Source organism: Cupriavidus sp. GW821-FHT07C08 (genome assembly GCF_059419025.1).
Map to the genome: position 1 here is coordinate 167,871 of NZ_JBWKQZ010000009.1, position 96,574 is coordinate 264,444.

A 96,574-nucleotide genomic window follows, 5' to 3' on the forward strand; every position below is an offset into this window, starting at 1 on the left:
GTCATCGTGGCGCACGGACGGCTGATGTCGGTGATCGGGCAGCTGCGCCAGTTGCCATAGCACGGCGGATTGCGCGGGCGCGTTGCGCGCCCTACGGTATAGCCTGCCCGCCTACTTCGCCGGTTTCGGTTCCGGCCCGGGTTTGCGCGGCGCATGGGTATCGACAGCCACGGGGTCGCTCGCCGGGAACGTCTCTTTCAGCGCCTCGTCCAGTTCGCGCTCGATCAGTTCATCCTTCCGCTGTTGTTCACTGGAGGACGGCGTCTGGTGCTTCTGCGTTGCGGGCTTGGTCATGGCGATGGGGCTCCGTTGGCGTCCATGAGCGGATGGTAATCCCATGCGGGCCGCCTTGCCATCACGGCGACGCATGGTCATCGGCCCCTGCCACCGTGGCCGCCACCGCGTCCGCCCCCATGCCAGCCGCCATGCCCGTGGCCACCACCGCCATGCCAGTGATGCCCGCCGTAACCGCCGCCATGGATATAGGTAAAGCTGCCGTAGAAGCCACCGTAGCCGGGCCAGGCCCCGTAGTACGGGTAGTACGGCGCAACCGGGTAGCCATCGTAGTAGGCAGACGACACCGGATAGGCCGGATAAGCGGGGTAGTAAGGGTCGCCTGCATAGGGATAGGCGACGCAGCCAGCCAGCACTGCCACGCAGAGCGCCACCCCCAATCCATATCGCATGATCTGCTCCTCGCAGTGGCGCCGGTGTTCGGCTGTCTGACAGCAAGTTAGACCGCGCCGCAAGCCTCACAATTCCTCGAAATGCAGCCGCGTCTTGATGACGCGCCGCATCGACGTGCGCATATCGGGACAATTCAACGCCATATTTAAGAAATGTCCGATATTCAGATGAGAAACAACAGAATACAGTCCTCTTGCACCCGGCCCGCGGGTGCCCCGACTGAGCCAGGTTGACCCCCTTCCTGGTTCCTTACACTGCCACGATGGTCCCCGCCATCGTGGCATTTTTTTCGCCGCGATCCTGCTGCAGGCGCTACAGGCCCTTCTCGACCATGTCGAGCAAGCGCTGCCCGAGGATCTCTGCCTGCTCCCTGGCGCGGCTGCGCAGCGGGCCGTCGATCAGCAGGATGGCGAGGCCATGCACGGCCGACCACGCCAGGTACTCCGCGCCCGGCCGGCGCTCGGGCGGCAGCACGCCGGCTTCCACCAGCTTGTCGAGCGCCGCGCCCAGCAGCTGGAACGGATTGAGGCCGCTGTTGCCCGCCTTGGCCGGGTCCGCATCGTCTTCCACTTCATCCGGCACCGAAAACGCGGTGCGGAACAGTCCGGTCTCGGCCAGCGCAAAGCGCAGGTAGCCGGTGCCGACCGCACGAAGGCAGGCACGCGCATGCGCGGCGGCCCCGCGGCCCGGCCGCAGCCCGCCGATTTCACCCTCCATGGCAATGGCAAGCGACGACAAGGCCGAGGCCCGCACCGCCTGCAGCAGGTCCTGCCGGCTGGCAAAGTGCCGATACGCGGCATTGGGCACTACGCCGGCACGGCGCGTGGCCTCGCGCAGCACGATGGCGTCGGGGCCACCCTCGCGCGCCAGGTCGATGCCGGCGTCCAGCAGCGCGCGGCGCAGGTCTCCGTGGCGGTAGGTGGCGCGCGCCGGGGGCGCGGGGACAGCCCGGGTCATGCGGACCCTCTTGAATATGGATAACGGTTCATGATGTGCATACGCTTATAGTGAACAGTGTACACAATCAAGCGAAAACAAGTCTGTCGCAACGAGGATTGCAGGAATCGGCGGACCGGAATGCGGGCTTCAGAGGATTGGCGCGAACAGCTTGGCGACGTGCATCGCCACGCGCAGCGGCGCCGGCGCGTCAAGGAACTCGTCTACGCCGATGCGCCGGGCCTGGGCGAAGTCGGCTTCGAGCATGGTGGCCACGCTCGCGGCAAAGCCCTTGTCGGCGGTCATCACCATCAGCTCGAAGTTGAGCCGGAACGAGCGGTTGTCCAGGTTGGCCGTGCCGACAGCCGCGGCTTCGTCGTCGACCAGGATGACCTTCTGGTGCAGGAAGCCCGGCTGGTAGCGATACAGCTTGATGCCGGCGGACACGGCCTGATACGCATAGATGGTGGAGGCGGCATAGACCACCAGGTGATCGGGCCGCGCCGGAATCAGGATGCGCACATCCACGCCGCGCAGCACGGCCAGCCGCAGCACCGCAAACACCGCCTCGTCCGGCACAAAATACGGCGACGTGATCCACAGCCGGTGGCGCGCCGACTGGATGGCCTCGACAAAGAACAGCGAACAGGTTTCCTGCGCGTCGGCAGGGCCTGACGGCACCACCTGGCAGGTCATGCGCCCGCCCACCTCAGGCGGCGGCATCAGCAGGTGCGGCACCTCGCGCGCGGCCCAGAACCAGTCTTCGGCAAAGGCCATCTGCAGGTCCAGCACGGCGCTGCCGCGCAGCGCGATATGGGTGTCGCGCCACGGCGCCAGCGGCGGGCGTTCGCCCAGGTATTCAACGCCGACGTTGTGGCCACCGACAAAAGCCTCGCTGCCGTCGACGATCACCAGCTTGCGATGGTTGCGAAAATTGAGCTGGAACCGATTGACAAAGCCGCGGTGCGTGGAGAACGCCCGCGCATCGACACCGGCCTCGGTCAGCGTACGCACGTAGCGGCGCGGCAGCGCGTGGCAGCCGATGCGATCGAACAGGAAGTACACCTTGACGCCGGCCCGTGCACGCTCACACAGCAGCGCCTGCAGGCGCTGGCCCAGCGCGTCGTCATGCACGATGAAGAACTGCACGATCAGCACCTGGCTGGCCCGCGCGATCGCGGCAAAGATCGCCTCGAAGGTCTGCTCGCCATTGACCAGCAAGCGCACGTCATTGTTGGCCAGGCACGGCATGCCGGTCAGCCGGGGCAGCGCACGCATGCAGGCCTGCGCCGGCGCATGGACCACGCAGGCGCTGCGCGCCTCGCGCTCGCGCGGGGTCATGCCGTGGCGCAGCTCGCGCAGGTGGTCGTCATTGAAGCGCCGCGCATCGACGTAGCCGGCGAAGGTGCTGCGCCCGAAGACCAGGTAAGGCACCAGCGTGAAGTACGGCATCATCAGCAGCGACCCCGCCCACGCGATCGCGCCGGGCGCGGTGCGCACCGTCATGACGGCATGCAGGGCGGCCACCACGCCGACGACGTGAAAGCACAGGACGATGATGGCGATGACACTCGGGCTCTGCAGCATCGGTGGGCTTGAGTCCCCGGACCGGAACGGGATGCGCGCTATTTTGGCACACCCCGCCCGGATGTTGACAGCACGGCGCCCATAACTTCAACTCGGCTGCCTTCTTTTTTGGCACGCCGACAGCATCACGGTGCCAGGCCGTAGTCCGGCCGCTGTTACCTGGCTTGTCCACAGGAACTGTGGACAACTTTCCATATCGCCATCGGCCCCGTCGACATGCGCTCCGTCACGCCAACAACGCGAGCGCCATCAAAAAAACAGCAGAAATTTCAGAAATGTCTGATTGTCCTGTTGACCGCACTTTTTGTACGCTTGCTGCTTGCGAGCGGTAGTGCTGCGTGCGTGCGCGCCTGCCTTCGTTCCATCGCGGTCCGGCCGTCCCTGCCAAGCTCTCGTATTTCGCCATCGATGAATATTGCGCTGCTCATGGGCAAGTCGCCCCAACTCCGGCCGGTGCCGGAACTGCTGGCACGTTCCGGTTATCGTTGCAACGTGTTTGAATCGGGCCGGGACCTGATCCACGGTGTCAGCCAGGTTCCGTTCGACCTGCTGCTGATCGATGACGAGTTGCCGGACCTTCCAGCCGTCGACGTTATCCGTGCCGTGCGCTGTGCGCGCTCACGCGATGTGCCCATCATCATGCTTGCGGCCGACAGCAGTGAAGACGGCCTTGTCGATGCACTCGAAGCCGGCGCTGATGACTACGTATGCCGTCCGCTCAATGCGCGCGTGCTGATGGCACGCATCACGGCGCTGCGCCGCCGGGTGACCGGCGAGCGCCTGCGCCAGGGCCTGGTGGTGCGCGTCGGCCCCTACCAGCTCAACAGCGTGGGCCGCTTTGCCACGCTGCGCGACGAGCGCATCGAAATGACGCCGAAGGAATTCGACCTGGCCATGCTGTTGTTCTCCAATGTCGGCCGGGTCCTGTCCAGCGACCGCATCCAGCAGGCGGTGTGGCGGCATGAACTGGCGCCGCTGTCGCGGGCACTGGCGGGACTGATCTCGCGCCTGCGCAAGACCCTGTGCATCGGCATCGCCAACGGCATCGTCATCACCGTCGTCTACGCGCACGGCTACCGGCTCGACGTACTGGAAGGGGGCGACGCGCCCAGGCTGCCCGCAGCGGGCCGCCGGGTCACCAGGCGCAGGCAGCCGGACCGCTAGACCGACAGCGTCGCGGCCAGCGACAGGAAATCCAGCACCGCCATGCCGGTTGCCGAGCGCTTGGCCTCGCGCTTGGCCGCCGCCGCCGCGGCACCGATATGCTGGCTGCCCAGCCGCTGCAGGCCCGCCACGCCCTCGCCGCTCACACACACCACGCCAACCGCCATCGACACTGGCGCAAAGAAGACCGGCCGCCCGTGCCGGTCTTCGCCATGCATGCCGCCGGCGCTGCGATCGGCGGGCGAATACATGGCGCGCGCCGCATCGTTGAAGCGCCGGATTGCCGCTTGCAGGCGCGCGGCCCAGTCGTTGCTCTGGTACAGCACCAGGAAATCGTCGCCGCCCACATGGCCGAGAAAATCGCGTGCGGGATCACAGGCCTCGGCCAGGATGGCGGCCGCGCCCTTGAGCATCTCATCGCCCTTCCAGTAGCCATACTTGTCGTTGAAAGGCTTGAAATGGTTCAGGTCGACATAGCAGGCGCGGAACTCGCTGGCGGCTTCGATCAGTCGTTCGATATGCTGGTTCAGCGGAATATTGCCGGGCAGGAAGGTCAGAGGATTGGCGTAGCGCGCCGCCTCCATGCGCACTTCGGTGATGGCCCGGATCAGGTCGGCGCCGGTGCCCAGGCCGATATAGCAGCCCTGTTCGGTGATCACGAAACCATCGGCAAGCGAACGCGTGTTCTCGCCGGACAGGATCTGCGCCATCTCCTCCAGGCTGGCGCGATGGTCAAAGCAGGCCGGCTCGCGGTTGGCCATGGCGATGCAGGCCTTCTTGCCATACAGCTCGCGATGGAACGGCGCCGCGTAGCGGTCGACAAAGGCCTGGCGGCTGATGATCGCCAGCGGCCGGCCTTCGTCATTGACGACGGCCACGGCCTGCAGGTCGGGCTGGTCCTGGAAGACACGCAGCACCGCATCGTTGCTGGTGGCAGGGGATACGGTCGGCGCTGGCCGCAGCAGGCGCCCGGCGGTAATGCCCGACCAGCCTGAGCGCACCATTTGCGGAAACACGGCGATATGGCGCGACGCCAGCGCCTGGTGCACGTGCAGCGGCGCCTGCGCGGCCGGCCGCGCCACGGGCCGGCCCACGTAGTAGCCCTGGGCGCCGGTCACGCCCAGGTCGCGGATTACCGCGAGCTCGTCTTCGTCTTCGATGCCTTCGGCGATCACGCGCCCGCCAAAGGCGCTCATCATGCGCAGCAGCGCGCGCAGGATCTCCAGCCGGCGCGAACAGGAAGCAATGCCACGCACCAGCGATTTGTCGATCTTGACGAATTGCGGCGACAAGTGCGCCAGCAGATCGAGGTTGGCATGCCCGGTGCCGAAATCATCCAGCGCGTATTGCATGCCGAGCTCGCGCAGCACCGCCATCGCCTGGGCAAAGCTGGCCGCATCGCCGATCGGGGTCTGTTCGGTGACTTCGATCACCAGGCGCGATGGCGCAATGCCCGCTTCCAGCAGCGCCGCCATCAACCGCCCGCGCTCGGCCAGCAGGTGCCGCAATGTCATGGGGCTGAAATTGAGGAAGAGCTTGCCGGGCAGGTCCAGGCTGCGCCAGGCGGCCAGCGCGGTGCGCGCCGCGTGGATCTCCAGCGCCATGGTCGCGGCAACGCCCTGCGCCAGCCGGAACAACGCGTCGGGGTTCGCCCAGGGCGAGCCCGCCGGGCCCCGGATCAGCGCCTCGTAGCCAAGGATTTCGGCATTGTCGGCCTGCACGATCGGCTGGAATATCGCGTGCAGCGGCGGCAGCCGTGCACGCGCCAGTGCCGCCGCGACGGGGGTGCCAGAAGATGCGACAGGTGCGCGGTCGTGCGAAGGCGTGGCGGCAGGCAGGCCTGTCATGGAGGAAATCCGGGGGTGGAGCAAGATGGGCGAGCGCCATTGCATGACATGGAGATGACAGCGTGATGACAAAGATCCTCATTCCATGTCACGCAGGCGTCACGTTGATGACCGACCATCCGTGCGCCGCCTGCGACCGTCCCGGACAGAGGACAGCGCGCGCGGCAATTCGGGTCAAGCCCGGGCCGTGCATCCTTCTGGAGCCAGCGCGCCCGTTTGGAGTCTTCTCCGTGTTGCAAGTCATCAAGACACGCCTGCCCGGCCGCAGCCGGGCAGCTGCCCCCGCGCGGCTGTTCGCGCGGCTTTCCGCACGACTGGGCCGCCTGCCGCTGGTGGCGCGCATGTGTGCCGCCTTTGCCCTGGTGTACCTGTTCGGCGCCGCCGTCGGGTTGACCGGCATCGCCAACCTGGTCTCGATCAAGGCGCGCACCGATACCCTGTACCAGCACGACATGCACGGCGCCATCTCGGCCGAGCGTGCGCAGTCGGCGCTGGTTACCCTTGGCCGTGCCCAGCTGGCGCTGACCATGGCCACCAGCAGCACCGAGCGCGACGATGCCGCCGCCGACATCGCGCGCGGCCTGTCGCAGCTCGATGCTGCGCTGGCCGGCGTACGCCAGGCCGCCGCGGCACAGGCCGCGCCGCTGCTGCGCGAACGCCAGCGCGCCGGCGAGCTGGTGCACGCCTACGTGGCGCTGCTGCGCAAGCAGCCGCTGGACTCGCTGCAATTCGACAGCGCGGTCTCGGTCGACGGCCACTTCGTCACCGAACAGCTGCAATCCCTCAGCCGGCAGGTGGAAGCCGTGCGCCGGCAGCAGGAACAAAAGGCCGCGGCCACGGTGGCCAGCGTGGCGGCCAGCCAGCTGCGCGCGCAGGCATGGATGGCCGCCCTGCTCGGCGCCAGCCTGCTGGCGGCGGCGGCGCTGGCGTGGATCGCGGCGCGCGGCCTGCGTGCCGAGCTTGGCGGCGAGCCGCGCGACGCCGCCGAGATCGCGCGCCGCATAGCCGCCGGTGACCTGACCGCCACCATCGCCCTGCGCCCGTCGGACCACAGCAGCATGCTGCACCACGTGGCCGGCATGCGCGACCAGCTTGCCGGCGTGCTGGCGCGTATCCAGGCCAGCGCACAGGAGATCACCGCGGCCGGCGAGCAGATCGCCGAAGACAACCAGGCCTTGTCGGCGCGTACCCAGCAGCAGGCCAGCGCGCTCGATGCCACCACCGGCAGCATGCAGGCACTGGCCGCACGCGTGGCCGACGCGCACGCCCAGGCCACCGAATCGAGCCAGATGGCCAGCCAGGCACGTGCCGCCACCGATGCCGGCGCTGCCGTGGTGCAGCAGATGCGCGGCGCGATGGATACGCTGCACGGCCACTCGCGCCATATCGCCGAGATCGTCGGCGTGATCCAGGGCATCGCCTTCCAGACCAATATCCTGGCCCTGAATGCCGCCGTCGAAGCGGCCCGCGCCGGCCCCGCCGGCCGCGGCTTTGCGGTGGTCGCGCAAGAAGTGCGCGCGCTGGCCCAGCGCAGCGCCGATGCGGCGCGCGAGATCGGCGGCATCGTCGGCACGGCGACGCATGAGATCGAGCAAGGCGCGCGCCTGAGCGCCAGCGTGGTGGCGGCGATGGACCGCATCGCGGCTACCGTCGGGCACAGCCATGTGCTGGCCGAGGCGTTGCGCACGATTGCCGACGAGCAGGCCGGCAGCGTGCAGGCCGCCGGGCAATCCGTATCGCAGCTGCGTCACACCGCCCAGCAGAACGCGGCGCTGGTCGATGACCTGGCCAGCCAGGCAGCCCGGCTGGACCAGCAGGCAGCGGCACTGGCCGACGATGTGGCCCGCTTCCGCTTCTAGTGCGTGTCATCTTTGTATCGGCCAGATGTGTCTGGGCGAAACATTTGTCATGGCGGCGTAACCGGCATTTACGTCTTCCCCGACAAAGTTACAGATCTGTTTCAACTGAACCCGTACCGGTTACGTGTCAGCCTGCCCGTGGCGAGTAATCTTGGTTCACACCAACTGAACTGGCACCCGCACAGGAAACCATGGCTGAACGACTAATCATGCTGGACGTACCCGGCGTCCTGTATTCCGACCGCTCCCGCACCCGCCTCGGCGGCATTCCGGATTCGGGCACGCTGCGCGACGTCCGGTTCTTTGATCCTGTCGCGCTGGGGTTCGTACGCAGGTTGTTCGGCGTGGCCGGCGCCCGCGTGGTGGTGTCCGACGCCTGGCGCCGCGGCACGCCCGCGGCAATCCTGCAGCAGCTGGACCTGCAGGTCGAAGCCATGACCCCGCCGGCCGCAGGCGGCCATGGCGCGGAAATCGAAGCCTATTTCGCCCAGGGTGCCAAGCCGGTCCACTACGTGATCATTTCCTGCGCCGCCCCGGAGTCGATGCCCGAAGCCCTGCGCGAGCACCTCGTCACCGTTGACCCGGCTGCCGGGCTGACCCTGGAGAACTTCCAGCAGGCGCTCGGCATCCTGGGCGTGGCCTGCCCGTCCACGGTGATGCCCGCACCGAAACTGGATGCCGGCCTGAAGGCCAAGCTGGCTCAGCTGCAGCAGCTCGCCCGGGAAAATCCGGCCCGCTTCGACGGCGCGCGGGCACCGGCACGCAAGCGCACGCCTGTCCACGCCTGATCCCGCACCAGCAGCACATCCCGACGGGGCGCCCAAAGGCGCCCCGTTTGCATTAGCACGCCCTGCGATCCCGTATCATGCTCGGTTTCACCGGAACACACAGTCAGGACGCCGCCATGCCTCACCTCGTCATCGAACTCACCGAAAACACCCGCCTGAACTGCTCGCAGGAAGAGTTGCTGGATGAAGCCAATGCCGCCCTGCTGGCTTCCGGACAGTTCCAGGAGGCGGATATCAAGTCGCGCTGCATCACGCTGTCGACTTACCGCCAGGGCGTGGACGCGGTCGAGCGGGCCTTTGTCCACGCGCGCCTGTCGATCCTGGACGGCCGCGACACCGCCGTGCGCCAGGCACTGGCGCAGGCCGTCTGCGACGTGATCGCTGAAGCGGTGCGGGCTGGCTCCGGCTCCGGCCAGGACGTGCAGGTGTCGGTAGAGGTCTGCGAGATGGCGCGGGCAACCTATGCCAAGCAGGTGGTGGCCTGAAGTAGCGGTCCGGATGGTGGACGCCAAATAAAAAACCCGCGGCCATTGCGGCCGCGGGCGGAAGCTTCAGGAAGACTCCGGAAGCTCTGTCATGGGGAGCGCCCCCGCACCCATGACCTGACCGATTCTAGGGGGGCGCCCGTGCTTCCAGTTTGACGCAGGTTAAACTTGCTCCAGTCGGATCCGCTTGCGGCCAGCCTGGCATGAATCACCCGGCGGCCGCATCACCCCGGGTTGGTCACCTCCTGCGGGGCAACGGCAGCGCGCACCGGCTCGTCCCTGCCCTCCGCGCCATGGGCGTCGTCGGCAAGCACGGACCGCTCAATCTCGGCAAACGCCGCGTCCGCTTCCGGCATCGGCAGCAGCATCCAGACGTGGAACATCCCCTCGCCCTCGTGATACCGAAGCGCCAGGCCTTGCTCGTCGGCCATCTGGCGGAACTTCCTGCAGTCGGGCAGCAGGATGTCATGGGTGCCGATGAACAAGGTGGTGGGCGGCAGCCCGCGCAACACGCCGCGCATGGGACTGACCTGCGGCAGGGTGACCGGATCCGCGCCGGCATAGACGCGCCCGCATTCAATGCCCCCGGGGCGTGACAGCATCGGGTCGAACGGCTCCAGGGCATCGATGCCGGGATTGTCGCCGGTGGCATCCAGGAACGGCGACATCAATACCAGGCGCCGCGGCAGCGCTTGGCCGCTGTCGCGCAGCACCTGTGCCAGCGCCAGCGCCATGCCGCCGCCAGCGGAATCGCCCATGACGGTCAGGTCTGCGCCCGGATAGCGCTGCTGCAGCGCCTGCCACAGCGGCACCATGGCCGCGAACACGTCGCGGTGGGTATGTTCCGGCGCCAGCGGATAGACCGGCACCGTCACCGCGCAGCCAAGCGCGTCCACCAGCTTGCCGACGAAATCCCAGTGCTGGCTGACGATATCGAAAACATAGCCGCCGCCGTGCAGGTAGAGGATATGACGGGCCTTACCGTGCGCAGGCCCGCTCCTGGGCTGCACAGTGTAGACCTCCATCCCGGCGATGCGCTCCTCGCTGACCGCGTGCCGCGCGCGCAGGCGGCGGGACGGATAGGCGCGCCCGGCGATACGGCGCCGCCGGATTTCATCATGGAGCGCCTGGGCGCTGGCAAACCGCCGCTTGCGCCGGACCAGGCGCAAGGCAAGCCGCCACATCTGGCATTGCAGACTTGGCATCGTGTCTCCTCCCGCTCCGGTCTGTCGCCGGCGGCTGAACATGCAGGAACGCGCGGCAGGTATTGCGCTCGCGCAATAAAAAAAGGAGCCGGCAAGCGGCTCCTTTTTTGTCAGGACAACGTGGCGCAGATCAGGCTGCGGCGTCCTTCAGCTTCTTCAGCGGACGGACCTTGACCTTGACGCTGGCCGGCTTGGCCGGGAACCAACGCTCTTCACCGGTGAACGGGTCCTTGCCAAAGCGCTTCTTCTTGGCCGGCACTTGCTGCGCCGTGACCTTCAGCAGGCCGGGCAGCGTGAACTCGCCAGCGCCCTTCTTGTTCAGCGCGCCGATGATGGTGGTTTCCAGGTGGGCCAGCACCGTCTTCACGGCCTTGGCTTCCAGTTGGGTCTGAGCTACCAGGTGAGCGACCAGGCTCGACTTGTTGAAGGTGTCCTTCAGCGGGCGCGCAACGGGCGCAGCGGCGGGAGCAGCCTTCTTGGCCGGCGTGGCCTTCTTGGCGGCAGCCTTCACAGGTGCCTTGGTTGCCGCGGCCTTCTTGGCAGCGGGCTTGGTTGCAGTCTTCGCGGTCGGTTTCGCTTTGGTCGCCATATCGATATTCGTAAGTTGAACAGATGGGTGTCGGCAGGTGTTTCGCATTGCTTCTCAGCGTTGCGCAATCGTCTTCTCGACGCCCACTGAATCATAGCGGAAAGTACCGTAAGTCAAGGGGTTTTCGTGCATGCGAAACGTAAAACCCCGTGAAAACCCCGGGTTTTGTCGCGGCTTTGCCTCAGTGGAAACGCGAATACGGCCTACGTACCCCCGTTTTGGCGTTCGCGGCAGCCGCTTCAGGTGCCTGCGCGCGCAGCGATGCGCGTGCCGCGGCGCTACCGTTTGCTGCCTGGTCACCCGTGCAAAGCGCCAGCACGGAGCCCGCGAAGAGAGTGCCGAGCGCGATCATCGCCAGGCTTGCATCGGCATGCCACCATGCCTGCCAGGACGCAAGCAGGCCGGCCTGCATGCCGAACAGGCTCGCCACGCACAGCAGTGAAACCGGCGCGCCGGCCGCCAGCGCGAGCCAGCGCAGCCACCTTGCGCGCGGCGAAGACAAGTGGCGGGCGAGTGTCGATACGGGCGGCATGGGCGGGCTCTCTGGCAGGATGGCTGTGATGGCGGCCATTGTCCGTGCCGGCGGCTGAACGCCGCCTGAGGGTTCCGTTCAGCCCGCATTCAGGCAATTTGCTGCAAACTCCGGGCCATGAAGTTCAATTTCCCGGCCCTCCTGCGCCCGCGCATGCTGGTCGCTGCGGCGCTGCTGGCGCTGGCGGCGATGCCGGCCGCGCACGCCGACAAGGACGCCGACCGCGCCCGCGCGGCCGTGCAGTCGGGCGAAATCCTGCCGCTGTCGCGCATCCTGGAAACAGTATCGCGCCAGTACGCGGGCGACGTGATCGGGGTGGAGCTGGACCGCGACGACGGCATCTGGCAGTACGAGGTCAAGCTGCTGTTGCCCGGCGGTTCGGTGGCCAAGCTCGAGTACGATGCACGCACGGCCGCCCTGCTCAAAGCCAAGGGGCGTGGGCTAGAAGACGCCCGCCGCAAACCCTGACCGACAGGAGACCCGATGCGCATCTTGCTGGTCGAAGACGAAGCCGCCCTCGCCGCCCAGGTCCGTGCCAGCCTGGCCGACGCCGGCTATGCCGTCGACGTGGCCGCGGACGGCCTGGACGCCTGCCACCTGGGCGAGCAGGAGCCCTACGACGCCGTCATCCTGGACCTGGGCCTGCCGCGGCTGGACGGCCTTTCGGTGCTGCGCCGCTGGCGCGCCGCGCAGGTCAGCGTGCCGGTGCTGATCCTGACCGCGCGCGACAGCTGGACCGAGAAGGTCGAAGGCATCGACGCCGGCGCCGACGACTACCTGGCCAAGCCATTCCGCATGGAGGAGCTGCTCGCGCGCATCCGCGCGCTGATCCGGCGCGCGCACGGCATGCCGGCGCCAGAGCTGCAATGCGGCCCGGTGCGGATGAATCCGCGCGCAGGCACGGTCACCGTCGACGGCACGCCGGTGGCGCTGACCTCGCATGAATTCCGCGTGCTGGACTACCTGATGCACCATCCCGGCGCCATCATCAGCAAGACCGCGCTGACCGAGCACATCTATGCCCAGGACTTCGACCGCGACAGCAACACCATCGAGGTCTTTGTGGGGCGGCTGCGCCGCAAGCTTGGCGTGGACGTCATCGAGACCGTGCGCGGCCAGGGCTACCGGCTGCGGCCGCCGTCGCAGCTGCAGCCCTAGATGCCCGCCCGCCTGCGCCGGTCCCTTGCGCTGCGCCTGCTGGCAGTGGCGGCGATCTGGCTGGCGGCGGCGCTGGGCGTCAGCGGCTGGCTGCTGTCGACACTGTTCGAGCGCCACGTCAACAACACCTATGTGCGCCAGCTCGACCACCAGTTGGCGGGCCTGGCCGCGGCGCTGGACTGGAGCGCCGACGGCAAGCTGGTCCTTACCCGTACCCCTGCCGATCCCCGCTACGAGCTGCCCTACTCCGGCACCTATTGGCAGGCGCGCGCGCCGGGCGCGCTGCTGCGCTCGCGCTCGCTGTGGGATACGGAAATGCCGGTGACGGTGGAGCGCCGCCTTGCCGGCGCCCAGGCCGACGTGCGCCCGGGCCCCGGCAACCAGTCGCTGCTGGTGGTGTCCCGGCAACTGGTGCTGCCGTCCGCGGATACCCCGGTGGAGATCTCGGTGGCGCTGGACCGGACCGAGCTGCGCGCCGCGCGCCGCAGCTTCAACCGGACGCTGGCGTGGTCGCTGACGGCGCTGGGGCTGGGGCTGATGCTGGCGGTCGCGGCGCAGGTCAAGTTTGGCCTGGCGCCGCTGGCGCGGCTGCGGCGCGCGCTGGGCACGATGCAGGCGCGGCGCGAGGCACGCCTGGGCGGCGACTGGCCTACTGAAGTCGAACCCCTGGTGGCCGAGATCAATGCTCTGCTGGCTCGCAACGCCCAGGCGCTGGAACGCTCGCGCCGGCAGGCGGCTGACCTGGCGCACGCGGTCAAGACGCCGCTGGCAGTGCTCGCCAATGAGGCCGCGGCGCTGCCGGGGGCACCGGCGCAAGCCGTGGCGGCGCAGGTCGAAGCGATGCGCCGGCAGGTCGACCGCCACCTGGCGCGCGCACGCGCGGCGGGCGCCGCGGCGGCGCGCGGCCAGCGCATCGATGCCGGCGCGCCGGTACGGGAGCTGACGCGTGCACTGGCGCGGCTGCACGCTGAGCGCGCGCTGGCGCTGACGGTTGAAGGCGCCGGGCACTTTGCCGGCGACCGGCAAGACCTGGTCGAAATACTCGGCAACCTGCTCGACAATGCCTGCCAGTGGGCTCGCACGCGCGTGCGCGTCACGCTGCAGGAAGCGGATGGCGAGCTCGAAATACTGGTCGAAGACGATGGCCCAGGCATGCCGCCGGAGGCGCAGGCACTGGCCACCGCACGCTATGGCCGGCTCGACGAGGCCGCTGCCGGCAGCGGTCTGGGCCTGGCGATCGTGACGGAAATCGCCGCGATGTACGACGGCAGCCTGGCGCTGGCATCGAGCCCGCTGGGCGGGCTGGCGGCGCGGCTGCGGCTGCCGGCGGGGTTGCCGTGATCAGTGCGTGCGGGCGGCCATGGCCTCGCGCGTGTCGCGTGCCAGCCCCAGCGCAAAGGCGGTTTCCGCCACCAGGAACAGCGGGCCGATCAGCAGCCCGACCAGGTCGTCGACGAACGCCGGCTTGCGCCCCTCGTAATAGTGGCCGATGAACTGAATCACCCATCCCACCACGAACAGGCCAAGGCCGATGGCAAGCCACCAGGCGGTGGGCATCGCCGCAATGTACGCGCCGGCATAGAGGAAGAACGCCAGGATGGCCGCCATCGCCACCCCGAACACCAGCGACAGGCGCAGGTAGAACAGGCACGACAGGATGTACAGCAGCATCGCCGGCGTCAGGTAGGCAGAGCCGTCGCCCAGCGGCAGCGCCGGGCGCGCCAGCAGCGTCGTCACTGCCAGCACGATCATCGGGATACCAATGAAGTGCGTAAAGATGTTGCGCGGATCGCGATGGTAGGCGGCGTAGTTGGCCAGGTGTTCGATCAGGGTTTTCACGGGGGCGTCTCCTTGTGCGCAGGCGTGCGCGTGCCGCCTGCTGCTGCGCGGCGGGCGCGATGTGGATTTATAGTAGTGGGCACGCACCGTGCGGTCTGTCAGGTTTTTGACAGTCCGCACGGTCGCCGCGTGCCCTTGTGTGTCCCTGCTGACACCCGGCACAGCCCAATATGAAAGGAGACCGGCATGGGACTGGCGAGCCCGCCGCAACGCCCCCGATCGCAACTCGCCGGCACACTGCCCGGCACGGTGCCGCCGCGCGACGATGCGCTTGCTGCCGTACGTGCCGGCGCCTGGTTCAGCCAGTTGCCGCCGGCGCTGCGCCAGGCACTAATCGATGACGGCAGCCTGCGCCGACTGGTGGCCGGCGAGACGCTCTTTGCCCGCGGCGACCGCTTCGACGGCCTGTATTGTGTCGCCAGCGGCACCATGCAGATCCACGCCAGCGGCGAATCGGGCAAGGCGGCGTTGCTCGGCCTGCTGGAACCGGGCACGTGGTTCGGCGAGATCTGCCTGTTCGACGGCCTGCCGCGCACCCACGACGCACGCGCGGTCAGCGCCACCATGCTGTGGCACGTGCCGCGCGCCAGCCTGGAGCGGCGCCTGGCGCAGGAGCCGGCATGGTGGCAGGCCTTCGGGCAACTGCTGGCCGCCAAGACGCGCCAGGCCTTCAACTATGTCGAGGAAGCGCAATTGCTGCCGCCGGCGGCGCGCATCGCCCGGCGCCTGGCCGCGATCGCCCATGGCTACGGCAACCTGCCGCAGGCCCAGGCGACGCAGCGCGTGCGCATCCCGCAGGAACAGCTGGCGCAGATGCTGGGCCTTTCGCGCCAGACCGTGAACCACGCGCTGCGCGAACTGGAAGCGCGCGGGCTGCTGCGGCTGGAGTATGGCGGCATCGAACTGCGTGACCTGCCGGCGCTGGAGGCGCTCAACTGAATGCATCGCACCGGAGCCCCGCATACCATGATGACCCTGGACGCAACCCAACTGGACGCCTGGCTGGCGCGCCTCGGCATTGCCGCCCCGCCCTCGCCCACGCTGGAAGCGCTGGATATCGTACTGGCCGCGCACCTGGCCAGCATTCCGTTCGAGAACATCGATCCGCTGTTGCGCCGGCCGGTACGGATCGAACTGGATGCGGTCTTCGACAAGCTCGTCACGCGCCGGCGCGGCGGCTACTGCTTTGAGCTCAATACACTGCTGGCGGCCGGGCTGGGCGCGCTCGGCTACGCCGTGACGCCGCTGGCCGCGCGCGTGCGCTGGGGCGTTCCCGACGATGTGCCGACCATGACCTCGCACATGCTGCTGCGCGTGGAAGTGGCGCATCGCAGCTACCTGGCCGATGTCGGCTTCGGCGGCCCCACGCCATACCGGGCGATGCCTCTGTCCGAGCCGGCCGATGACAGCTTCCCGTACCGTCTGGCGCCTTCGCCACCGGACGCCGCCGCCACCGCGTTCCACAGCTACGACCTGGAGGCGCGCGGCGACGCCGGCTGGATCAAGGTCTACCGCTTTGACCTGACGCCGCAGCCGTGGATCGATTTCGTGCCGCGCAACTGGTATGTATCGACGCACCCTGACAGCGTGTTCCTGCAGCGGCTGATGGCCGCGCGCACCGACGGCGGCACCCGCGTGACGCTGGCCGACGGCGACCTGGCCGAGCGCGCACCGGACGGCACCGTGCGCCGAACGCGGCTGGCCTCGCCCGAGGCCGTGGTGCAGGCCTTGTCGGATCGCTTTGGCGTGCTGCTGGACAATGACCTGCGGCGTGGCCTGGCCGACGCCCTGCCAGCGCTGCTGGCGCCCGCAACGGCATCCTCCGGCACCTGAGGCGCCATGATTGCGCTATGCAGCATGCCTGCCATGCACGGCGCGCATTGCCCGCAGAAAGAATCCTGATATGGCCGGCGCGCGGCACCCCGGCCTGTGGACTGGTGCCAGCGGCGCCACCATAATGTCCTGGCGATGCTGCCTGCGGGCACGTCGCCAGGACAAAGCCGGCCCCTGACGCCGGCGCAGCCATACAGGAGACTCCATGTCATTGTTTGATCTGACGGGCAAGGTTGCCATCGTCACCGGCTCCTCGCGCGGGATTGGCCGCGCCATCGCCGAGCAGATGGCCGTCCAGGGCGCCAAGGTGGTCATTTCTTCGCGCAAGATCGAGGCCTGCCAGGAAGTGGTGGATGCCATCAACGCCCGCCACGGCGCAGGCACCGCGATCGCAGTCCCTGCCAATATTTCTTCGAAGGACGACCTGCAGCGCCTGGTCGACGAGACCAACCGCGCCTTCGGCAAGATCGATGTGCTGGTCTGCAATGCCGCGTCCAACCCGTACTACGGGCCCATGAGCGGCGTGTCGGACGACCAGTTCCGCAAGGTGCTGGACAACAATGTCATCTCCAACCACTGGCTGATCCAGATGGTGGCCCCGCAGATGATCGACCGCAAGGACGGCTCGATCATCATCGTGTCGTCGATCGGCGGCTTGCGCGGCTCGCCCACCATCGGCGTGTACAACATCTCCAAGGCCGCCGACTTCCAGCTGGCGCGCAACCTCGCCGTCGAGTTCGGGCCGCACAACGTGCGCGTGAACTGCATCGCGCCGGGGCTGATCAAGACCGACTTTGCGCGCGCGCTGTGGGAAGATCCCGAGCGCTACAAGCAGTCCACCCAGGGCGCCCCGCTGCGCCGCATCGGCGAACCCGTCGAGATCGCCGGCGCGGCGGTCTACCTGGCGTCGGCAGCCAGCACCTTCATGACGGGCCAGGCGCTGGTCGTGGACGGCGGCGTGACCATCTGAGCGTCTGGCCCCAGCGTTGCGGGCGCCGGCCTGAAGGCCGGCGCCTGCCGCTTTCCTGCATTTCCCTCAACCTGCAGTGCAGTTCCGGGAGGCAGTCATGTCAAGCAATCCGCAAGTGGCCGGCACCTGGCCGGTCATGTCACTGGCCGAGGCCCACGCCCGGCTTACCGCGCCCGGCGCGCCGTTCGAAACCGAAACGCGCGTGATCCGCGGCATCCCCACCACCGTCTGGAAGAACGCACCGCCCACGCTGCGCGAGCTGTTGTTGAACACGCGCGCGTTTGCCGACCGCACCTTCGTGGTCTACGAGGAAGAGCGCGTCTCCTACGATGCCTTCCGGCGCGCCGCCATCGCCCTGGCCCATGCACTGGTACGCGACGGCGTGCGCAAGGGCGACCGCGTGGCCGTAGCCATGCGCAACCTGCCTGAATGGCCGGTGGCTTTCTACGGCGCGCTGTTGGCCGGCGCCATCGTGACACCGCTCAATGCCTGGTGGACCGGGGCCGAGCTGGAGTACGGCCTGGCCGATTCTGGCAGCCGCGTGGCGATCGTCGATGCCGAACGGCTCGACCGCATCCTGGAACACCTGCCGGGCTGCCCGGCGCTGGAACGCGTCTATGCCTCACGTGCCGGCGGCACCGCGGCCGAACCGCGCGTAGCCCCGCTGGAGAGCTTGATCGGCAGCCCGGCTGACTGGGCCGCGCTGCCAGACCAGGCGCCGCCGCAGGTCGAAATCGATCCGGACGACGACGCCACCATCTTCTACACCTCGGGCACCACCGGCAAACCCAAGGGTGCGCTCGGCACGCACCGCAACTCCACCAACGTGGCGGTCGCCGGCAGCTTCAGCCCGATCCGCAACCTGTTGCGCCGGGGCGAGCCGATTCCCGCGCCGGACCCCGCCGCACCGCAAAAGGCCATGCTGCTGGCGGTGCCGTTCTTCCACGTCACCGGCTGCATGGCGGTGCTCAACGGCGCCATCGCCACCGGCGGCAAGATCGTGCTGATGCACCGCTGGGACGCGCTGCGCGGCATGGAACTGATCGAGCGCGAGCGCTGCACCGCGGCCGGCGGCGTGCCCACCATCGCATGGCAGATCCTGGAGCATCCGGAGCGCGAGCGCTTCGACCTGTCCTCGCTGGAGAACGTCAACTACGGCGGCGCGCCGGCATCGCCCGAACTGGTGCGGCGCATCGGCGAGGTATTCCCGCTGGCCGCACCCGGCATCGGCTGGGGCATGACGGAAACGTCGTCCACCTTCACCAGCCACAGCGCCGAGGAATACGTGATGCGCCCGGACAGCAGCGGCCCGGCACTGCCGATCGGCGAGATGAAGGTGGTGGACGGGCGCGGCCGCGCCTTGCCGCCCGGCGAGACCGGCGAGCTGATGGCGCGCGGTGCCAATGTCGTGCGCGGCTACTGGAACAAGCCCGAGGCCACGGCGCAGACCTTTGCCGACGGCTGGCTGCGCACCGGCGACATTGCGCGGCTGGATGAGGAAGGCTACGTCTATATCGTCGACCGGATGAAGGACATGCTGATCCGCGGCGGCGAGAACATCTACTGCATCGAGGTGGAAAGCACCCTGTACGAGCATCCGGCGGTGATGGATGCCGCGGTGGTCGGGCTCGCGCACAAGACGCTGGGCGAAGAACCGGCCGCGGTGGTCAGCCTGAAGCCCGGCATGCAGGCGAGCGAGGCCGAGCTGCAGGATTTCGTGCGCACGCGGCTCGCGGCGTTCAAGGTGCCGGTGCGTATCCTGATGTACCACGAGATGCTGCCGCGCAATGCCAATGGCAAGATACTGAAGTCGAACCTGCGCAAGCTGTTCGACGCTGCCGCCTGAGTCGCGGCAGGTCAGCCCCGACTCGACAAAAACAACAAGGACGACAAATTGACGGAACAAGCAAAGCGTGACCGCTCCTTGTCCACCCCAGGGCGGGCAATGACCGCGGTGGCACTCGCCGCCCTGGTGGCGGGCTGCGCCGCCGGCGGCACCAACCTGTCCGCGGTGCCAGAGCTGCGCCCCGGCGTGGCGGCGGGCTACCTGGCGGCCGATGCGCGCCCGGACAGCCTGAAGCTGCTGCCCGCGCCGCCGGCGCAGGGCTCGCCCGCCCTGGCGCTGGATGAAGACGCCGCGCGCCAGGCCGGCACCCTGCGCGGCTCGCCGCGCTGGCAGCTGGCCACCGAAGATGCCGTGCTGACGTTCCCGCAGGCTGCCAGCGCGTTCTCATGCGTGCTGGGCGTGCCGGTCAGCGAGAAAGACACGCCCTACCTGAACATCCTGCTGCGTCGCAGCCTGGTCGATGCCGGCCTGTCCACCTACGGCGTCAAGGACCGCTACAAGCGCACCCGCCCCTTTGTGGCCAACAAGACGCCGATGTGCACGCCGGCCGACGCCGCCAAGCTGGAAAAGGATGGCTCGTACCCGTCCGGCCACAGCGCCATCGGCTGGGCCTGGGCGCTGATCCTGGCGGAGGTCGAGCCTGAACGCGCCAATGACATCCTGGCGCGCGGGCGCGCGTTCGGCCAGAGCCGCGTGGTCTGCAACGTGCACTGGCAAAGCGATGTCAACGAGGGCCGCATGATGGCCGCGGCAACGGTGGCGCGGCTGCATGCCGATCCCACCTTCCGCGCCGACCTGGACCAGGCCCGCCGCGAAGTGGTGGCGGCACGCGCCAGCGGCGCGCGCCCGTCGCGCGACTGCCAGGCGGAGAGCGCAGCGCTGGCCCCCTGATCCGCCGGTTGCCGGGGCCGGCTACGTCACGGGTTACTTCACCGGGATGACCGTGCCCGCCGGCACCGGCACGGCGGTGACGCTGTTCTGCGGGCTGCCGCTGACAATGCGGTCGGAGTACGTCAGGTACACCAGCGTGTTGCGCTTGCGGTCGACCGCGCGCACGACGTGCAGGGCCTTGAACAGGATCGACATGCGCTCGGAGAAGACGTTGTCCTGTTGCCGGATCGGCCCCTTGAAGGCGATCGTGCCCACCTGCCGGCAGGCGATCGATGCCTCCGGCGGGTCTTCGGCCATGCCCAGCTGGCCCTTGATGCCACCCGTGCGGGCGCGCGACACATAGCAGGTCACGCCGTCTACCTGGGGGTCGTCATAGGCTTCGATCACGACCTTGTCTGAGCCGGTCATGCGGAAATTGGTGCTGACGCTGCCGATCTCCTCGGCGTAGGCGCCCGAGGCGGCCACCAGACAGGCGACGGCCAGGACCGTACGGATGCGATTGCAGTTGCGCTTCATGGCGGGGTCGGTATTCAGGTCACCGACGACTTGATGTCGTCGTGGCGCTTTTCCATTTCCTGGCGCAGCGCGCGGCGCTGCTGAGCGGCGGCAAAGCGCTGGCGCTCCACCTCGTCGCGGGGCTCCAGCGGCGGCACCTCGGCCGGCGTGCCGTTGTCGTCCACGGCCACCATGGTGAAGTAGCAGCTGTTGGTATGGCGCACCAGCTTGCTGCGGATGTTCTCGGTCACCACCTTGATGCCGATTTCCATCGAGCTGCGGCCGGTGAAGTTGACCGAGGCGAGGAAGGTCACCAGCTCGCCCACGTGGATTGGCTGGCGGAACACCACCTGGTCGACCGACAGCGTCACCACGTAGCGGCCGGCGTAGCGGCTGGCGCAGGCATAGGCAACCATGTCCAGGTACTTGAGGATGGTGCCGCCGTGGACGTTGCCTGAGAAGTTGGCCATGTCCGGCGTCATCAGCACGGTCATGGAAAGCTGGTGGGACTGGTCGTTCATGATGCGGGTACGGATTGCGGGGCGGGATTTTGGGGGCGAACCTGCGAGGGCATTGCCTGAATGCAATTGCCGCAACACTGGCGCCGGCAGTTTAACCCGGATCGTGCCCGCCGTTGCCGGCGGCAGCCCGGTGCCGGCAGGCGTGGTCGTGCCGGGCAACAAAAAAGCGGCCTGCAAGGCCGCTTTTCACGCTGTGGACGCAAACTGCTTACTTCTTCTTATTCACCGCGTCCTTGAAACCCTGTCCGGCAGAGAACTTGACCGTCTTGGCGGCCGGGATCTTGATGGTTTCACCGGTGCGCGGATTGCGGCCGGTGCGGGCGGCGCGTTTGCCGGAGCTGAAGCTGCCAAAGCCCACCAGCGTCACCGAATCGCCCTTTGCCACTGCCTTCTTGATACTGTCCAGCGCTGCGTTGAGCGCACGCTCGGCGGCGGCATTGCTCAGTTCTGCTTCCGCGGCGATGGCCGATACCAGTTCACCTTTATTCATGGCTGATTTCCCTTGTTGGTCGTCGTCACCGATGTGCGTGCCTCGCGGCAAAGCCATCGATCGGCGCAGTCTAATCTGCCCGTTGCGCGTAGAGCAATCCCCAGTGGCACCAATGCGACAAAAAAACCCGCAAATCCTTGATTGAGGCCGGTTAGCGGGCAATTTCCCTCGCTTTTCCCGCTTGCCAGAAGCCGACTTTGCCAGGCTGTCCTGCCGCGCGGCAACACCGGGCCGGCCCGCGCCCGGGGGCAAACCAGCAGCATAGGACAGATTCCCACAAATGGGGCGCCGCACCATAACGGTTCAGCCTGCGCCGCCGCCGCGCGCCATTTCGGCGCATTCGCACCACCACGGCGATGCCGCTGACAACGCTGCCAGCAGCGCCGCGCCGGCCTGCGCGCGGCATTCCGGTGCGGTTTTACCCGACAAGGTGCACGTGGCACCAGGATGCGGCCATCGCTGGAATGCTTTTTGCATACCCACGCTCCCATTTTGAGCATGAGGTCACTATGGACAACTGGAAGACCGGCACCGACGCCCTGTTTATCCTGCTAGGCGCCATCATGGTGCTGGCCATGCACGCCGGCTTTGCCTTCCTGGAACTGGGCACGGTGCGCAAGAAGAACCAGGTCAACGCACTGGTAAAGATTCTGGTGGATTTTGCGGTTTCGACGATCGCCTATTTCTTTATCGGCTACACCATTGCCTACGGCGTGCAGTTCATGTCCGGCGCCGAAACGCTGGCGCAGAAAAACGGTTACGAACTGGTCAAGTTCTTTTTCCTGGCGACATTTGCCGCGGCTATTCCGGCGATTATCTCGGGCGGTATTGCCGAGCGTTCACGCTTCAATCCGCAGCTGGTCGCCACCTTCGTGCTGGTGGGTTTTGTCTATCCGTTCTTCGAAGGCATCGCCTGGAACCAGCGCTTTGGTGTGCAGGACTGGATCACGCGCGTGGCCGGCGCACCGTTCCATGACTTTGCCGGCTCGGTGGTGGTGCATGCGCTGGGCGGCTGGATTGCGCTGCCGGCGGTGCTGCTGCTGGGCGCGCGGCGCGGGCGCTACCAGAAGGACGGCCGCATCAGCGCCCATCCGCCCTCAAACATCCCGTTCCTGGCGCTGGGCGCCTGGGTGCTGGCGGTGGGCTGGTTCGGCTTTAACGTCATGAGCGCGCAGACAGTCGACAAGGTCAGCGGCCTGGTGGCGATCAACTCGCTGATGGCAATGGCCGGCGGCACGCTGGCAGCCTGGGCGGCCGGACGCAACGACCCGGGCTTTGCCTACAACGGCCCGCTGGCCGGGCTGGTGGCGGTGTGCGCGGGCTCGGACCTGATGCACCCGCTCGGCGCGCTGATCACCGGCGCGGTGGCCGGCGCGCTCTTTGTCTATATGTTCACGCTGGCGCAGAACAAATGGCATATCGATGACGTGCTCGGCGTGTGGCCGCTGCACGGGCTGTGCGGCGCCTGGGGCGGCATTGCCGCGGGCATCTTCGGGGCCAGGGCGCTGGGCGGGCTGGGCGGCGTGTCGCTGGGCGCGCAGGCAATTGGCACCGTGCTCGGCATCGTGGTGGCGCTGGCCGGTGGCACCCTGGTATATGGCGCGCTGAAGAAGCTGGTGGGCATCAGGCTGGATGCGGAAGGCGAATTCAACGGCGCGGACCTGACCTTGCACCGGATTTCGGCAACGCCGGAACGGGAAACCAACTGGTAATGGCGTGCGGGCCGTCCGGATTTAAATAGACAAGCTGCGCAAGGCGGCTTGTCTTAACAATAATTTGCTTGCGCTTCCGGTACGGCGTCTCAATAATTGCCGTGCCCATGTATTGCGCCGCAACAGCGCGCAGGGCTAGCACATCGCTGCCGGCTGAATCGGGGAATGTTGTGCCGGCGGCCGGCCGGACACCAACATGAGAGGACTACGCCGATGGATGCCACTACCTTCGATAACCTCAAGGCCCTGGTTGTCACCTACGCGACGGAATTCGGGGTCAAGATCCTGGCGGCCCTTGCCTTCTGGGTCATCGGCCGCTGGCTGATCCACTTTGTCGTGCGCATGGTGCAGAACGCGCTCGGCAAGCAGCAGGTCGATCCCACGCTGCTGCGCTATGTCGGCTCGATCGTCACCGTGACGCTGAACGTGGTGCTGGTGATCGGCATCCTCGGCTACTTCGGCATCCAGACCACGACCTTTGCCGCACTGATCGCCGCCGCTGGCGTGGCCATCGGCATGGCCTGGTCGGGATTGATGGCGAACTTCGCTGCCGGCGCGTTCCTGGTGGTGCTGCGCCCGTTCAAGGTGGGAGACTTCGTGACAATCGGCGGCGTGACCGGCACGGTGCGCGAGATCGGCCTGTTCGCAACCTCGCTCGACACACCGGACAATGTGCAGACCGTGGTCGGCAACAACAAGATCTTCAGCGATACCATCCAGAACTTCACGGCCAACCCGTACCGGCGCGTGGAACTGAAAGCGCAGCTTGCCGGCAGCACCGACACCGCCCATGCGGCAACGCTGCTGAAGACCCGCATCGCGGAGATCCCCAACGTGCTGGCCGAGCCCCCGGTCGATGTCGAGATCCTGGAGTTCACGCTGGTCGGCCCGGTGCTGGCGGTGCGTCCGCACTGCCACAATGACCACTACTGGCAAGTCTATTTCGATACCAACCGCATCATCCGCGAGAGCTTCGGCCAGGCCGGCTATGCCGCGCCGATGCCGGCGCAGATGGTGGTGGTGCAACAGGCTGCCGCGCAGCAGGCCGCCTCGCAACAGGCCGCCTGACGACGGCTCGCGGCCGGTGTCAGCGGGGGCCTGAGCGCCCGTAGTAGCGCATCAGCACCGCGCCCGCGCCGCAGGCCGCCATCACCACGCCCAGCGGCAGCGCGGTGCCGTCGCGCCACAGGCTGACGGCCGCGCCGCCCAACGTCCCGAGTGAAAACTGCAGCGTGCCCATCAGGGCCGAGGCCGTGCCGGCGCGATGGCCCTGATGGGCGAGCGACAGTGCCGACGCATTCGGCGATACGCAGCCGAGCGCGCCGATAAAGACGAAGAAGCCCGCCAGCAGCACCGGCAGCACCGCCACGCCTGCAAGCGCGGCAACAGCCAGCGCCAGGCCCGCCGCAAAGGCCGCCAGCAGCGCGCCCCCGAGCACCTGATCGAGCGAGCGGCCGCGCACCAGCCTGGCGTTGAGCTGCGACATCGTGATCAGGCCCAGCGCATTGGCGCCGAACACAAAACCGTAGTGAGACGGCGCGATGCCGTGCAGCTCGATCAGCACGAACGGCGAGCCGGAGATATACGCGAACATGCCCGCCGAGCCGAAACCGGCAGACAGCGAGTAGCCGAGGAATTCGCGATCCCGCAGCAGCTCGGCATAGCTTTTCGCCACGGTGCCGAGCCGCAGCGGCGCCGCATGGCGCCGGTCCAGCGATTCTTCCATGCGCAGGTGGACCAGCAGCAGGATCAGCACCCCGGCCGCCGCCAGCACCCAGAAGATCGTGCGCCAGCCCGATACCGAGAGAATGGCGCCACCGACGATCGGTGCCAGGATCGGCGCAACCCCCATCACCAGCATCAGCGACGAGAAGGCGCGCGCCGACTCATGCGCCTCAAGCCGGTCGCGGATTACCGCGCGTGCCATCACCATGCCGGCGCAGCCGCCCAGCGCCTGCAGGAAGCGCCACAGCATCAGCGACTCCACGCTGCGTGCCAGCGCGCAGCCCACCGCGGCGGCCACGTAGAGGCACAGGCCGACATAGAGCGGCGGCTTGCGCCCGAAGCGGTCGCTGAACGGCCCATAGAAGGCCTGCCCCAGCGCCAGCCCCACCAGGAATGTGCCGAGGGTAAGCTGCACCTGGCCGATGTCCACGCCGAGATCGCCAGCCAGCGACGGAAAACTCGGCAGGTACATGTCGATCGACAACGGCGCGATCGCCATCAGCGAACCGCAGATCAGAAGCCAGGCAGGAAAGCGCGCGGGAGAAGCCGCGCTGGTGGAACGGGGCATGGAAAGTATCCGGGGGAACGGCGTTGTCACGCACGGCCAGCCTGCTTGCGGCCCGCGCCTGCAACCCGTGAAAAGGCGCAATTGTTGCATAGCATAACGAAGGCGGTACGGCCCTGGCGTGCAGGGCTTTGAAACAGTCGTTCAGAAAAACTGCCCTGCCGAGGTCGGGTCCGATGGTGCTGGCGAAGTTGGCGCTATTGGTGAATAGTGAGGTCAGGTCATTTGCGATCACGGCAGCGCGACTCGGCGCTGCAGATGCCCTTGCCGGGTGGCGCGGCTTTCACCTGCGGCAAGGTGGAGGGTACAATGCCAGCCTGTCGGCGCAAGCCACACCGTCGGCCACGCAGAGACGGACGACAGTATCGGTCCCGGCAACGTTAGCCTGCATGAGAATACGACACACGCCGCTTCCCGCTTCGCTAGGCCCGGCCGCACTCGCGGCTGCGCTGCTGTTGCCGCTGCCCCTGCCCGGCAACGCCGCGCCGGTGCAGGCGCGCAATGTCGCCGCCTCGGCGCCGGCCCCTGCGATCGATGAGGCCGACCCGCTGTCACGCATGCTCAAGGGCGCTGCCACCGGCCAGAACACCGGCGCCGCCGGCGTGCCTGAATTGCTGCGCAACACCACGCGGCCCGACAACGTGCTGGCACGCGCCTGCCGCCAGCTCAACGACGCCCTGCCGATCGAAATCGACGGCGAAACGCGGCTGCGCCGCTGCCAGTCGATCCCCGGCAAGCATGTGCTGTTCCAGCTGGAGCTCACCAACTACCGCGGGCCGATGCTGGACCTGGCCAGCTTCGAGGTCAACTACGCCGCGCCGCTGCAGCGCAATATCTGCGCCAACCGCGACGTCGAGATCCTGACCAAGCTTGGCATCAGCCTGATGTTCCGCTACATGACGCGCAAGGACCGTGGCGAGCGCCGCATCGGCGATGTCTACATCAACGCGCCCATCTGCACGGCGGCGCTGCGCTAGCCAACACAAACAAGAATCGATTGCAATTGACGCGGGACGGCATGCCGCCCGCGCAAAAGAAAGACGGCCCGCAGATGCGGGCCTTTTTTGTTTGGGTTAGTCCCGCTCAGGCAGCGCGCGGGCGCAGCGGCAGCACGTTGGCCGCACGCCGCACCAGGATGCGCGTGTCCTTCCAGCCGGCATCGGCCAGCGGCGAGCCCCACACCAGTTCATGCAGGCGTGCCAGTGCAAACGGATTGCCCAGCAGCACATGCTTCTGCGCCGGGGTCAGCGCGCGCGGGCCATGCGTGAGCGCATGCTCGACCAGGGCCTCATGGCGCCTGCGTGCCGATTCCGGCTGCACCACGCGCGGCGTGGCGGTCGCGCACATCAGCGCATTGGTAACCGGGTCCACCACGGCATCGACAAAGTCAGGCGTTTCGGCCGCGGCTTCGACATGCTGTTGCGTCTCGACGATCTCCCGCGGTACCTGCGTCTCCTCAGGGATCATGAAGAGGCCCGCATTGCGCGAGGCACGACCGAACGACACCCGCGACAGCATCACCGACAACGGGATCGACAGCGCCAGCGAGCCCACGATCGGCAACAGCCACAGCACGTAGGACGGATTCAGCCAGTACACCAGACCACCCCAGGCCAGGCCCAGCGCGGTGTGCCAGCCGTGGCGGCGGAACGCTTCGCCCCAGGTGGTCTCGGTGTCTTCGCGCGGGGGCGACTTCCACGAGATGCCCCAGCCGCTGTATGCGGCGATCACGAACTTGGTATGGAACAGCATGCGCGTGGGCGCCAGCAGCGCGGACAGCAGCACCTCGATCAGCATGCTGGCAATCAGCTGCACCGCCCCGCCATAACGCCGCGCCTGCTTCATCAGCAGCACCACGCTGGCCAGCTTGGGCAGGAACAGCAGCGTGGCCGTGGCAGAGAACAAGGCCAGCGCCTTCTCCGGATGCCATTCGGGCCAGGTCGGGAACAGCTGGTATTGCTGCGTGAAATACTCCGGCGGCACCAGCGCGTGCTTGGCCAGCATCGCCGTGGACAGCAGCAGGAACAGCAGCCACAGCGGCGCCGACAGGTAGGCCATGATGCCGGTCAGGAACACCGCGCGGTGCACCACGTGGAAGCCCTGCTTGAGCCACAGCCTGAAGTTCATCAGGTTGCCCTGGCACCAGCGGCGGTCGCGCTTGACCTCGTCCAGCAGGTTGGGCGGCAGTTCTTCGTACGAGCCTTCCAGGTCGTAGGCGATCCACACGCCCCAGCCGGCACGGCGCATCAGCGCGGCTTCGACAAAGTCGTGCGACAGGATCTCACCCGACAGCGGGCCGCGGCCGGGCAACGGCGCCAGCGCGCAGTGCTCGATGAACGGGTGCACGCGGATGATGGCGTTATGGCCCCAGTAGTGCGATTCACCCAGCTGCCAGTAATGCAGGCCGGCCGTGAACAGCGGCCCGTACACGCGCGTGGCGAACTGCTGCACGCGCGCGTACAGGGTCTCGCGGCCCACTGCCAGGGGGGCGGACTGGATGATGCCCGCGCCGGGGTTGGCTTCCATCAGCCGCACCAGCGTGGCCAGGCAGTCGCCGCTCATCACGCTGTCGGCATCGAGCACCACCATGTAGCGGTACTTGCTGCCCCAGCGGCGGCAGAAGTCGGCCACGTTGCCGGTCTTGCGCTTCACGCGGTGGCGGCGCCAGCGGTAGAAGATGCGGCCGAAGCCGCCGACGGCGCGGCACAGCTCCATCCACGCGTCATGCTCGGCGGTGCGCAGGTCCGGATTGCCACTGTCCGACAGCACGATGAAATCGAAGTTGGACAGGTGACTGGTGCGCGCCAGCGATTCATAGGTGGCGCGCAGCCCGGCGAACACGCGCGTCACGTCCTCATTGCAGATCGGCATGATGATCGCGGTGCGCGCCTCGGGCGCGATCGGCCCGTCGGGCGCGGCCGAGCGCGAGATCAGGTGGCGGTCGCCGCCCTTGGCCAGCACCAGGAAGCCCATCATCGCCGTCCAGAAACCGGCCGACACCCATGAGAACAGGACGGCGAACAGCACCAGGATGGCGATCTCGAGCGGATCGGCGCCATGGTACGGCAGCACATTGCTCATGAAGTACGTGGCCAGCACGGTCTGGATCACGACCAGGCCCAGCAGGAACCAGCGGCGGTGCGAGCCGGCCGGATGCCATTTGCCTTCGGCATCGGGACCGTCGTGCAGCGTGTCCCAGGTCTCGGGCACGGGCGGGCGGCCCAGCATGCGGCGCCAGGTATTGCGCAGCCAGCCGGTGACAATATGCGGCGGCCACTGGCGCGGCACCATCGAGCTGCGCTCGGGCTCGGGGCCGGTGTCGACCTTCACGGTGCCGTCTTCGCGCCGCTGCAGCAGCGGTGCGCCATCCACCTGGGGATTGCCGTATGCCATCGTGAAACGCCGGCCGACGGAGGCGTAGGCACTGCCGCCTTGCGCGGGCGGCGGGTCCTTGGCCGCCAGGCGCGACTGCAGGCGCGTGATCGCGTCCTGCGCATCGCGGCCGTCGGCGGTAACGGCGATCACGGGGGCAACGGATGCCACGGGCGTGACCGGTGCGACCGGCGTCGCGGGCGCGCCGTCTGCCAGCAGTTCGCTGCGCACTTCAGGCGATACCGGCAGGCGGTCGACATAGCGCTCGCATGCCGCCGCCTTGGCCGGTCGCTGCTTTAGCCTGGGGGTAAGATGTAGCTCCATGTCTCGGATAGGGTTGTATTGCCGTTGCGAAGATAGCCGCGCAACTCAACCGGCTTGGTTTCGTCCTTGCGGCGCATCACCATGGTCATGCGCCAGCCGCCGGTCGCCTCATTGCGCTGCACCGACGTTTTCAGCAGCTCACCGTTGGCATCGGCCGAAACCACCGGGTCGATGCGCACGTTCGCCGGCAGCTTGCCGAAGGCCGGGCCTTCGAAGTCCACCACCAGCGAAAAGCTTGTGTCTTCCTTGTTGCGGGTCTGGCCCTGCCCCAGGCGGGTCTGGGTCACCCACGACAGCGGCGGCTGTTGTTCGCCGTCCTTCTGCCACAGCAGCCGGTACTCATAGTCGAAGGGTTGCTTCGGCTTGGGCGGGTTGTCCGGCACCCAGTACGCGACGATGTTGTCATTGGTCTCGTCCGGCGTCGGGATCAGCACCAGCTCTACCCGGCCCGAGCCCCAGTTGCCGCGCGGCTGCACCCAGCCACTGGGCCGGCGCTCATACCATGAGCCGATCTCCTGATAGTTGTTGAAGGTGCGGTCGCGCTGCATCAGCCCGAAGCCCTGCGGATTGGTCGCCGCGAACGAGGTGACCAGCAAGCGCTTGGGATTGACCAGCGGGCGCCAGACCCATTCGCCGGTGCCCAGGTGGATCGACAGGCCGTCAGAGTCATGCACCTCGGGCCGGAAATCCTGCGCGGCCGACGGCTGGTTCTCGCCGAACAGGAACATGCTGGTCAGCGGCGCCAGGCCCAGCTTGGTCACGTTCTCGCGCAGGTAGAGGCGCGACTTGACCTCCATCGCGGTCTCGGCGCCGGGCTTGATGGTGAAACGGTACGCGCCGCTCATGCGGCGCGAATCCATCAGCGCGTAGATCGTGATCTCCTTGGCATTGGGGCCGGGACGCTCGATCCAGTATTCGACAAAGCGCGGGAACTCCTCGCCCGAATTGAGCGCGGTGTCGACCGCCAGGCCGCGTGCCGACAACCCGTACCACTGGTCCTTGCCCAGCGCGCGGAAATAGCTCGCGCCCAGGAACGACGCCAGCTCATCCTTGCGCTTGCCCTGGTTCAGCGGATACAGGATGCGGAAGCCTGCGAAGCCCAGGCCCTTGAGCTTGCCGGCATCGACCTTGTGCGGGCCGTAGTTGAACGCGGACGGGTCGAAGCGGAATTCACGCACGCTGTCGCCCACCACTTCATGGATACGCACGGGCTGGTCGAACACCATGCCTTCGTGGAAGAAAGACAGCTCGAACGGCGCGCGCGTGCCGCGCCAGGCAAAGCGCTCGGGCTTGTATTCGATCTCGCGGTAGCGCTCGTATGACAGCTCGCGCAGCTCGCGCGGCAGGTTCTGCGGCGGCGCCTTGTAGGGCGAGGCCGCCAGCTGGCGCGCGCGCGCCGCCACGGTGTCGAAATCGAACGCATGGGCTGCCATGGCACACAGCGCCAGCGCACTGCCACCAAGCCAGGCTGCGATCCGCACACCCGCCCGCGCAGTGCGGCGGCGAGCCCCCGGCCCGGCAATGGGCAAGGCATGGGTAGCGGACAGGCGTGGCGTGGCGATCTGTGACATGTATGCCAGGGTGAGCGGTTGAATCGGGGTGACCGGCATCGGCGGTCGGAACGAAGGACGACACAGCAAGAGACGGGCCCGGCGCCGAGTGGCGAGACCCGGACACGAGGCAGACGGCCCGCGGGGCACTGTGTCCGGTTTGTTGCGATGCGCAATAAACCATAACAATTCGAGACGCAGAAGTCACGTTTCGATCACGCAAGGTTTGAAACAAAATGTTGGCCAGGTTGCCCGAAAGCCGCTCCGGACAAGGCTTTGCGGGCGCCGGGGTCACACGGCCGCAAGCCCCGGCGAGGCCAACACCTGCCGGCCATGAGAATCTGGTGGAGATCGGGGCCGGCCGGCAGCCGGCCCATTTAATACAGTGTTACTTTTTAGCCCCTTCGCTGTACGGATCGAACTTGCCGCTCTTGGCGCCTTCGGAATACGGGTCGAACTTCCCGCTCTTCATGCCACCCTGGCTGTATGAGTCGAAGGACTTCTGCGCGCCGCCCTGGATCGGCTCCATCTGGTCAGGGCGGGCACCCGGGTTCAACGAGGTCACGTTGTCGCTTTTTGCGCCATCCGAGTACGGGCTGAATTTGTCCTGCTTGGCACCATCGGAGTAGGGACTGAACTGGTCTTGCTTGGCGCCGTCGGTGTAGGGATTGAACTTGTCGGCCTTGCCTGTGGTCTGGGCGTGCAGCGTGCCGAATGCGCAGGCAAGTGCCAGGCCGATGGTCAGATAGCGCAGCTTCATGGGATCTCCTCTCGCGGGGGGAAAGGCGCTTGCCGTGCAAAGCGCACAGCAGGCTCCGCTGCCGGCCAACGCGAAGCGCGGGGGCAACAATCAACGCTAGGTCAGCGGCTGGCACGTGTCAACCGCACCGCGCGCTGCTGCGGCGCTGCATTGCGCTTACAATGCCACCCAAATGCCACCACGAAGCCACAAGGAATCGTCATGCTGCCTCGGCCATCCGACCCTACCGCCAGCCCTGTCCGCCCTGCCCTGCGCGCCGCCGTCACTGGCGCGCTTGGTGCCGCCCTGCTGTTTGCCGCGGCGGCACCGGCGCAGGCGTACTTCGACAATTACCTGAGCGGCACCATCATCGGCACGCTCAACGACAAGGAAGGCGCGTCGCTGGCCAAGTCAGTGCGCACGGCACTGAACGATACGGCCGACGGCAAGACCGTTGAATGGACGTTCCCCGCGGCGGGGCGGCGCAAGCAGATCGACGGCACCATCACGCCGATCGAAAGCAAGACCGACAAGGGCCAGCCCTGCCGGCGCCTGAAGTCCGATCTCAAGCGCGGCAGCGCTGAAGAGCATTGGAGCGGGTGGTTCTGCAAGCAGTCCAACGGACAATGGAAGTCGCGCCAGGTGGCTGACTAAGCGGCGCTGATCGCTCGCGCAGCCGGCGTTCATGCCGCGCGCGACGGCGCGCGATGCGGCCGCGCTGCCGGATCGACCTGCGGCGACCCTGGTTCCTCGTACCACCTGGTCCCGGGCACGTAGACGGTCTTGTCCGGCTGCGCCATGAAATGCGGCGACATGATCTGCACGCCGTGGGTGTTGAACTGATCCTGGATCGCCGCGTGCAGCGCCGACAGCGCGTAGAAGCGATTGCGCGGATGGTCCAGCGCGCAGAACAGTTCGTACTCGACGTAGAAGTCGGACAGCCCCCGCTGCAGCACGAATGACGTGGGCGACGGCGCGATATGCGCCGCTTCGCCGGCGGCTGCCAGCAGCATCGCATGGACCTGCCGCCAGGGCGTGTCGTAACCGATCGTGACCGAAGTCGAGATCAGCGCAGCCTGCCAGCCTTCCTGTGTGCGGGGATCACGCACGCTGCCGTGCCGGGTGTAGTTATGGATGGCACTGCCGACCACCACCGCGTTGGGCAGCGTCACCTCTTCATTGCGCAGGTTGATCACCTTCACCGAGAGCGCGTCCAGCGAGGCCACGGTGCCCACCGTATCGCCGATGCAGACCATGTCGCCGCGTCGCAGCGCACGCGAATACACCACCACCATGCCGCTCATCAGCTGGTTGACCACATTGGCCGATCCCAGCGTCACCATGAAGCCGAGCAGCACCGACAGCCCCTTGAAGACATCGCTCTCCGAGCCCGGGATATAGGGGTAGGCAAAGGTGAAGCCCAGCGCCCAGATCACCACCGCCGCCAGCCGCCGCGTGGCGCCCGCCGTCTCCGGATGCATGCCGGGCACCGTGATCTGGCCCTTCTGCACCGCCTTGAAGATATTCGACACCAGCCGCTGCACCGCGCGGGTAATCAGCAGGATCACCGCCACCGTGACCAGGCCCGGCACCGACGACACCATCGACAGCGCGATCTGCGACAGCAAGCCGACGATAAAGACGCCCATGCGGTCGCCCATGGGCTGGGTCAGCGGAAACTGCTCGAGCGCAAATTCCAGCCAGGCAAAGGCCAGCACCAGCACCAGCCCGATCGCCAGGATCTGCACGATGCGAGCAACCAGCTGGTAGAGCGCGCCGGTCCAGTCGAACTGGCCGCCGACGCGGTGCGCCAGGTGCCGCTCCAGTGCCACCTGCAGGCGGGCGCGCAGGGCCACGCCGGCTCGCGCCACGCCCCATGTCAGCGCGGCCAGCACGGCCAGGCCGAGCAGGCTCAGCGCGGCACCGCGCAGCAGGTTCGGCCAGTGCAGGTGCGCGCGCCGTGCGGCAATGGCCTGGCGCAGGCCCGCCGCGGTGCGCGTTGCGGCAGCTTCAAGCGTAAGGTGATCCTCCGGGGAGAGGTCTTGCGAGGTCAGCGCGAACAAGAGCCGGTCGCCCAGCCGGAAGGCGACCATCGGCGCATCGCCGAACGTGCCGCTGACCTGTCCGAGCGGCAGTGCCAGCTCGCTTTCCGTCAGGTCGTTGAACACCAGTTGCGCGCGCGAGACGCGCATGGCCGGGGTGGCACCCGCAATCTCGGCGCGCATGGTGGCGATGGGCCGGTCCATCAGGCGCAACTCGACCGCGGCCCCGCTGCGCACGGCAATCGGAGCCTGCACGGCCGCGACCTCGGACGCCGGCGCGGCCAGGCTGGCTTGCATCCACAGCGCGCCTATCATCCAGCCTAGTCCCGCCATCCAGAATGCCGTCAATCGCCGCCACCGCCGCCACACCGCTAGCGCTGCCATAAGACCGCTCCCGTCCGAGTTCGCCTGCGCCGGCGCGAGGGCTCCACGCCCCTGCCCGGCACAATGCCCGCAAGCATAGCGTGCGGCGGCGCAGGCGCAAAGCCGGCGCGGTGGCGGCCGCTTGCGGCAGCGGACGAAAAAAAAGGAGGCCGAAGCCTCCTGTTGCGATCCGCCCGACATGCCCGGCTTTATCCCCCCGGAAGACACGCAACGCGTGCCGCAGGGCTGTCCTGCGCGCGGCGGGTCCGCGCCATGCAGGCACGGCCGGCCATTATTTGCGTGGCGGCATGGCAGTCACGGACGCAGCCTGCATCCCCGCTTGCCGGGGAGCCGTGCGCCCGCCGCCATCGTCAGCGCGCTCAGGCGCCTTTGTTCTTCGTCGGATCCTTGGCCGCAGGCGCGTGGCTCTTCTTCTTGGTGCTGGTCTTCTTGGCCTTGGCCTTGCCGCTGTCTGCCTTGGCCGGCGCGGCCTTGTCAGTCGACGCTGCCGCCGGCGTGGCCGGGGTGGCAGGCGTCGCCGGAGTCGCAGGCGTCTGCGCCATCGCGCCCGCACCAAACATTGCCATCGACAGCATGACGATCCATTTCTTCATTTCCGTCTCCTCGTTTGCCCTGCAGATAGGTATGGCAGGGATGCCTGCCATGACTGACGCTTCTGGCTCGCGCCCTGTCACCAGCATCAACGAGGAAGGTTCGCGCGCCGTTGACCGGGACAAACCCTGATAGGGAGATGGATAGGGACCCGTGGTTCGCCGGTCGCCGCCAGGCTTACCTGCACAGCTTGCGCAGCAACTCCGCGGCAATCGTGCCGGGGCCAGCGACCTGGAAGGTGCCGTACTGCGGCGCGCGGATCGTATAGAGCGAGTCGCCGCGCGCAAAGCGCTTGCTGTAGAGCGTCTGCTCGACCACGGCGAACATGGACGTGGCGCAGTTCAGCACCATGCGCTTGAGCGACGAGCGGATCGGCTCGCCGCTGGCGGTGCGGATCACGCCCAACGGTGAGTTGCGCATCACCACCACGCCGACTTCGGTGCCCTGGCGGCGCACCGCGGACTGGTCGAAATAGGAAATCACGCCATTGGCACCCATCAGGGGAAGCCATCGCTGCGGATCGGGGGCGGCGGGATCGGGTGCCGCGACCAGCCGGCAGCCTTCCCTGGGCGTGGACCGGAATACCGTGCCGGAGCCGGCGACCTGGCACTCATACAGGCCAGCGGCGGCAGCCGGGCGGGTGGCGCTGGAGGGAACGGAGGACGGTGCCGGCACGGCGCTGCCTTCGGCATGCGCCAGCGGTGCGGCCAGTCCAAGCAGGCAGCCAGCAAACGTGGTTGCGTGCCTAAAAATGCGGAACATCATGGAATTGCCCTCATATAGACGGGAAAAAGCGATCCGCATTGTCGCACAGGAAGCACGCATCCCGGCGCGCTTGCATGCCGGAAATGCGTGCAGGCGACGACTTTTTTAGTCGCGCAGGCGCCGCCAAGCCACCAGGTCCTCGATGGTCAGCACCGGCAACTGATACATCTCGGCAAAGGCCAGCGCCTCCGGCCGGCGTGCCATGGTGCCATCGGGGTTCATCAGCTCGCACAGCACCGCGGCCGGCGACAGGCCTGCCATGCGGGCCAGGTCGACCGAGCCCTCGGTATGGCCGCGGCGCACCAGCACGCCGCCGTCGCGCGCCACCAGCGGAAACACATGGCCCGGGCTGACCACCGCATCGGTGCCCGCGTCCCCGGCAATGGCGGCGCGGATGGTGGTGATGCGATCGGCGGCGCTGACCCCCGTGCTGACGCCTTCGCGGGCCTCGATCGATACCGTGAAAGCGGTGCCGTACTGGCTGCGGTTGTGCTCGACCATCGGCCGCAGGCCGAGGCTGCGCACCTTGTCTTCAGTCAGGCACAGGCAGACGATGCCGCTGCATTCGCGGATCATCATCGCCATGTTGGCGTTGGTCAGGCGCTCCGCGGCCAGGATCAGGTCGGCCTCGTTCTCGCGGTCGTCATCGTCGAGCAGCACGACCGGGCGGCCTTCGCGCATGGCCTCCAGCGCCTGCGCGATGCGCGCGGCCAGGGAACGGGGGTCGGCATCGGCGGCAAGATCCGCGGACACTTCGGGTACAACAGCTTCGGTGGAAAGGCTAGACATGAAACGCTCCTTGTTCAGCATCAATGGGCGTTCCAGGGGAAGGATCAACGGAGTTGCAGCGCCGCACGCCGCGCCTGAAGCGCAAGCACGAGCAGCCGCGCCCTGCGCGCGGCGCAAGGCAACAGCGAACCGCAAGGCCGGGCAAGGCGCCAGGCCGCGCGGGCAAGCTCCGTCCATCTTCTTTCATCCGGACTATGACCGTCGGCCCTGGCCTCTCACCAGGTCTGCTGACCTCGCACGGGAATGCGAGCGCTCGCGGGCTCGCCGGACACGCACTGCGCGCCGCGGCATACCGCCGGTGGGGACTTTCACCCCGCCCTGAAGACGTAACGAACCGGTGCGGCCATGTAGCCGGCACCGGCCGGCGAATGTTAGCACGATTGTTTTTTTTCCTCTCGCGGGCGCTCACCCACGTTCGGCCATGCCCGACCATCGCAAGGTGCCTTCCCGTGTACTACAAATAAGGGGGGAGGCAGCGCATGTGCAAGCGGTTCCCGCAGTGGCGGCCGCCTCATGCCTTGCCGGACAACAACGCAGCACCTCTTCATCCGTGCTTCCCATGCGCCGACACGAACAAGAAGCCAGACAAGACCGCCGTGTGAGTTGTTCCTCCTTCCATGCGCCCTGCCGGCGTGCGTGGCAACAGCGGGTGCGCCGCACCGTCGCCGCGGGCCTGCTTGCCCTGCCCTTGTGCCTGGGAGCGACGGCGCGCGCCGCGCCTGCCGTGCAGATTGGCTACGGCTTCGACAATGACAACGACGTGCAGAAGGCTGAGGTCGCCATGTTGTGGGATTCGGGCTTTGCGTGGGGCAATCCGCAAGGCTGGCAGGTTGACCTGCAATGGGAGGTCAACGTTGCACGCTGGCGCAGCAGCAGCGACAACCAACCCAATGACCTATGGGAGTTCGGTGCCTCGCCGGTGGTGCGGATCGCATGGTGGCGCCACACCTGGGTACCCTTCCTTGAGCTGTCGGTCGGGCCGCGCCTGCTAACCAGCACGCACACTTCGGCCGAGCACAACATTGCCACCGCCTTCCAGTTCTCGGACTACGCCGGGATCGGCCTGACAGTCGGCAAGGACCGGCGCTTTACCGCGGGCTACCGCTTCCAGCACCTGTCCAATGCCGGCATCAAGCAGCCCAATCCTGGCACCACCTTCCACGTCATTTACCTGCGCTACCACTTCTGAGCGCCGGCCGCTGCGGCGCGCCCTGCGTTTCAAACAGGGTGCGGGTGGCGTCGTCGGCCGGGAAGAAGCATTCGATGCGCAGCTCCTGCAGCGTGATGTCCTGGGGAATGCCGAGCGTGGTCAGGGTCGAGAACAGCGACGCGCGGAACGCACCCGCTTGCAGCACCACCGGCAGCAATGGCGCAGGCGGGCCATCGGTGCCGTCGTCCTCGCGCAGCAGCATGCCGCCTGGCCCCACCATGTCAGGATGCCAGGCGGCGATGCGCCCGAAGATCTCGCGTGCGGTCTGGTCGTGGGCCTGCACCTGCAGCTCCTGCCACACGCGCCGCAACAGGTAGCGCCCGACCTGGCGCGCGTTCTCGATCACCGGCCACAGGCCATCCGGATCAAACACGGTCAGCATCAGGTTGATCCTGTGGCTGCCTTCCGTCAGCGATGCCGGCGCGCGCCCGCCCAGCAGGGTATCGAGCATGCGCCGGTAGGTCGGGTTGGCATCCACCAGGTTCCAGAAGCGGTCCAGCACCACGGCCGGGTATGGCTCCTGCTTGGCCAGGATCAGCGCGATCGCCTGCTGCACCATCTGCAGCGGCGGCGAAGCCAGCGCGTGTTCGCTGTAGGCCGGGGCAAAGCCGCCGGCCAGCAGCAGCCGGTTGCGCTGGCGCAGCGGCACGCCCAGGCGCTCGGCCAGCGCCAGCACCATTTCACGGCTGGGGCGGGCGCGGCCGGATTCCAGGAAGGAGATGTGGCGCTGCGACACCCCGGCCGCCAGGGACAACGCCAGCTGGCTGTAGCCGCGCTTGCCGCGCCAGTAGCGCAGCAGGCCGGGGAAGTCGAGGGTGGCTTCGGAGGCGGGGGTCAGCGTTTCCATGGCATGCATTACAGCATGCGCCGCGGCGTATGACCATTACCTGGCAGGTAATGACTCCAATTCAGTCACCGCCTGCGGAGCGCCAGGCCCCGCCGCCCGCACTGCGTCGATCAGCAGGCGCATGGCCGGCGTCGCGGCCCGCCGCCGGCGCAGCACAATCCCATAGGGCACCAGCCGCCCTCGCATCGCCACCGGCAGGACCGCCAGCGCGCCCAGGGCGGCGAAATACTCCGCGATGGCACCCGGCACGACGGCAATGCGGTCGCTCTCCGCCAGCAGCGGCAGCGTGCCCATGATCGACGAGGTCTCGATGATGTCTTCCGGCAGCGGCACGCGGTTGTCGCGGAAGGTCTGGTCGATGATCTGCCACATCGGCACGGCCGCCGGCGGGATGATCCACGGATAGCCAGCCAGGGAAGCCAGCCTGACGCCGCGCTTGCCCGCCTGCGGATGGCCGGCGCGCGCCACGATGGCCAGCGACTCCTCGAACAGTGGCTCGAAGTCGAGATCGTCGGCCACCGTCCCTTCGGGGATGCGTCCGATCACCACGTCCAGCGCATCCTGCCGCAGCGCCTGCACCAGCACGTCGCTGGTATCGACCTGCATCACGATATGCAAATGCGGATAGCGCGCCTTGAGCGCGTTGATGACGCCGGACAGCACCGAAGGCACCGGGGCCAGGATCGAGCCGAGCCGCACCTTGCCCACCTCGCCCGCGGCGATGGCGGCAAATTCGTCATGCAGGGCATCCAGGTCGGCCAGCACCACGCGCGCGTAGCGGATCAGCGCCTCGCCGAACACCGTCGGCTCGATACCACGCGCATGGCGCGTGAACAGCAGCGTGCCGACCACGCTCTCGAGCTCGTGCAATGCCTTGGTGACGGCGGGCTGGGACAGCGCCATCTGTGCGGCGGCGCGCCGCAGCGAGCGGTGCTCGGCCAGGGCCAGGGCCAGGCGCAGATGCCGCATATGGAGGCGTTTGCGCAGGGTGGCGGCGCTGGAGAGGGTGGCTGGGAGGTCTGGCATGGTGGCCGGGGCTTCGGCGAAGATTGGGACTTATAGCATGCTTGTGATTGACAGGTCTTAGGCCAGCTCGGGCGGCGTTGGAACACTGATCCGATAGAACCTGGCCGCATTACCAGCCAGCACGCGCTGCCTGGCCACGGGATCAGGCAGCTCCTCGCACACCATGCCGAGAATCGTGCCGAAGTCCGCGCTCAGGCCCGATACCGGCAGGTTGCTGCCGAACATCGCCCGCTCATCTCCGAAAATCGCCAGCACCTCGCGTACGATGCGGCGGTTGCCCAGCGCATCCCAGCGCCCGCCGGCCAGCCCGAACTCCGACAGCTTGACCGACACATTGGCGCGGGCAGCCAGCGCCTCCATGCCCGCGCGCCAGCAGGCCAGGCCCTCTTCCGAGCGATCTAGCGGCAGGCCCGCGTGATTGAGCGCGATGGGCACGCCGGGCAAGGCGGCCGCTACCTGGGCCGCCTCGCGCAAGTGCCAGAACGGTACCCGCAGGTCCCACGACAGGCCGTGGCGCTCCAGCCGCGCCAGGTCATCCAGCCAGTCCTGGTCCTGCATCGACCCGGGGCGCCCGGCCACCGACTCGCCCGGCGCCGCCGCGGTCAGCGGTTTGCATCGAATCCCCCTGACCCGCGCGAAACCAGCCTGGCGCGCCAGCAGTTCGGCGCACCCGGGAGTCCCGAACGGCGCGTAGGCCACCACCGCCGCAGCCATGCCGGGGCGCCAGTCCTGGCGGTGCAGCCACGCAGTCTCGTCGACGGCTTCGCTGCGCTCGCGTTCGGCCTCTACGTGTACGGTAGCCAGTACGGTGACGGCGCCGGTGTCATGCGCATACTGCGCCTCCAGGTAATCGCGGCGCAGGCTCTCGTAGTCGCCGAGAAAGAAAGTCTGCGGCCGGTATTCGTCCTGCAGCCAGGGATAGCGACCGCGCCCGAGTTGCCACAGGTGGTGGTGGGCGTCGACGATGGCCAGGCCCGGGGGCAGCGCGCCGTTTGCTTCCCGGTTCATCGGCACCGCCTCGGCAGCGTGGCGGCCAGGGCGCCGGCCAGCACCAGCGCCGCGACCAGCAGGTAGACACCGGCGCCCGCGCCGACGCGCTCGATCAGCACGCCCGCCGCATAGGGACCGCAGAATCCGCCCAGGTTGCCGAGCGCATTGATCACGCCGCGCGCCACACCGGCGTGCTCGGCGGCCAGCAGCCGCGGCGGCAGGGTCCAGAACACCCCCGCGGCGGACTGCAGGAAGAAGCCGCTGCCAACCAGCAGGCCATAGGACACCCAGGTATTGTCGTGCCACCAGACCGAGCCGGCCAGGCAAGCGGCGAAACCCAGCAGCGGCCAGACCACGAAGGCCTTGCGCCGGCCGGTGCGGTCAGAGAGCGAAGACATCGCGAGGACGCCGGCCATGGTACCCAGGTAGGGCAGCACGGCCAGCATGCCGACCTGCCCCATGCCACCCCCGGTCAGGCCCTTCAGGATGGTGGGCAGCCACAGCGTGTAGCCGTAGATCCCCATCTGGTAGAGAAAATTGACGGCGATCAGGCGCCAGATCACGTCCTGCGACAGGATGTGCGCCAACACCGCCCGCGTGCCGCCCGCGCCCTGCCCCACGTCCGCACCAGCGGCGGCGGCTTGCTGTTCTTCCTCGCGCAGGCGGGCCAGCAGATAAGCCTTCTCTTCGGCGGAAATCCAGCGCGCCTGCTCCGGCCGGTCACAGGCCAGCTTCCACCACACGCCGAGGCAGGCCAGCGAAATCAGGCCCTCCACGATAAACAGCCAGCGCCAGTCGAGCGCGGCGATCACCAGCCCCGACAGCGGCGCGGTGATGATGCCGGCGATCGGCACGAACAGGATCACCAGCGCGTTGGCGCGTCCGCGCTCGTGGTCGGGAAACCAGTTGCCGACCATGGTCAGCACCACCGGCAGCATACCGCCCTCGGCCACCCCCAGCGCAAAGCGCAGGATCAGCAGTTCGGTCTCGTTGCGCACCAGGCCGGTCAGCACGGAAATGACGGCCCAGGCCAGCATCGACCAGGCGATGAAATTGCGCCCGCTGCCGCGCACGGCCAGCTTGCCGCCGGGAATCTGCAGGAACAGGTAGCCGACAAAGAAAATGCCGCCGGCCAGGCCGGCCATGCTGGCACCGATACCGAGCGCGTCGCCCATCCCGCCCGGCATCGCGAAGGCGATATTGACGCGATCCATGTACGAGACGATGCAGACCATCAGGATCGGCGGGATGATGCGCCACCAGCGCTGGGCGGGGATACCGGGCGCACCGGTGAGAGGTGTCGCGTCGATGGCGACGGACGTGCCGGCGCCGGCTTGGTCCAAGCCTTTCATATTCTGTCTCCGTACTTTTTTCTGGGTATCAGCCGCCGGCATCTGCGCTGCCTTCGCGGCCTTGTCGGTTGAAACGCCCGCTAGCTATCGCGGCGGCAAAGCGAGGATGGCAAGGCCGTCCGGTTCCTTGCCGGTAGTAAAGGCATGGCGCAAGGTCAGGCCAGGCAGGTCAAGCTGGCCGACGGTGTGGTCGTTGAGCGCGACATAGGCGCGGCTCGGGTCAGCCGGATGGAAGGCGAGCGCGATCGGCTTGGCCCCGGTATCGACCCGGCCGGTTTCGGCGAGCGTGTCGGGGTCGAAAATGCGGATGCTGCGCTCGCCGTAGTTGAGCACGAACAGGCGGTTGTCCGGCGACCAGTAGATGCGAGTGGGGTCCTCGCCCGTCGGCACGGTGCGCACCACTTCCATCGTGCGCGCGTCCAGCCGGGTGAGAGTGTGGTCGTCGCGGCTGGCAACGTAGAGCGCCGCTTCGTCGCGGCTCAGGCAGCAGCCCTCCGGGCGCCTGCCGGCGTTGGCCGCGCGCGGTGCGCGGGTGGCATCGTAGGGGTGCACGAGTGTCACGGTATGCGACAGCAGGTTGGTCACGTAGGCACGCTCGCCATCGGCCGACAACACAAACAGATGGCTCTTGACCCCGCCCGCGGGCACCGCACGGTCCGGCACCGGGCGCTCTAGTGGCGCCTCGAACACGAGCAGCATATTGTCGCGCTCGCTCAGCGCATAGACGCGCCCTTGCCGGTCGATCTGCAGGCCATGGATGCGGTGATAGGGCGAGCAATCGAGCTGCGCCCTGACAGCGCCGCTCACCAGGTCGACCGCGATCACCGCGGCGCCGCCGTCGCCGGCATGTGCAAAAGTCTGCACACCATAGTGGCCGACGTAGCCGCACAGGCGTTCGCGGTCCACCACGAATTCATGGGGATAATCCGGCAACTGCACGCTGAAGCGGCGCTCACCGCCTGCCAGTTCGTAAGCGCTGAAGCTATGGCCGAATTTCTCCACCAGTACGGCCGTCCATCGGTTGTCCATTCTGTCTCCTTGTGATTCGCACGCCTGTCGGGTCCAGGCTTTTCGTAAGGGGGCACAGGTAGTGCCACGGACAGAAGTTTGGCGCGGCCAACGATAACTATCTATTGAATATTAGGCATCGAGCTATCTCCGCTGGTTATCGCTAAGCGACCGGAGCAGCCGCCACCATCGCCAGGCTGCCCGGCGCCGTGTCGTCATGCGCGGATGGTATGCTTGGTGCTTTCAACTCACACGCAAAGGGCGCGTACCCTGATGGAAATTGCCATACTACTGGCGCTGATTCTGCTTAACGGCCTGTTCGCGATGTCCGAGATCGCGCTGGTCACGGCCCGCAAGGCACGTCTGCAGCGCCAGATCGAGAACGGTGACCGCGGCGCGATTGCCGCGGTCCAGCTGGGCGAGGACCCCACGCGCTTCCTGTCAACGGTGCAGATCGGCATCACGTCGATCGGTGTGCTCAATGGCGTGGTCGGCGAATCCACGCTGGCGCAGCCGCTGGGCCTCTGGCTGCAAGGCTTCGGCTTGTCGTCGAACACCTCCGGCTATGTGGCGACCGCCATCGTGGTGGCCGGCCTGACCTACTTTTCCATCGTGCTGGGCGAACTGGTGCCCAAGCGCCTGGGCCAGATGGCCCCGGAAGCGATCGCGCGGCTGGTGGCGCGCCCGATCGGCTGGCTGGCCGTGGCCTCCACCCCGTTCGTCAAGCTGCTGTCCAGCTCCACGCGGCTGGTGCTGCGGATGCTGGGCACCAAGGTCGATCGCGGCCCGGGCGTGACCGAGGAAGAAATCCACGCACTGCTGGTCGAGGGCTCCGAGGCCGGCGTGATCGAGCAGCACGAGCACACCATGGTGCGCAACGTGTTCCGGCTGGACGACCGCCAGTTGGCATCGCTGATGGTGCCGCGCGGCGATGTCGTGTACCTGGACGTGGAAGAGACGCTGGATGAAAACCTGCACCGCATCGAAGAATCCGACCACTCGCGCTTTCCGGTCGTACGCGGCGGCATGCACGACATCATCGGCGTGGTCAGCGCGCGCCAGTTGCTGGCGCGCCGGCTGCGCGGCGAGGAAGCCGACCTGAAGGCCGCGGCGCAGCCGGCGGTGTTCGTGCCCGAGAGCGTGACCGGCATGGAGCTGCTGGAGAATTTCCGCGGCTCCGGCGGCCAGATGGCCTTTGTCATCGACGAATACGGCGAAGTGCTGGGCCTGGTCACGCTGCAGGACCTGATCGAGGCCATCACCGGCGAATTCAAGGCCGACGCCGCCGGCGAGGAATGGGCGGTGCAGCGCGACGACGGCTCGTGGCTGCTCGACGGCCTGATCCCGATCCCGGAACTGAAGGACCGCATCGGCCTGCGCCAGGTGCCGGAGGAAGAAAAAGAGCGCTACCACACCCTGTCCGGCATGCTGCTCCTGCTGCTGGGCCGCCTGCCGCAGATCGCCGACAGCGTGCAATGGGGCGACTGGCGCTTCGAGATCGTCGACATGGACGGCAAACGCATCGACAAGGTGCTGGCCGCGCGCCTGCCCCCGCAGGAAGGGCCTGAGGAAGAGACCACCGGCTGATCAGGCCAGCCAATCCGCCGCTGCCGGATTCCGGCGGTGGCGTCAATCCTGGATCACGGCCAATTCCGGCCATATTGATCCACATCAAGTTGCAGGTTGCGACCAAGTCACCTTGGCGCAATATGCAATGTTCCGCCCCTCCCCCTTCGCTTATGATCGGCCTGTGCGGCCCGCATGCGGCCGTGGCAGGCATGGATCACCAAGGCCTGACGACAAGCGCGGCGACCGCTCCATCGGCCAGCCGAACGACCAAATCTGATACCGGGGAGACGCGGGCATCGCACGGCCATCAACAGGCTGCCCGCAAGACCATCCATGCATCCTGATGCCGATGACATCGCCACGGGCGCGCCTGGCGCGATGCAGCCGTCCGCCCTGGTGTCCGCGCTTGCGGCACGCCGCTCCGGCACCGGGCAGCCAGCGACGATCCTTTCTATCCGCCTGGACCGCTTTGCCAGCGCCTGCGAATCCCTGGGGCCACGGCGCGCGGCCAGGCTGCAGGCCATCGTGCAGGCACGCATCGCCTGCCTGCTGCCGCCTGGCGCCATCATGCACTGGATGGCGCCGGCAGACCTGGTGGTCATTACCACGCTGCCGGACGGCGTGCCCGACCCCGGCCCGGTGGCCAGCCGGCTGGCCGACGACCTGTCCCGGCCGTTCGCTCTGGAGGGCTTCGAGCTGTTCATTTCGTGCAGCATTGGCGTGGCCACCGACCATCCGGATATCCCGGCGGAACGCAGCCTGCAGCAGGCCCTGGATGCCATGCTGCGGGTCGATCGACGGGGAGGCGACGGCCTGGCGCGCGCCGACAAGCCCGCCGCGCCACCGACCGCGCCCCTGCTGGCCGCCCTGCCCGACGCACTGGAGCGCGGCGAACTGAGCCTGCAACTGCAGCCGCGCGCCGATTTCGCCAGCGCCGTGGTCAGCGGCTATACCGTGCGGCTGCGCTGGCATCATCCGGCGCTCGGGCGGGTGGCGCCGCAGGATTTCCTGCCGGCGGTGGAGTCGCTGGGGCTGGTCGGCCGGATTGGCAACTGGCTGCTGGAGAGCGTGCTGCCGCTGGTACGCGCGGCCGAAAACGTGGCCCCGCTGCAATTCACCCTGTTGGCCTCCAGCGCGCAGCTGCACCGCCCGCAGATGGTGGAGGCACTGGCGCAGGCCATCGACGCAGGCGGCATCGCACCAGACCGGCTGTGCATCGAAGTGTCCGCCAGCGCCGTGCCGGCCGACGCCGACATCATTGCCCGCTTTGCCGCCCTGCGCCGGCGCGGGCTGCAACTGACGCTGGGCGATTTCGACGACAGCCCGGGCTGCCGCCAGTTGCTGGCGGCGCTGCACCCGGACCGCGTCACGCTGGACGCGCGCCGGCTGGGCCATGCACCCCGGCCCGGTGATTCCGCCAACCGTGCCGACAGCCTGCGCGCCGCCTGCCGGCTGGCCCGGGGCGCCGGCGTGTCGGTCTGTGCCAAGGGGATCGAGACGCGCCAGCAGCTTGAGGCGGTGCGTGCCTGGGGCTGCCACAGCGTGCAGGGCTACCTGCTGGCGCAGCCATTCCCGGCTACCTGGCTGCTCCAGACCCATGCGGCAATCCAGCAGCGCGCCCGGGAACTGCTGGCGCCCCACGCCTGAGAAGCGGCTGGCGTTGCACCCGTTGCACGATTTACAAATTGGCACATACCAGATGTCAAACCCGCTCACAGCAGCGGTAAAATCGGCGCAAATCCCTCAATCCCTGAATCTCTCGATTCTTGAATTCCTCAAAAGGAGCCCGGCGTGAAGAAAGGTTGGATCTGGTGCGTTTTGTTTGCCACCCTGTTGGCTGGATGCAACACGATGGCGGGGCTCGGCCAGGACATTCAGCGCGGTGGCCAGAAGCTCGAAAGCTCGGCGGACCGTCACAAGTAAGCCGCCAGCCCCCCAAGTCTGATGCGGCCCGGACCGCGTCGATATGAAAACGGCACGCCGCATGGCGTGCCGTTTCCTTTTGCGCGCCGGTGCTCAGCCCTTGTTGCGCAGTGCCCTGGCCTGCTCGGCCAGCGTGCGGATGCGGCCCCAGTCGCCGCTGGCGACGGCGTCCTTGGGCACCACCCATGAACCGCCCACGCACACCACGTTGGGCAGCGCCAGGTAGGTCGGCGCCAGCGCGGCGTCGATGCCGCCGGTCGGGCAGAAGCGCAGCTGCGGCAGCGGCCCGCCCAGCGACTTCAGCATCGGCACGCCGCCCGCGGCCTGCGCCGGGAAGAACTTGAGGAAGGTGAAGCCGGCTTCCAGCGCCGCCATCGCCTCACTGGCCGTGGCCACGCCCGGCAGCAGCGAGATGCCCGCGCCCTGCGCGCCCTTGGCCAGCGCCGGGGTCAGGCCGGGCGAGACGGCAAACTGCGCGCCCGCATCGCGCACGGCGTGCAGTTGCTCGATGTTCAGCACCGTGCCGGCACCGACGCAGGCCTGTGGCAAGGCTGCCGCCACCGCCCTGATCGCTTCCAGCGCCACCGGCGTACGCAGCGTGATCTCAAGCAGCGGCAAGCCGCCGGTGACCAGTGCCTCGCTGACGTGCAGGGCCTCGTCGACCGAGTGGAATTCAAGCACCGGGATCACCGGCACATCGGCAAGGCGTTGAAGCAGCGGGGAAGTCTGGTTTTGCATGGCTGTCTCGGAATAGGAAGTGCAGAAGCAGGGTTTCAGGGAAGCAGGAGTTCAGGCCAACCGGGTCACGCGATCACCGACACCGACTGCGCCAGCCGGCCCAGCACGGTCTGGGCGTCGGGGATCGGCGCCACCGCTCCATAGCCAGTGGTCGACAGCGCTGCGGCCACGTTGGCATAGCGCGCCGCCTCGAACGGATCGGCACCCGCGGCCAGGCGCGCGACAAAGCTGCCGCCGAAGCAGTCGCCGGCGCCGGTGGCATCGATCGGCTTGACCGGATAAGGCGGCACCAGCGCGCGCGACTCGGGCGTGGCCACATAGGAGCCCTCTTCGCCCAGCTTCAGCGCGACCAGGCCGATGCCGCAGCCCAGCAGGTAGTCGACGATGGCGTCGCGGTCGTCCAGCCCGGTCAGCACGGTGATGTCATCCCAGCTGGGCAGGCACACGTCGGTCAGCATGAGGGCCTCGCGCATGATGCCGCGCGCGCGTGCCAGCGACCAAAGCCGCAAGCGCAGGTTGGTGTCCAGCGTGACCTTGGTGCCGGCCTTGCGCGCATGCTCCATCGCGTCCAGCCCGGCATCGCAGGCGCTGGTGCTGATGGCCAGGCTGATGCCCGACAGGTGCAGGTAGCGCGCCGCCGCGATCGCGCCCAGCGGCAGATGCTCGTGCTGGTAGCGGCTGGCGGCAGAGCCTTCGCGCAGGTAGTCGAAGCGGTGGCCGTGGTTGTCGTGCGAGACAAAGTAGACCCCAGTAGGCGCGCTCGGGTCGATGCGCACGTGGCGGGTATCGACCCGCTCCTGCGTCCACAGCGCACGCAGGCGCTCGCCGAAGGTGTCGGCGCCGACCGCGCAGATATAGCCGGTGCTGGCGCCCTGGCGCGCAGCCGCAATGCAGAAGTTGGAAGTGTCGCCGCCAAAGCCTTGCAGGTAGCGCGACGGATCGTCGGGCTGCTGGTTGAACTCCACCAGCGGTTCGCCGTAGGCCAGGATGTCGATGCTCATGGGGCTGCCTGCCTCAGAAGAAGGTTTGCACGATGTCGATCACGCGCATGTCGCGGTCCAGCACCGGGATATGGCGCCACTTGTCGAAAGTCAGGCACGGGTGCGAGATATCGAAGGCGATCATGTCGCCAACCTGCACGTCGTCGCCCGGCTTGACCTGCAGGTAGGCGTGCTGGTCCATCATGCCGGTGACTTCCCAGTGCGCGGGCACGTCCACCGGCGCCTCGGTGCCGGGCCGGTACAGGCGCGCCGGGATCGGCATGCCGGCGTCGAAGGCCGCATCGCGCTTGCCCATGCCGATGATGACGCGGTCCGGCTCAGGGATCGACTGCACATAGGCCCACAGCTGCAGCGCCGGCAGCAGGCCCTCGCGCATCTTCTGCGCGACCGGGTTGCTGGCCAGGATGCGCTGCTGCGCGGCGCGGTAGATGCCCACGTCATGCGTCAGGTAGCAGCCCGGGCGCAGCACGATGTCGATCGGCGCGCCGATCTCGGTGCGCGCGAATTCCTCGGCCACCACGTCGTACCAGGCCGAGCCCGCGCCCGACATCACCACCGGGCTGCGGCCGAAGCGGCCTTCCCGTGCCAGCTGCCGCGTCACCGCCACGGTGCGCTGCAGGAACTTGCGGATATCGGCTTCTTCCTTGAGCACGCCTTCATAGATCTCGACGCCGGCCAGCGACAGCGCCTGCGGCCAGCGCGCCAGCGCGTCCAGCACGGCCTGCTGCTGCGCGTCGTCGCGCACGCCGGTGCGCCCGCCTTCCACGCCCAGCTCCAGCAGCACCTGCAGCTTCTGCCCGCGCTCCTGGAAGAACTTGCCGAGCTGGTCGACCAGCGCGGCCGAGTCCACCAGCGCGAAGAATTCGAAATCCGGATCGCGCAGCAGGTCAGCGATGATTTCCATATTGCGCCGGCCCACCAGCTGGTTGGCCATCAGCACGCGCTTGACGCCATGCGCATGCGCGGCCGCGGTCTGGTGCGCGGTGGCCAGCGTGATGCCCCACGCGCCGGCGCCGAGCTGGCGCGCAAACAGCTTGGGCGCCATGGTGGTCTTGCCGTGCGGCGCAAGCTGCACGCCGTATTCGTTCATGAAGCGGCGCATCCATTCCAGGTTGTGCGCAAGCCGGTCTTCATAGAGCACCGCGGCCGGCAGGCTCAACTCTTCCTGCAACAGGTTCCAGCCGGTCTGGCCGGCTGCATCCGGGGCGATCGGGGCTTCCATCCGGCCCAGCGCCTTGTTGAGCGGATCGATCACGCCGGCCTGATACTTTATTTCACGCATGCTTGTCATCATCCTGAAAAAATCTGATTGACGTAATGATAGCCCTGAAAATAAGATATTTCATCCTTGTTATAAAGTAACACGCAGATGCCCGGAAGGGCTAGCCGGGACAACGCGACTGGCACCCGCCAGGTGCGCCAATCACAGTTATAGCCCCTGCCCGCGGGCACTGCAGCTTCCGTCACATTTCGATCCGACCCGTCTTCCGACCAGACCAGCCGCCCATGACCGCGCCCTTCGACATCCTGACCCGCATCGCCGAGCGCGGCCCCGCGCTGCGCCTGGCCGAGCAGAAGGTGGCGCAGGTGGTGCTGGAAGACCTGGCCGGCGCGGCCGCCGCCAGCATCAATGAGCTGGCGCGCAAGGCCGGCGTCAGCGAGGCCAGCGTGACGCGCTTTGCCAAGGCCATCGGCTGCCGCGACGTGCGCGACCTGAAGCTGCGCCTGGCCCAGGCCACCGCGGTAGGCGCGCGCTTCCTGCAGCCCGGCAGCGTTCCCGCCGGTGAAGCCGCCCCGGCCACGCTGGCCGACAGCATCCACGCCGACATCCTCACCGCGCTGGAAGTCAACCGCGGCATGATGGATGCGCAGCGCATCGAGCAGGCCGCGCGCCTGTTGCTTGGTGCACGCATGGTCTACGCTTTTGGCATGGGCGGCGGCTCGTCGTTCATGGCCGACGAGGCGCGCCATCGCCTGGCGCGCCTGGGCCAGCCGGTGGCGAGCTACCAAGACGCCCTGCTGCAGAAGATGGTGGCGGCCACGCTGGGCCGCGACGACGTGGTGCTGGCCTTCTCGGCCAGCGGCCGCGTGCCGGAGATGCTGGCCAGCTGCGATATCGCGCGCGAGTACGGTGCCCGCCTGGTGGCCGTGACCGCGCTGGGCTCGCCGCTGGCCGCGCGCGCCGACGTGCTGCTGCCGGTGCGCACGCTGGAGACGGATTTCATTTTCAAGCCGTCGGCATCGCGCTACGCCATGCTGATGGTGCTGGACGTGCTGGCCACGCAATGCGCGCTGTTGCAGCCGGACCAGAGCAAGGAGCGCCTGCGCCGGCTCAAGTACGTGCTGGACAGCCACCGCGGCGAAAGCGGCCCCGCCCGGGGCCCTGACAGCCGCCAGCCGCTGGGAGACTGACCATGCCACACCTGTTCGATACCCTGATCCGCTGCGTCACCCTGATCGACGGCTCCGGCGCCGCCGCGCGCCTGGCCGACGTGGCCCTGCGCGACGGCCGCATCGCCCGCATCGATGAAGCCGGCGCGATCGATCCAGACGCCGCCTCGCATGTTGTCGAAGGCGACGGCCTGGTCCTTGCACCGGGCTTTATCGACGTGCATACGCACGACGATACCAACGTGGTGCGCCAGCCCGAGATGACGCCCAAGCTGTCGCAGGGCGTGACCACGGTGGTGGTCGGCAACTGCGGCATCAGCGCCGCGCCGGTGACGCTGGCGGGCGAGCCGCCCGACCCGATGAACCTGCTCGGCCATGCCGACGCTTTCCGCTACCCGGATTTCAAGTCCTACGTCGATGCGGTGGAAGCCGCGCAGCCCGCGGTCAACGTTGCCGCGCTGGTCGGCCATACCGCGCTGCGCAGCAACCATATGGACCGCTTTGACCGCGCCGCCACACCGGAAGAAATCGCAGCGATGCGCGCGCAGCTGGAAGAAGCGCTGCAGCACGGCGCGCTGGGCCTGTCCACGGGTCTGGCCTACGCCAACGCCTTCAGCGCACCGACCGATGAGGTGCTGGCGCTGGCCGAACCGCTGGCCAAGGCCGGCGCGCTCTACGCCACCCACCTGCGCAGCGAGTTTGCCGAGATCCTCGACGCCATGGACGAGGCCTTCCGCATCGGCCGCCATGCGCGCGTGCCGGTGGTGATCTCGCACCTGAAATGCGCGGGCGTGGCCAACTGGGGCCGCAGCACCGAGGTGCTGGACGCGCTCGACGGCGCGCAGCGCTGGCAGCCGGTGGGCTGCGACTGCTACCCCTACACCGCCAGTTCCTCCACGCTGGACCTGAAGCAGGTTACCAGCGATTTCGACATCATGGTGACCTGGTCCGAAGGCGCGCCCGAGATGAGCGGCCGCCTGCTGGCCGATATCGCCGGCGAATGGCAGGTCGACCTGCACGAAGCCGCGCGCCGGCTGATGCCCGCGGGCGCGGTCTACCACTGCATGGAAGACGCCGACGTCGACCGCATCCTGAGCCATCCGGCCACGGTGGTCGGCTCGGACGGGCTGCCCAACGACCCGCTGCCGCACCCACGCCTGTGGGGCGCCTTCCCGCGCGTGCTGGGCCACTACGCCCGCGACCGCGAACTGTTCCCGCTGACGGTGGCCGTCAACAAGATGACCGGCATGTCCGCCGAGCGCTTCGGGCTGCAGGAGCGCGGCTTCGTGCGTGAAGGCTACTGGGCCGACCTGGTCCTGTTCGACGCCACCACCATCCGCGATGCGGCCAGCTTTACCGATCCCATGCAACCGGCCGAGGGCATTGCCGCGGTCTGGGTCAACGGCGAGCTGTCATGGCAGCAGCGCCAGACCACCGGCGTGCGCGCCGGCCGGTTCCTGCCGCGAGGCTCGCGGCCTGAGTTCGGCGCCGCCTGACCGGCGCGCCGCCCTCCTTCCTTCCCATATCCACCCCATCCCAGGAGTACCCATGGACATCAAACGATTCGGCGTCGAAGGCGGCACCGGTACCGGCAGCCAGCACATGCCCTTTGCCCGCGCGGTCGCGGCCGACGGCTGGCTCTACGTCTCCGGCCAGGTGCCGATGGTCAACGGCGAGGTCATCGACGGCGGCATCGTGCCCCAGACCCACCAGGCCATCAAGAACGTGCTGGCCATTCTGGCCGAAGCCGGCTACGGCCCCGAGCACGTCGTGCGCTGCGGCGTCTGGCTGGACGATACGCGCGACTTCGCCTCGTTCAACAAGATCTTCAAGGAATACTTCGGCGCCAACCCGCCCGCGCGTGCCTGCGTGCAGTCAAGCATGGTGGTGGACTGCAAGGTCGAAGTGGACTGCATCGCCTACAAGAAGCCGGCGGCCTGAGCCTGCTGCCTGCGGATTGCCTGCTCCCCTCTCCCAACCGCGGGAGAGGGGAAGAACTGAAAACTAATCTATGCCGCCACAAGCGGCCTTTTTTTCACGCAAGGAGACAATATGGGTGCCGTCACCGGAACCACGCTCTTGGTGTATGCGCTGATCGCAGTGATCGCACTGGTGGTGCTGATCGCGCGCTTCAAGCTCAACCCCTTCATTACCCTGGTGGTCGTTTCGGTGCTGCTCGGCTTTGCCGTGGGCATGCCGATGGGCGACATCGTCAAGTCCTTTGAAGCCGGTGTCGGCGGCACGCTGGGCCATATCGCGCTGGTGGTCGGTCTTGGCACCATGCTCGGCAAGATGATGGCCGAATCCGGCGGCGCCGAGCGCATCGCGAACACACTGATCGATTTCTTCGGCGCGAAGAACGTGCACTGGGCAATGGCCACCATCGCCTTTATCGTCGGCCTGCCGGTGTTCTTTGAAGTGGGCTTCGTGCTGCTGGTGCCGATCGCCTTCAACGTGGCCAAGCGCACCGGCACGTCGATGGTGCTGGTCGGCATCCCGATGGTGGCCGGCCTGTCCGTGGTGCACGGCCTGATCCCGCCGCACCCGGCCGCGCTGCTGGCGGTGACCGCCTATGGCGCCGACATCGGCAAGACCATCATGTACGCGCTGATCGTGGGCATTCCCACGGCCGCCCTCGCCGGCCCGCTGTTCGCCAAGCTGATGGACCGCTACGTCAAGCTGCCCGAGATCAACCCGCTGGCGGAGCAGTTCACCGAAGAGGATGAGCGCGTCAAGGCATCGCATGAGTTGCCGGGCTTCGGCATCACCGTGTTCACCATCCTGCTGCCCGTGATCCTGATGCTGATCGGCAGCTGGGCAGACCTCATCGCCACGCCCAAGACCTTTGCCAACGACTTCCTGAAGCTGATCGGCAACTCGGTGATGGCGCTGCTGATCGCCGCGCTGGTGAGCTTCTACACCTTCGGCAAGGCGCGCGGCTTCAACCGCGAGACCATCCTCAAGTTCACCAACGAGTGCGTGGCGCCCACGGCCATCATCACGCTGGTGGTCGGCGCCGGCGGCGGCTTTGGCCGCATCCTGCGCGACTCGGGCATCTCCAACGCCATCGTCGACGTCGCCACCGGCGCCAACGTGTCGGTGCTGGTGCTGGGCTGGCTGGTGGCGGTGATGATCCGCATCGCCACGGGCTCGGCCACGGTGGCCATGACCACCGCCGCGGGCATCGTCGCGCCGATCGCCGCCAGCGTGCCGGGCACCCGCCCGGAGCTGCTGGTGCTGACCACCGGCGCCGGTTCGCTGATCCTGTCGCACGTGAACGACGGCGGCTTCTGGCTGGTCAAGGAGTACTTCAACATGACCGTGACCCAGACCTTCCAGACTTGGTCGGTGTGCGAGACCATCATCTCCGTGGTGGCGCTGCTGCTGACGCTGGGCCTGGCCACGGTGATCTGACGCCTGCGTCGTCCCCGCGGCAGCGGGGACGACGTCAAACGGAGCGTGGCGAAAACAGCACTGAAGTGGCGGTTTACAAGGTATCGGCCAGCGCCTAAGGTCAACCAGTGAGTGACTCTCGCCGGGAACCGTCCGATGTCGATCGACCGCCGCTCCTTCCTTGGGCTGGCCGCTGGGCTTGCCGCCACCGCCGGGCTGGGCACCATGCCGGCTAACGCCGCCACCGTGGCCAGGCCCCTGCGCCGCAACATCCCGGGCACCACCGAGGCACTGCCCGTGGTGGGCATGGGCACCGCGGACACCTTCAATGTCAGCACCGAAGCCGCCGAGCGCAAACCGCTGGGCGAGGTCCTGGCACTACTGCTCCAGACCGGGGGCTCGGTCATCGATACCGCGCCCAGCTACGGCTCCGCGGAGGCCGTGACCGGCGACCTGCTGCGGGCGGCCAATGCCCGCGACCGGGTGTTCCTGGCAACGAAGATCTCGGCCAAGGCCGGCGCCCCGGCGCAGTCGCAATTTGCGCACTCGCTGGCCGACCTGCACGCGGACAAGATCGACCTGCTGCAGGTGCACAACCTGATCGACTGGCAGGCCAACCTGCGCTGGCTGCGCGAACTGAAGGAACAGGGCCGCATCCGCTACCTGGGCATCACCCACTATCGTGACGACGCCCACGAGGCCCTGGAGAAGATCGTGCGCAGCGAGCGCGTCGATTTCGTGCAGGTCAATTACTCGGTGGCCGAGCGCAATGCCGAACGCGTGTTGCTGCCCCTGTGCGAGCAACGCGGCGTGGCGGTGCTGGTCAACCGCCCGTTCCAGGACGGGCGCCTGTTCCGCGTAGTCAAGGATCGCCCGCTGCCGCAGTGGGCCGGCGACATCGACTGCGGGTCATGGGGCCAGCTCTTCCTCAAGTTCATCGTCAGCCATCCCGCCGTGACCGCCGCGATCCCGGCCACCTCCAAGCCGCGCAATATGGCCGACAACCTCGGCGCCGCGCTCGGCCGTATGCCTGATCCGGGCCAGCGCGAGCGCATCGCCGCGCTGATGGCCTGAGGCGCAGGCCGTTGTGGACGCGCACGACACCGCCGACACAGCCGACACAGGCGGCCTCGCGCGGCTGCGGCGCGGCTTCGGCATCCGCCCCGGCGAATCCGGTGCAGTGGTGGCCGGCTTTCTGTTCTTCTTTTACCTGTTTGCCAGCTACTTCATGCTGCGCCCGGTGCGCGAGACCATGGGCATCGCCGGCGGCGTGAAGAACCTGCAGTGGCTGTTCACGGCCACCTTCGTCGTCATGCTGGCGGCCATCCCGTTGTACGGCGCGGTCTGCGCCTGGCTGCCGCGGCGGCGCTTCGTGGCTTGGGTATATGCCTTCTTCATCGCCAACCTGCTTGGCTTCGCCTTTGCCACCCGGGTGCTGCCTGACGATATCTGGCTCGCGCGCGTGTTCTACGTGTGGCTGTCAGTATTCAACCTGTTCGTGGTCTCGGTGGCCTGGAGCCTGATGGCCGACGTGTTCCGGCCCGAGCAGGCGCGCCGCCTGTTCGCGCTGCTTGCCGCGGGCGCCAGTGCAGGCGGGCTGGCCGGCCCGGTACTGGGCGGCTGGCTGGTCCCGCGCATCGGCCTGACGGGCCTGATGCTGCTGTCCGCCGCGCTTCTGGCCGCCACGCTGCCTGGCGTGGGCTGGCTGTTCGGCTGGCGCCGCCGTGCCGGCGCGGGACAGGCGCTGCCCGGCGCGCCGGCCGATGCGCGCGCGACAGAGGATCCGGCCAACCCGGTCGGCGGCGGGCTGTGGGCCGGGTTGTCGCTGCTGCTGCGCTCGCGCTACCTGCTCGGCATTGCGCTCTTCGTGATCCTGCTGGCCACGGCCAGCACCTTCCTGTACTTCGAGCAGGCGCGGCTGGTGGCGGAGGCCTTCCCCGAGCGCACCCGCCAGACCCAGGTCTTCAGCGCGCTGGATGCCACCGTGCAGGCGCTGACCATTCTGGTCCAGCTGTTCTTCACCGGCCGTATGGCGCGCCGCTACGGCGTGACGCTGCTGCTGACAGCCGTGCCGCTGGCGGTCATGGGCGGCTTCCTGCTGCTGGCGCTGCTGCCGACTTTCGGGGTGCTGGCCGGCGTGATGATCCTGCGGCGCGTCGGCGAATATGCGCTGCTGCGTCCCGGGCGCGAGATGCTGTTCACCGTGGTCGATCCGGAAACCAAGTACAAGGCCAAGAACGTGATCGACACCGCTGTGTACCGGGCGGGCGATGCCGTCAGTGCGTGGGTCAAGACCGCGATCGATGCAATCTCTGGCCATCCGGCCACGGTGGCGCTGGCGGGTGCGGTGCTGGCGCTGGCGTGGGCCGGGCTGGGGTGGTGGCTGGGGCGGCGGCATGAAACGCAACTGGTCCCCGCGGAGGCCGGAGGAGCCAATCATGCGCAGAGCGCGGCGGCCGCGCCGTCCTCATCGCCATCGCACTGACTGCCCCCGTCGCAGCATCGTTTCGATCACATACAAGCTGGCCTCAGCCCCCTGATGGCCTTATAGTCTTGCCCTCGGGCTCGTGCCGCAGCCAAGCACCACCCGCGGCCGCGCCCATCCGTATCCCCTACCCCCCGGAGGACCACATGAAGACCAAAGCCGCCATCGCCTGGAAAGCCGGCGCCCCGCTGACCATTGAAGACGTGGACCTGGACGGCCCGCGCGCCGGGGAAGTGCTGGTGGAAGTCAAGGCCACCGGCATCTGCCATACCGACTACTACACCCTGTCCGGCGCCGACCCGGAAGGCATCTTCCCGGCGATCCTGGGCCATGAGGGCGCGGGCATCGTCACCGACGTCGGCCCGGGCGTGACCTCGCTCAAGCCGGGCGACCACGTGATCCCCCTGTATACGCCGGAATGCCGCCAGTGCAAGTTCTGCCTGTCGCGCAAGACCAACCTGTGCCAGGCGATCCGCGCCACCCAGGGCAAGGGCCTGATGCCGGACGGCACCTCGCGCTTTTCCATCGATGGCAAGCCGATCTTCCACTACATGGGCACCTCGACCTTCGCCAACCACATCGTGGTGCCGGAGATCGCGCTGGCCAAGATCCGCCCGGATGCGCCCTTCGACAAGGTCTGCTACATCGGCTGCGGCGTCACCACCGGCGTGGGCGCAGTGCTGTTCACCGCCAAGGTGGAAGCCGGCGCCAACGTGGTCGTGTTCGGCCTGGGCGGCATCGGCCTGAACGTGATCCAGGCGACCAAGATGGTAGGCGCCGACAAGATCATCGGCGTGGACCTGAACCCTGGCCGCGAAGCCATGGCGCGCAAGTTCGGCATGACCCACTTCATCAACCCGAAGGACGTGGAGAACGTGGTCGACCACATCATCCAGCTGACCGACGGCGGTGCCGACTATTCGTTCGAATGCATCGGCAACACGCAGGTCATGCGCCAGGCGCTGGAGTGCTGCCACAAGGGCTGGGGCAAGTCGATCATCATCGGCGTGGCCGAGGCCGGCGCGGAGATCTCCACGCGCCCGTTCCAGCTGGTGACGGGGCGCGAATGGAAGGGTTCGGCCTTCGGCGGCGCGCGCGGCCGCACGGACGTGCCCAAGATCGTCGACTGGTACATGGACGGCAAGCTCAATATCGACGACCTGATCACGCATACGCTGCCGCTGGAACGCATCAACGAGGGCTTCGACCTGATGAAGCGCGGGGAGTCGATCCGCTCCGTGGTCTTGTACTGAGGACGGCGCCGACATGGAACTGATCTCGCAACACGGCTGCCACGGCGGCGTGCAGCGCTTCTATCGCCATGACTCGGCGGCCATCGGGCTGCCGATGCGTTTCTCGGTCTACCTGCCGCCGCAGGCGCAGGCGGGCGGCAGGGTGCCGGTGCTGTTCTACCTGGCCGGCCTGACCTGCACCGAGGAGACCTTCATGATCAAGGCCGGCGCGCAGCGCTTTGCCGCCGAACACGGCCTGATGCTGGTGGCGCCCGACACCAGCCCGCGCGGCGCGGGCCTGCCGGGCGAGGCCGATGCGTGGGACTTCGGCGTGGGTGCGGGCTTCTACGTCGACGCCACCGAGGCGCCGTGGAGCAGGCACTGGCGAATGGAAAGCTATGTCGCCGAGGAACTGTTCGACCTGGTCACCACCGCGCTGCCCGGCGACGCGTCGCGCGTGGGGATCTTCGGGCATTCGATGGGCGGCCACGGCGCGCTGGTGCTGGCGCAGCGCCACCCTGAGCGCTTCCGCTCGGTGTCGGCGTTCGCGCCGATCGCCGCGCCGACGCGCTGCCCGTGGGGCGAAAAGGCCTTCACCGGCTATCTCGGCAGCGACCGTGGGGCGTGGGCGCAGTACGACGCCACCGAGCTGATGGTGCGCCAGCAAGGCGCGCCGTTCCCGGCCGGCATCCTGGTCGACCAAGGCCTGGACGACCAGTTCCTGCAGACCCAGCTGCATCCGGACGCGTTCGAGGCCGCCTGCCAGGCCGTGGGCCAGCCGCTGCTGCTGCGCCGTCACAGCGGCTACGACCACGGCTACTACTTCATCACGACCTTTATCGCCGACCACATCCGGCATCACGCCGGACAGCTCTAGCGCCTGAGCGCTCAAACGCACCCACTGCCCCGCACCGGCCCCCAATCAGGGGATGCCCGGTGCCGGGCCCGACCCCATAATTGCTGCTCGACCGGCCTCAGAACCGGAACAAGATGGGGTCCAGCTTGGCCACCAGGCTCTAGGGCAGCGGCCAGGACCAACCACATAAGACCGGCCAACCATTGCACCTCATACGCCGACGTCCATCGTAAGATGAACCCGTCGTTGCAAGCAACCTTCGGGCGAATACGACCCGCGCTCCATCGCAGAAATGTACGTGCGGTCGACAAGCGCTTCGAATGCCAGTGGTTTCTTGAGATTTTCCCGCCTTGATCCGACAAACCTTCAACCGCTGACCGAGGAACGTGGCGATTGGATTCCGTTTGTACTGACCCTTGTCTTTCATGGACCGAAGGCGGCGATGATCAGCTAGATCATGCAGCGGTATGTCGCGCCAGGTGCAAGCGGCAGATTTCTGCCGGTTGAGCTCAAAAGATCGAAGTAAGGGGGCATGATTTTGCTGCCTACTGCACCCCAACTTATCGTGGCAGCGTGCCGAAACGACTTCAGCGAGTTCGGTGCTTCGCTGCCAGTCTGCTTTCGGCCAGCGTCTTGACGTCCTTGCGGTCCGCTTTCGAAAGCCGTTTCCAGGTCAGCACCAGTTCCGCTAGATCATCGTCTTCGCAATAGAAGTATGCAGCCGGCAACTGAAGCGCTTCCGCTAATCGGACGGCAATGTCGAACGCCGGCTCGTGGACTCCAGTCTCATACCGACTGATGCGCGCGCTCGCCGCGAGTTCGTCGATTCCGATCTGCACCCCAAGGCGATCTTGCGGAACGTCAGCCCGTCGCCGTGCTTGTCGCAGGCGACGACCAAATAGGGTGACCGGTTCCTTCGTTCGCATCCTGCGAATATCGTAGGAATCGCTTGTCGCATCTCTACGAAATTCGTAGAATGGGAGCGGCGCAACAGCGGACTGTTTCCCTTGACAAATCACCTAGCTGCGATTTTTCGAGCCATGGATTGCACGAGCACGCCTCAGCAGCACCCGAAGATGTGCGTCTATCAGGACGGGATGCCTACCGGGCGGGGCAAACAGAGCTACGAGCGCTGGGCCATCTGCGAATACCTAGCTGCCCAACTGGTCACGGTCGCTAAGAAGGAAGCAACTGCCCGTCCGGACCACTCTTCGGGCTGAACATCTCAAGCGGGCAAGCGTCACCGTGGCACGAAAGGGCTGGGTATCCCGCGATGAGCTGGACTGGATGTTAGTAAGGAACGATCGCCGAGCCTGCCCCGAGAGCGAAAGTCTTATTACCTGTGAATAGCGGGCTCAGAGCCTTGGCGCAGCGCTAACTGCTATGAGCGCCAAGCCGTCAAACCTTGGCGACAGCCAATATCGTGCGACCGGATCTGGGGGCGTTTTCTGACAATTCCGTCTCGCTAGCGGAAGACGTGCCGGTGCTCGATCTGAACGGCACCGGCGAAGTCTCGGGCGTGACGGCCATCGCTATGGCGTGCGCCCGGTATCGCCTCGCTTCGCCGTGGAGCGAATCTCTCATGAGGATGCAACCATGAATCAACCCCTTATCACCGCAGAACAACACGCGCAACTGCTTGCCAACGGACGGGCATACGCAGCAGGACACGCAGGCGACCCGCTGCCCGTAGTGCGGCTGTTTACCCCTGACGCGCATGCGACCTGGCTACTGGCCGCGCTGGATCCGACCGATGGTGACACCGCCTACGGTTTGTGCGACGTGGGCATCGGCATGCCCGAACTAGGCCATGTAAGGCTGTCCGATCTCGCATCCATCGTCGGGCCGCTCAAGAAGCCGATTCTCCGGGACCTGTACTTTAGGCCAACGCGACCGCTATCGGCGTATGCGCTGCTAGCCCAGCTCGACGGCTCGATTCCCGACTGACCGATCCAGTTGGTCCACTCCTGATGGCTGCCCAGGCAGCCCCTACGGCGCCCCATTAGTTGCAGCGGGGGCTGCCGCTGTTCGCTCAGCGCAAACAACATGGAAAGACCGATGGCGTTGGCACCACTTGATGCCCGGGTGCTTCCATGCAGCGTGGCACATGCCTGGGCGGCATCGCTCACGCGCAAACGATGGGGTCTTGGTCTCAAAAGGACCAGCTCTGACCGAAGTCCATTGATCACAACCTGACGAGGACCGACCGTGAATCCACAACAGGAACCACCTGTGAATCCCCTGAGCGTACTGGGCGGCGTCTTACCCGCTCCGGCACGCACGCTGGCTGCTCGCGACTACAAGACCTTGGCCCTGGCGGCCCTTGGCGGCACGCTCGAATTCTATGACTTCGTCATCTATGTCTTCTTCGTGACGGTGCTGGGCGCGCTATTCTTCCCGCCCAACATGCCAGACTGGCTGCGACAACTGCAGACGTTCGGCATTTTCGCCGCCGGCTACCTGGCACGCCCGCTGGGCGGCATCGTGATCGCACACTTTGGTGACCGGTTTGGCCGCAAGCGCATGTTCACGCTGTCGATCTTGCTGATGGCAGCGCCCACGCTGATGATCGGCCTGCTGCCCACCTACGCCAGCATCGGCGTCGCGGCGCCATTGTTGCTGCTGGCGATGCGGGTGCTGCAGGGCGCGGCCATCGGTGGCGAGATGCCCGGTGCCTGGGTATTTGTGGGCGAACACGTGCCGAGCCGGCATTACGGTTTCGGCATCGGCACGCTGACCTCTGGCATCACGGGCGGCATTCTGCTGGGTTCGCTCGTAGCCGTCGCCATCAATCGCCATTACTCGCCTGAGCAGGTGAGCGATTTCGCCTGGCGCATCCCCTTCATCCTCGGCGGCGTCTTTGGACTGGTGTCGGTGTACCTGCGCCGGTTTCTGCATGAGACACCCGTGTTCCGCGAGTTGGCTAGCCGCAGCAACCTGGCGCGCGAACTGCCGATCCGCACCGTGCTGCGCGATCACCGCTCGGCCAGTCTGTTCGTGGCACTGCTGACCTGGGTACTTTCGACCTCCATCGTCGTGGTGGTGCTTTACACGCCCGCCTACCTGCAGAAGATCCACCACATACCCGCCGCGCTCGCGCTCGAGACCAATGCGTTCGCCACCCTCACGCTGACCATCGGCTGCGTAATCGTCGGATGGGCGTGCGACCGCATCGGCACCCGCGCCGTCATGCTGATCGGCTGGGGCGGACTCTTCATGACCGCTTACCTCTTCTACGGCAGCCTGCCTGGCACGCCTGCCACGCTGTTCTGGCATTACGGGCTGCTGGGCCTGTTCGTCGGCACCATCGCCACCGTGCCGATTGCCGGCGTGCGCGCGTTTCCGGCACCGGTGCGGTTCACCGGTCTCTCGTTTGCCTACAACATGTCTTACGCAGTCTTTGGCGGCCTCACGCCGATGATTCTCACGCTGTGGCTGCAGCACGACACCATGGCGCCTGCTCACTATGTGGCAGTGCTGGCCGCTGTCGGATTCTTGCTTGCATTCTGGCCCCTCGTCAGGCGCGGCCATGCCATGCGCAATGGCGTGGCCAGCACGGCTGGTCACGTTGGTCGATAACGAAGGAGCAACGCAATGAATGCGACGGAAAACACGCCACCAGTACGCCTGCTGACCCCCGCCGAGCTGGCTGTCTGCATCAAGGTGTTCCGCGACGCCCGGCAATGGACTCAAGAGCAGTTGGCCGTGATCGCCGGGCTCAACGTGCGAACCGTTCAGCGCGTCGAGCAAGGCTGGCCCGCCGGCCCCGACACCTGCCGGGCGCTGGCCTGCGCATTCGATTTCCTGGACATCGACGCGCTCAACAAGCCATTCGCGATTCCACCCGAAGCCGAACTCAAGGCTGCTCAGGAACAGTTCGACCTCGAGCACGTCACCTTCGCGGCGATTCCGCTGACTACGGGTAAGCAGTTGGCCGAGCTGGCGCAGACCAGCACGATGGACATGTCGCAGCTGGCTTTCGAGATGGGCAGCGAAGCGGATAAGCGCTTCGCCGCGCTGATGGAATATTTTCGCGACTACCGGGATGGCCTGGACGCCTACACCGAAGCGCAGAAGCGCGAGGCGGCTGACACAATGCAAGCCAACATCGATGTGCTCAAGACCGTTGGCGTTTCGCTACGCTATGCCGAGCGCAAAGTGCTGCTGAAGGGGAGCTCGGACCTGGACAGGCCAATGCCAGCTAACGTCCTGTACGTGATCGGGTTTCCGCTCGGCAAGGAACCGAAGCTATTCGCGACGCCAACTTCCGTTGATATCCGTCTGTAGCCTGAAGGGCGAAGATTCACGCTTGCCAGCGCCGCTCTAAGCCGCCCTGGCGATTCGCCGTACGATGGATGGACGCCCATTGCCGCGGCCGTAGCTCGAGAGGGTATAGCGCCCACAGCCCTACGTCAAACACCCCGGCCTGAAAGCCGGAGCTTGTGGAGAGATTCACTAGCTCGAGTTTGACCAGACCCAGCGCTGCAAAGCGCTACGTTGTGCAGAAGACAGCAGACCCACCGCCGAATGCTTCCTCAGTTTGGCGCTCTGGAAGTCGTAGCAGCAGACAAGCCCCGGGTAGGTGCGAAACGGGCTGCGACCGAAGCGAATGCTTCACCTGCTGCACAACATGGTCGAGGGGAGCGGAGCCGCAAGGCTTCCGTCACAAGGCCCGTAAGGGTTGCGGTTGAAACTGACAAGACGCAAGTCTCGCACTCGAAGACCGTAGGTCGTAGAAGTACCGCGCCGGACGGATTCCGGTGGCAAGTCTATTGGAGAGGTTGTGGCTGTATTCGTGCTGGGCAGGAATGGCAAGGCGTTGATGCCGTGCAGCGAGAAGCGTGCGAGGTTGCTGCTCGCGCGTGGCCGCGCACGCGTACATCGCGTGGTCCCGTTCGTCATTCGCCTCGTCGACCGCGACGCCACCTCCAGCCAGTTTCAACCGATGCGAATCAAGCTCGACCCCGGCAGCAAGGCCACCGGCGTAGCGCTGGTGCGCGACACCGAACACGTTGACCGGGCTACCGGCGAGATTCTGCGCGGTGCCGCAGTGCTCAACCTGTTCGAGCTGATGCATCGCGGCCGGCAGATCAGCGAAGCGCTGATCGCGCGCCGGTCCATGCGTCGCCGCCGGCGCGGAAACCTGCGTTATCGAGCGCCGCGCTTCCTGAATCGCACACGACCTGCGGGCTGGCTGGCGCCTTCCCTGCAACATCGGGTCGACACCACGCTGGCATGGGTTCGGCGCCTGACGAGATGGGCACCGGTGACCGCGCTCTCCAGCGAGCTTGTGCGCTTCGACATGCAGGCGCTCGAAAACCCGGAAGTCAGCGGCGTCGAGTACCAGCAGGGCACACTGGCCGGCTACGAGGTCCGTGAGTATCTGCTGGAAAAGTGGGGCCGCAAGTGTGCGTACTGCGGTGCGGAGCACGTGCCGTTGCAGATTGAACACATCGTAGCCCGGGCCCGCGGTGGCTCGAACCGGGTGTCCAACCTGACACTCGCCTGCCGGCCCTGCAATCAGGCCAAGGGAGCGCAGCCGGTAGCGGTATTCCTGGCCAAGACGCCGAAGCGGCTGGCTACCATTCTGGCGCAGGCCAAGCGCCCGCTCAAAGATGCTGCGGCGGTCAACGCCACGCGCTGGGCGTTGGCCAATGCGCTGCGTGCGACCGGTCTGCCGGTGGAGCTGGCCTCGGGTGGGCGCACGAAATTCAACCGCACTACGCTTGGCGTGCCGAAGGCTCACGCGCTGGATGCCGTTTGCGTCGGAACGCTCGAGGCTGTGACGGGCTGGCAAAAGCCGACCCGGGCAGTGAAATGTACGGGACGCGGAAGATATCAGCGCACGAGGCTCGACAAATATGGCTTTCCGCGCGGGTATTTGACCCGCAAGAAGCGCGTACACGGTTTCCAGACCGGCGACCTGGTGCGTGCCGAAGTTCCGACCGGCAAGAAGGCTGGAAGCCATGTTGGCCGCGTGGCGGTTCGCGCGATCGGCAACTTCAACATTCAACGGGATGGGGATGTCGTGCAAGGCATTGCGCATCGACATTGCCGCCTGATTCAACGTAGCGATGGCTACGGATACACAAGGATAGCTTCACAGAAAGGAGCAGCGGGAGATGGCCGTGCTGCGCACGGCGCGCTATCCCTCCCCGGCCTGAAGGCCGAGGTTTCTCGCGCATTCGGATGAACTAGCCGAACACTGCCGTGCTATCCCCAGGGGATAGCTGGCACACCAAGCCTTCCATGCCCGTCCAGCCGACACGCTTCACGGCACTGGAACAGGCGGCCTTCCAGCGACTGGAACACGCAGCCTACCTAAAAGGCCTTTTACAACCTTTTAAAGGTAAGGGGAGTCTGGAGGCATTGGGCCGGCCAGTGCCTGGCGCTGCGCGACAGCTTGATCGTCCTGGCACAGCGGCGCGTGCTGCCCCAGGCGAGGGCCTACCCCTTCAACCTGCTCGATGTGCAACTGGCCCAGCAAACCACTGGCGCAGGGACGACCTTCCCGCGCTGGCGCAATATTGATCGCTCCTCTATGGGCGTAGCTTTGTGGGGTCGCTGCTCGGCCGCCCCGCAATGCCGGCCTCGTTGATCGACGACCTGTATGCGATGGAGCTGCAGCGCATCGCGCTGAACATGCAGATCAGCCTGACCCACAGCATCGCCCGCCACGCCAGGGAATGCGCTAGCAACCTGGCACAGGCCGAGGCGATTCAATGCAGCTTATCCTGGGCTATCCCCTGGGGATAGTTCCACTGCGGTCCACGGGGTTCCACCCGCCCTCCCGAGACGAGTTTCCCGCCCCGCAGGCTGCCGCCATCGACGCATACCACTGCGGCAACCGTTTTCCATCGACCATAAATCGGTGTCCATGCCATCCGGCTTTCTTGCTGCCGGTCTCATTCGGAGCAGTCATGCTGTCGCCCATCAAATGAACCGCTCATTTACAAGGAAGCTTCATGCCCGGAGGCAGACCGATTGCGGCTGACGGACGATGGACCGCCGGAGTTGCGGCGTCCACAGATGAGCCCCCAAAGTGAAACAAAGCTTCGCGAACCCGTTTCACGAAAGGAGCTTGCAAAATGAATGCGTCTGACACAGCCCTTCCATAGGCATTTAGCCCCCTCCCCTTTGACCGGCCGGCGGCGGTCAGGCCTCGTCCGCAAACTTACGGTAAGCGCCGGGGCGCGAGCCGGTCCAGCGCCGGAAAGCCCGGTGGAACGCGCCCGGCTCGGCAAACCCGAGTTCCGCCGCAATATCCGCCACGGGGCGCCCGGAGTGGCTCAACGCCTCGATCGCCAGGTCGCGCCGCAGCGCATCCTTCAGGTCCTGGTAGCTGACGCCCTCTTCCATCAGCCGGCGCCGCAGCGATGATGCGGACAGGTTCAGGCTGACTGCCAGGTCTTCAAAGGTGGGCCATTGATCCGGACGCTGGTTGCGCAACAGCCGACGCACCCGTGCGCCCACGCTGGCGCGGTCGGAGTACTTGACCACCACGTTGTGCGGCGCATCGCGCAGGAAGGCTTTCAGGCTACGCTCGTCCTGGCGCACCGGCTGCTCCAGCAGCGCCGCGTCGAAGACCAGCGCCGTGGCCGGCTGCCCGAATGCCAGCTGACGCGAATACATGACGCGGTATTCCGCGCTGTACGGCGGCTCGTCGTAGTCAAAGGCCGCCAGCCGCACCGGCACGCGCCGCCGCAGCAGCCAGCTCATCAGGCCATGCAGCATGATCAGCATGGTTTCCTTCGCAAACACGCCGGGCTGCCGCCCCAGGTGCGCGCAGGGCGCGGTCAGCACCAGCGCGGCCTCGTCGCCGTGGCGCTCGAGCCGCACGCCGATATCGTCCAGCAGCAGCCGGAAGTACCGCGTGATCCGCTCCAGCCCCTGCGCAAGCGTGCGGCTGCCGGCCACCGCGTGGCACAGCATGGCAAAGCTGCCGCACTTCATGCTGCGCGAGTCCTGGCCGAAGAATTCATCGTCCAGCGCCGCAGCCACGGCCATCCACAGCTCGCTGTAGCTGGCGGCCGAGACGCGCGCCTGGGGCACCGCCAGCAGCGCCGGCGCAATGCCGGCGCTGCGCAGCACCGGATCGGGGTCGATGCCGCGTGCGCGCAGCCCCGCAATGGCGTGGTGGACGAAACAGATGGCGACACTGCCTTTTTCCATGGCGCTGGGGGGGGGGTGGCAAACGAGTTCACGAAGATTGGCGGATTTTGGCATAGGAGCCCGCCCCCGGCGTTCCTACACTGCCCGCAGGTCAAACGCCAAGCGCGCATTCTGCCTGACTTGCAGCGCGGCTCCAAACGCCCACCCCTAACTGCCATGCACAGCGACTACACCGAAGAGCAAACCATGATCCGCGACAGCGCGCGCGCCTTTGCCAGCGAACGGCTGGCCGTGGGCGCCGCGCAATGGGACCGCGACGGCCGCCTGCCCGACGAAGTCGTCGCCGAAATGGGCGCGCTGGGGCTACTGGGCATGATCGTGCCCGAGGAATGGGGCGGCACCTATACCGACTACGTCGCCTATGCGCTGGCCATCGAAGAAGTCGCCGCCGGCTGCGCCGCCTGCGCCACCATGATGAGCGTGCACAACTCGGTCGGCTGCGGGCCGGTCCTGCACTATGGCACCGATGCGCAGAAAGAACGCTACCTGGCGCGGCTGGCCAGCGGCGAGCTGATCGGCGCGTTCTGCCTGACCGAGCCGCAGGCCGGCTCCGAGGCACACAACTTGCGCACGCGCGCCCGCTTCACCGATAACGGCTGGGTGCTCAACGGCAGCAAGCAGTTCGTCACCAACGGCCAGCGCGCCGGTGTGGCGGTGGTGTTCGCCTCGACCGAGCCCGAGCGCGGCAAGAAAGGCATCTCGGCCTTCCTGGTCCCCACAGACACCCCCGGCTTTATCGTCCACGCCCCGGAGAAGAAGCTCGGCATCCGCGCCTCCGACACCTGCGCGATCACGCTGGAAGACTGCACCGTACCGCACGACGCACTGCTGGGCGAGCCCGGCGAGGGCCTGCGCATCGCGCTGTCCAACCTGGAAGGCGGGCGCATCGGCATCGCCGCGCAGGCCATCGGCATTGCGCGCTCAGCCTTCGAGGCCGCATGTCGCTATGCATCGGAACGCATACAGTTCGGCCGCGCGCTGCGCGAACACCCGCCCATCGCCAACATGCTGGCCGACATGGCCACCGAGCTGAACGCCGCGCGCCTGCTGGTGCACCGCGCCGCGCGCATGCGCAGCGAAGGCGTGCCGTGCCTGTCCGAAGCCTCGCAGGCCAAGCTTTATGCGTCCGAGCTGGCCGAGCGCGTGTGCTCCAAGGCGCTGCAGATCCACGGCGGCTACGGCTATCTCGAAGACTACCCGGTCGAGCGCCACTACCGCGACGCCCGCATCACCCAGATCTACGAAGGCACCAGCGAGATCCAGCGCATGCTGATCGCGCGCAGCCTGTAGTCCCACCATCCCTTGCCAACAGAACCAGACCTTCCGGAGACAACCATGACTGCCGTGCCCAAGACCGACAATGCCGTGCCGACTGTGCCGCTGCTGATCAACGGTGAATGGGTGGATTCGTCCGCCACCGAATTCCGCAACGTGGTCAATCCCGCCACACAGGAGGTGCTGGCACGCGTGCCGCTGGCCACCGCAAGCGAGGTCGCCGCTGCCGTGGGCGCCGCGCACCGCGCCTTTGCCACGTGGCGCCACACGCCCATCGGTGCGCGGCTGCGCGTGATGCTGCGCTTCCAGGCACTGATCCGCGAGCACAGCAAGCGCATCGCCGCCATCCTGACCGCCGAGCAGGGCAAGACCCTGGCCGATGCCGAGGGCGACATCTTCCGCGGGCTGGAGGTGGTGGAACACGCCTGTTCGATCGGCACCCTGCAGCAAGGCGGTTTTGCCGAGAACGTGGCCGCCACCGTCGACACCTACACGCTGCAGCAGCCGATCGGCGTCTGCGCGGGTATCACGCCGTTCAACTTCCCGGCGATGATCCCCCTGTGGATGTTCCCGATGGCGATCGTGTGCGGCAATACCTTCGTGCTCAAGCCTTCGGAGCAGGACCCGCTGTCCACCGTGGAGCTGGTCAAGCTGGCGCTGGAAGCCGGCGTGCCGCCGGGCGTGCTGAATGTGGTGCACGGCGCCAAGGACGTGGTCGATGCGCTGTGCACGCACCCGGACATCAAGGCTGTGTCGTTCGTGGGCTCGACCGCCGTTGGCACCCACGTCTACAACCTGGCCGGCGCGCACGGCAAGCGCGTGCAGTCGATGATGGGCGCCAAGAACCATGCTGTCGTGCTGCCTGATGCGCACAAGGAGCAGACGCTGAACGCGCTGGCCGGTGCAGGCTTCGGCGCGGCCGGCCAGCGTTGCATGGCCACCTCGGTGGTCGTGCTGGTGGGAGCGGCACGCGACTGGGTGCCCGACCTGGTCGAACGCGCCAAGACCTTGAAAGTCGGCGCCGGCGCCGAGGCTGGCACCGATGTCGGCCCCGTGGTATCGGTGGCGGCAAAGGAACGGGTCCTCGGCCTCATCGCCGCCGGCGAGCGCGAAGGCGCGACGCTGGTGCTGGATGGCCGCGGCGTGGAGGTGCCGGGCTATCCGCAGGGCAACTTCATCGGCCCGACCATCTTTACCGATGTCCGCACCGACATGTCGATCTACACCGAAGAGATCTTCGGGCCGGTGCTGGTGGTGATCGGCGTCGATACGCTGGACGAGGCCATCGCCCTGGTCAACCGCAACCCGTTCGGCAACGGCACCGGCGTGTTCACGCAGAGCGGCGCCGCGGCGCGCAAGTTCCAGAGCGAGATCGACGTGGGCCAGGTCGGCATCAACATCCCCATCCCGGTGCCGGTGCCCTACTTCAGCTTCACCGGATCGCGTGGCTCCAAGCTGGGCGACCTGGGTCCGTATGGCAAGCAGGTGGTGCAGTTCTATACGCAGACCAAGACGGTGACGGCGCGGTGGTTTGATGACGCGACGGTCAACGATGGGGTGAACACCACCATCAGCCTGAAGTAATCGGGCGGAAACGACACGAAAGGAGACCCCATGCATATCGCCTTCATCGGCCTGGGCAACATGGGCGCGCCCATGGCGCGCAACCTGCTCAAGGCCGGCCATACGCTGACCGTATTCGACCTCAACGCCGCGGCGGTGGCGTCGCTGTGCGCCGAGGGCGCCGCCACCGCGGATTCCGCCCGCAAGGCGGTGGCCGAAGCGGACTTTGTCATCACCATGCTGCCCGCCGCCGCCCATGTGCGCAGCGCCTACCTGGGCCCGGAAGGCGTGCTGGCCGGCGTGCGCCCGGGGGTGCCGCTGGTGGACTCCAGCACCATCGACCCCGCCACCGTGCGCGAACTGGCCGCTGCCGCCGAGGCGCACGGCAATGCGCTGGCCGATGCACCGGTCTCCGGCGGCACTGTCGGCGCGCAGGCCGGCACGCTGACCTTCATGGTCGGCGCCACCGAAGCGCTGTTCGCCCAGGTGCGCCCGGTGCTGGCCGGCATGGGCCGCAACCTGGTCCACTGCGGCGGCACCGGCACCGGCCAGGTCGCCAAGATCTGCAACAACCTGATCCTCGGCATCTCCATGATCGGCGTATCCGAGGCGATGGCGCTGGGCGTCAAGCTCGGCATCGACGCCAACGTGCTGGCCGGCATCGTCAATACCTCCACCGGCCGCTGCTGGGCCTCCGACACCTGCAACCCCTGGCCCGGCGTGATCGAGACCGCGCCGGCCGGGCGCGGCTACACCGGCGGCTTTGGCGCCGACCTGATGCTCAAGGACCTGGGCCTGGCCAACGACGCCGCGCGCAGCGTGAAGCAGCCGCTGTTCCTGGGCGCGCTGGCGCAGCAGGTCTACCAGGCCGTGAGCCATGCCGGCGACGGCCAGCTCGACTTCTCCGGCGTGATCCGCCAGTACCTGTCCGCAGCCGACAAGGAGGGCAAGCAATGATCGAGTTCGCCCTGCAAGGCCACGTCGCCACGCTGACGCTGAGCCGCCCGCCCGCCAACGCCTTCACCGCCGAAGGCCTGCAGCAGCTGCGCGAGCTGGTGGCAAGGATCGACGCAAACCCCGAAGTGCGCGCCGTGGTGGTTACGGGTGCGGGCGAGAAGTTCTTCAGCGCCGGCGCCGACCTGAACGGCTTTGCCGAGGGCGACCGCGCCCATGCCCGCGTGATGGCGCAGCAGTTCGGCAGCGCCTTCGAGGCCCTGCAGAACGCGCGGCCCGTGGTGATCGCCGCGATCAACGGCTATGCCATGGGCGGCGGCCTGGAATGCGCCCTGGCCTGCGATATCCGCATCGCCGAGGAACATGCGCAGATGGCCCTGCCCGAAGCCGCGGTCGGCCTGCTGCCGTGCGGCTGCGGCACCCAGACGCTGCCGTGGCTGGTGGGCGAAGGCTGGGCCAAGCGCATGATCCTGACCAACGAGCGCGTGGATGCCGCCACGGCGTTGCGCATCGGGCTGGTGGAGGAAGTCGTGCCGCGCGGCCAGGCGCTGGCCACGGCGCTCGCGATGGCGCAGCGCGCCGGCAACGTCAGCCCGCGCGCCGCCGCCCACAGCAAGCGGCTGGTGCACCTGGCGCGCCAGGGCGTGCCGCGCCAGGCCGCGCTGGCGCTGGAACGCGAGCGCTTTGTCGACCTGTTCGACGATGCCGATCAGCGCGAGGGGGTCAACGCCTTCCTCGAGAAACGAACGCCGCAATGGCGCAACGCCTAGGAGCCCGCCATGCGCCTGACTGAAGAGACCAAGGCCGCCAACCTGGATGCCGCCGAGCCGGAGGTGCTGTTCCAGGTCGTCAACGGTGTCGGCATTGCCACGCTGAACCGGCAGCGCCAGCTCAATGCCCTGTCGTACCCGATGATCGTCGCGCTCGGTGCGCAGATGGAAGCCTGGGCGCAGGATGACGCCGTCCGCGCAGTGGTGCTGCGCGGCGCCGGCCCCAAGGCCTTCTGCGCCGGCGGCGATATCCGCGCGCTGACCGACAGCTACCGCGACGGCACCCCGCTGCACCGGCGCTTCTTTATCGACGAATACACGCTGGACTACCGCCTGCACCGCTACCCCAAACCGCTGGTGGCACTGATGGACGGCATTGTCATGGGCGGCGGCATGGGGCTGGCGCAAGCCGCGCACCTGCGCCTCGTCACCGAGCGCTCGCGCGTGGCCATGCCGGAGACCGGCATTGGCCTGGTGCCGGACGTGGGCGCCAGCCATTTCCTGTCGAAGCTGCCGGTGCAGTTGGCCCTGTACCTGGGGCTGACCGGGGTCACTATCGGCGCGGCCGATGCCCTGCTGTGCGGGCTCGCCGACGCCGCGGTCGACAGCGCCACGCTGGCCGGCCTGGAGCAGACCCTCGCCGGCATCGCCTGGGGCGATGACGCGCTGTCAGACCTGCGCCATGCGCTGGTGCGCGAGCACGTCGCCAGCGCCGCCGACGCGCCGCTGCTGCAAGTGCTGCCGGCCTTGCTACGGCATTTCCCCGCGCATGCAACCCTGCCCGAGATCCTGGCCGGACTGGCCTGCCAGGACGACCCGGCCTACTCCGCCTGGGCCACCCGCACTATCGACGTGCTGCGCACCCGCTCGCCGCTGTCCGCCTGCGCCACGCTCGAACTGCTGCTGCGCGGCCGCCGCATGGACTTGGCCGACTGCTTCCGCATGGAGCTGGCGGTGGTGGTCAACACGTTTTCGCAGGGGGATTTCATCGAAGGCGTGCGCGCGCTGATCGTCGACAAGGACAACGCGCCGAACTGGCGCATCACCAGCTATGACGCCGTCGATGACGCTTCCGTGCAGGCGCTATTCCGGCCGTGGTGGGCACCGGGCGAACAGCCGCTGCCCTTGGCCCTGCCCGCCTGAGCGGATGCGGCACCGTGAGCCTCGACGCGCTGCTGGCGCGCAGCCCCTGGGCGGCAGCACTGACCCCGGAGCAACGCCTGCGCGTGCGCTCCGAGTTGCGTGAACGTGCGGTGCCGCAAGGCGCTTATGTCAGCCGCAAGGGCGATCTGGCCGACAGCTGGCTTGGCATCGCACAGGGCCTGGTCAAGGTGCATTGCGCATCGCCCTCTGGCAAGCGCGCGACGCTGACCGGCGTGCCGGCCGGCGGCTGGCTTGGCGAAGGCTCCCTGCTCAAGCGCGAGGCGCTGCGCTATGACGTGGTGGCGCTGCGCGATTCAAGCATCGCCTGCATGCCCGCGGCGACCTTCCGCTGGCTGCAGGAGACCAGCCTGCCCTTCAACCGCTATCTGCTCGACCAGCTCAATGAACGGCTGGGCTTGTTCATCGCTACCGTGGAGCATGAGCGGCTGCACGGCATCGAAGGACGCGTGGCCCGGGCGCTGGCTACGCTGTTCCATCCAGTGCTTTGTCCGCTGGACAGCGAGAACGTGAGCCTGCACCTGACGCAGGAAGAAGTCGGCCTGCTGGCCGGCATCTCGCGCCAGCGCGCCAACGCGGCGCTCAGGGTGCTGGAGGATGAAGGCTTGCTGGCGGTCGAGCACGGCGTGGTGCATGTGCTCGACCTGGAAGCGCTGCGCCGCTACTGAGCGCAGCGCACGCTCATGCCTGCGCGGCCGACGCCGGCTTGACCAGCCCGTCAGCCCGGAACATCGCCTTGATGCCCCGCACCGCCTGCCGGATGCGCGATTCGTTTTCGATCAGGGCAAAGCGCACGTACTCGTCGCCATAGTCGCCAAAGCCGATGCCCGGCGAGACCGATACCTTGGCCTTGGCCAGCAACTGCTTGGAGAACTCCAGCGAGCCCAGCGCGCGGTACGGCTCCGGAATCCGCGCCCAGATATACATCGACGCCTTCGGGATCTCCACCGGCCAGCCCGCTTCGATCAGCCCGCGCGCCAGCACGTCGCGGCGCGACTGGTACTGCGCGGCGATCTCGCTGACGCATTTCTGGTCGCCCTCCAGCGCGGCGATGGCCGCGATCTGCAGCGGCGTGAAGGTGCCGTAGTCGTGATAGCTCTTGATGCGCGTCAGCGCCGCCACCAGGTCCGGGTTGCCCACCATGAAGCCCACGCGCCAGCCCGCCATGTTGTAGCTCTTCGACAGCGTGAAGAACTCCACCGCGATGTCCTTGGCGCCCGGCACCTGCATGATCGACGGCGCCTTCCAGCCATCGAAGACGATGTCGGCATAGGCCAGGTCGTGCACCACGAAGATATCGTGCTTGCGTGCCAGCGCAATGACGCGCTCGAAGAAGTCCAGTTCCACGCATTGCGCGGTGGGGTTGGACGGAAAGCCCAGCACGATCATCTTCGGCTTGGGATAGCTGCCGCGGATGGCGCGCTCCAGCTCGGCAAAGAAATCGATGCCCGGCACCAGCGGTACCGAGCGGATATCCGCGCCGGCAATGACCGCGCCGTAGATATGGATGGGGTAGCTGGGATCAGGCACCAGCACCGTGTCGCCGCGGTCCAGCGTGGCCAGCATCAGGTGCGCCAGGCCTTCCTTGGACCCGATGGTGACGATGGCCTCGGTATCCGGGTCGATCTCGACGTCATAGCGTTCGCGGTACCAGTGCGCGATCGCGCGGCGCAGCCGCGGGATGCCCTTGGAGGCCGAGTAGCCGTGCGTATCGGGCCGCTGCGCCGCTTCAGTCAGCTTGGCCACGATATGCGCCGGCGTGGCGCCATCGGGATTGCCCATGCTCATGTCGATGATGTCCTCGCCACGGCGGCGGGCGGCCATCTTCAGCTCGGCGGTGATATTGAAAACGTACGGGGGAAGGCGATCGATGCGCGCAAAGCGGCGCTTGCCAGAAGCGGCAGTCATGAGGGGTCCTTTACGTAAGCGCCCGGAACCGTCCGAGCGACGTCGGCAGCCGTTGTCTCGGCTGCCGGAGACTCATGTTAGCGGGGATGCGGCGAATGCACAACGGCCACGTGAGGCCGCGCGCAAGAGATCAAAGCAGCTTGCCGCCCGGCGGACGCGTCGGCCGGTCCGCCGGCAGGTTGCGCACGATGCAGTCCAGCGCGCGCGAATCGGACTTGCCGCCAAGCGCCGCGCTGACCGAATCCCGATACTGCGTCGGCGAGATGCGGTGGTAGTAGAGCCGCGAGGTCTGGTCCAGCCAGTAGACATAGTTGTCGTCGTCCCTGCTGCCACTGGCGCGCAGCCAGTCACTGATATTGCTGGAGCCAACGACCATGTTGGGGCAAGCGGTCTGCAGCGAATCGAGATAGGCATTGAAGCCCTTGGCCTGGATATTGCGCACGGAGTCCGGCGCACAGGCCGCCAGCAACGCTGCGCAGGCGGAGGCCAGCGCAACGCGCCGGCTGATCGTGAAGCGGAGAAAGATGGACGAAGGCTGCACGGCAGGGTCTCCCTGGCGGATAGCGGTGGCACTATCTTACCGGCACACCGCCCGCTTCAGTCGTCCAGCGTCTCATGCACCGCCGAATCGCCGCGTTTCCAGTAGGCCGACGCGCGGATGCGGCGCTTGTCGATGCCGCGTTCGCTGACCAGATACTGGCGCACGGCCTTCATTGCCGCCGCTTCACCAGCGGCCCACACATAGCCCTCGCCGCACGGCAGCGTGAGCTTGCGCAGCGCCCCTTCCAGCAGGCTGCCTTCCAGCGCATCGCCACGATGCAGCCAATGCACATCGCATTGCGCGGACTCCGGCAGCGGAATCTGCGCGGCGGCATCGCCCACTTCCACCACCACGATGGCGCGCGTATCGGCCCCGAGCTCTTCCAGGCGCCGGGCGATCGCCGGCAGCGCGGTATCGTCGCCGATCAGCAGGTGCCAGTCGAACGCCGTGGGCACCACGAACGAGCCGCGCGGCCCGCCCACGCCCAGGTACTGGCCCGGCTGCGCCTGCGCCGCCCAGGTCGAAGCGGGACCATCGCCATGCAGCACGAACTCGATATCCAGTTCCTGCTTCGCCCCATCGTAGCGGCGCGGCGTGTAGTCGCGCGCGGCCGGCCGCGGCTGGCCTTCGGGGAAGGTGATGCCGTCAGCGGTGACCTGCGGCAGCACCGGCTTGTCTGCGCCATCCACCGGGAAGAAGACCTTGACGTGGTCATCGAACGACGCCGAGACAAAGTCCTGCAGATCAGCACCGCCCAGCGTGACGCGCAGCAGCTGCGGTGACACTTGCGTGGTGCGCACTACTTGCAGCAGGCGCATCTTGAGCGAATGGCGCACGCGCTGCACAGTCAGGTCGCGTGCGGAGGCTTGGTTGTTCTCACTCATATTGGGATTCCTTGGGATCAAACCCGGCGCCCGCCGGGTCAGGTTGCCGATGGCCGCAGCCAGCGTCAGTGCCACGCGTCAGGCCTTGCGGACCGCTTCGATCTCGGCCGCTGCGCGCAGCAGGATCTCTGCGATACGGCGCTGCTCGTCGGCGCCCGCATCGCTGCGTAGCGCAATGGCTCGCTTGATCGCGGCACGGGCCTGCATCAGCTCGGGCACCCAGCCGCCCTGCTCCGGCTCGGGCTGCGGCTCGCCGCTCATGGCGCGCCGCATCCATTCCACCTTGCGCGCCACGTGGCGCAGCTTGGCGATCATCACCTCGACCCGCTCGCGGTTGGCCGCCAGGTGGGCCTTGCCGGTCTCGGACAGCTGGTACCGCTTCTTGTTGCCTTCCGTATCGACGGTGGCGTAGCCGACTTCTTCCAGATAAGTCAGGGCCGGATAGACCACGCCGGGACTGGGCTTGTAGAAGCCGTTGGTACGGGTTTCGATCGCCTTGATCAGTTCGTAGCCGTGGCTCGGCTTCTCTTCGAGCATGGCTAGCAGGAGCAACTGCAGGTCATCGGCGCTGAACTTGCGGCCCCGGCGCCAGCCTTCGCCGTCGAAGCTGCCGGGACCATCGGGGCCGCCCGGGCCGAAGCCGTCGTCATGCCCGCCGCCCCAGAAGCCGCCGCCATGGCGACCCATGGCGTGGTGGGCGAAGTGACGTTCAAAGTGCGGCACAAGGCGCATCAGCAGGTGACGGCCGTGGCCTGAGAAGCCAAAAGGGTGGGAATGATGGCGCATGGCTACCTCCGATATGTCGTAAAACATATCTTACGATATATATCGTACGATCGGAAGTCAAGGCGACGCGGCAATTCCCGCCGCCCCGGGATTACCGCATGCGGTACCAGTGGCAGCCATCGGGACCGGTTTCGCGCACCGCCTCGCCCCGCTCCAGCAGGTAGTTCAGGTGCGCAATGCTTTCGCCGGTAGCCATCCCCAACAGCCCGCCACTTCCGGTGATGGGGCGCGAGAACAATTCCCCAAACACATCCACCGCCCGCTTCGGCGTCCCCAACGCGCCACGCAACCGGTCCAGCGCCTGCAACTGGCTCGCCCGCAGATAGTCGATGCGCGCATGCAGCCCACGGAACGGTTCGTTATGCGCCGGCAGCACCAGCACATCGTCCGGCACGGCAGCGCGCACCTTGTCGAGCGAGGCCAGCCAGTCCTGCATCGGATCGGCATCGGGCTCGGTCGGGAACACCGATACATTGGAGGAAATGCGCGGCAGCACCTGGTCGCCGGACACCAGCAGCTTCAGCGCCGGGCAGTACAGGCAGGCATGTTCGGGCGAGTGGCCGGTGCCGACGATGACCTGCCAGTCGTGCGCGCCAATACGGACGGTGTCGCCATCGGACAGGCGGTGGAAGCTCTCGGGCAAGGCGTGGACGTACTTGCCGAAGCCGCCGAAGCGGGTGCGGTACACCTCGATCGCTTCGTCGTCCCAGCCTGCGCGGCGATAGAACTCGATCGCGTCATCGGGCGCCGCGCGCCCCGTATCCGCCGCCAGCACGCGGCACATCAGGTATTCCAGCCGCGTCATCCACAGCTGGCAGTCGAGCTTGCCGGTCAGCCACCCGGCCATGCCGATGTGGTCGGGGTGCATATGGGTCACGAACAGGCGCGTCAGGCCACCGGCGAGCGGGCCGCTTGCGGCGAACAGGGCGCGCCAGGCCTGGGCGGTTTCCGGCGTCTGCAGGCCGGCGTCGACGGCGGCCCAGCCATTGCCGTCGCGGATGGCCCACAGGTTGATGTGGTTCAGGCCCAGCGGCATCGGCATGCGCAGCCACAGGACACCGGGCGCTACCTCGCGGGCGTGGCCGGGTTCGGGGGCGTCACCACAGGGGTAATCAAGCTCGGGCTTTTCGAGGGAGATGGGGGCAGCTGCGAGGGCGATGTCGGGGGATTGGGCGCTCATCGGTGTCTGGGCCGGTGGGCCGGCCGTGCTGTGCGCGGTGGCCGGTGCGGCAATGCCCCGGCTCCGCGCGTTCTGGATAGCAGACACCTTAGCCCAGATGGGCGATTCATGCTACGCGCGCCCTGCCCGCGTTCCGTGGTGTGGAATAGCGGTGGACTATCGGGCCGGCGCCGGCAGCACCTTGCCCGGGTTGAGCAGGTTCAACGGATCAAGCGCCTGCTTCACCTGCCACATCAGCTCCAGTTCCACCGGTGACTTGTAGCGCGTCAGGTCATCGCGCTTGGCCACGCCGATGCCGTGCTCGGCCGAGATCGAGCCGTTTTCCGCATGGGCCATGCCGTCGACCAGCGCCGAGACCTGCTCATACCATTGCGCCAGGAACTCTTTACCTGGCTGATCCCTGGGCCGCAGCGGGTTGAAGTGCACATTGCCGTCGCCCATATGACCGTAGATCACCATGCGCGCGTCCGGCACCAGTTCCAGCACCCTGGCCGAGGCTTCCTCGACAAACGCGGCGATGCGCGACAGCGGCACCGAGACATCGCACTTGATGCTGCCGCCGGTGCGGGTCTGGGCGTCGGAGATCTCTTCGCGGATGCGCCAGAAGGTCTGGGCATCGGACAGGCTGGCGGCCACGGCGGCGTCCTGCACCAGGCCCTGGCTGAAGCCGGATTCGAGGATTTCCATCAGCGTGGCGTTCAGGCTTTCCGCATCGGTGCCGGAGGTGAGCTCGATCAGCACCATCCAGTCGTGCTTGTCCTGCAGCGGGGAAGCCACGTTGCCAAGATACTCAAGCACCAGTTCCAGCGCGGGCCGCGAGATTAGCTCGAACGCGGTCACGGCCTGGCCGGACAGGCGCTTGGCTTCGCCCAGCAAGGCCACCGCCGCGGCCGGGTCCTGCACGGCGACAAAGGCCACGGCGCTGCTGCGCGGCTGCGGCATCAGCTTGAGCACGGCGCCGGTGATAATGCCAAGCGTGCCTTCCGCGCCGACGAACAGGTGCTTGAGGTCGTAGCCGGTGTTGTCCTTGCGCAGGCCGCGCAGCGACGAGTAGATGCGGCCATCGGGCAGCACCACTTCGATGCCGAGCACCAGGTCGCGCATATTGCCGTAGCGCAGCACCGCGGTGCCGCCGGCATTGGTCGACAGGTTGCCGCCGATCTGGCATGAGCCTTCGGAGCCGATGCGCAGCGGGAACAGGCGCTGCCCGGCCTCGGCGGCGCTGCGTGCGGCGCTCAGCGTGACGCCGGCCTGCACGGTCATGGTGTCGTTGATGGTGTCGATGCCCAGCACGCGGTTCATGCGGCTGAGGTTGACGACCACGGCGGTGCCGCTGTCGTCCGGTACGGCGCCGCCCATCAGCGAGGTATTGCCGCCCTGCGGCACCACCGGCACGCGCTGGGCATGGCACCACTGCAGCACCTGGCTGACCTCTTCCGTCGATGACGGCAGCACCACCACCTGCGCCTGGCCGCGGTAGATGCCGCGGTAGTCGGTCACGTAGGCCTGCGTGTCGGCGTCGCCGCTGCGGCAGGCGCTTGCACCAACGATGGCCTGCATCGCGCGCAAGGTGGTGTCTGGGGTCGGGGTTTCAGCTGGCATGTGTGTAAGGCGAAGGAGATACGGGTCAGTACGCGGCGGAGGGCTTGTCTGCGGCGGGAGCGTCCGCGGGCTGCGCACGGAACGATGCGGCAAGCTTGCGCGCGGCGTTGGCGTACAGCATCACGTCCACGCCGGTGGCCACGAAGGTGCAGCCGAGGTCGAGGTAGCGGCGTGCCAGTGCCGGATCCGACGTCAGCGTGCCGGCGGCCTTGCCGCTGGCGATGATGGTACGCATCGCGCCTTCAATGGCGGCCTGCACCTCCGGGTGGCCGGGGCGGCCGCGGTGGCCCATCGACGCAGCCAGGTCGGCCGGGCCGATAAAGACGCCGTCGATGCCGTCCACCGCGCAGATCGCTTCCAGGTTCCGCAATGCGGTGACGGTTTCGGCCTGCACCAGCAGGCAGACTTCATCGTCGGCCACATCGAGGTAGTCGGTGCGGGCGCTCCACTGCGAGGCGCGCGCGATCGCGCTGCCCACGCCACGGATGCCTTGCGGTGGGTAGCGCGTGGCGCTGACCACCATGCGGGCCTGTTCCGCCGTATCCACCATCGGCACCAGCAGGCTGCGCGCGCCGATGTCGAGCAACTGCTTGATCAGCGGCACTTCGCCGGCCACAGCGCGCACCACGGGCTGGACCGGGTACGGCGCCACGGCCTGCAGTGCGTGCAGCGTCGAGCGCAGGTCGTTGGGGGCGTGCTCGCCGTCGATCAGCAGCCAGTCAAAGCCTGCGGTGGCCGACACTTCGGCCAGGTACGGCGTTGCCATCGACAGCCACAGGCCGATCTGCGCCTGGCGGGCGGCCAGCGCGGTCTTGAAGGGATTGTTTGCGGGCATGGTGTGTTCCGGTTCGATGATCGATGGGCCCGGCGCTTCAGCCGAGCTGGCCCTGGCAAAGGTACTTGGTATGCATGTAGTCGTCCAGCCCGTGGCGCGAGCCCTCGCGCCCGTAGCCGGATTCCTTGACGCCGCCGAACGGCGCCGCCTCGGCCGCGATCGCGCCCTCGTTGATGCCGACCATGCCGGTTTCCAGCGCCTGCGCCACGCGCCAGATGCGGCGGATGTCGTTGGAGTAGAAGTAAGCAGCCAGGCCGAACGGGGTGTCGTTGGCGTCGCGGATCACCTCGGCTTCATCGCGGAAGCGGAAGACCGGCGCGACCGGGCCGAAGGTCTCCTCGCACGACAGCTCCATCTCCGGGGTCGCGTCAATCAGCACCGTCGGCGCGTAGTAATTCGGGCCATCGGCGGTGCGCACGCGCTTGCCGCCGGTGACCACGCGCGCGCCCCGGGCGACGGCGTCTTCAACATGGCGTGCGATCTTGTCGACGGCGCGGGCATTGATCATGGGGCCGATCTGCGCGGCCTCTTCCGTGGCGGGGCCGACATGCAGCGCGCCAACGCGCTGTGCCAGGCGCTCGACAAAGGCGTCGTGCACAACGTCGTGCACATAGACCCGGTTCGGGCACACGCAGGTCTGGCCGCCGTTGCGGAACTTGGACGCCATCAGGCCATCGACCGCGGCGTCGAGGTCGGCGTCCTCGAAGACGATAAAGGGCGCGTTGCCGCCCAGCTCCAGCGACAGCTTCTTCAGCGTGGCCGCCGATTCGCGCGCGAGGTGCTTGCCCACGGGCGTGGAGCCGGTAAAGGTGATCTTGCGCACGCGGCTGTCGACCAGCCAGGCGTCGACCACGCCCGGCGTATGCTCCCGCGATGCGGTGACGATGTTGAGCACGCCCGCGGGCATGCCGGCCTGCTGCGCCAGCCATACCAGCGCCAGCGCGGTCAGCGGGGTGTCCTCGGCGGGCTTGGCCACCACCGTGCAGCCGGCGGCCAGCGCCGGGGCGATCTTGCGGGCAATCATCGCCAGCGGGAAGTTCCACGGCGTGATCGCCGCGACCACGCCCACCGGCTCCTTCAGCACCAGCAGTTTGCGGCCCGGCACGGCTTCGGCGACGATATCGCCGCAGATGCGCGTGGCCTCTTCGGCAAACCACTCAACATACGACGCGCCGTACTGCACCTCGCCGCGTGCCTCTTTCAGGGGCTTGCCCTGCTCCGTCGAGATGATGCGCGCCAGGTCTTCCTGGTGCGCGAGGATCAGCGCATGCCAGCGCTTGAGCAACTGGGCGCGTTCGCGCGCGGGCCGGCGGCTCCAGGCCGGGAAAGCGGCAGCGGCTGCATCGACGGCAAGGCGGGCATCGCCGGCATCGCTGTCTGGCACGTTGGCAAAGGTCTCGCCGGTGGCCGGGTCGGCGACCTGCAGGCGGGCGCCAAGGCCGGCATCGCACCACCGGTCGTCAATCAGGTTCTGGCTGCGCAGCAGCGCTTGCTCGGAAAGCGTCAGCATAAGTGTGTGGGAGAGAGATTTGCGGGAGGCGGCTTAGCTGACGATGCCGAGGTGCCAGGGCACGAACTCGTTGTCGCCCAGGCCCAGCGCCTCGCTCTTGGTCGGCTCGCCGGAGGCCGCGCGCAGGATATGTTCGAAGATCCGCTGGCCCATCTGCGGCACGGTCAGCTCGCCGTCGAGCACCAGCCCGCAGTTGATGTCCATGTCTTCTTCCAGGCGGTGGTACATCGCCGAGTTGGATGCGAGCTTGATCGTCGGCGCGGGCTTGGAGCCGAACATCGAACCGCGGCCGGTGGTAAAGCAGATCAGGTTGGCGCCGCTGGCGATCTGGCCGGTGACGGCCACCGGGTCATAGCCGGGCGAGTCCATGAACACAAAGCCGGCCTGGTCGATCGGCTCGGCGTATTCGTACACCGCCTGCAGCGGCGTGGTGCCGCCCTTCATGGCCGAGCCCAGCGATTTCTCGAAGATATTGGCCAGCCCGCCCTGCTGGTTGCCGTGGCCGACCACGCCGTTGAACTGGGCGTTGTGGCCGGCGGTGTAGCGCTCCCACCAGGCGAGGCGGTCCAGCAACTTCTGGCCGACCTCGGGCGTCACCGCGCGGCGTGTGAGCATGAATTCCACGCCGTGGATTTCCGGGGTCTCGGACAGGATGGCGGTGCCGCCATGGCGCACCAGGATATCCATCGCCGCGCCCAGCGCCGGGTTGGCGCTGATGCCGGAAAACCCGTCCGAGCCACCGCATTCCAGGCCGATCTTCAGGTGGCTGGCCGATACCGGCTCGCGCACCGCGGCATTGGCCGCGGGCAGCATCGATTCGATCGCGCGAATCCCCGCGGCAATGGTGGCACGCGTGCCGCCGCTATCCTGCATCACCAGCGTATGCACCGCGGGGCCCGGCTCCAACCCCTGCGATTCCACCAGCGATGCCACCTGGTTGCGCTCGCAGCCCAGGCCGACGATCAGCACGCCGGCCAGGTTGGGATGGCGCGCATAGCCGGCCAGCGTGCGGCGCAACACGTCGAAGTGCTCGCTCGGCGACGACATGCCGCAGCCGCTGGTCTGCGCGAAGGCCACCACGCCATCGACATTCGGATACGCTGCCAGCCGCTCCGCTGTGAAATGCGCGGCAATCTGGCGGATCACGGTGGACGAGCAATTGACCGACGACAGGATGCCGATGAAATTGCGCGTGCCCACGCGCCCGTCCGGGCGCACAAAGCCGTTGAAGGTGGCGCGCCGGGCCTCGGGCACGTAGTCGACCGGCCGCACGTCCTGGCAGAACGCCGGGTCGCGGTAGAAATCGACCAGGGTCAGGTTGTGCGAATGCACGTGGTCGCCCTGGGCGATATCGCGCGCGGCCACGCCGATGACGGTGTCGAACTTGCGCACCGGCGTGCCGGCCGCGATGGCACAGGCAGCGATCTTGTGGCCGGCCGGCACCTGTGCGCGCACGCGCACGGCGGGGTCGGCCAGCTGCTGGCCAAGGCTGAGGTCGCTGCGGGCGACCAGCACGTTGTCGTTGGCGTGCAGGCGGATGACGGGATTGGGATTCACTTGGACTTGGCCTTAGACAGCAATCAGCCTTGCTGCAGCAGTTCTTTCAGCTTGAGGCGCTGGATCAGCTGGGTTTCCTGGTCATAGACGCTGGCCACGTACTTCTTGTAGTCAGGACCGTCCAGGTACATCACGGGCGCATCCAGGCGCGCCGCCACCTGCTTGAACTCGTTGCTGGCCACCGCGGCGCGGAAGGCGTCGCGCAGCTTCTTTTCCACGGCGGGCGGCAGGCCCTTCGGGGCGCCGATGCCGTTGGGCGCTTCCACCACCACGTTGTAGCCCAGTTCCTTCAGCGTCGGCGTGTCCTTGAAGCGGGTCGCGCGCTGTTCGCCCCAGGTGGCCAGCAGGCGCAGCTTGCCGGCTTCCACGTGCGGCGCCCATGAGCTGGAATCGGCCAGCAGGTCCACCTGCCCGGCCAGCACGTCCTGCAGCGCGGCGGCGCCACCCTTGTAGGCGATCGCATTGAACTGGATGCCCGCGGCCAGCGCGAACTGTTCCATGCCGACGTGGGTGGCGCCACCGATGCCGGCGTGCGCATAGGTGATCTTGCCGGGGCTGGCCTTGGCCGCGGCCACCACATCCTGCAGCGTCTTGTAGCGCGAGTTGGCCGGCACGGCGATGCCGAAGGTCTGGCCCGAGGTGCGCGCCAGGTAGGTCAGCTCGCTGCGCGGATCCAGCTGCAGCATGCCGAGCTGCGCGAAGCGCGTCACCGAGATCGGGATCTGGCCGATGGTGTAGCCGTCCGGATTGGCGCGCGCCAGGGCCTTGGTGCCGATCATGCCGGAGGCGCCGGCACGGTTCTCGACCACGATCGACTGCTTGAGAATGCCGCCGGCCACCTGGCACAGCGCGCGCATCGACTGGTCAGCGGTGCCGCCCACCGGCCAGGGGCAGATAAAGGTGATGGGACGCTCGGGATACTCGGCGGCCAGCGCCCGTGCGGCAGGCAGCAGCACGCCGGCGGCGCCCGCGGCAGCACCCGCCGCGGCTCCGATGAGCAGGCGGCGGCGCTTGGAATCGATGGGGAAGCCTTGGGTCATTTGCGGGTGTCTCCGATGTTTTCATTATCGGCGGGACCGGCGCAGCCAGCCTCGTCATGCCCGCATTCTGTCGCGCCTCAACATAACAATCCAATCAAAGAACGGCATTGCTTCATAACCTTAAGGTTAGATAGACTGGCGGGCATGGTCCAGATCGATCGCGCGCTGCGCTCCAATATCAAGCTGCGCCACCTGCAACTGCTGGTGGCGCTGGATGAGTTCCGCCACCTCGGCCGCACCGCGGAGTTCCTGTCCGTGAGCCAGCCGGCGGTGTCCAAGGTGCTGACCGAAGTCGAGAAGATGCTGGGTCTGTCGCTGTTCACGCGCTCCACCCGCGGCACCGAGCCCACCCCTGCCGGGGAATCGCTGGTGCGCTTCGCGCGCTCGGTGCTGGCCCAGTACGAGCAGACCCGCGACGAGATCGCCGCGGTGCAGAGCGGCGCCTCCGGCCGCATCCGCGTGGGCTCGATGGGCGCGGCGCTGCCGGTGCTGCTGGCGCAGGCCGTGGGCGCGCTCAAGGACCGCCACGCGCGCGCCACCGTGCTGGTGGAGGAAGGCGACCTGACCCACCTGCTGCCCAAGCTGCGGCTGCGCGAGCTGGACCTGATCGTGGGCCGGTTGGAGCCGGGCTATGCGGCGCCGGACCTGCTGACCGAAGCCCTCTATGAAGAACCGATGGTGGTCGTGGTCCGGCGCGGCCACAAGCTCGCGCGCAAGGCCCGCCCCAGCTGGGCCGACCTGGCAGCGATGCCCTGCGTGCTGCCGCCGCCGTGGGCGTCGCTGCGCGTGAAGATCGAGCAGGCCTTCTATCGGCACGGCCTGCACCCGCCGCAGGATGTCATCGAGACCTCGTCCTACCTGGCGCAGGCCACCTTTGTCGGCCAGCGCGGCGCGGCCGGCTTCATGGCCGAGTCGGTGGCGCTGTCGCTGCAGGAGGAAGGCCAGTTGCACGTGCTGAAGATGGCCGTGCCGGTCGACCTGCCCCCGGTCGGCATCATCACGCTGCGCGAACGGGCGCCGTCGCTCGGCACCGACCAACTGGTGGAATGCCTGCGCGAGGCTGCGGCGCAGGTCAGGACCGTCTAGCCCGCACGCGCCATCAACACGGGCACCGAGGTGGCCAGCAGCGCCACGCCGGATACGGTCAGCAGCGTCAGCACGACCTTGCGGAAGGTGGCCTCGCTGATGCCCAGGTAAAGCCGCGTGCCCAGCAGCGTGGGCACCAGCATCGCGGGTGCCACCACCAGGAACATCGGCAGCATCTCGCGCGTGACGATGCCCTTGCCCACATAGGCGGCCATGGTCATGGCCAGCGTGGCGAGGTTGAAGTTCTGGATCACCGCGCGCTGCTCGTCCTTGTCGAAGCCGCGCAGCGTGCACCACAGCGTGGGGATCACGCCGGTAAAGCCGCCGATACCGCCCATCACGCCGCCGGCCGCGCCGGCCACGCCATCGGCCACGCGCCCGCCCACGCCGATATGCGGCAGCTTGCGCACCATCAGCATCACCGGGCACCACAGGGTCAGGAAGCCACCCAGCACGACCTTGAACCACTGCGCGTCCAGCGTCGGCAGGATCGCCACGCCCAGGGGGATGCCTGCCACGCCGCCGGCCACGAACGGCCACAGCCGCCGCCACGACAGCCCGCGCCGCACCGACGCCGCCGCCAGCAGCTGGCCGGTAAGCGCGCCGAACACGGTCATGGCCGAGGCCAGCCGCGGCTCGATCGCCCAGGCCCAGAACGACATCGCCACCATGCCGAAGGCAAAGCCCGACAGCCCCTGGACAAAGCCGGCCACGGCGGCGCCGGCGATCACGATCAGCAAGGTGGAATCCATGGCAGGCGGGGCCGCGTCAGGCAGTGGCGGACGCGATGTTCAAAGGCTTCTGGGAAGCGCATGACTATGCACTTCTTTGGTCTGCTTGTCAGCCGCTGCCTCTGTTGCGCCGCGCAAAACTGATACGGTATTTTTTCAATGAGGTGATGCTGTTCCGTTCGTCCGGGCTCCATTAGCATGGTCACCATCAACAAGGGCACCGGGCCGCGTGTAGCGGCGCCGCCGGCACCGGGTGCGGCGATATGTCACCCGTACGACACCGGCACCGACGGTGCCCTTTGCTGCGCGCGCGGCGTACACTACGCTTTACCGCACGCGCCTACGGCCCGCGCCCCGGCGCGCTCTGCCGACCGGCCCCGGCCTGCCAGACGGCAGTGCCGCGCCCGTCACAGGCGTGCGCCAGGCCAGCGCCACGGAGAACAACATGTTTGGTTTGACCGCGCTAGACCTCGCCCGCACGCAGTTTGCGTTCACGATTTCCTTCCACATCATTTTTCCGGCGATCACCATCGGCCTGGCCGCCTACCTGGCGGTGCTGGAAGGCTGCTGGCTGCGCACGCAGCGCACGCATTACCGCGACCTCTACCACTTCTGGTCCAAGATCTTTGCCGTCAATTTCGGCATGGGGGTGGTGTCCGGGCTGGTGATGGCCTACCAGTTCGGCACCAACTGGAGCTTCTTCTCGGAGTTCGCGGGCAGCATCACCGGGCCATTGCTGACCTATGAGGTGCTGACCGCCTTCTTCCTGGAAGCGGGCTTCCTGGGCGTGATGCTGTTCGGCTGGAACCGCGTCGGGCCGGGGCTGCATTTCTTTGCCACGGTGATGGTGGCGCTCGGCACGCTGATCTCCGCCACCTGGATCCTGGCCTCCAACAGCTGGATGCAGACGCCGGCGGGCTTCGAGATCATCAACGGCCGCGTGGTGCCGACCAACTGGTTCGAAGTCATCTTCAACCCGTCGTTCCCCTACCGCCTGGTGCATATGAGCGTGGCGGCGTTCCTGGCCACGGCGCTGTTCGTCGGCGCCTCCGCCGCCTGGCACCTGCTGCGCGGGCGCGACAACCCCGCCATCCGCAAGATGCTGTCGATGGCGATGTGGATGCTGCTGATCGTCGCGCCGATCCAGGCCGTGATCGGCGACATGCACGGCCTGAACACGCTCAAGCACCAGCCCGCCAAGATCGCCGCGCTGGAAGGCCACTGGGAGAACAAGGGCAATGAAGGCCTGCCGCTGCTGCTGTTCGGCTGGCCCGACATGGCGCGCGAAGAGACACGCTTCGCGGTCGAGGTGCCGCGCCTGGGCAGCCTGATCCTGACCCATACCTGGGACGGGCAGATCAAGGGCCTGAAGGAGTTCGCGCCGCAGGACCGGCCCAATTCCACCATCCTGTTCTGGTCGTTCCGCGTGATGGTGGGGCTGGGGCTGCTGATGATCCTGCTGGGCTTGTGGAGCCTGCTGCTGCGCAGGGGCGAGCGCATGTACCGCTCGCGCGGCTTCCTGCATATGGCGCTGTGGATGGGGCCCACCGGCCTGATCGCGATCCTGGCCGGCTGGTTCACCACCGAGGTCGGGCGTCAGCCGTGGGTGGTCTACGGGCTGCAGCGCACCGCCGACGCGGTGTCGCCGCACGGCGTGCCCGAGCTGGCGGCGACGCTGGCGATCTTCGTGGCGGCCTACTTCTTCGTGTTCGGCGTCGGCATCGCCTACATGATGCGGCTGGTGCGCAAGGGTCCGGCGCTGGAAGAAGCCAAGCCAGAAGGCGGCCCCGGACGCGAGCATACGCCGGCACGGCCATTGTCAGCGGTGGATGACGACGAAGCGCTCGCCCCCGCCACCACTGCACGCACCCGGAGCTGACACCATGGGCATCGACCTCTCGCTTCTCTGGATCGTCATCATCTTCTTCGGCGTGATGATGTACGTGGTGATGGACGGCTTCGACCTGGGCATCGGCATGCTCTATCCGTTCGTGCCGGACCGGCATGACCGCGACGTGATGATGAACACGGTGGCGCCGGTCTGGGACGGCAACGAGACCTGGCTGGTGCTGGGCGGCGCCGGGCTGCTGGCGGCGTTCCCGCTGGCGTATTCGGTGGTGCTGAGCGCGCTCTACCTGCCGCTGATGCTGATGCTGCTGGGCCTGATTTTTCGCGGCGTGGCGTTCGAGTTCCGCTTCAAGGCCAACGACCGCGAGCGCCCGGTGTGGGATGCCGCCTTCATCCTGGGCTCGGCCACGGCCAGTTTCTTCCAGGGTGTGGCGCTGGGCGCCTATATCGACGGCATCAAGCTGGAGGGCCACCGCTTTACCGGCGGGCCGCTGGACTGGCTCACGCCCTTCCCGCTGTTCTGCGGCGTGGGCCTGATGGTGGCCTACACGGTGCTGGGCAGCACCTGGCTGATCATGAAGACCGAGGGCGACTTGCAGCAGCGCATGATCAAGCTGACCGGCACGCTGGCGTGGCTGCTGCTGGCGGTGATCGCCGTGATCAGCCTGTGGACGCCGCTGACGCATCCCGAGATTGCCGAGCGCTGGTTCAGCCTGCCCAACCTGTTCTGGTTCTCGCCGGTGCCGGTCCTGGTGGCGCTGTGCATGTTCATGCTGATGCGCGCGCTGCGGCACGAGCCGGATATCTCGCCGTTCATGTACGCGCTGGGGCTGGTGTTTCTCGGCTACAGCGGGCTGGCAATCAGCGTCTGGCCCAATATCATCCCGCCGGGAATCTCGATCTGGGACGCCGCCGCACCGCCGCAAAGCCAGGGCTTTGCGCTGGTGGGGGCGCTGTTCATCATCCCCTTCATCCTGATGTACACGGTGTGGGCCTACTACGTGTTCCGCGGCAAGGTGCGCCACGGCGAGGGCTACCACTGATGGATACACAGCGCTCGGGGACAGGCACCGGCACCTGGCTGCGCCGCGTCGGCTGGCTGGTGCTGATCTGGTCCGCCAGCGTGGCGGCGCTGGGCGTGGCCGCGTGGGTGCTGCGGATCATCATGCAGGGCGTCGGCTTGCGCAGCTGACGCCCCGCCAACGGCAACGCCGTCCTCAGAGCTGGACCGAGGCCTCGCCGATGCCTTCGAATTCCGCAGTCACCAAGTCGCCTGCCGATGCGTCCAGGATGCCAACCCAGGTGCCGGTAGTGACGACCGTGCCGGCCTCTACGCGTCGCCCGTCGCGCGTGGCGTGGCGCAGCCAGGCGACCAGTCCATAAGCCGGATCGCCCAGCGCGTGGGTGCCACGGCGCTCGGTCGTGTGCGTGCCGATCCGCACCCGGCAATGCTGTGCCGCCCAGTCTCGCGCGGCATAGTCACGCCATTCGCCAAGCACCAGGGCGCCGTGGGACTGCAGGTCGGCCAGCTTCAGCAGCGCGGGCGCGGCGAGATACTGCCGCCAGCGCGAATCGACGACTTCAATCGACACCGCTATCGCATCGACCAGCCCGGCCGCGCCGGCGTAGTCGAGGGCGGCAGCCTGGGCGGCGTCAACGCCCTGCCCCAGCCGTAACGCAATCTCCGCCTCGATGCCGCGCCATGTGAAAGGCCAGTCGCCGGCATGCGCGGGGCTGGTCCAGACCCCGGCCGGCGGCAGTTGGGCATGCGTCAGCACCGCCTCGCGCGAGGCACCGCCGGATTTCCAGTAGCCGGCGCCTGTCACTTCCCAGCCTAGCGCGCGGGCCACGGCCGACTGTACGGCGTAGGCCTGTTCCGCATTCTCAAGCACGGTGGCAAATTGCCCTGCATCGGCGCAGCCCTGTTCGCTACGCGCGCTGAGCAGGGCCTGCGCGACCCGATCGATATTGGAAGATGTCATGCCTTGGGTATGTCCTTGAATGAGGGAAGAATATTGCCCGGTATCCCGCTCCCGGCAAGCGCGCGCAGCACGCTGCCGGGAGCGGCCCGGTCTCAGGAACCGCTGGCGCCGGCCGCGGTGCCACTGACGGCAGGCCCGGCTTCGTCGTCGGCGGCGGTCTCGCCCATGGCGCGGCCGAAGGTTTCCGGCGCGAACTGCACGGCCAGCGCAAACACTGCGTACATCGCCGCGAGCATGCTGAACATGCCGCCAACGCCGTAGGTTTCGAACACGCGCCCGCTGATCAGCGGCGTCAGCGCCCCGGCCAGGGTGCCGAGCGCCAGGATCAGCGAGGTGCCGAACGCGCGCACGTGGGTGGGATACTGCTCCGGCGCGAAGATCCAGATCGACGTGTTCAGCAACACCACGCAGAACGTGAAGGCGGCGCCAAACAGCAGCACCAGGCCCACGTTATACGTCAGGAAGCCGAAGCACAACCCGGCCGCGCAGGCCAGCCCCGCGCCTATCGTCAGCACCCGCTTGCGCGGGAAGTGATAGCCGCAGTACGACGCCGCGAGCGCGCCGAACAAGCTGCCGCTCTGCATCACCATGGTGAAGAGAAAGCTCTTGGAGATGGTGTAGCCCTGCGACATCAGGATGGTCGGCATCAGCGTCAGCACCGAGATCTGCGCGCCGTATGTCATGGACACCGCAATCCCCAGCGCGATCGTGCGCCGTCCCAGGCGGCCCTTGAAGATGTCGCTCAGGCGCACCCTGGTGCGCGGCGCTTCGTCCTGGACCGCTGCCTTGATATAGGGCGTTGGCTCGCCGTCGAGCTTGCCCAGGCGGCCGGATGCGAGCACCGACAGCACCCGGTTGGCCTCGTCCACGCGCCCCTTGGACAGCAGGAAGCGCGGCGTCTCCGGAATAAAGCGCCGGTAGAACACGACGAAGAATGCCGGCAGCACCAGGCAGGCAAACAGCCAGCGCCAGCTGTCCGGACCCGGGAACATGGCGAAGACCGCCAGGCCGAAGGCCGGCGCCAGCATATTGCCCAGGCCGCCGCTGCCCACGCTGACCAGGCCCACCGCGGTACCGCGGAAGCGCGTCGAGCACAGCTCGGCCAGCATGGTCACGGCGATCGAGATCTCCCCGCCCAGGCCGATGCCGACGATAAAGCGGCCCGCCGCCAGCACCCCATAGTTCGGCGCCAGCGCGCAGATGATGGCGCCGAGCGTGAACAGCAGCAGGTTGGCGCTCAGCATCGTGCGCCTGCCGTAGCGGTCCGCGATATAGCCGGAGCCGATGCGTCCCAGCGCGGCGGCACTGAAGGTCAGCGTATTGAGAAAGCCGATCTGCGCCACCGAGATGCCCCACTGCTCGCGCAGCATGGGACCGATCAGGCCGACGGCGTTCTGCTCGAAGACATCGAACATCACCCCGAGCATGATCATGAAGATGATCTTCTTGTGCGACGCCGTCACCCCGATGCCATCCATGGCCCGGTCGAGCTCATGCTGCTGTGGGGAATTCGGCGATTGAACTACAGTTTCTGCGCCCATCTTTGTCTCCTCCTCGTTTCGAGGTTGCCGCGGTGTGTCCGCGACCTTGTCGCCGCCGCGATCGGCTGGCGTTTGTAGAGCAGCGATAAAACTTCGTTCCGGCGCGCGCCTATTCCAGTGCGGGCGTCGAGTGCGGCGGCCGGCGCGCGCGCAAGGCTTGCTCGGCCGCATACGCCAGCCGTATCAGCACGGGTTCGGTGAAGGGCAGACCAAAGAGCTCCAGCCCGACCGGCACACCCTGGGGTGCGTTGCCGTCCGGCGCCGAGAATCCGGCCGGAATGACGATGGCCGGAAAGCCGGTGGCCGATGCGAGCACGCCATTGCGCTCTGCCTGGGTCTCGCCGACCGGCACCACCAGGCGCCGCTGGTGCGGAAATGCCAGCGCGTCAAGCCGATGCCGCGCCATCAGGTCCTGCAGCCGCTGGCGCAATGCCTGCTGGCGCTGCAGGCGTTCGCGGTACTCCCCTTCCCGCTCGCTCAGCGCCGCTGCGGTGGCAAGGGTTCCCGCCACGCTTGGATGGACAGAACCGGCAGCGATGATGTCCTGCATCGATCGCACCGGGACGCCGGGGGGCAGCCCCGCCAGGTAGGCATCGAGATCGCGCTCCATCTCGTAGTGGTGCACAAGCGTGGACGCGAGCAGTTCATCCGGGCTGATGGCGTCGTCAAGGGCGACCAGCTCGGCGCCTTGTGCTGCGATGGTCGCCAGCGCTGCCTGCATCACGGTGTTGACGGGACGGTGCACCTCCTGGTCGCCGAAGAAATGGCGCAGCACGCCGATGCGCGCGCCCCTGAGTCCGTCGCGGTCAAGGCTGGCGGCATAGCTCGCCGGGATGTGGGGCGCGCCCTGGCTGGTGACCGGGTCGGCCGGGTCATGGCCGGCGATGACATCGAGCAGCAGCGCCGTATCGGCGACCGTGCGGGTGATCGGGCCGATGGTGTCCTGCGTCAGCCCGCAAGGGACCAGGCCGGCCCGGCTGATCAGGCCCATGGTCGGGCGCAGGCCAACCAGGTTGTTTGCCGAGGCCGGCGAGCGGATGGAATTGACCCCGTCGGTGCCGATGCCAAGCAGGCCGAAGCTGGCGGCGATGCCGGCGCCGGTGCCGCCGCTGGAACCGCCGGGCGTGCGCGTCAGGTCATAGGGATTGAGGGTCTGGCCCGACAAGGTGCTGACCGTCTCGCCGCCGGAGGCCAGCTCGTGCAGGTTGGTCTTGGCCAGGACGATGGCGCCCGCCTCGCGCAGCCGGCGGATCACGAAGGCATCGTCGGCGGACAGGTTGCCGCGCAGGCAGGCGGCGCCGGCGGTGGTTTCCATGCCGCCGCATTCGATGTTGTCCTTGACCAGCACCGGGATGCCATGCAGCGGCGCCAGCGCCCGCGACGGGTTGCGCCCGGCCATGGCGTCGATGCGCCCGGCCTCTTCCAGCGCCTGCGGGTTGCGCTGCAGGATGCTGCGCAGGGCGGGACCGTCCTGGTCATAGGCCGAGATGCGCGCCAGGCATGCGCTGGCCAGTTGGCGCGCCGTCAGCCTGCCGTCGCGTATCGCGGCATGCGCGCTGGCGACGGTGGCTTCCACCACGCTGAACGGCGCGTGATGGCCGGGGCCGTCCGGCACCGGTTGGTACGAGTTTGTCATGAGAGCCTTCCATGCGCCGGCAAGGGCGCGAAGTGTTTGCGAGGTGATGGGCAGGCGGGGCAGCGGCACGGTGCCGCACCCCGCTTTGTCTCGCTATCGGTTGACCAGGCGGGCAGGTATTGTCCAGATGCAGAACGCACCCAGCATCAGCATCCCGGCAATCATGTAGTAAGCACTGTTGCCGCTCTGGGTCACGTCGCGCAGGTAGCCGATCATGTAGCCGCTGGTAAAGCCGGCAAGGTTGCCTATCGAGTTGCTCATGGCGATGGCCGTGGCCAACGCCGCGCCGCTGAGGAAAGCCGTCGGCAGGGACCAGAACAGCGGCGTGCAGGTCAGGATGCCGGCTGCGGCGATCGACAGGAACACCAGGGACAGCGCGGTGTTGTGCATGACCCAGGGCAACGCCAGGAAACCGATCGCACCCATCATGCACGGGATGATCAGGTGCCAGCGCCGCTCGCGGTGCTTGTCGGCACTGCGCCCGAAGAAGTACATCGCGACAATGGCCGCCATATACGGTATCGCGCTCAGCAAGCCGATATGGAGCGGGTCGGCGACACCGGTCGACCTGATGAACGTGGGCAGCCAGAGCGTGATGCCGTACTGGCCCGTGACATAGCAAAAGCAGATCAGGCTGATCAGCCAGACGCGCGGATCGGTAAACACCTTGCCGACGCGTGCCTGCGGGTCCACCGCCTTGACGTCTTCCGACTTGGCCTGTTCAAGGACCTGCTTCTCAGCGCTGGTCAGCCATTTGGCCTTGGCAATGGAGTTGTCCAGGTAGTAGAAGCAGAAGCACCCCAGCAGCACTGCCGGCACCGCCTCGATGAAGAACATCCATTGCCAGCCGCCCAGGCCAGCCACGCCGGCCATGCTGCCCATCAGGTAGCCGGACAGCGGATTGCCGATGATGCCGGACAGTGGCGAACCCATGCAGTAGATGGCCATGATCTTGGCACGCCGGTGCGACGGGTACCAGCACGATAGGTAGTACACGATGCCTGGCGTGAAGCCGGCTTCGGCCAGCCCCAACAGGAAGCGCAGCGTGTAGAACTGGGTTGGCGTCTGCACGAATGCAAAGCACGCGGAGAGTATCCCCCACGTGATCATGATCCGGCCGATCCACACCTTGGCGCCAAACTTGTGCAATGCCAGGTTGCTCGGCACCTCGAACAGGAAGTAGCCGATAAAGAAAATACCGGCGCCCAGCCCGTAGACGGTTTCGCTGAAGCCCAGTTGCTGCGACATCTGGAGCTTGGCAAAACCTACATTGACACGATCGAGATAAGCGATCAGGAAGCAGACCATCAGGAATGGCACCAGCCTCCAGCTCACCTTGCGATAGGTCGCATCCTCGAACGTCCTGATCTTTGCTCCCGCCTGCAGGGTTGTATCCACAGCGTCTCCTCTGTTTTTTGTCAGGTACGGCAGTGCTGCGCTGATCCGTTGCGATCAGTCCGGCGGGGGCGTTGCGCACGCGCGGCGCCCGCCCCCGTCTCGGATGGCAGTGGCTCTCGTCAGGCGGCAGCCTTGAGCGACAGCGGCGTGGCGTGCGCGGCGAGATAGTCCATCGCGGCAACGGTGCCGCTGCCCGCGAGCGGAACGCCCGAGATCTTCAGGCCCATCTCGCAGCCGGCCAGCGTGGCCATCAGCGTGAGGTCGTTGCAGTCGCCCAGATGGCCGATGCGGAACATGCGGCCCTTGACCTTGCCCAGGCCGGCGCCGAGCGACATGTTGAAGCGGTCATAGATGTTCCTGCGCACCACGTCCGCGTCGATCCCCTCGGGCATCATCACGCCGGTCAGCACCGGGCTGTAGACGGCGGGGTCCGCGCACTGGATCTCCAGGCCCCAGGCCTTGACCGCGCGGCGGCAGGCTTCGGCCAGGCGCTGGTGGCGGGCGAAGACGTTGTCCAGCCCTTCCTCAAGGATCATGTCGAGGGCTTCGGACAGGCCATAGAGCAGGTTCGTGCTGGGGGTGTAGGGCCAGTAGCCGGTCCGGTTCATCTCGATGATCTCGTCCCAGCCCCAGAAGCTGCGCGGCAGCCGGGCCGTGCGGGAGGCTGCGATGGCCTTGGGCGACACCGCATTGAAGCTGATGCCAGGCGGCAGCATCAGGCCCTTCTGCGAGCCGGACACGGTCACGTCCACGCCCCACTCGTCATGCCGGTAATCGGCGGACGCCAGCCCGGAAATGGTGTCGACCAGCAGCAGCGCCGGGTGTCCGGCCGCATCGATGGCGCGGCGCACGGCGGCGATATCCGAGGTCACGCCGGTCGAGGTCTCGTTGTGCACCACGCACACCGCCTTGATCGCATGCGCGCTGTCGGCACGCAGGCGGGCCTCGATCATGTCGGCCTGCACCCCGTGGCGCCAGCCCTCCACGCCCGGCAGGCCGAGGAATTCGGGCTTGATGCCCAGGTTCTCGGCCATCTTCTTCCACAGCGTGGCGAAATGGCCGGTCTCGAACATCAGCACCGTGTCGCCAGGGCTCAGCGTGTTCGACAGCGCCGCTTCCCAGGCCCCTGTGCCCGAAGCCGGATAGATCACTACCGGCTGCTCGGTCTTGAAGATCTTCCTGATGCCGTCCAGCACCTTGAGGCCCAGCGCGCCGAATTCCGGGCCGCGATGGTCGATGGTCGGATAGCTGATGGCGCGCAGGATGCGATCGGGAACCGGGCTCGGTCCGGGGATCTGCAGGAAGTGGCGGCCGGCGGGATGGAAGTTGAGATTCAGCATTTGACTCCTCCTGTTGAGTTTTGAATGCAAAATACTTTATCAGAGGAGTGACGGAAAAACAGGGGAGATTGCGCGCAAATTCTCTAGCGTTTACCCCACAGAACAAGGGTTTACGTGCGTTTTTGAGTTCCAGTTAAGAGTCTGCTAAAATTGAACACAATCCCCCGATAGGAATTTTGAATGCAAATGGTCGCCACTTCCGGCACGGATTCGCCGGCCCCGGTACTGCCCAGGCTCGAACGGCAACGCTTGCACGACACCGTGGTGGCCCACCTGCGCACGTTCATTGTCGAGGGCACCCTGGAACCGGGCAGGAAGCTCAATGAGCGCGAACTGTGCGAGACCCTGGGCATCTCCCGCACGCCGCTGCGCGAGGCCTTGAAGGTGCTGGCGGCAGAGGGCCTGATCGATATCTCGCCCAACCGCGGGGCGACCGTATCACGCCTGTCCGGCGCGGAGATCCAGGACACGTTTGAGCTGATGAGCGGGCTGGAAGCCTTTTCCGGCGAACTGGCCTGCGAACGCATCACGGCCGTCGAACTGGCCGAGATCAAGGCCCTGCACTATGCGATGCTGGCCTGCCGGGCAAATGACGACCTGCCAGGCTATTACCGCATCAACCACCAGATCCATGACCGCATCAACCTGGCGGCCCGCAATTCGGCGCTGCGCCAGACCTATCTGTCGGTGAACCGGCGGCTGCAGGCGCTGCGCTTCCGCTCCAACTATCAGAAGCCGAAGTGGGACAGCGCCATCCGCGACCACGAAGAGATGCTGCAGGCACTTGAAGCGCGCGATGGCAAGCGGCTTGCCGCCATCCTGCGCCAGCACCTGCTGGACAAGCGCGACGCGGTGCTGCTGATCCAGGCAGGCGATGCCGGCGGCATGCCGCAGGCTTAGATACTATGGAAGGGCTGGCCCAAGTAAGCCCCTGGAGTAAAACGAGGATTCGGATAACCCGTTTTTCGAAAGG

91 protein-coding genes, 2 pseudogenes and 1 riboswitch (1 of these 94 running past the window's edge) are annotated in these 96,574 nt (G+C 67.3%); of the genes and pseudogenes, 46 read left to right on the forward strand and 47 right to left on the reverse strand.

The window, feature by feature from the left end:
- A protein-coding gene (locus AC07UK_RS14400) for a hypothetical protein (protein ID WP_035823937.1) crosses the window boundary here: on the forward strand, positions 1-60 show its 3' portion. The gene continues 366 nt to the left of window position 1, outside the view; the window shows 60 of its 426 coding nt (coding positions 367-426); its start codon lies off the left edge, out of view; it ends in the stop codon at positions 58-60.
- Positions 61-111: 51 nt separating this feature from the next.
- Here AC07UK_RS14400 and AC07UK_RS14405 read toward each other — a convergent pair whose 3' ends face one another.
- The 4 genes from AC07UK_RS14405 to cls form a co-directional block, all read right to left on the reverse strand.
- Positions 112-294, reverse strand: coding sequence for a hypothetical protein (locus AC07UK_RS14405; protein WP_436223466.1), 183 nt, complete (start codon positions 292-294; stop codon positions 112-114).
- 77 nt (positions 295-371) lie between these two features.
- A complete protein-coding gene (locus AC07UK_RS14410; protein WP_436223467.1) occupies positions 372-686 on the reverse strand; it encodes a hypothetical protein in 315 nt (104 codons plus the stop codon).
- A gap of 313 nt (positions 687-999) precedes the next feature.
- The gene (locus tag AC07UK_RS14415; protein WP_114134740.1) at positions 1,000-1,644 is read right to left on the reverse strand and encodes a TetR/AcrR family transcriptional regulator; all 645 of its coding nucleotides are present in this window, start codon (positions 1,642-1,644) and stop codon (positions 1,000-1,002) included.
- A gap of 129 nt (positions 1,645-1,773) precedes the next feature.
- Positions 1,774-3,210, reverse strand: a complete 1,437-nt coding sequence (cls, locus tag AC07UK_RS14420) for a cardiolipin synthase (RefSeq protein WP_436223468.1) — start codon at positions 3,208-3,210, stop codon at positions 1,774-1,776.
- Positions 3,211-3,618: 408 nt separating this feature from the next.
- On the opposite strand from cls, the gene AC07UK_RS14425 reads away from it, so the two are divergent.
- Positions 3,619-4,374, forward strand: coding sequence for a response regulator transcription factor (locus AC07UK_RS14425; RefSeq protein ID WP_494685718.1), 756 nt, complete (start codon positions 3,619-3,621; stop codon positions 4,372-4,374).
- Here AC07UK_RS14425 and AC07UK_RS14430 read toward each other — a convergent pair.
- On the reverse strand, positions 4,371-6,221 hold the full coding sequence (locus AC07UK_RS14430; RefSeq protein ID WP_494685717.1) for an EAL domain-containing protein: 1,851 nt from the start codon (positions 6,219-6,221) through the stop codon (positions 4,371-4,373). The two genes, AC07UK_RS14425 and AC07UK_RS14430, sit on opposite strands and share 4 nt — an antisense overlap.
- Before the next feature lie 230 nt (positions 6,222-6,451).
- Between AC07UK_RS14430 and AC07UK_RS14435 the strand changes: the two genes are divergently transcribed.
- The 3 genes from AC07UK_RS14435 to AC07UK_RS14445 all read left to right on the forward strand — a co-directional run bounded on the left by AC07UK_RS14435 (position 6,452) and on the right by AC07UK_RS14445 (position 9,353).
- Positions 6,452-8,080: a methyl-accepting chemotaxis protein gene (locus AC07UK_RS14435; RefSeq protein WP_494685716.1), complete on the forward strand. Its 1,629-nt coding sequence runs from the start codon at positions 6,452-6,454 to the stop codon at positions 8,078-8,080.
- Between the two features lie 191 nt (positions 8,081-8,271).
- Positions 8,272-8,868 carry an HAD domain-containing protein gene (locus AC07UK_RS14440; RefSeq protein WP_436223472.1) on the forward strand — a complete coding sequence of 199 codons (597 nt, stop codon included), beginning with the start codon at positions 8,272-8,274 and terminating at the stop codon, positions 8,866-8,868.
- A gap of 116 nt (positions 8,869-8,984) precedes the next feature.
- Complete coding sequence (locus AC07UK_RS14445; RefSeq protein WP_494685715.1) at positions 8,985-9,353, forward strand: 5-carboxymethyl-2-hydroxymuconate Delta-isomerase; 369 nt, start codon at positions 8,985-8,987, stop codon at positions 9,351-9,353.
- Positions 9,354-9,577: 224 nt separating this feature from the next.
- Here AC07UK_RS14445 and AC07UK_RS14450 read toward each other — a convergent pair whose 3' ends face one another.
- The 3 genes from AC07UK_RS14450 to AC07UK_RS14460 form a co-directional block, all read right to left on the reverse strand.
- Positions 9,578-10,558 (reverse strand): alpha/beta hydrolase fold domain-containing protein, encoded by a 981-nt coding sequence (locus tag AC07UK_RS14450; RefSeq protein WP_494685714.1) that lies wholly within the window; start codon positions 10,556-10,558, stop codon positions 9,578-9,580.
- A gap of 130 nt (positions 10,559-10,688) precedes the next feature.
- The gene (locus AC07UK_RS14455) at positions 10,689-11,147 is read right to left on the reverse strand and encodes an HU family DNA-binding protein (RefSeq protein ID WP_010809407.1); all 459 of its coding nucleotides are present in this window, start codon (positions 11,145-11,147) and stop codon (positions 10,689-10,691) included.
- A gap of 181 nt (positions 11,148-11,328) precedes the next feature.
- A complete protein-coding gene (locus tag AC07UK_RS14460; RefSeq protein WP_436223474.1) occupies positions 11,329-11,718 on the reverse strand; it encodes a hypothetical protein in 390 nt (129 codons plus the stop codon).
- A 78-nt stretch (positions 11,719-11,796) separates the two neighbouring features.
- Between AC07UK_RS14460 and AC07UK_RS14465 the strand changes: the two genes are divergently transcribed.
- The 3 genes from AC07UK_RS14465 to AC07UK_RS14475 are packed head-to-tail and all read left to right on the forward strand — an operon-like array spanning position 11,797 to position 14,178.
- Positions 11,797-12,147: a PepSY domain-containing protein gene (locus AC07UK_RS14465; protein WP_013952879.1), complete on the forward strand. Its 351-nt coding sequence runs from the start codon at positions 11,797-11,799 to the stop codon at positions 12,145-12,147.
- Positions 12,148-12,162: 15 nt separating this feature from the next.
- Positions 12,163-12,837: a response regulator transcription factor gene (locus AC07UK_RS14470; RefSeq protein WP_436223476.1), complete on the forward strand. Its 675-nt coding sequence runs from the start codon at positions 12,163-12,165 to the stop codon at positions 12,835-12,837.
- A complete protein-coding gene (locus tag AC07UK_RS14475) occupies positions 12,838-14,178 on the forward strand; it encodes a sensor histidine kinase (protein WP_436223477.1) in 1,341 nt (446 codons plus the stop codon).
- On the opposite strand, the gene AC07UK_RS14480 is transcribed toward AC07UK_RS14475, so the two are convergent.
- Positions 14,179-14,676: an Mpo1 family 2-hydroxy fatty acid dioxygenase gene (locus AC07UK_RS14480; protein WP_436223478.1), complete on the reverse strand. Its 498-nt coding sequence runs from the start codon at positions 14,674-14,676 to the stop codon at positions 14,179-14,181.
- A 186-nt stretch (positions 14,677-14,862) separates the two neighbouring features.
- Between AC07UK_RS14480 and AC07UK_RS14485 the strand changes: the two genes are divergently transcribed.
- The 5 genes from AC07UK_RS14485 (at position 14,863) to AC07UK_RS14505 (ending at position 20,216) form a co-directional block, all read left to right on the forward strand.
- Positions 14,863-15,615: a Crp/Fnr family transcriptional regulator gene (locus AC07UK_RS14485; protein WP_494685713.1), complete on the forward strand. Its 753-nt coding sequence runs from the start codon at positions 14,863-14,865 to the stop codon at positions 15,613-15,615.
- 27 nt (positions 15,616-15,642) lie between these two features.
- A complete protein-coding gene (locus AC07UK_RS14490) occupies positions 15,643-16,509 on the forward strand; it encodes an arylamine N-acetyltransferase family protein (protein ID WP_436223480.1) in 867 nt (288 codons plus the stop codon).
- A 205-nt stretch (positions 16,510-16,714) separates the two neighbouring features.
- Positions 16,715-17,479 carry an SDR family oxidoreductase gene (locus AC07UK_RS14495; RefSeq protein WP_011617096.1) on the forward strand — a complete coding sequence of 255 codons (765 nt, stop codon included), beginning with the start codon at positions 16,715-16,717 and terminating at the stop codon, positions 17,477-17,479.
- 97 nt (positions 17,480-17,576) lie between these two features.
- Complete coding sequence (locus tag AC07UK_RS14500; protein ID WP_436223481.1) at positions 17,577-19,325, forward strand: class I adenylate-forming enzyme family protein; 1,749 nt, start codon at positions 17,577-17,579, stop codon at positions 19,323-19,325.
- Between the two features lie 48 nt (positions 19,326-19,373).
- Entirely contained in the window at positions 19,374-20,216 is an 843-nt protein-coding gene (locus tag AC07UK_RS14505) for an acid phosphatase (protein WP_436223482.1), read from the forward strand.
- 33 nt (positions 20,217-20,249) lie between these two features.
- Here the strand turns inward: AC07UK_RS14505 and AC07UK_RS14510 are convergent, their stop codons facing one another.
- The 3 genes from AC07UK_RS14510 to AC07UK_RS14520 all read right to left on the reverse strand — a co-directional run bounded on the left by AC07UK_RS14510 (position 20,250) and on the right by AC07UK_RS14520 (position 21,722).
- Complete coding sequence (locus tag AC07UK_RS14510; RefSeq protein ID WP_436223483.1) at positions 20,250-20,732, reverse strand: CreA family protein; 483 nt, start codon at positions 20,730-20,732, stop codon at positions 20,250-20,252.
- A gap of 14 nt (positions 20,733-20,746) precedes the next feature.
- Entirely contained in the window at positions 20,747-21,232 is a 486-nt protein-coding gene (locus AC07UK_RS14515) for an acyl-CoA thioesterase (protein ID WP_013952870.1), read from the reverse strand.
- 208 nt (positions 21,233-21,440) lie between these two features.
- Positions 21,441-21,722 carry an HU family DNA-binding protein gene (locus tag AC07UK_RS14520; RefSeq protein ID WP_008651272.1) on the reverse strand — a complete coding sequence of 94 codons (282 nt, stop codon included), beginning with the start codon at positions 21,720-21,722 and terminating at the stop codon, positions 21,441-21,443.
- Between the two features lie 509 nt (positions 21,723-22,231).
- Here AC07UK_RS14520 and AC07UK_RS14525 point away from each other — a divergent pair.
- Together AC07UK_RS14525 and AC07UK_RS14530 are read left to right on the forward strand one after the other, a co-directional pair.
- Entirely contained in the window at positions 22,232-23,434 is a 1,203-nt protein-coding gene (locus AC07UK_RS14525) for an ammonium transporter (protein WP_153955727.1), read from the forward strand.
- A 213-nt stretch (positions 23,435-23,647) separates the two neighbouring features.
- A complete protein-coding gene (locus AC07UK_RS14530; protein WP_436223484.1) occupies positions 23,648-24,502 on the forward strand; it encodes a mechanosensitive ion channel family protein in 855 nt (284 codons plus the stop codon).
- A gap of 19 nt (positions 24,503-24,521) precedes the next feature.
- Here the strand turns inward: AC07UK_RS14530 and AC07UK_RS14535 are convergent, their stop codons facing one another.
- On the reverse strand, positions 24,522-25,727 hold the full coding sequence (locus AC07UK_RS14535; protein WP_436223485.1) for a Bcr/CflA family multidrug efflux MFS transporter: 1,206 nt from the start codon (positions 25,725-25,727) through the stop codon (positions 24,522-24,524).
- Between the two features lie 386 nt (positions 25,728-26,113).
- Between AC07UK_RS14535 and AC07UK_RS14540 the strand changes: the two genes are divergently transcribed.
- Entirely contained in the window at positions 26,114-26,701 is a 588-nt protein-coding gene (locus AC07UK_RS14540) for a hypothetical protein (RefSeq protein WP_114134757.1), read from the forward strand.
- 106 nt (positions 26,702-26,807) lie between these two features.
- Here the strand turns inward: AC07UK_RS14540 and mdoH are convergent, their stop codons facing one another.
- The 3 genes from mdoH to AC07UK_RS14555 all read right to left on the reverse strand — a co-directional run bounded on the left by mdoH (position 26,808) and on the right by AC07UK_RS14555 (position 31,730).
- Positions 26,808-29,420 (reverse strand): glucans biosynthesis glucosyltransferase MdoH, encoded by a 2,613-nt coding sequence (gene mdoH, locus AC07UK_RS14545; RefSeq protein WP_436223487.1) that lies wholly within the window; start codon positions 29,418-29,420, stop codon positions 26,808-26,810.
- Complete coding sequence (locus AC07UK_RS14550) at positions 29,393-30,991, reverse strand: glucan biosynthesis protein G (protein WP_436223488.1); 1,599 nt, start codon at positions 30,989-30,991, stop codon at positions 29,393-29,395. The genes mdoH and AC07UK_RS14550 overlap by 28 nt, the downstream gene beginning before the upstream one ends.
- Before the next feature lie 367 nt (positions 30,992-31,358).
- A complete protein-coding gene (locus tag AC07UK_RS14555) occupies positions 31,359-31,730 on the reverse strand; it encodes a hypothetical protein (RefSeq protein ID WP_114134759.1) in 372 nt (123 codons plus the stop codon).
- A gap of 201 nt (positions 31,731-31,931) precedes the next feature.
- On the opposite strand from AC07UK_RS14555, the gene AC07UK_RS14560 reads away from it, so the two are divergent.
- Complete coding sequence (locus AC07UK_RS14560; protein WP_436223490.1) at positions 31,932-32,363, forward strand: RT0821/Lpp0805 family surface protein; 432 nt, start codon at positions 31,932-31,934, stop codon at positions 32,361-32,363.
- Between the two features lie 29 nt (positions 32,364-32,392).
- Here AC07UK_RS14560 and AC07UK_RS14565 read toward each other — a convergent pair whose 3' ends face one another.
- From AC07UK_RS14565 to ribB, 4 genes are all read right to left on the reverse strand, one after another.
- Positions 32,393-34,048, reverse strand: coding sequence for a mechanosensitive ion channel family protein (locus AC07UK_RS14565; protein WP_494685712.1), 1,656 nt, complete (start codon positions 34,046-34,048; stop codon positions 32,393-32,395).
- Between the two features lie 446 nt (positions 34,049-34,494).
- Positions 34,495-34,728 (reverse strand): hypothetical protein, encoded by a 234-nt coding sequence (locus AC07UK_RS14570; protein ID WP_013952860.1) that lies wholly within the window; start codon positions 34,726-34,728, stop codon positions 34,495-34,497.
- Between the two features lie 175 nt (positions 34,729-34,903).
- Positions 34,904-35,491, reverse strand: a complete 588-nt coding sequence (locus tag AC07UK_RS14575) for a surface-adhesin E family protein (protein ID WP_436223492.1) — start codon at positions 35,489-35,491, stop codon at positions 34,904-34,906.
- A 105-nt stretch (positions 35,492-35,596) separates the two neighbouring features.
- Positions 35,597-36,280 carry a 3,4-dihydroxy-2-butanone-4-phosphate synthase gene (gene ribB, locus AC07UK_RS14580; RefSeq protein ID WP_013952858.1) on the reverse strand — a complete coding sequence of 228 codons (684 nt, stop codon included), beginning with the start codon at positions 36,278-36,280 and terminating at the stop codon, positions 35,597-35,599.
- A 171-nt stretch (positions 36,281-36,451) separates the two neighbouring features.
- A riboswitch (FMN riboswitch) is annotated at positions 36,452-36,610 on the reverse strand.
- Between the two features lie 268 nt (positions 36,611-36,878).
- On the opposite strand from ribB, the gene AC07UK_RS14585 reads away from it, so the two are divergent.
- Complete coding sequence (locus tag AC07UK_RS14585; protein WP_494685711.1) at positions 36,879-37,469, forward strand: acyloxyacyl hydrolase; 591 nt, start codon at positions 36,879-36,881, stop codon at positions 37,467-37,469.
- Here AC07UK_RS14585 and AC07UK_RS14590 read toward each other — a convergent pair.
- The 5 genes from AC07UK_RS14590 to AC07UK_RS14610 form a co-directional block, all read right to left on the reverse strand.
- Positions 37,444-38,337, reverse strand: coding sequence for a helix-turn-helix domain-containing protein (locus AC07UK_RS14590; RefSeq protein WP_436223494.1), 894 nt, complete (start codon positions 38,335-38,337; stop codon positions 37,444-37,446). The genes AC07UK_RS14585 and AC07UK_RS14590 overlap by 26 nt on opposite strands.
- 36 nt (positions 38,338-38,373) lie before the next feature.
- Positions 38,374-39,363 carry a LysR family transcriptional regulator gene (locus AC07UK_RS14595; RefSeq protein ID WP_494685710.1) on the reverse strand — a complete coding sequence of 330 codons (990 nt, stop codon included), beginning with the start codon at positions 39,361-39,363 and terminating at the stop codon, positions 38,374-38,376.
- 57 nt (positions 39,364-39,420) lie between these two features.
- Positions 39,421-40,371 carry an amidohydrolase family protein gene (locus tag AC07UK_RS14600; RefSeq protein WP_494685709.1) on the reverse strand — a complete coding sequence of 317 codons (951 nt, stop codon included), beginning with the start codon at positions 40,369-40,371 and terminating at the stop codon, positions 39,421-39,423.
- The gene (locus AC07UK_RS14605; protein ID WP_479942532.1) at positions 40,368-41,705 is read right to left on the reverse strand and encodes an MFS transporter; all 1,338 of its coding nucleotides are present in this window, start codon (positions 41,703-41,705) and stop codon (positions 40,368-40,370) included. The genes AC07UK_RS14600 and AC07UK_RS14605 overlap by 4 nt, the downstream gene beginning before the upstream one ends.
- An 84-nt stretch (positions 41,706-41,789) precedes the next feature.
- Positions 41,790-42,734 carry a YncE family protein gene (locus AC07UK_RS14610; RefSeq protein WP_494685708.1) on the reverse strand — a complete coding sequence of 315 codons (945 nt, stop codon included), beginning with the start codon at positions 42,732-42,734 and terminating at the stop codon, positions 41,790-41,792.
- A gap of 252 nt (positions 42,735-42,986) precedes the next feature.
- Between AC07UK_RS14610 and AC07UK_RS14615 the strand changes: the two genes are divergently transcribed.
- From AC07UK_RS14615 to AC07UK_RS14625, 3 genes are all read left to right on the forward strand, one after another.
- On the forward strand, positions 42,987-44,300 hold the full coding sequence (locus AC07UK_RS14615; protein ID WP_436223499.1) for a hemolysin family protein: 1,314 nt from the start codon (positions 42,987-42,989) through the stop codon (positions 44,298-44,300).
- A 315-nt stretch (positions 44,301-44,615) separates the two neighbouring features.
- Positions 44,616-45,929: a GGDEF domain-containing protein gene (locus AC07UK_RS14620; RefSeq protein ID WP_494685707.1), complete on the forward strand. Its 1,314-nt coding sequence runs from the start codon at positions 44,616-44,618 to the stop codon at positions 45,927-45,929.
- A gap of 144 nt (positions 45,930-46,073) precedes the next feature.
- A complete protein-coding gene (locus tag AC07UK_RS14625; protein WP_010814145.1) occupies positions 46,074-46,205 on the forward strand; it encodes an entericidin A/B family lipoprotein in 132 nt (43 codons plus the stop codon).
- A gap of 93 nt (positions 46,206-46,298) precedes the next feature.
- On the opposite strand, the gene AC07UK_RS14630 is transcribed toward AC07UK_RS14625, so the two are convergent.
- From AC07UK_RS14630 to AC07UK_RS14640, 3 genes are all read right to left on the reverse strand, one after another.
- A complete protein-coding gene (locus AC07UK_RS14630; RefSeq protein WP_494685706.1) occupies positions 46,299-46,943 on the reverse strand; it encodes a bifunctional 4-hydroxy-2-oxoglutarate aldolase/2-dehydro-3-deoxy-phosphogluconate aldolase in 645 nt (214 codons plus the stop codon).
- Positions 46,944-47,008: 65 nt separating this feature from the next.
- Complete coding sequence (locus AC07UK_RS14635; protein ID WP_316153868.1) at positions 47,009-47,944, reverse strand: sugar kinase; 936 nt, start codon at positions 47,942-47,944, stop codon at positions 47,009-47,011.
- Positions 47,945-47,957: 13 nt separating this feature from the next.
- Entirely contained in the window at positions 47,958-49,226 is a 1,269-nt protein-coding gene (locus AC07UK_RS14640; RefSeq protein ID WP_211981281.1) for an amino acid deaminase, read from the reverse strand.
- Positions 49,227-49,450: 224 nt separating this feature from the next.
- Here AC07UK_RS14640 and AC07UK_RS14645 point away from each other — a divergent pair, with 224 nt between their 5' ends.
- The 8 genes from AC07UK_RS14645 to fghA all read left to right on the forward strand — a co-directional run bounded on the left by AC07UK_RS14645 (position 49,451) and on the right by fghA (position 58,322).
- Complete coding sequence (locus tag AC07UK_RS14645) at positions 49,451-50,356, forward strand: MurR/RpiR family transcriptional regulator (RefSeq protein WP_436223502.1); 906 nt, start codon at positions 49,451-49,453, stop codon at positions 50,354-50,356.
- Between the two features lie 2 nt (positions 50,357-50,358).
- The gene (locus tag AC07UK_RS14650) at positions 50,359-51,831 is read left to right on the forward strand and encodes an N-acyl-D-amino-acid deacylase family protein (protein WP_436223503.1); all 1,473 of its coding nucleotides are present in this window, start codon (positions 50,359-50,361) and stop codon (positions 51,829-51,831) included.
- A gap of 52 nt (positions 51,832-51,883) precedes the next feature.
- Positions 51,884-52,276 carry a RidA family protein gene (locus tag AC07UK_RS14655; protein WP_436223504.1) on the forward strand — a complete coding sequence of 131 codons (393 nt, stop codon included), beginning with the start codon at positions 51,884-51,886 and terminating at the stop codon, positions 52,274-52,276.
- 111 nt (positions 52,277-52,387) lie between these two features.
- Positions 52,388-53,749: a GntP family permease gene (locus AC07UK_RS14660; RefSeq protein WP_013952844.1), complete on the forward strand. Its 1,362-nt coding sequence runs from the start codon at positions 52,388-52,390 to the stop codon at positions 53,747-53,749.
- A 135-nt stretch (positions 53,750-53,884) separates the two neighbouring features.
- The gene (locus AC07UK_RS14665; protein ID WP_494685705.1) at positions 53,885-54,802 is read left to right on the forward strand and encodes an aldo/keto reductase; all 918 of its coding nucleotides are present in this window, start codon (positions 53,885-53,887) and stop codon (positions 54,800-54,802) included.
- Positions 54,803-54,866: 64 nt separating this feature from the next.
- On the forward strand, positions 54,867-56,213 hold the full coding sequence (locus AC07UK_RS14670) for an NTP/NDP exchange transporter (protein ID WP_436225307.1): 1,347 nt from the start codon (positions 54,867-54,869) through the stop codon (positions 56,211-56,213).
- 146 nt (positions 56,214-56,359) lie between these two features.
- Complete coding sequence (locus AC07UK_RS14675) at positions 56,360-57,466, forward strand: S-(hydroxymethyl)glutathione dehydrogenase/class III alcohol dehydrogenase (RefSeq protein WP_494685704.1); 1,107 nt, start codon at positions 56,360-56,362, stop codon at positions 57,464-57,466.
- Positions 57,467-57,479: 13 nt separating this feature from the next.
- Positions 57,480-58,322 (forward strand): S-formylglutathione hydrolase, encoded by an 843-nt coding sequence (gene fghA, locus AC07UK_RS14680; RefSeq protein ID WP_436223507.1) that lies wholly within the window; start codon positions 57,480-57,482, stop codon positions 58,320-58,322.
- Between the two features lie 240 nt (positions 58,323-58,562).
- Here the strand turns inward: fghA and AC07UK_RS14685 are convergent.
- Together AC07UK_RS14685 and AC07UK_RS14690 are read right to left on the reverse strand one after the other, a co-directional pair.
- Positions 58,563-58,728, reverse strand: a pseudogene (locus AC07UK_RS14685) (helix-turn-helix transcriptional regulator); the annotation flags it as partial.
- Between the two features lie 160 nt (positions 58,729-58,888).
- Positions 58,889-59,227, reverse strand: coding sequence for a helix-turn-helix domain-containing protein (locus AC07UK_RS14690; RefSeq protein ID WP_436223508.1), 339 nt, complete (start codon positions 59,225-59,227; stop codon positions 58,889-58,891).
- A 479-nt stretch (positions 59,228-59,706) separates the two neighbouring features.
- On the opposite strand from AC07UK_RS14690, the gene AC07UK_RS14695 reads away from it, so the two are divergent.
- From AC07UK_RS14695 to AC07UK_RS14720, 6 genes and pseudogenes are all read left to right on the forward strand, one after another.
- Positions 59,707-59,901: a hypothetical protein gene (locus AC07UK_RS14695; protein WP_436223509.1), complete on the forward strand. Its 195-nt coding sequence runs from the start codon at positions 59,707-59,709 to the stop codon at positions 59,899-59,901.
- The gene (locus AC07UK_RS14700; protein ID WP_436223510.1) at positions 59,898-60,248 is read left to right on the forward strand and encodes a DUF2958 domain-containing protein; all 351 of its coding nucleotides are present in this window, start codon (positions 59,898-59,900) and stop codon (positions 60,246-60,248) included. The genes AC07UK_RS14695 and AC07UK_RS14700 overlap by 4 nt, the downstream gene beginning before the upstream one ends.
- Positions 60,249-60,533: 285 nt before the next feature.
- A complete protein-coding gene (locus tag AC07UK_RS14705) occupies positions 60,534-61,880 on the forward strand; it encodes an MFS transporter (protein ID WP_436223511.1) in 1,347 nt (448 codons plus the stop codon).
- Between the two features lie 15 nt (positions 61,881-61,895).
- The gene (locus AC07UK_RS14710; protein ID WP_494685703.1) at positions 61,896-62,588 is read left to right on the forward strand and encodes a helix-turn-helix domain-containing protein; all 693 of its coding nucleotides are present in this window, start codon (positions 61,896-61,898) and stop codon (positions 62,586-62,588) included.
- 496 nt (positions 62,589-63,084) lie between these two features.
- Positions 63,085-64,494 (forward strand): RNA-guided endonuclease IscB, encoded by a 1,410-nt coding sequence (gene iscB / locus AC07UK_RS14715; protein WP_436223513.1) that lies wholly within the window; start codon positions 63,085-63,087, stop codon positions 64,492-64,494.
- A gap of 56 nt (positions 64,495-64,550) precedes the next feature.
- Positions 64,551-65,057: pseudogene (locus AC07UK_RS14720) on the forward strand (DUF3158 family protein).
- 399 nt (positions 65,058-65,456) lie between these two features.
- On the opposite strand, the gene AC07UK_RS14725 reads toward AC07UK_RS14720, so the two are convergent.
- On the reverse strand, positions 65,457-66,473 hold the full coding sequence (locus tag AC07UK_RS14725; RefSeq protein WP_436223514.1) for an AraC family transcriptional regulator: 1,017 nt from the start codon (positions 66,471-66,473) through the stop codon (positions 65,457-65,459).
- Between the two features lie 156 nt (positions 66,474-66,629).
- Between AC07UK_RS14725 and AC07UK_RS14730 the strand changes: the two genes are divergently transcribed.
- Genes AC07UK_RS14730 through AC07UK_RS14755 form a run of 6 tightly spaced genes read left to right on the forward strand, consistent with a single transcriptional unit; the run spans position 66,630 to position 72,864 of the window.
- Positions 66,630-67,763 (forward strand): acyl-CoA dehydrogenase family protein, encoded by a 1,134-nt coding sequence (locus tag AC07UK_RS14730; protein WP_494685701.1) that lies wholly within the window; start codon positions 66,630-66,632, stop codon positions 67,761-67,763.
- A 45-nt stretch (positions 67,764-67,808) separates the two neighbouring features.
- Complete coding sequence (locus tag AC07UK_RS14735; RefSeq protein WP_494685700.1) at positions 67,809-69,332, forward strand: CoA-acylating methylmalonate-semialdehyde dehydrogenase; 1,524 nt, start codon at positions 67,809-67,811, stop codon at positions 69,330-69,332.
- 30 nt (positions 69,333-69,362) lie between these two features.
- Positions 69,363-70,268 (forward strand): 3-hydroxyisobutyrate dehydrogenase, encoded by a 906-nt coding sequence (gene mmsB, locus AC07UK_RS14740; protein ID WP_114130683.1) that lies wholly within the window; start codon positions 69,363-69,365, stop codon positions 70,266-70,268.
- Entirely contained in the window at positions 70,265-71,035 is a 771-nt protein-coding gene (locus AC07UK_RS14745) for an enoyl-CoA hydratase (RefSeq protein WP_114130682.1), read from the forward strand. Before mmsB ends, AC07UK_RS14745 begins: the two co-directional genes overlap by 4 nt.
- A gap of 9 nt (positions 71,036-71,044) precedes the next feature.
- Positions 71,045-72,178 carry an enoyl-CoA hydratase/isomerase family protein gene (locus AC07UK_RS14750; RefSeq protein WP_436223518.1) on the forward strand — a complete coding sequence of 378 codons (1,134 nt, stop codon included), beginning with the start codon at positions 71,045-71,047 and terminating at the stop codon, positions 72,176-72,178.
- Between the two features lie 14 nt (positions 72,179-72,192).
- Positions 72,193-72,864, forward strand: coding sequence for a Crp/Fnr family transcriptional regulator (locus AC07UK_RS14755; RefSeq protein WP_436223519.1), 672 nt, complete (start codon positions 72,193-72,195; stop codon positions 72,862-72,864).
- Positions 72,865-72,877: 13 nt separating this feature from the next.
- Here the strand turns inward: AC07UK_RS14755 and alaC are convergent, their stop codons facing one another.
- The 10 genes from alaC to AC07UK_RS14805 all read right to left on the reverse strand — a co-directional run bounded on the left by alaC (position 72,878) and on the right by AC07UK_RS14805 (position 84,039).
- The gene (gene alaC, locus AC07UK_RS14760; RefSeq protein WP_114130679.1) at positions 72,878-74,104 is read right to left on the reverse strand and encodes an alanine transaminase; all 1,227 of its coding nucleotides are present in this window, start codon (positions 74,102-74,104) and stop codon (positions 72,878-72,880) included.
- Between the two features lie 130 nt (positions 74,105-74,234).
- Entirely contained in the window at positions 74,235-74,645 is a 411-nt protein-coding gene (locus AC07UK_RS14765) for a hypothetical protein (RefSeq protein WP_436223520.1), read from the reverse strand.
- A 56-nt stretch (positions 74,646-74,701) separates the two neighbouring features.
- Positions 74,702-75,529: a siderophore-interacting protein gene (locus AC07UK_RS14770; protein ID WP_436223521.1), complete on the reverse strand. Its 828-nt coding sequence runs from the start codon at positions 75,527-75,529 to the stop codon at positions 74,702-74,704.
- A 78-nt stretch (positions 75,530-75,607) separates the two neighbouring features.
- Positions 75,608-76,315, reverse strand: a complete 708-nt coding sequence (locus tag AC07UK_RS14775; protein WP_436223522.1) for a PadR family transcriptional regulator — start codon at positions 76,313-76,315, stop codon at positions 75,608-75,610.
- 91 nt (positions 76,316-76,406) lie between these two features.
- Positions 76,407-77,495 carry an MBL fold metallo-hydrolase gene (locus AC07UK_RS14780; protein ID WP_436223523.1) on the reverse strand — a complete coding sequence of 363 codons (1,089 nt, stop codon included), beginning with the start codon at positions 77,493-77,495 and terminating at the stop codon, positions 76,407-76,409.
- 156 nt (positions 77,496-77,651) lie between these two features.
- Positions 77,652-79,097, reverse strand: a complete 1,446-nt coding sequence (locus AC07UK_RS14785; protein ID WP_436223524.1) for an FAD-binding oxidoreductase — start codon at positions 79,095-79,097, stop codon at positions 77,652-77,654.
- A 25-nt stretch (positions 79,098-79,122) separates the two neighbouring features.
- On the reverse strand, positions 79,123-79,932 hold the full coding sequence (hpaI, locus tag AC07UK_RS14790; RefSeq protein WP_494685699.1) for a 4-hydroxy-2-oxoheptanedioate aldolase: 810 nt from the start codon (positions 79,930-79,932) through the stop codon (positions 79,123-79,125).
- A 37-nt stretch (positions 79,933-79,969) separates the two neighbouring features.
- Positions 79,970-81,442 carry an NAD-dependent succinate-semialdehyde dehydrogenase gene (locus AC07UK_RS14795; RefSeq protein WP_436223526.1) on the reverse strand — a complete coding sequence of 491 codons (1,473 nt, stop codon included), beginning with the start codon at positions 81,440-81,442 and terminating at the stop codon, positions 79,970-79,972.
- Positions 81,443-81,475: 33 nt separating this feature from the next.
- Complete coding sequence (locus AC07UK_RS14800) at positions 81,476-82,999, reverse strand: UxaA family hydrolase (RefSeq protein WP_436223527.1); 1,524 nt, start codon at positions 82,997-82,999, stop codon at positions 81,476-81,478.
- 23 nt (positions 83,000-83,022) lie between these two features.
- The gene (locus tag AC07UK_RS14805) at positions 83,023-84,039 is read right to left on the reverse strand and encodes a tripartite tricarboxylate transporter substrate binding protein (RefSeq protein WP_436223528.1); all 1,017 of its coding nucleotides are present in this window, start codon (positions 84,037-84,039) and stop codon (positions 83,023-83,025) included.
- Between the two features lie 144 nt (positions 84,040-84,183).
- On the opposite strand from AC07UK_RS14805, the gene AC07UK_RS14810 reads away from it, so the two are divergent.
- Positions 84,184-85,125: a LysR substrate-binding domain-containing protein gene (locus AC07UK_RS14810; protein WP_436223529.1), complete on the forward strand. Its 942-nt coding sequence runs from the start codon at positions 84,184-84,186 to the stop codon at positions 85,123-85,125.
- Here AC07UK_RS14810 and AC07UK_RS14815 read toward each other — a convergent pair.
- The gene (locus tag AC07UK_RS14815; RefSeq protein ID WP_436223530.1) at positions 85,122-85,877 is read right to left on the reverse strand and encodes a sulfite exporter TauE/SafE family protein; all 756 of its coding nucleotides are present in this window, start codon (positions 85,875-85,877) and stop codon (positions 85,122-85,124) included. The two genes, AC07UK_RS14810 and AC07UK_RS14815, sit on opposite strands and share 4 nt — an antisense overlap.
- 424 nt (positions 85,878-86,301) lie before the next feature.
- Here AC07UK_RS14815 and AC07UK_RS14820 point away from each other — a divergent pair, with 424 nt between their 5' ends.
- Genes AC07UK_RS14820 through AC07UK_RS14830 form a run of 3 tightly spaced genes read left to right on the forward strand, consistent with a single transcriptional unit; the run spans position 86,302 to position 88,896 of the window.
- Positions 86,302-87,735 (forward strand): cytochrome ubiquinol oxidase subunit I, encoded by a 1,434-nt coding sequence (locus AC07UK_RS14820; protein WP_494685698.1) that lies wholly within the window; start codon positions 86,302-86,304, stop codon positions 87,733-87,735.
- A gap of 4 nt (positions 87,736-87,739) precedes the next feature.
- A complete protein-coding gene (gene cydB, locus AC07UK_RS14825; RefSeq protein ID WP_436223532.1) occupies positions 87,740-88,747 on the forward strand; it encodes a cytochrome d ubiquinol oxidase subunit II in 1,008 nt (335 codons plus the stop codon).
- Entirely contained in the window at positions 88,747-88,896 is a 150-nt protein-coding gene (locus AC07UK_RS14830) for a DUF2474 domain-containing protein (RefSeq protein WP_436223533.1), read from the forward strand. The genes cydB and AC07UK_RS14830 overlap by 1 nt, the downstream gene beginning before the upstream one ends.
- Positions 88,897-88,921: 25 nt before the next feature.
- On the opposite strand, the gene AC07UK_RS14835 is transcribed toward AC07UK_RS14830, so the two are convergent.
- From AC07UK_RS14835 to AC07UK_RS14855, 5 genes are all read right to left on the reverse strand, one after another.
- Entirely contained in the window at positions 88,922-89,686 is a 765-nt protein-coding gene (locus AC07UK_RS14835) for a fumarylacetoacetate hydrolase family protein (RefSeq protein WP_436223534.1), read from the reverse strand.
- A gap of 92 nt (positions 89,687-89,778) precedes the next feature.
- A complete protein-coding gene (locus tag AC07UK_RS14840; RefSeq protein WP_436223535.1) occupies positions 89,779-91,227 on the reverse strand; it encodes an MFS transporter in 1,449 nt (482 codons plus the stop codon).
- A gap of 109 nt (positions 91,228-91,336) precedes the next feature.
- Positions 91,337-92,863 (reverse strand): amidase family protein, encoded by a 1,527-nt coding sequence (locus tag AC07UK_RS14845; RefSeq protein WP_436223536.1) that lies wholly within the window; start codon positions 92,861-92,863, stop codon positions 91,337-91,339.
- Positions 92,864-92,956: 93 nt separating this feature from the next.
- Positions 92,957-94,261: an MFS transporter gene (locus AC07UK_RS14850; protein ID WP_436223537.1), complete on the reverse strand. Its 1,305-nt coding sequence runs from the start codon at positions 94,259-94,261 to the stop codon at positions 92,957-92,959.
- 119 nt (positions 94,262-94,380) lie between these two features.
- Positions 94,381-95,601 carry a pyridoxal-phosphate-dependent aminotransferase family protein gene (locus AC07UK_RS14855; RefSeq protein WP_436223538.1) on the reverse strand — a complete coding sequence of 407 codons (1,221 nt, stop codon included), beginning with the start codon at positions 95,599-95,601 and terminating at the stop codon, positions 94,381-94,383.
- 180 nt (positions 95,602-95,781) lie between these two features.
- On the opposite strand from AC07UK_RS14855, the gene AC07UK_RS14860 reads away from it, so the two are divergent.
- Positions 95,782-96,501, forward strand: coding sequence for a GntR family transcriptional regulator (locus tag AC07UK_RS14860; protein WP_436223539.1), 720 nt, complete (start codon positions 95,782-95,784; stop codon positions 96,499-96,501).
- The last annotated feature ends 73 nt before the right edge of the window (positions 96,502-96,574 follow it).

Bases quoted from the DNA above. Each gene is read 5' to 3' on its own strand.
- AC07UK_RS14405 (WP_436223466.1), bottom strand. From the start codon at position 294: ATGACCAAGCCCGCAACGCAGAAGCACCAGACGCCGTCCTCCAGTGAA.
- AC07UK_RS14410 (WP_436223467.1), bottom strand. From the start codon at position 686: ATGCGATATGGATTGGGGGTGGCGCTCTGCGTGGCAGTGCTGGCTGGC.
- AC07UK_RS14415 (WP_114134740.1), bottom strand. From the start codon at position 1,644: ATGACCCGGGCTGTCCCCGCGCCCCCGGCGCGCGCCACCTACCGCCAC.
- cls (WP_436223468.1), bottom strand. From the start codon at position 3,210: ATGCTGCAGAGCCCGAGTGTCATCGCCATCATCGTCCTGTGCTTTCAC.
- AC07UK_RS14425 (WP_494685718.1), top strand. From the start codon at position 3,619: ATGAATATTGCGCTGCTCATGGGCAAGTCGCCCCAACTCCGGCCGGTG.
- AC07UK_RS14430 (WP_494685717.1), bottom strand. From the start codon at position 6,221: ATGACAGGCCTGCCTGCCGCCACGCCTTCGCACGACCGCGCACCTGTC.
- AC07UK_RS14440 (WP_436223472.1), top strand. From the start codon at position 8,272: ATGGCTGAACGACTAATCATGCTGGACGTACCCGGCGTCCTGTATTCC.
- AC07UK_RS14445 (WP_494685715.1), top strand. From the start codon at position 8,985: ATGCCTCACCTCGTCATCGAACTCACCGAAAACACCCGCCTGAACTGC.
- AC07UK_RS14450 (WP_494685714.1), bottom strand. From the start codon at position 10,558: ATGCCAAGTCTGCAATGCCAGATGTGGCGGCTTGCCTTGCGCCTGGTC.
- AC07UK_RS14455 (WP_010809407.1), bottom strand. From the start codon at position 11,147: ATGGCGACCAAAGCGAAACCGACCGCGAAGACTGCAACCAAGCCCGCT.
- AC07UK_RS14460 (WP_436223474.1), bottom strand. From the start codon at position 11,718: ATGGCCGCCATCACAGCCATCCTGCCAGAGAGCCCGCCCATGCCGCCC.
- AC07UK_RS14465 (WP_013952879.1), top strand. From the start codon at position 11,797: ATGAAGTTCAATTTCCCGGCCCTCCTGCGCCCGCGCATGCTGGTCGCT.
- AC07UK_RS14470 (WP_436223476.1), top strand. From the start codon at position 12,163: ATGCGCATCTTGCTGGTCGAAGACGAAGCCGCCCTCGCCGCCCAGGTC.
- AC07UK_RS14475 (WP_436223477.1), top strand. From the start codon at position 12,838: ATGCCCGCCCGCCTGCGCCGGTCCCTTGCGCTGCGCCTGCTGGCAGTG.
- AC07UK_RS14485 (WP_494685713.1), top strand. From the start codon at position 14,863: ATGGGACTGGCGAGCCCGCCGCAACGCCCCCGATCGCAACTCGCCGGC.
- AC07UK_RS14490 (WP_436223480.1), top strand. From the start codon at position 15,643: ATGATGACCCTGGACGCAACCCAACTGGACGCCTGGCTGGCGCGCCTC.
- AC07UK_RS14495 (WP_011617096.1), top strand. From the start codon at position 16,715: ATGTCATTGTTTGATCTGACGGGCAAGGTTGCCATCGTCACCGGCTCC.
- AC07UK_RS14500 (WP_436223481.1), top strand. From the start codon at position 17,577: ATGTCAAGCAATCCGCAAGTGGCCGGCACCTGGCCGGTCATGTCACTG.
- AC07UK_RS14510 (WP_436223483.1), bottom strand. From the start codon at position 20,732: ATGAAGCGCAACTGCAATCGCATCCGTACGGTCCTGGCCGTCGCCTGT.
- AC07UK_RS14515 (WP_013952870.1), bottom strand. From the start codon at position 21,232: ATGAACGACCAGTCCCACCAGCTTTCCATGACCGTGCTGATGACGCCG.
- AC07UK_RS14520 (WP_008651272.1), bottom strand. From the start codon at position 21,722: ATGAATAAAGGTGAACTGGTATCGGCCATCGCCGCGGAAGCAGAACTG.
- AC07UK_RS14525 (WP_153955727.1), top strand. From the start codon at position 22,232: ATGGACAACTGGAAGACCGGCACCGACGCCCTGTTTATCCTGCTAGGC.
- AC07UK_RS14530 (WP_436223484.1), top strand. From the start codon at position 23,648: ATGGATGCCACTACCTTCGATAACCTCAAGGCCCTGGTTGTCACCTAC.
- AC07UK_RS14535 (WP_436223485.1), bottom strand. From the start codon at position 25,727: ATGCCCCGTTCCACCAGCGCGGCTTCTCCCGCGCGCTTTCCTGCCTGG.
- AC07UK_RS14540 (WP_114134757.1), top strand. From the start codon at position 26,114: ATGAGAATACGACACACGCCGCTTCCCGCTTCGCTAGGCCCGGCCGCA.
- mdoH (WP_436223487.1), bottom strand. From the start codon at position 29,420: ATGGAGCTACATCTTACCCCCAGGCTAAAGCAGCGACCGGCCAAGGCG.
- AC07UK_RS14550 (WP_436223488.1), bottom strand. From the start codon at position 30,991: ATGTCACAGATCGCCACGCCACGCCTGTCCGCTACCCATGCCTTGCCC.
- AC07UK_RS14555 (WP_114134759.1), bottom strand. From the start codon at position 31,730: ATGAAGCTGCGCTATCTGACCATCGGCCTGGCACTTGCCTGCGCATTC.
- AC07UK_RS14560 (WP_436223490.1), top strand. From the start codon at position 31,932: ATGCTGCCTCGGCCATCCGACCCTACCGCCAGCCCTGTCCGCCCTGCC.
- AC07UK_RS14565 (WP_494685712.1), bottom strand. From the start codon at position 34,048: ATGCAAGCCAGCCTGGCCGCGCCGGCGTCCGAGGTCGCGGCCGTGCAG.
- AC07UK_RS14570 (WP_013952860.1), bottom strand. From the start codon at position 34,728: ATGAAGAAATGGATCGTCATGCTGTCGATGGCAATGTTTGGTGCGGGC.
- AC07UK_RS14575 (WP_436223492.1), bottom strand. From the start codon at position 35,491: ATGATGTTCCGCATTTTTAGGCACGCAACCACGTTTGCTGGCTGCCTG.
- ribB (WP_013952858.1), bottom strand. From the start codon at position 36,280: ATGTCTAGCCTTTCCACCGAAGCTGTTGTACCCGAAGTGTCCGCGGAT.
- AC07UK_RS14590 (WP_436223494.1), bottom strand. From the start codon at position 38,337: ATGGAAACGCTGACCCCCGCCTCCGAAGCCACCCTCGACTTCCCCGGC.
- AC07UK_RS14595 (WP_494685710.1), bottom strand. From the start codon at position 39,363: ATGCCAGACCTCCCAGCCACCCTCTCCAGCGCCGCCACCCTGCGCAAA.
- AC07UK_RS14600 (WP_494685709.1), bottom strand. From the start codon at position 40,371: ATGAACCGGGAAGCAAACGGCGCGCTGCCCCCGGGCCTGGCCATCGTC.
- AC07UK_RS14605 (WP_479942532.1), bottom strand. From the start codon at position 41,705: ATGAAAGGCTTGGACCAAGCCGGCGCCGGCACGTCCGTCGCCATCGAC.
- AC07UK_RS14610 (WP_494685708.1), bottom strand. From the start codon at position 42,734: ATGGACAACCGATGGACGGCCGTACTGGTGGAGAAATTCGGCCATAGC.
- AC07UK_RS14615 (WP_436223499.1), top strand. From the start codon at position 42,987: ATGGAAATTGCCATACTACTGGCGCTGATTCTGCTTAACGGCCTGTTC.
- AC07UK_RS14620 (WP_494685707.1), top strand. From the start codon at position 44,616: ATGCATCCTGATGCCGATGACATCGCCACGGGCGCGCCTGGCGCGATG.
- AC07UK_RS14630 (WP_494685706.1), bottom strand. From the start codon at position 46,943: ATGCAAAACCAGACTTCCCCGCTGCTTCAACGCCTTGCCGATGTGCCG.
- AC07UK_RS14635 (WP_316153868.1), bottom strand. From the start codon at position 47,944: ATGAGCATCGACATCCTGGCCTACGGCGAACCGCTGGTGGAGTTCAAC.
- AC07UK_RS14640 (WP_211981281.1), bottom strand. From the start codon at position 49,226: ATGCGTGAAATAAAGTATCAGGCCGGCGTGATCGATCCGCTCAACAAG.
- AC07UK_RS14645 (WP_436223502.1), top strand. From the start codon at position 49,451: ATGACCGCGCCCTTCGACATCCTGACCCGCATCGCCGAGCGCGGCCCC.
- AC07UK_RS14650 (WP_436223503.1), top strand. From the start codon at position 50,359: ATGCCACACCTGTTCGATACCCTGATCCGCTGCGTCACCCTGATCGAC.
- AC07UK_RS14655 (WP_436223504.1), top strand. From the start codon at position 51,884: ATGGACATCAAACGATTCGGCGTCGAAGGCGGCACCGGTACCGGCAGC.
- AC07UK_RS14660 (WP_013952844.1), top strand. From the start codon at position 52,388: ATGGGTGCCGTCACCGGAACCACGCTCTTGGTGTATGCGCTGATCGCA.
- AC07UK_RS14665 (WP_494685705.1), top strand. From the start codon at position 53,885: ATGTCGATCGACCGCCGCTCCTTCCTTGGGCTGGCCGCTGGGCTTGCC.
- AC07UK_RS14675 (WP_494685704.1), top strand. From the start codon at position 56,360: ATGAAGACCAAAGCCGCCATCGCCTGGAAAGCCGGCGCCCCGCTGACC.
- fghA (WP_436223507.1), top strand. From the start codon at position 57,480: ATGGAACTGATCTCGCAACACGGCTGCCACGGCGGCGTGCAGCGCTTC.
- AC07UK_RS14690 (WP_436223508.1), bottom strand. From the start codon at position 59,227: ATGCGAACGAAGGAACCGGTCACCCTATTTGGTCGTCGCCTGCGACAA.
- AC07UK_RS14700 (WP_436223510.1), top strand. From the start codon at position 59,898: ATGAATCAACCCCTTATCACCGCAGAACAACACGCGCAACTGCTTGCC.
- AC07UK_RS14710 (WP_494685703.1), top strand. From the start codon at position 61,896: ATGAATGCGACGGAAAACACGCCACCAGTACGCCTGCTGACCCCCGCC.
- AC07UK_RS14725 (WP_436223514.1), bottom strand. From the start codon at position 66,473: ATGGAAAAAGGCAGTGTCGCCATCTGTTTCGTCCACCACGCCATTGCG.
- AC07UK_RS14730 (WP_494685701.1), top strand. From the start codon at position 66,630: ATGCACAGCGACTACACCGAAGAGCAAACCATGATCCGCGACAGCGCG.
- AC07UK_RS14735 (WP_494685700.1), top strand. From the start codon at position 67,809: ATGACTGCCGTGCCCAAGACCGACAATGCCGTGCCGACTGTGCCGCTG.
- mmsB (WP_114130683.1), top strand. From the start codon at position 69,363: ATGCATATCGCCTTCATCGGCCTGGGCAACATGGGCGCGCCCATGGCG.
- AC07UK_RS14745 (WP_114130682.1), top strand. From the start codon at position 70,265: ATGATCGAGTTCGCCCTGCAAGGCCACGTCGCCACGCTGACGCTGAGC.
- AC07UK_RS14750 (WP_436223518.1), top strand. From the start codon at position 71,045: ATGCGCCTGACTGAAGAGACCAAGGCCGCCAACCTGGATGCCGCCGAG.
- alaC (WP_114130679.1), bottom strand. From the start codon at position 74,104: ATGACTGCCGCTTCTGGCAAGCGCCGCTTTGCGCGCATCGATCGCCTT.
- AC07UK_RS14770 (WP_436223521.1), bottom strand. From the start codon at position 75,529: ATGAGTGAGAACAACCAAGCCTCCGCACGCGACCTGACTGTGCAGCGC.
- AC07UK_RS14775 (WP_436223522.1), bottom strand. From the start codon at position 76,315: ATGCGCCATCATTCCCACCCTTTTGGCTTCTCAGGCCACGGCCGTCAC.
- AC07UK_RS14780 (WP_436223523.1), bottom strand. From the start codon at position 77,495: ATGAGCGCCCAATCCCCCGACATCGCCCTCGCAGCTGCCCCCATCTCC.
- AC07UK_RS14785 (WP_436223524.1), bottom strand. From the start codon at position 79,097: ATGCCAGCTGAAACCCCGACCCCAGACACCACCTTGCGCGCGATGCAG.
- hpaI (WP_494685699.1), bottom strand. From the start codon at position 79,932: ATGCCCGCAAACAATCCCTTCAAGACCGCGCTGGCCGCCCGCCAGGCG.
- AC07UK_RS14795 (WP_436223526.1), bottom strand. From the start codon at position 81,442: ATGCTGACGCTTTCCGAGCAAGCGCTGCTGCGCAGCCAGAACCTGATT.
- AC07UK_RS14805 (WP_436223528.1), bottom strand. From the start codon at position 84,039: ATGACCCAAGGCTTCCCCATCGATTCCAAGCGCCGCCGCCTGCTCATC.
- AC07UK_RS14810 (WP_436223529.1), top strand. From the start codon at position 84,184: ATGGTCCAGATCGATCGCGCGCTGCGCTCCAATATCAAGCTGCGCCAC.
- AC07UK_RS14815 (WP_436223530.1), bottom strand. From the start codon at position 85,877: ATGGATTCCACCTTGCTGATCGTGATCGCCGGCGCCGCCGTGGCCGGC.
- AC07UK_RS14820 (WP_494685698.1), top strand. From the start codon at position 86,302: ATGTTTGGTTTGACCGCGCTAGACCTCGCCCGCACGCAGTTTGCGTTC.
- cydB (WP_436223532.1), top strand. From the start codon at position 87,740: ATGGGCATCGACCTCTCGCTTCTCTGGATCGTCATCATCTTCTTCGGC.
- AC07UK_RS14830 (WP_436223533.1), top strand. From the start codon at position 88,747: ATGGATACACAGCGCTCGGGGACAGGCACCGGCACCTGGCTGCGCCGC.
- AC07UK_RS14835 (WP_436223534.1), bottom strand. From the start codon at position 89,686: ATGACATCTTCCAATATCGATCGGGTCGCGCAGGCCCTGCTCAGCGCG.
- AC07UK_RS14840 (WP_436223535.1), bottom strand. From the start codon at position 91,227: ATGGGCGCAGAAACTGTAGTTCAATCGCCGAATTCCCCACAGCAGCAT.
- AC07UK_RS14845 (WP_436223536.1), bottom strand. From the start codon at position 92,863: ATGACAAACTCGTACCAACCGGTGCCGGACGGCCCCGGCCATCACGCG.
- AC07UK_RS14855 (WP_436223538.1), bottom strand. From the start codon at position 95,601: ATGCTGAATCTCAACTTCCATCCCGCCGGCCGCCACTTCCTGCAGATC.
- AC07UK_RS14860 (WP_436223539.1), top strand. From the start codon at position 95,782: ATGCAAATGGTCGCCACTTCCGGCACGGATTCGCCGGCCCCGGTACTG.